General features: G+C 41.0%; 105 protein-coding genes, 1 tRNA gene and 1 pseudogene (2 of these 107 cut by a window edge). 57 read left to right on the top strand and 50 right to left on the bottom strand.

Features of this window, described 5'->3' with window-relative positions:
* The 6 genes from CH373_RS01090 to CH373_RS01060 form a co-directional block, all read right to left on the bottom strand.
* Window positions 1-2,480, bottom strand: the 5' portion of a protein-coding gene (locus CH373_RS01090) for a SpoIIE family protein phosphatase (protein WP_100712086.1). Its footprint begins 730 nt before the window's first position; the window shows 2,480 of its 3,210 coding nt (coding positions 1-2,480); its start codon is at window positions 2,478-2,480; its stop codon lies off the left edge, out of view.
* A 247-nt stretch (window positions 2,481-2,727) separates the two neighbouring features.
* A complete protein-coding gene (locus tag CH373_RS01080; protein ID WP_100712084.1) occupies window positions 2,728-4,203 on the bottom strand; it encodes an NAD-dependent succinate-semialdehyde dehydrogenase in 1,476 nt (491 codons plus the stop codon).
* Window positions 4,204-4,291: 88 nt separating this feature from the next.
* Window positions 4,292-4,519 (bottom strand): hypothetical protein, encoded by a 228-nt coding sequence (locus CH373_RS18545; protein WP_125169844.1) that lies wholly within the window; start codon window positions 4,517-4,519, stop codon window positions 4,292-4,294.
* A gap of 88 nt (window positions 4,520-4,607) precedes the next feature.
* Entirely contained in the window at window positions 4,608-4,802 is a 195-nt protein-coding gene (locus tag CH373_RS18605) for a hypothetical protein (RefSeq protein ID WP_165778752.1), read from the bottom strand.
* A 112-nt stretch (window positions 4,803-4,914) separates the two neighbouring features.
* On the bottom strand, window positions 4,915-5,850 hold the full coding sequence (locus CH373_RS01065) for a CPBP family intramembrane glutamic endopeptidase (protein ID WP_100712081.1): 936 nt from the start codon (window positions 5,848-5,850) through the stop codon (window positions 4,915-4,917).
* 15 nt (window positions 5,851-5,865) lie between these two features.
* Window positions 5,866-7,008, bottom strand: a complete 1,143-nt coding sequence (locus CH373_RS01060; RefSeq protein ID WP_100712080.1) for an AI-2E family transporter — start codon at window positions 7,006-7,008, stop codon at window positions 5,866-5,868.
* Between the two features lie 213 nt (window positions 7,009-7,221).
* Between CH373_RS01060 and CH373_RS01050 the strand changes: the two genes are divergently transcribed.
* Window positions 7,222-8,673 (top strand): flavin-containing monooxygenase, encoded by a 1,452-nt coding sequence (locus CH373_RS01050; protein WP_100712547.1) that lies wholly within the window; start codon window positions 7,222-7,224, stop codon window positions 8,671-8,673.
* A 51-nt stretch (window positions 8,674-8,724) separates the two neighbouring features.
* Here CH373_RS01050 and CH373_RS01045 read toward each other — a convergent pair whose 3' ends face one another.
* A complete protein-coding gene (locus CH373_RS01045; RefSeq protein ID WP_100712078.1) occupies window positions 8,725-10,179 on the bottom strand; it encodes a hypothetical protein in 1,455 nt (484 codons plus the stop codon).
* A gap of 296 nt (window positions 10,180-10,475) precedes the next feature.
* Between CH373_RS01045 and CH373_RS01040 the strand changes: the two genes are divergently transcribed.
* From CH373_RS01040 to CH373_RS01020, 5 genes are all read left to right on the top strand, one after another.
* A complete protein-coding gene (locus tag CH373_RS01040; RefSeq protein ID WP_100712077.1) occupies window positions 10,476-10,901 on the top strand; it encodes a MarR family winged helix-turn-helix transcriptional regulator in 426 nt (141 codons plus the stop codon).
* Between the two features lie 69 nt (window positions 10,902-10,970).
* Window positions 10,971-11,720, top strand: a complete 750-nt coding sequence (gene fabG / locus CH373_RS01035; RefSeq protein ID WP_100712076.1) for a 3-oxoacyl-ACP reductase FabG — start codon at window positions 10,971-10,973, stop codon at window positions 11,718-11,720.
* Between the two features lie 169 nt (window positions 11,721-11,889).
* Window positions 11,890-12,564, top strand: coding sequence for an SAP domain-containing protein (locus CH373_RS01030; protein WP_243393200.1), 675 nt, complete (start codon window positions 11,890-11,892; stop codon window positions 12,562-12,564).
* The gene (locus CH373_RS01025) at window positions 12,561-13,421 is read left to right on the top strand and encodes a hypothetical protein (protein ID WP_100712075.1); all 861 of its coding nucleotides are present in this window, start codon (window positions 12,561-12,563) and stop codon (window positions 13,419-13,421) included. Before CH373_RS01030 ends, CH373_RS01025 begins: the two co-directional genes overlap by 4 nt.
* A gap of 174 nt (window positions 13,422-13,595) precedes the next feature.
* Window positions 13,596-13,802, top strand: coding sequence for a hypothetical protein (locus CH373_RS01020; protein WP_100712074.1), 207 nt, complete (start codon window positions 13,596-13,598; stop codon window positions 13,800-13,802).
* Between the two features lie 136 nt (window positions 13,803-13,938).
* On the opposite strand, the gene CH373_RS01015 is transcribed toward CH373_RS01020, so the two are convergent.
* A complete protein-coding gene (locus CH373_RS01015) occupies window positions 13,939-14,811 on the bottom strand; it encodes a hypothetical protein (protein WP_100712073.1) in 873 nt (290 codons plus the stop codon).
* Between the two features lie 2 nt (window positions 14,812-14,813).
* Window positions 14,814-15,344, bottom strand: a complete 531-nt coding sequence (locus CH373_RS01010) for an RNA polymerase sigma factor (protein ID WP_100712072.1) — start codon at window positions 15,342-15,344, stop codon at window positions 14,814-14,816.
* Window positions 15,345-15,665: 321 nt separating this feature from the next.
* Here CH373_RS01010 and CH373_RS01005 point away from each other — a divergent pair, with 321 nt between their 5' ends.
* Window positions 15,666-15,932: a DUF433 domain-containing protein gene (locus CH373_RS01005; RefSeq protein ID WP_100712071.1), complete on the top strand. Its 267-nt coding sequence runs from the start codon at window positions 15,666-15,668 to the stop codon at window positions 15,930-15,932.
* Here the strand turns inward: CH373_RS01005 and CH373_RS01000 are convergent, their stop codons facing one another.
* From CH373_RS01000 to CH373_RS00975, 6 genes are all read right to left on the bottom strand, one after another.
* Window positions 15,933-16,460: a NuoI/complex I 23 kDa subunit family protein gene (locus CH373_RS01000; RefSeq protein WP_100712070.1), complete on the bottom strand. Its 528-nt coding sequence runs from the start codon at window positions 16,458-16,460 to the stop codon at window positions 15,933-15,935.
* Complete coding sequence (locus tag CH373_RS00995; RefSeq protein ID WP_100712069.1) at window positions 16,447-17,898, bottom strand: NADH-quinone oxidoreductase subunit G; 1,452 nt, start codon at window positions 17,896-17,898, stop codon at window positions 16,447-16,449. The genes CH373_RS01000 and CH373_RS00995 overlap by 14 nt, the downstream gene beginning before the upstream one ends.
* Window positions 17,899-17,983: 85 nt before the next feature.
* Complete coding sequence (gene aroC, locus CH373_RS00990) at window positions 17,984-19,129, bottom strand: chorismate synthase (protein ID WP_100712068.1); 1,146 nt, start codon at window positions 19,127-19,129, stop codon at window positions 17,984-17,986.
* Between the two features lie 72 nt (window positions 19,130-19,201).
* Window positions 19,202-20,707: an HD-GYP domain-containing protein gene (locus CH373_RS00985; protein WP_100712067.1), complete on the bottom strand. Its 1,506-nt coding sequence runs from the start codon at window positions 20,705-20,707 to the stop codon at window positions 19,202-19,204.
* Between the two features lie 161 nt (window positions 20,708-20,868).
* Window positions 20,869-22,347 (bottom strand): HD domain-containing phosphohydrolase, encoded by a 1,479-nt coding sequence (locus tag CH373_RS00980; RefSeq protein WP_100712066.1) that lies wholly within the window; start codon window positions 22,345-22,347, stop codon window positions 20,869-20,871.
* A gap of 151 nt (window positions 22,348-22,498) precedes the next feature.
* On the bottom strand, window positions 22,499-23,110 hold the full coding sequence (locus CH373_RS00975) for an ACT domain-containing protein (protein WP_100712545.1): 612 nt from the start codon (window positions 23,108-23,110) through the stop codon (window positions 22,499-22,501).
* A 281-nt stretch (window positions 23,111-23,391) separates the two neighbouring features.
* On the opposite strand from CH373_RS00975, the gene CH373_RS00970 reads away from it, so the two are divergent.
* Entirely contained in the window at window positions 23,392-25,254 is a 1,863-nt protein-coding gene (locus CH373_RS00970) for an ABC transporter ATP-binding protein (protein ID WP_100712065.1), read from the top strand.
* A gap of 99 nt (window positions 25,255-25,353) precedes the next feature.
* Window positions 25,354-25,752, top strand: a complete 399-nt coding sequence (locus CH373_RS00965) for an SET domain-containing protein (protein WP_100712064.1) — start codon at window positions 25,354-25,356, stop codon at window positions 25,750-25,752.
* Window positions 25,753-25,755: 3 nt separating this feature from the next.
* On the opposite strand, the gene CH373_RS00960 is transcribed toward CH373_RS00965, so the two are convergent.
* A complete protein-coding gene (locus CH373_RS00960) occupies window positions 25,756-27,798 on the bottom strand; it encodes a sigma-54-dependent Fis family transcriptional regulator (protein WP_100712063.1) in 2,043 nt (680 codons plus the stop codon).
* Window positions 27,799-28,043: 245 nt separating this feature from the next.
* Here CH373_RS00960 and CH373_RS00955 point away from each other — a divergent pair, with 245 nt between their 5' ends.
* Genes CH373_RS00955 through yihA form a run of 4 tightly spaced genes read left to right on the top strand, consistent with a single transcriptional unit; the run spans window position 28,044 to window position 31,942 of the window.
* On the top strand, window positions 28,044-29,966 hold the full coding sequence (locus CH373_RS00955) for a GAF domain-containing SpoIIE family protein phosphatase (RefSeq protein ID WP_100712062.1): 1,923 nt from the start codon (window positions 28,044-28,046) through the stop codon (window positions 29,964-29,966).
* A gap of 20 nt (window positions 29,967-29,986) precedes the next feature.
* Window positions 29,987-30,304, top strand: a complete 318-nt coding sequence (locus CH373_RS18860) for a PP-loop family protein (RefSeq protein WP_100712061.1) — start codon at window positions 29,987-29,989, stop codon at window positions 30,302-30,304.
* A gap of 14 nt (window positions 30,305-30,318) precedes the next feature.
* Complete coding sequence (locus CH373_RS00945; protein WP_100712060.1) at window positions 30,319-31,254, top strand: PP-loop family protein; 936 nt, start codon at window positions 30,319-30,321, stop codon at window positions 31,252-31,254.
* Between the two features lie 13 nt (window positions 31,255-31,267).
* Window positions 31,268-31,942: a ribosome biogenesis GTP-binding protein YihA/YsxC gene (gene yihA, locus CH373_RS00940; protein ID WP_423789749.1), complete on the top strand. Its 675-nt coding sequence runs from the start codon at window positions 31,268-31,270 to the stop codon at window positions 31,940-31,942.
* A 2-nt stretch (window positions 31,943-31,944) separates the two neighbouring features.
* Here yihA and CH373_RS00935 read toward each other — a convergent pair whose 3' ends face one another.
* The 3 genes from CH373_RS00935 to CH373_RS00925 all read right to left on the bottom strand — a co-directional run bounded on the left by CH373_RS00935 (window position 31,945) and on the right by CH373_RS00925 (window position 34,152).
* Window positions 31,945-32,643, bottom strand: a complete 699-nt coding sequence (locus CH373_RS00935) for a hypothetical protein (protein ID WP_100712059.1) — start codon at window positions 32,641-32,643, stop codon at window positions 31,945-31,947.
* A gap of 75 nt (window positions 32,644-32,718) precedes the next feature.
* Complete coding sequence (locus CH373_RS00930) at window positions 32,719-33,075, bottom strand: PilZ domain-containing protein (RefSeq protein WP_100712058.1); 357 nt, start codon at window positions 33,073-33,075, stop codon at window positions 32,719-32,721.
* A 138-nt stretch (window positions 33,076-33,213) separates the two neighbouring features.
* Window positions 33,214-34,152, bottom strand: a complete 939-nt coding sequence (locus tag CH373_RS00925) for an MBL fold metallo-hydrolase (protein ID WP_100712057.1) — start codon at window positions 34,150-34,152, stop codon at window positions 33,214-33,216.
* 49 nt (window positions 34,153-34,201) lie between these two features.
* Here CH373_RS00925 and trmB point away from each other — a divergent pair, with 49 nt between their 5' ends.
* Window positions 34,202-34,864, top strand: a complete 663-nt coding sequence (trmB, locus tag CH373_RS00920) for a tRNA (guanine(46)-N(7))-methyltransferase TrmB (protein WP_100712056.1) — start codon at window positions 34,202-34,204, stop codon at window positions 34,862-34,864.
* On the opposite strand, the gene CH373_RS00915 is transcribed toward trmB, so the two are convergent.
* The 5 genes from CH373_RS00915 to rsgA form a co-directional block, all read right to left on the bottom strand.
* Entirely contained in the window at window positions 34,853-38,449 is a 3,597-nt protein-coding gene (locus CH373_RS00915) for a tetratricopeptide repeat protein (RefSeq protein WP_100712055.1), read from the bottom strand. The two genes, trmB and CH373_RS00915, sit on opposite strands and share 12 nt — an antisense overlap.
* Window positions 38,446-40,068, bottom strand: coding sequence for an LIC10124 family lipoprotein (locus CH373_RS00910; RefSeq protein WP_100712054.1), 1,623 nt, complete (start codon window positions 40,066-40,068; stop codon window positions 38,446-38,448). The genes CH373_RS00915 and CH373_RS00910 overlap by 4 nt, the downstream gene beginning before the upstream one ends.
* Before the next feature lie 199 nt (window positions 40,069-40,267).
* Window positions 40,268-41,191 carry a FecR family protein gene (locus CH373_RS00905; protein WP_100712053.1) on the bottom strand — a complete coding sequence of 308 codons (924 nt, stop codon included), beginning with the start codon at window positions 41,189-41,191 and terminating at the stop codon, window positions 40,268-40,270.
* 199 nt (window positions 41,192-41,390) lie between these two features.
* Window positions 41,391-42,704: a hypothetical protein gene (locus CH373_RS00900; protein WP_100712052.1), complete on the bottom strand. Its 1,314-nt coding sequence runs from the start codon at window positions 42,702-42,704 to the stop codon at window positions 41,391-41,393.
* Entirely contained in the window at window positions 42,701-43,657 is a 957-nt protein-coding gene (gene rsgA, locus CH373_RS00895) for a ribosome small subunit-dependent GTPase A (protein ID WP_100712051.1), read from the bottom strand. Before rsgA ends, CH373_RS00900 begins: the two co-directional genes overlap by 4 nt.
* A 27-nt stretch (window positions 43,658-43,684) precedes the next feature.
* Here rsgA and CH373_RS00890 point away from each other — a divergent pair, with 27 nt between their 5' ends.
* From CH373_RS00890 to thiD, 3 genes and pseudogenes are all read left to right on the top strand, one after another.
* Entirely contained in the window at window positions 43,685-45,493 is a 1,809-nt protein-coding gene (locus tag CH373_RS00890) for a sensor histidine kinase (RefSeq protein ID WP_100712050.1), read from the top strand.
* Window positions 45,490-45,861 (top strand): annotated as a pseudogene (locus CH373_RS00885) (MGMT family protein); the annotation flags it as partial. The gene CH373_RS00890 and the pseudogene CH373_RS00885, both read left to right, overlap by 4 nt.
* A 31-nt stretch (window positions 45,862-45,892) precedes the next feature.
* A complete protein-coding gene (gene thiD, locus CH373_RS00880) occupies window positions 45,893-46,702 on the top strand; it encodes a bifunctional hydroxymethylpyrimidine kinase/phosphomethylpyrimidine kinase (protein ID WP_207761429.1) in 810 nt (269 codons plus the stop codon).
* Between the two features lie 40 nt (window positions 46,703-46,742).
* Here the strand turns inward: thiD and CH373_RS00875 are convergent, their stop codons facing one another.
* From CH373_RS00875 to hisB, 6 genes are all read right to left on the bottom strand, one after another.
* Window positions 46,743-48,560, bottom strand: a complete 1,818-nt coding sequence (locus tag CH373_RS00875) for a DUF885 domain-containing protein (protein ID WP_100712047.1) — start codon at window positions 48,558-48,560, stop codon at window positions 46,743-46,745.
* 16 nt (window positions 48,561-48,576) lie between these two features.
* On the bottom strand, window positions 48,577-49,119 hold the full coding sequence (locus tag CH373_RS00870; RefSeq protein WP_100712046.1) for a hypothetical protein: 543 nt from the start codon (window positions 49,117-49,119) through the stop codon (window positions 48,577-48,579).
* Between the two features lie 17 nt (window positions 49,120-49,136).
* Window positions 49,137-50,345 (bottom strand): vitamin K epoxide reductase/DsbA family protein, encoded by a 1,209-nt coding sequence (locus CH373_RS00865; protein WP_100712045.1) that lies wholly within the window; start codon window positions 50,343-50,345, stop codon window positions 49,137-49,139.
* 103 nt (window positions 50,346-50,448) lie between these two features.
* Window positions 50,449-51,180: a 1-(5-phosphoribosyl)-5-[(5-phosphoribosylamino)methylideneamino]imidazole-4-carboxamide isomerase gene (hisA, locus tag CH373_RS00860; RefSeq protein WP_100712044.1), complete on the bottom strand. Its 732-nt coding sequence runs from the start codon at window positions 51,178-51,180 to the stop codon at window positions 50,449-50,451.
* Window positions 51,177-51,809 (bottom strand): imidazole glycerol phosphate synthase subunit HisH, encoded by a 633-nt coding sequence (hisH, locus tag CH373_RS00855; protein ID WP_100712043.1) that lies wholly within the window; start codon window positions 51,807-51,809, stop codon window positions 51,177-51,179. Before hisH ends, hisA begins: the two co-directional genes overlap by 4 nt.
* The gene (gene hisB / locus CH373_RS00850; RefSeq protein WP_100712042.1) at window positions 51,806-52,387 is read right to left on the bottom strand and encodes an imidazoleglycerol-phosphate dehydratase HisB; all 582 of its coding nucleotides are present in this window, start codon (window positions 52,385-52,387) and stop codon (window positions 51,806-51,808) included. The genes hisH and hisB overlap by 4 nt, the downstream gene beginning before the upstream one ends.
* A 94-nt stretch (window positions 52,388-52,481) precedes the next feature.
* On the opposite strand from hisB, the gene CH373_RS00845 reads away from it, so the two are divergent.
* A tRNA-Leu gene (locus tag CH373_RS00845) sits at window positions 52,482-52,563 on the top strand.
* 237 nt (window positions 52,564-52,800) lie between these two features.
* On the opposite strand, the gene CH373_RS00840 is transcribed toward CH373_RS00845, so the two are convergent.
* The gene (locus CH373_RS00840; protein WP_100712041.1) at window positions 52,801-53,571 is read right to left on the bottom strand and encodes a hypothetical protein; all 771 of its coding nucleotides are present in this window, start codon (window positions 53,569-53,571) and stop codon (window positions 52,801-52,803) included.
* Between the two features lie 116 nt (window positions 53,572-53,687).
* Between CH373_RS00840 and CH373_RS00835 the strand changes: the two genes are divergently transcribed.
* Entirely contained in the window at window positions 53,688-55,304 is a 1,617-nt protein-coding gene (locus CH373_RS00835; protein WP_100712040.1) for a long-chain fatty acid--CoA ligase, read from the top strand.
* A 394-nt stretch (window positions 55,305-55,698) separates the two neighbouring features.
* Here CH373_RS00835 and lpxD read toward each other — a convergent pair whose 3' ends face one another.
* Window positions 55,699-56,751, bottom strand: coding sequence for a UDP-3-O-(3-hydroxymyristoyl)glucosamine N-acyltransferase (lpxD, locus tag CH373_RS00825; protein ID WP_100712543.1), 1,053 nt, complete (start codon window positions 56,749-56,751; stop codon window positions 55,699-55,701).
* Between the two features lie 373 nt (window positions 56,752-57,124).
* Between lpxD and CH373_RS00820 the strand changes: the two genes are divergently transcribed.
* Both CH373_RS00820 and CH373_RS00815 read left to right on the top strand, forming a co-directional pair.
* The gene (locus tag CH373_RS00820; protein ID WP_100712542.1) at window positions 57,125-58,057 is read left to right on the top strand and encodes a ferredoxin reductase domain-containing protein; all 933 of its coding nucleotides are present in this window, start codon (window positions 57,125-57,127) and stop codon (window positions 58,055-58,057) included.
* Window positions 58,058-58,185: 128 nt separating this feature from the next.
* A complete protein-coding gene (locus tag CH373_RS00815) occupies window positions 58,186-58,398 on the top strand; it encodes a transcriptional coactivator p15/PC4 family protein (RefSeq protein WP_100712541.1) in 213 nt (70 codons plus the stop codon).
* On the opposite strand, the gene CH373_RS00810 is transcribed toward CH373_RS00815, so the two are convergent.
* Window positions 58,395-59,999 carry an anti-sigma factor antagonist gene (locus CH373_RS00810; protein WP_100712038.1) on the bottom strand — a complete coding sequence of 535 codons (1,605 nt, stop codon included), beginning with the start codon at window positions 59,997-59,999 and terminating at the stop codon, window positions 58,395-58,397. The genes CH373_RS00815 and CH373_RS00810 overlap by 4 nt on opposite strands.
* Before the next feature lie 74 nt (window positions 60,000-60,073).
* Between CH373_RS00810 and CH373_RS00805 the strand changes: the two genes are divergently transcribed.
* The 4 genes from CH373_RS00805 to recR are packed head-to-tail and all read left to right on the top strand — an operon-like array spanning window position 60,074 to window position 63,037.
* Window positions 60,074-60,547 (top strand): nucleoside deaminase, encoded by a 474-nt coding sequence (locus CH373_RS00805; RefSeq protein WP_100712037.1) that lies wholly within the window; start codon window positions 60,074-60,076, stop codon window positions 60,545-60,547.
* Between the two features lie 58 nt (window positions 60,548-60,605).
* Window positions 60,606-62,093, top strand: a complete 1,488-nt coding sequence (gene dnaX, locus CH373_RS00800) for a DNA polymerase III subunit gamma/tau (RefSeq protein ID WP_100712036.1) — start codon at window positions 60,606-60,608, stop codon at window positions 62,091-62,093.
* A gap of 10 nt (window positions 62,094-62,103) precedes the next feature.
* Window positions 62,104-62,451, top strand: coding sequence for a YbaB/EbfC family nucleoid-associated protein (locus CH373_RS00795; RefSeq protein WP_100712035.1), 348 nt, complete (start codon window positions 62,104-62,106; stop codon window positions 62,449-62,451).
* The gene (recR, locus tag CH373_RS00790; RefSeq protein ID WP_207761416.1) at window positions 62,432-63,037 is read left to right on the top strand and encodes a recombination mediator RecR; all 606 of its coding nucleotides are present in this window, start codon (window positions 62,432-62,434) and stop codon (window positions 63,035-63,037) included. Before CH373_RS00795 ends, recR begins: the two co-directional genes overlap by 20 nt.
* 1 nt (window position 63,038) lies before the next feature.
* Here the strand turns inward: recR and CH373_RS00785 are convergent, their stop codons facing one another.
* The 5 genes from CH373_RS00785 to CH373_RS00765 form a co-directional block, all read right to left on the bottom strand.
* Entirely contained in the window at window positions 63,039-64,610 is a 1,572-nt protein-coding gene (locus tag CH373_RS00785) for a hypothetical protein (protein ID WP_165778751.1), read from the bottom strand.
* A 3-nt stretch (window positions 64,611-64,613) separates the two neighbouring features.
* On the bottom strand, window positions 64,614-65,471 hold the full coding sequence (locus tag CH373_RS00780; protein WP_100712033.1) for a substrate-binding periplasmic protein: 858 nt from the start codon (window positions 65,469-65,471) through the stop codon (window positions 64,614-64,616).
* Between the two features lie 76 nt (window positions 65,472-65,547).
* Window positions 65,548-66,855, bottom strand: coding sequence for an OmpA family protein (locus CH373_RS00775; RefSeq protein WP_100712032.1), 1,308 nt, complete (start codon window positions 66,853-66,855; stop codon window positions 65,548-65,550).
* 71 nt (window positions 66,856-66,926) lie between these two features.
* Window positions 66,927-68,180: a serine--tRNA ligase gene (gene serS / locus CH373_RS00770; protein ID WP_100712031.1), complete on the bottom strand. Its 1,254-nt coding sequence runs from the start codon at window positions 68,178-68,180 to the stop codon at window positions 66,927-66,929.
* The gene (locus CH373_RS00765) at window positions 68,173-68,979 is read right to left on the bottom strand and encodes a TatD family hydrolase (RefSeq protein ID WP_100712030.1); all 807 of its coding nucleotides are present in this window, start codon (window positions 68,977-68,979) and stop codon (window positions 68,173-68,175) included. The genes serS and CH373_RS00765 overlap by 8 nt, the downstream gene beginning before the upstream one ends.
* A 130-nt stretch (window positions 68,980-69,109) precedes the next feature.
* Here CH373_RS00765 and CH373_RS00760 point away from each other — a divergent pair, with 130 nt between their 5' ends.
* Genes CH373_RS00760 through CH373_RS00750 form a run of 3 tightly spaced genes read left to right on the top strand, consistent with a single transcriptional unit; the run spans window position 69,110 to window position 70,949 of the window.
* Window positions 69,110-70,105: a M23 family metallopeptidase gene (locus CH373_RS00760; protein WP_100712029.1), complete on the top strand. Its 996-nt coding sequence runs from the start codon at window positions 69,110-69,112 to the stop codon at window positions 70,103-70,105.
* Entirely contained in the window at window positions 70,105-70,452 is a 348-nt protein-coding gene (locus CH373_RS00755; protein ID WP_100712028.1) for a bactofilin family protein, read from the top strand. Before CH373_RS00760 ends, CH373_RS00755 begins: the two co-directional genes overlap by 1 nt.
* A complete protein-coding gene (locus CH373_RS00750; RefSeq protein ID WP_100712027.1) occupies window positions 70,449-70,949 on the top strand; it encodes a YaaR family protein in 501 nt (166 codons plus the stop codon). The genes CH373_RS00755 and CH373_RS00750 overlap by 4 nt, the downstream gene beginning before the upstream one ends.
* A 339-nt stretch (window positions 70,950-71,288) precedes the next feature.
* On the opposite strand, the gene CH373_RS00740 is transcribed toward CH373_RS00750, so the two are convergent.
* The 4 genes from CH373_RS00740 to CH373_RS00725 all read right to left on the bottom strand — a co-directional run bounded on the left by CH373_RS00740 (window position 71,289) and on the right by CH373_RS00725 (window position 75,196).
* Complete coding sequence (locus CH373_RS00740; RefSeq protein ID WP_100712025.1) at window positions 71,289-72,164, bottom strand: ParB/RepB/Spo0J family partition protein; 876 nt, start codon at window positions 72,162-72,164, stop codon at window positions 71,289-71,291.
* A gap of 2 nt (window positions 72,165-72,166) precedes the next feature.
* Complete coding sequence (locus CH373_RS00735; protein WP_100712024.1) at window positions 72,167-72,928, bottom strand: ParA family protein; 762 nt, start codon at window positions 72,926-72,928, stop codon at window positions 72,167-72,169.
* Complete coding sequence (locus CH373_RS00730; protein ID WP_207761428.1) at window positions 72,906-73,643, bottom strand: RsmG family class I SAM-dependent methyltransferase; 738 nt, start codon at window positions 73,641-73,643, stop codon at window positions 72,906-72,908. The genes CH373_RS00735 and CH373_RS00730 overlap by 23 nt, the downstream gene beginning before the upstream one ends.
* An 83-nt stretch (window positions 73,644-73,726) precedes the next feature.
* Window positions 73,727-75,196 (bottom strand): M20/M25/M40 family metallo-hydrolase, encoded by a 1,470-nt coding sequence (locus CH373_RS00725; protein WP_100712022.1) that lies wholly within the window; start codon window positions 75,194-75,196, stop codon window positions 73,727-73,729.
* A 183-nt stretch (window positions 75,197-75,379) separates the two neighbouring features.
* Here CH373_RS00725 and CH373_RS00720 point away from each other — a divergent pair, with 183 nt between their 5' ends.
* Window positions 75,380-76,120 (top strand): hypothetical protein, encoded by a 741-nt coding sequence (locus CH373_RS00720; protein WP_100712021.1) that lies wholly within the window; start codon window positions 75,380-75,382, stop codon window positions 76,118-76,120.
* Window positions 76,121-76,733: 613 nt separating this feature from the next.
* On the opposite strand, the gene mnmG is transcribed toward CH373_RS00720, so the two are convergent.
* Complete coding sequence (mnmG, locus tag CH373_RS00715; RefSeq protein ID WP_100712020.1) at window positions 76,734-78,638, bottom strand: tRNA uridine-5-carboxymethylaminomethyl(34) synthesis enzyme MnmG; 1,905 nt, start codon at window positions 78,636-78,638, stop codon at window positions 76,734-76,736.
* A 113-nt stretch (window positions 78,639-78,751) separates the two neighbouring features.
* On the opposite strand from mnmG, the gene CH373_RS00710 reads away from it, so the two are divergent.
* The 10 genes from CH373_RS00710 to lenA all read left to right on the top strand — a co-directional run bounded on the left by CH373_RS00710 (window position 78,752) and on the right by lenA (window position 91,706).
* Entirely contained in the window at window positions 78,752-79,675 is a 924-nt protein-coding gene (locus CH373_RS00710) for a branched-chain amino acid transaminase (RefSeq protein ID WP_100712019.1), read from the top strand.
* Between the two features lie 18 nt (window positions 79,676-79,693).
* The gene (locus tag CH373_RS00705) at window positions 79,694-80,641 is read left to right on the top strand and encodes a hypothetical protein (protein WP_100712018.1); all 948 of its coding nucleotides are present in this window, start codon (window positions 79,694-79,696) and stop codon (window positions 80,639-80,641) included.
* Between the two features lie 328 nt (window positions 80,642-80,969).
* Window positions 80,970-82,277, top strand: coding sequence for a chromosomal replication initiator protein DnaA (gene dnaA / locus CH373_RS00700; protein ID WP_100712017.1), 1,308 nt, complete (start codon window positions 80,970-80,972; stop codon window positions 82,275-82,277).
* Between the two features lie 308 nt (window positions 82,278-82,585).
* The gene (gene dnaN, locus CH373_RS00695; protein ID WP_100712016.1) at window positions 82,586-83,707 is read left to right on the top strand and encodes a DNA polymerase III subunit beta; all 1,122 of its coding nucleotides are present in this window, start codon (window positions 82,586-82,588) and stop codon (window positions 83,705-83,707) included.
* A gap of 11 nt (window positions 83,708-83,718) precedes the next feature.
* Window positions 83,719-84,816 (top strand): DNA replication/repair protein RecF, encoded by a 1,098-nt coding sequence (recF, locus tag CH373_RS00690; RefSeq protein ID WP_100712015.1) that lies wholly within the window; start codon window positions 83,719-83,721, stop codon window positions 84,814-84,816.
* Window positions 84,816-85,271, top strand: a complete 456-nt coding sequence (locus CH373_RS00685; protein ID WP_243393199.1) for a DciA family protein — start codon at window positions 84,816-84,818, stop codon at window positions 85,269-85,271. The genes recF and CH373_RS00685 overlap by 1 nt, the downstream gene beginning before the upstream one ends.
* An 89-nt stretch (window positions 85,272-85,360) precedes the next feature.
* Window positions 85,361-87,274, top strand: coding sequence for a DNA topoisomerase (ATP-hydrolyzing) subunit B (gene gyrB, locus CH373_RS00680; RefSeq protein WP_100712539.1), 1,914 nt, complete (start codon window positions 85,361-85,363; stop codon window positions 87,272-87,274).
* Between the two features lie 32 nt (window positions 87,275-87,306).
* Window positions 87,307-89,820 carry a DNA gyrase subunit A gene (gene gyrA / locus CH373_RS00675; RefSeq protein ID WP_100712013.1) on the top strand — a complete coding sequence of 838 codons (2,514 nt, stop codon included), beginning with the start codon at window positions 87,307-87,309 and terminating at the stop codon, window positions 89,818-89,820.
* Window positions 89,817-90,797 carry a tRNA dihydrouridine synthase gene (locus CH373_RS00670; RefSeq protein WP_100712012.1) on the top strand — a complete coding sequence of 327 codons (981 nt, stop codon included), beginning with the start codon at window positions 89,817-89,819 and terminating at the stop codon, window positions 90,795-90,797. The genes gyrA and CH373_RS00670 overlap by 4 nt, the downstream gene beginning before the upstream one ends.
* Before the next feature lie 156 nt (window positions 90,798-90,953).
* Entirely contained in the window at window positions 90,954-91,706 is a 753-nt protein-coding gene (gene lenA / locus CH373_RS00660) for a lipoprotein LenA (RefSeq protein ID WP_100712010.1), read from the top strand.
* Between the two features lie 95 nt (window positions 91,707-91,801).
* Here lenA and CH373_RS00655 read toward each other — a convergent pair whose 3' ends face one another.
* Window positions 91,802-92,356 carry a lipoprotein LipL21 gene (locus tag CH373_RS00655; protein ID WP_100712538.1) on the bottom strand — a complete coding sequence of 185 codons (555 nt, stop codon included), beginning with the start codon at window positions 92,354-92,356 and terminating at the stop codon, window positions 91,802-91,804.
* Between the two features lie 83 nt (window positions 92,357-92,439).
* On the opposite strand from CH373_RS00655, the gene CH373_RS00650 reads away from it, so the two are divergent.
* Entirely contained in the window at window positions 92,440-94,068 is a 1,629-nt protein-coding gene (locus tag CH373_RS00650; RefSeq protein WP_423789748.1) for an LIC10012 family protein, read from the top strand.
* Between the two features lie 5 nt (window positions 94,069-94,073).
* On the top strand, window positions 94,074-94,952 hold the full coding sequence (locus CH373_RS00645; RefSeq protein ID WP_100712536.1) for an AAA-type ATPase lid domain-containing protein: 879 nt from the start codon (window positions 94,074-94,076) through the stop codon (window positions 94,950-94,952).
* On the opposite strand, the gene holA is transcribed toward CH373_RS00645, so the two are convergent.
* Window positions 94,939-96,015, bottom strand: a complete 1,077-nt coding sequence (holA, locus tag CH373_RS00640; RefSeq protein WP_207761414.1) for a DNA polymerase III subunit delta — start codon at window positions 96,013-96,015, stop codon at window positions 94,939-94,941. The two genes, CH373_RS00645 and holA, sit on opposite strands and share 14 nt — an antisense overlap.
* A 73-nt stretch (window positions 96,016-96,088) precedes the next feature.
* Between holA and CH373_RS00635 the strand changes: the two genes are divergently transcribed.
* Entirely contained in the window at window positions 96,089-96,367 is a 279-nt protein-coding gene (locus CH373_RS00635) for a hypothetical protein (protein ID WP_100734052.1), read from the top strand.
* Between the two features lie 54 nt (window positions 96,368-96,421).
* On the opposite strand, the gene CH373_RS00630 is transcribed toward CH373_RS00635, so the two are convergent.
* A complete protein-coding gene (locus CH373_RS00630; protein WP_100712007.1) occupies window positions 96,422-97,015 on the bottom strand; it encodes a nucleoside triphosphate pyrophosphatase in 594 nt (197 codons plus the stop codon).
* Between the two features lie 89 nt (window positions 97,016-97,104).
* Here CH373_RS00630 and CH373_RS00625 point away from each other — a divergent pair, with 89 nt between their 5' ends.
* Genes CH373_RS00625 through CH373_RS00610 form a run of 4 tightly spaced genes read left to right on the top strand, consistent with a single transcriptional unit; the run spans window position 97,105 to window position 99,855 of the window.
* On the top strand, window positions 97,105-97,971 hold the full coding sequence (locus tag CH373_RS00625) for a hypothetical protein (RefSeq protein WP_207761413.1): 867 nt from the start codon (window positions 97,105-97,107) through the stop codon (window positions 97,969-97,971).
* A complete protein-coding gene (locus CH373_RS00620; protein ID WP_100712006.1) occupies window positions 97,968-98,504 on the top strand; it encodes a hypothetical protein in 537 nt (178 codons plus the stop codon). The genes CH373_RS00625 and CH373_RS00620 overlap by 4 nt, the downstream gene beginning before the upstream one ends.
* Window positions 98,501-99,244: an SDR family NAD(P)-dependent oxidoreductase gene (locus CH373_RS00615; RefSeq protein WP_100712005.1), complete on the top strand. Its 744-nt coding sequence runs from the start codon at window positions 98,501-98,503 to the stop codon at window positions 99,242-99,244. Before CH373_RS00620 ends, CH373_RS00615 begins: the two co-directional genes overlap by 4 nt.
* Window positions 99,241-99,855 carry an L-threonylcarbamoyladenylate synthase gene (locus CH373_RS00610; RefSeq protein WP_100712004.1) on the top strand — a complete coding sequence of 205 codons (615 nt, stop codon included), beginning with the start codon at window positions 99,241-99,243 and terminating at the stop codon, window positions 99,853-99,855. The genes CH373_RS00615 and CH373_RS00610 overlap by 4 nt, the downstream gene beginning before the upstream one ends.
* A 60-nt stretch (window positions 99,856-99,915) precedes the next feature.
* Here the strand turns inward: CH373_RS00610 and CH373_RS00605 are convergent, their stop codons facing one another.
* Window positions 99,916-100,272 carry an arsenate reductase family protein gene (locus tag CH373_RS00605; protein ID WP_100712003.1) on the bottom strand — a complete coding sequence of 119 codons (357 nt, stop codon included), beginning with the start codon at window positions 100,270-100,272 and terminating at the stop codon, window positions 99,916-99,918.
* A 130-nt stretch (window positions 100,273-100,402) separates the two neighbouring features.
* Here CH373_RS00605 and fliG point away from each other — a divergent pair, with 130 nt between their 5' ends.
* The 6 genes from fliG to CH373_RS00575 all read left to right on the top strand — a co-directional run bounded on the left by fliG (window position 100,403) and on the right by CH373_RS00575 (window position 106,718).
* Window positions 100,403-101,416 carry a flagellar motor switch protein FliG gene (gene fliG, locus CH373_RS00600; RefSeq protein WP_010416486.1) on the top strand — a complete coding sequence of 338 codons (1,014 nt, stop codon included), beginning with the start codon at window positions 100,403-100,405 and terminating at the stop codon, window positions 101,414-101,416.
* 10 nt (window positions 101,417-101,426) lie between these two features.
* Window positions 101,427-103,622 carry an adenylate/guanylate cyclase domain-containing protein gene (locus CH373_RS00595; RefSeq protein WP_243393197.1) on the top strand — a complete coding sequence of 732 codons (2,196 nt, stop codon included), beginning with the start codon at window positions 101,427-101,429 and terminating at the stop codon, window positions 103,620-103,622.
* 328 nt (window positions 103,623-103,950) lie between these two features.
* Window positions 103,951-104,238: a hypothetical protein gene (locus CH373_RS18760; RefSeq protein WP_243393196.1), complete on the top strand. Its 288-nt coding sequence runs from the start codon at window positions 103,951-103,953 to the stop codon at window positions 104,236-104,238.
* A gap of 5 nt (window positions 104,239-104,243) precedes the next feature.
* Complete coding sequence (locus CH373_RS00585; protein WP_100712002.1) at window positions 104,244-105,488, top strand: LIC10025 family lipoprotein; 1,245 nt, start codon at window positions 104,244-104,246, stop codon at window positions 105,486-105,488.
* A 145-nt stretch (window positions 105,489-105,633) separates the two neighbouring features.
* A complete protein-coding gene (locus tag CH373_RS00580; RefSeq protein WP_100712001.1) occupies window positions 105,634-106,332 on the top strand; it encodes a urate hydroxylase PuuD in 699 nt (232 codons plus the stop codon).
* Window positions 106,333-106,343: 11 nt separating this feature from the next.
* Window positions 106,344-106,718, top strand: a complete 375-nt coding sequence (locus CH373_RS00575; RefSeq protein WP_100712000.1) for a c-type cytochrome — start codon at window positions 106,344-106,346, stop codon at window positions 106,716-106,718.
* 20 nt (window positions 106,719-106,738) lie between these two features.
* Here CH373_RS00575 and CH373_RS00570 read toward each other — a convergent pair whose 3' ends face one another.
* The 3 genes from CH373_RS00570 to CH373_RS00560 are packed head-to-tail and all read right to left on the bottom strand — an operon-like array spanning window position 106,739 to window position 110,537.
* Window positions 106,739-107,581 carry an inositol monophosphatase family protein gene (locus CH373_RS00570; RefSeq protein ID WP_100711999.1) on the bottom strand — a complete coding sequence of 281 codons (843 nt, stop codon included), beginning with the start codon at window positions 107,579-107,581 and terminating at the stop codon, window positions 106,739-106,741.
* Between the two features lie 23 nt (window positions 107,582-107,604).
* Window positions 107,605-108,561: an LIC_10030 family protein gene (locus CH373_RS00565; protein WP_100711998.1), complete on the bottom strand. Its 957-nt coding sequence runs from the start codon at window positions 108,559-108,561 to the stop codon at window positions 107,605-107,607.
* Window positions 108,558-110,537, bottom strand: coding sequence for a beta-galactosidase (locus CH373_RS00560; protein ID WP_100711997.1), 1,980 nt, complete (start codon window positions 110,535-110,537; stop codon window positions 108,558-108,560). The genes CH373_RS00565 and CH373_RS00560 overlap by 4 nt, the downstream gene beginning before the upstream one ends.
* 168 nt (window positions 110,538-110,705) lie before the next feature.
* Between CH373_RS00560 and CH373_RS00555 the strand changes: the two genes are divergently transcribed.
* The 5 genes from CH373_RS00555 to CH373_RS00535 all read left to right on the top strand — a co-directional run.
* Window positions 110,706-111,569, top strand: a complete 864-nt coding sequence (locus CH373_RS00555) for an Hsp33 family molecular chaperone HslO (RefSeq protein WP_100712533.1) — start codon at window positions 110,706-110,708, stop codon at window positions 111,567-111,569.
* Window positions 111,569-112,120, top strand: coding sequence for a tRNA (adenosine(37)-N6)-threonylcarbamoyltransferase complex ATPase subunit type 1 TsaE (tsaE, locus tag CH373_RS00550; protein WP_100711996.1), 552 nt, complete (start codon window positions 111,569-111,571; stop codon window positions 112,118-112,120). The genes CH373_RS00555 and tsaE overlap by 1 nt, the downstream gene beginning before the upstream one ends.
* On the top strand, window positions 112,117-112,806 hold the full coding sequence (gene tsaB, locus CH373_RS00545) for a tRNA (adenosine(37)-N6)-threonylcarbamoyltransferase complex dimerization subunit type 1 TsaB (RefSeq protein ID WP_100711995.1): 690 nt from the start codon (window positions 112,117-112,119) through the stop codon (window positions 112,804-112,806). The genes tsaE and tsaB overlap by 4 nt, the downstream gene beginning before the upstream one ends.
* Window positions 112,803-115,130: a ribonuclease R family protein gene (locus tag CH373_RS00540; protein ID WP_100711994.1), complete on the top strand. Its 2,328-nt coding sequence runs from the start codon at window positions 112,803-112,805 to the stop codon at window positions 115,128-115,130. Before tsaB ends, CH373_RS00540 begins: the two co-directional genes overlap by 4 nt.
* Window positions 115,131-115,204: 74 nt before the next feature.
* Window positions 115,205-115,343: the beginning of a hypothetical protein gene (locus CH373_RS00535; RefSeq protein ID WP_100712532.1), read on the top strand. 365 nt of this gene lie beyond the right edge of the window; only the first 139 of its 504 coding nucleotides appear in the window; its start codon is at window positions 115,205-115,207; its stop codon lies off the right edge, out of view.

Below are 115,343 nucleotides of genomic sequence, written 5' to 3'. Positions count from 1 at the left end.
AGGATATCGTCCCGACCGTCGGAGCCTGCAATAATTACGTCCCCAGGTTCAAGTTGGAAAGTTTTTATAAAAATGCTGCCTTCCATTCCGGTCGTTCCGATTTTCCTGAACATCAAATCTTCTTCGATAAAGCTAGCAATCCCGTCCCTATACAGAACAGTCCAAGGATGCTCTGCATTAATATAATATAATATACCAACATCATCGTCTATCAATCCGATAACCGACGAAACTAACATTGATCCGTCAAAGCTCTCGAACACTTTGTGCAATTCGGTAAACGCATTTTTCAACCACCGCTCCGGTGACTGATTCTTCATGCTTTCGACAATTCTTGTACGTTCAATAATCGATTCGAAAACTGCACCCAGCACCAAGGCACCGCCGGCACCCTGCATGGATTTACCCATTGCATCGGCATTCATAAAGACAGTATAAGATCGTCCTTGAAGAGAAATATGATTGGAAACGTTAAGGTCTCCGCCTATTTCATCAGTATATCTGCGGAAAGTGAATTTCTTCTTTTGCTCCAACAAGAAATCGACTTTTACGTTTTCATTTACTGCCTTATTCGAACCTAAAGGTTTTATCAATAGAGCGGTAAGAAAGTAGTCCCCGTCCTGTTGTTGCTTGAGTTCGCGCACTTCTGCTAATGTCTGCTCTAACTCTCTGGTTCTTTCTTTGACCTTCTCTTCCAGGCCTTCTGCATATTGTTGCAGGCGTTTTCTGGCTGCCTGGATCGATCTAGCCATTCTATTAAACGAACGAGCAATAAAACCGATCTCGTCCTCGACTCTCGGTGTTAGGCGATAATCTAAGTTTCCGGAATTCACTTCCGTCAAACCGACGACAACTTCGTCCATTGGGGAGATCAGCGCATTCTGGAAAAAGAATCTAAATCCAACCAAAACGATCATCATCACAGAAATCAGAGAAATTACTAACACAAGAGATGGTGCATGTAGGAAGGCTCTCAGAGTTTTATACTCAAAGCCGACTTCGTATATCTTTCCGTTGCTCGGATGCACAAAGTAGTATGCCACGTAGAATTCCGGTTTTGCATCGCCTGATTTAAAGGATTTGGCTCCCTTATAGATTCTTTCTTCAGCACCTCGAAGGGGGGCAAGATAGTTTAGGAATGTTTCGGAGATTTCTTCCTCGGTCTTTCCTTTTTCAAATAAAGGTGCCATTCTCTTTTGGGCATTGTTCAAGACTGCTGATAATCCGTGCTCTTTTGTTACCAACAATTTGAACACAGCGTCGTGGTCGCTTTTCTTAGGAAGATAATTGAATTTGCTTCGAACAACGAGTAATTTCTTTTCCAAGAATTTGAAGAAATCCAGCATTTGAGCATCCGATATTTTTTCGGATCCTTTCGACTTCAGAAATTCTTTTATGCCCTCCTTGTAGGCAGAGAATTCTTTTGGAGCGGATTCCAGCAATTCTTCACTTTTACTCCAACGCTCGGATGCGGGAAGCGAGCCAATTTTGCAAATTAGATTTTTATAATAAAATAATCGCAGTTCAAGGCGGTCATCTTTTACAGTTCTGGGATCCTTTTTTCCTTTTTCACTCGTAAACGAATCCGATGCAGGGTCATATGAGACTATATAGGAAAATCCAGTTGGCTCTTCTCCCTGCAGAACCGCAAGTCTTGTTTCGCGAGTCTTTATCTGATCATAGGAAGAGTCGTATCCGTTGAGAATCGTATAACCAACAAGTTGAAATACGAGCAAGAAAGTGGCCATGGTAACGCCCACGATTCTACTCAAGATCGTAGTTCTCTCTTTCGTCGCGTTAACGTAAATGAGTAGAATCAAAAACAGACCAACCACTAGTGCTAAATCAGCCGTCTGCTGATAGGCCGCCCTAGTAACAGTTCCATCGCGGCTGAGCGCGTTCATTGTAGCGGGGATGGCAGTTATCAAAAAATAGGCGAGTGTGATGTAGATTACGGAGCGTCGCTCTTTCCCTTTTTCTACAATTGAACGCCAAATACCCGCGACCAGAAACGCGGTAATGTAAAGAAGGGCAAGCAAGGCGAAAAGTTGGTAAAATAAGTAGGCGTTAAAGTCCCAATAGTGGCTTCCTAAAATATAAGTTTTTGTAGAGTTGAGCGCACTAAGAACGTATACGCCGGTGCAAATTGCAACGCCTACATACATAAGAACGTATATTATGAATCCTAACTTTACATTTCTGGGTTTTGGAAAATAGAAGAAGAAGATAAAAACTTGCGTAAACCCGATCATAGGCGCCGGGATTACTAACCATCTGTGAGCAATTGTCCATTCATCGTAAGATAAGAAACCGGTGGCATATCCAAGGTGAAAGATAAAGGTAGAAAAGCAGGACAACCCTAGGTGAAAAGCAGCTCCACTTCTGTCTCTGATCGTAAGGAAGAACATGGAGACATATAGAGAAAACAAACTGGCCAGTAGTGAGCCAAAAAAGTAAAAATTTAAATAGAAGGTCTCCATTTCAGTATGGCCTAGAGAGCATTGGACGAAGCAATCCCTTGCTAAAATTGAAGGTTTTTTCGAATAATCTGCTAAGTAGGAGATCCATCATAATTTCTACGACAAATGCTCAGCCGATTTTTGCGCTCAAGATTTTATACACTCTAGCTCGGGGAAATCAAACAGAAGTAGTATATGTATTTAAGGAAAAAACTACTTCCAAAACATTTTCGGTAAATGGGACGTTCAGACTTAAGCAATTTTCGGACTAGATCTTTTTTTGACCTCCCCAGCAAATATACTTTAGTTCCTGGTACTCTTCCATTCCATATTTCGATCCTTCTCGTCCCATCCCTGAATCCTTGACTCCACCAAACGGAACCTGCTCGGTCGAGAGTATCCCTTCATTTACGCTCACCATCCCAGATTCTATTGATTCTGAAACTCTCCAAATAAGAGCATGATCTCGACCGTAAATGTAGGAAGCGAGGCCCACATTCGTATTATTCGCAATGTGAATTGCTTCCTCCTCTGTTCTGAAACTGCAAATCGGTGCAACCGGACCAAAGGTCTCTTCTTGAAAGCAGAGTGCTGTGGTAGGAACTCCCAAGATTACTGTTGGTTCAAAAAAAGTTCCACCAAGTGAATGCGGTTTTCCTCCGGTGAGAATTTTTCCACCCAAGCTGGCTGCATTCTCCACATGATTCTTGACCTTTTTGAAGCCCACTTCGTTTATCAAAGGCCCCTGTTGGATTCCTTCATCAAATCCATTTCCCACTTTTAGTTTTGAAACTTCTTTTACCAATAACTGCGAAAATTCCGAGATAACTTTTTCGTGCACCAAAAATCGATTCGCGCAAACGCAGGTTTGTCCAGTGTTCCTAAACTTAGAAAGGACTGCGCCTTTGACTGCATCTTGTATATTAGCATCACTGAATACAATAAAAGGAGCATTTCCTCCTAATTCTAAAGAGAGTCTTTTCATTTTTGGAGCTGCTTTTTCCAAGAGAAGTTTTCCGACTCTTACAGATCCGGTGAAGCTGATCTTTTTCATTTTCGGATTCTCTAAAAATTCATCAGCGATATGTTCCGGAAATCCGGTGACAACTTGAAATACTCCAGGGGGAATTCCTGCTTCTTGAGCCAAAACTGCGAGTGCCAAAGCAGAATAAGGGGTAATTTCAGAAGGCTTGGAAATCGCAACACAACCAGCTGCCAAAGCCGCTCCGGCCTTTCGGGTAATCATAGATGAAGGAAAATTCCAAGGAGTTAGGAATCCGGAAACACCGATCGGTTCTCTCCAAGACAATAGTCGCACGTCATTTCTATGGGTCGGAATGATGTCACCATAAGATCTCTTCGCCTCTTCGCTAAACCATTCCAAATAGGATGCAGCATATTCAATCTCTCCAATCGATTCGGCCAAAGGCTTGCCTTGTTCCCAAGTCATAATTTTTGCCAAGTCGTCTTTGTTCCTTAGCATCAATTCTGACCAGGCTCTCAAATACTTTCCTCTTTCTTTGCCAGTGGTCTTTGACCATTTGGATTGTTCGAGAAAGGCATAATCGATTGCTTTGCGAATTTCCTCTCGAGGTAAATTAGGCACAGTACCGATTGTCTCCCCGGTCGCAGGATCGATCACTGAAATTGTTTTTTCGTAGGACTTCCAATGCCCAAGGTAATAACAGCTTGTTCGAAAAAGGGAGGAATGCGCAAAGTTTGGAGAAGTGATTGTTTCTTCCATAAGTTCGGAAATTTAGAAAAAGAAAATATTATATCGAGCGGAAAATAGTTTCAACCCGCTTCGATCTAAAATCAAGCCGTTTTGCAGTTCATGTTTGTGCCAAAATCGGAAACTTAAAAGAAACGTTCTTCTCGATCGGAAAATCTCCGCGGACAAAAAGAGGAGAATCTAACTTTTCTGGGATTGTTTGAGTTTTGGTTTTCAGTATTTCCGGAGTAAATCCGACTGGTATCTCATCGCAATCGCCAAAATTAAGACTGTCTAAAGCCTCCGTAAGAGTTTTAGTAATTGGTTTTGCCTCAGAAATTGTTTTCATTAGCAAATCCCAATCTTCTCTCTTATCAATGCTCAACTGCCTCCATTCCAACTTAGAATACGATGTTTTTTGAACTGGAAGCTGGGCTCTAAAAAATAGTTTCTTCGATTTTACGAAATCCGAATTTTGGATAAAAATCCAGTACAGATTCATTCGCAAACAGGAAGAACAGATCTACTTTTCCCTCATAGTCGCTCAATGCGTCTTTCATCAAATAAGGAATATGAAATGTATTTGGAAGTCCAACCGCCTCTAAGGAACCATTCTCGAAAGGATGCACCATAAAGAGCCTCGGGAGTAAAATTGAAGAACGCCTCTCGCAGGACAGCTTCCTCTTGGTACGCTTTTTTAGGAGTAAAATGGATCAAAGAATTAATCTTCGCTTAAGATTAAATCTATTTGAAGCCCGCTTGGAGAAATGCGAACAGTTCCATAGACCAAGCAACGGCAACGTGTATCATGATCCCACCTAACACCGATCTGGTTCTAAGCGCGATCATTCCAAGAGCGAATCCTCCAAAAAACGAACCAAGTGCTTCGAACATAGGTTTCGTAAAATGCAAAAAACCGTACAGGAAAGACATCAGCAAAACGGCCTGTTTGGAACCTATCCTGGATGCTAAAGGAAAAACCAAAAGGCCGCGAAAAAAGGATTCAAGTGCAACAAATCCGAATCCATACGCGATTTCAAATGCCAGAATCCAGTAAAAGGGAGGATTGTAATCCAAACCGAACGGATATCTGGTCGTAAATCGAGGATAGACAGAAAGGAAAGAAGGCGAAAAAGAAGCCACTGCCACCAAAGGCAAAATCATCGCAATAATAAATAATATTTGTTTAATATTCGGTAGATGATTCCACCCTAAAAATCTATCCGGATCTTCCTTCTTTGCCAAAAACCAGATTACAGGGAGAGCCAGGTAAATGGCAATATTAGATACATAGTTAATAATCAGCATTCCGATTCGGATATTTTCTTCGGAAGCAAAACTTACCAATGCTAAGTTGTTAATCCGCGCACCACTTGCGAACACTAGGACAACTGATCCGCCGAACAAGAGCATGATATTTTGTATGTTCCATGAGTTTTCTTTTCTGCCGTATGCCAACCAAACTGTGGGAAGAATTAGCACCATACCGAAAAGGTAAAAAATAAAATAGAACACTAAAATTCCAAAACCACCTTTGTAATAGTCGGTAACCTTTGGAACGAAGAGAAAAGCGTAGTTAAAGAGCCAGCAAACCAGGAAAACGAATAACACTAGCGCAAAAATGAAATAGTCTTTCTTTCCTTCAAAAAAGTCTCCTAACGAATCCTTAATTAATTTCATCTTTTAGTTTTTCTCCTATTTAACTTTTTCTTTTTTAGCTACGAGGGAACTTTCATATTTTTTAATATATAAACTCGCGACGGTCAAAAAAACTGTTAAGACCAAGGGTCCATAAAACACCCCTGCCATTCCAAATGCTGTGACTCCTCCGATTATGCTGAAGAAGACCAAAAAACCGTCTATGCTAATTCCCTTTGCCATAAATGTCGGCTTGTACCAATTTTCTACGAGAACTGAAATCGCAGTGCAATAAACAAATAAGATGGCGCTCGCTACGAATTGCCCTTTGATAGCTAAGTAAATACAGGCCGGAACATAAACTACCGCAATTCCAACGAAAGGCAATAACGCTAGTATGATCATTAGTACTGTCCATAACATTACCGAGCTAATTCCTGCAACCCAAAGCCCAAGCCCAGCAACGATTCCTTGTATTAGTGCAGCGATTCCATTATGCACAATCGTAACATAATTCATCCGGTTGAAGCGATCTAGAATTTCCTGTTCGTCTTCGTCGCGAATCGGAGAAAATCTGAATATAAAACTTTTCAGCTCTGGACCATTCAGCAAGATTCCGAAGAGCGCAATCAGCATTAAGAAAAATTGAAAGAAGAACTGAAATAGATTACTGATTGCTGAATTCACCATTTGCAAAGATCCCGAACTTAAAGCCGAAAGTCCGTCCAAGGCAATTTTTTGCAGATTTTCTCGAGAATACTCCTGGTTTATAAACTGAAAAAACTTAGACATCAGATCGGCAAACCAATTTGCTCCGAATAATAACTCCTCAATATTTTTTTCCGTAATCACCGCTTGTAAGTTTGCATAGACGTTTAATATTTCTTTTGATAAACGCACGACCACATAAATGCTCGGTAAAAAAATAACTAAGCAAAGTATGATCAGAACGATTGCCGCAGAAATCCATCTTTTCCAACCGGTTTTTTCTGAAATAAAATTAAGCATCGGAAAACAGGACCCTGCAAAAATTCCCGCAAATAGGATGGGAGAAAGAAAGGACCAGGCCATGTAAAAAAGCAAACTAGTACTTAATAATAAAAGGAAAAGAAATCCGATCCATTCAGCCGTACTATAAGGTAAAGTTTTGCGATTCGCTGGACTATTGGCTCTATCGGTATTGAGCTTAACTTTTTTCATCCTTTGAGAATTCCTTCCCCGCAGAAAAACTCCAATGTTTTTTTAAAGCAACAGCAGGTTTCGCTGAACCCGCAGATTTACCAAAACCGCCGTAGCCGGGAAAACGATCTCCACATAAAGGAATGAAATCACTTTTTCTTATTGACCTACCTAAATTGTTAAGTGAAATCAATAGTTCATTATGAAAGAATAATTTTCATAGGCAGGGACGAAGTGACAACAAATCTACCGAAAGTGTGCGTGATCGGTGCCGGTTCTAGCGGTATTACTGTCTGTAAATCATTGCAAGATAAGAAAATTCCTTTTGATTGTTACGAAAAGGGAAGCGAAATAGGCGGAAATTGGCGTTTCAAAAACGACAATGGGATGAGTAATATCTACAAGTCTTTGCATATCAATACTCATCGGGAAAGAATGGAGTATTCAGATTACCCAATGCCTCATTGGTATCCGGATTATCCCAATCACGAACCGATCCAAAAATACTTTTTGGATTACGTAAATCACTTCGGAATTCGAAAAAATATTAAGTTCAAAACCGGAGTTGCGGGAGTTACACCTCAAGAAGATGGTACATTTTTAGTAAGTACCGACAAAGGTGATTCAAAATTCTATGATGCGGTTATCGTAGCAAATGGTCATCATTGGTCTCCGCGCTGGCCAAAGCCTGAATTTCCGGGAAAGTTTCACGGAAAAATAATGCACTCTCATGACTATGTCGATCCAGAGCATCCTATCAACTTAGTAGGAAAAAAAGTTGTGATACTTGGAATCGGAAATAGCGCCATGGATATTTCAGTCGAACTTTGTCGTCCAGGTGTAGCGCAAAAAGTCTTCTTAAGTTCTCGGCGAGGAGCATGGATCATCCCGAATTATCTTTTCGGAAAACCACTGGACAAATCCTCAAATAAGCTTCCTCCAGGAACTCCCCTTTGGATTAAGAGACTTTTATTCTCTATACTTCTTAGAATCGGAGTCGGCAAAATGGAAGACTTTGGACTTCCTAAACCGGATCATAGAATAGGTGAAGCTCATCCTACAGTGTCGCAGGACATACTCGTAAGATTCGGAAGGGGAGATATAAAATACAAACCTGTCATACAAGAATATAAGGAAAATCGCATACGTTTTTCCGATGGTACGGAGGAGGAAGCGGACGCAGTTATCTATTGCACAGGATATGACGTCAAGTTTCCGTTCTTTCAGCCGAATTTTATAGATGTAATCGAAAATCATCTGCCTCTGTTCCACAGGACGATTTTGCCAAAGATACCAAATCTATTTTTTGTAGGACTATACCAGCCGCTAGGAGCTGTAATGCCTTTAGCTGAATTTCAGGGAAAGTGGATATCCGAGTATCTTACCGGCAACTATAGCTTTCCATCGATTGCCGAAATGGAAAGGCATATTAAATCTTATGAAACCAAAATGAGAAAAAGGTATGTAAGCTCAGCAAGACACACCATGCAAGTTGACTTCGAAGACTTTCTGTACGGAATGCAAAAGGAGCTAAAGAGAGGCAGGAAAAAAGCAGCTAAATCAGGACACTTACTTCCGATTGAAGCCAAAGCGGAAAAAAAGAGTGTTTCGAAGCACAGACCTCAGTTCTTTCACGATAGAAAATCTTTAAAGCAAAGAAAGAAAAGTTCACTTGCAAAAACTTGAAATCGACATCCCTTTTTTAGATGAATCAAATTCTAGATAAGAATTTGATTCCTAGTGAATAGCCTTCAGAAAGGCATCAGAAAGTGATGTAGAATGATGAACTTTTACGTTTTCGAAATCCTGGAGTCCGCTTCCTATAATCATTCGACCTCGATTGCATAGTTCTGCAGTGTTCATGACTGATTCCGATTGGCTAGTACCAAAATATCCGTGGGCAAAATAACTTAGGTCAGATTTCCAATCAAAGATAAGACCATCGGTTCCACCGTTAAAAGGAGTAGCGGGAGTCCCAAATGCAGTATCTGATTGTCCGATCCCTCTAATATTTCCTTCTTTCGTAATTTGTAATGTAGTTATTGAACTTTGGGATACAAATCCTATAAAAGTATGAGCTTCTAGCTGTCCCGTAAGTAAATTTAACTTCAGAAGTCCTACGTCTCCGTTTGCATTTCCGGAATAACTTCTGACCGGATTCGGTGCAAAATTCCCCAGGAATCCTCCGGAAATAAACAGTGAACCATTCAATTCAAGGATATCGTAAGTCGTTTCTACTTGGGTAGGCGCATTTACTCCAAAAAAGGTAAGCCATTGCAATACCCCTGATGCCGAGAACTTGATAATAAAAGAATCATTCGTTCCAGAATGTGGATTCACGGGCGAACCAAATTGAGTATTAGCGTCTCCTGTCAGATAAATATTCCCCAAAAGATCTTCATAAATTTTTCTAGTATTTATATTACTAACTCCGCTGGAAAAGAAAGTTTGCCACAGAATATTTCCAGCAGAATCTACACGCATGAGGTAAGGTTCCGGTATGAGCAAATTAGCAGAGTGGCTCAATACTAGATTCCCTTGGGAAAAATTCTGATTCGCATTTCCCGTGATGAACACGCCTGCTCCATCATTCGTTCTAATAAACTGACTTACCCCATTGTTATCGGCATTCGGTAAATAATTTGTAAGGATGTTCTGGCCGGAAACAGAATCGTACAGTGCTATAAAGGAATCATAATATGTTCCACTAGAAGGATGAGCTCGAAGAACATTCTGTCCAATTTGGTTAAGAGAATTGGACGCAATTATGATCAGTCCGTTACTCAGTTTTACAACATTCGAAGTATTTTCGTCCTCTAAAGAGTTTCCGAGCATCGTATTCCACAAGATGCTTCCATCGATTCCAATCTTAGCTAGGAAAATATCATCTCCTCCCGTATAACCTACGATTGGTGAACCGAAATTCGAATTCGTAGCCCCCGCAACCAAAATGGATTTGTCGTCGAGTTGCACAGCTGCAGATCCGTATTGCGTTCCGATTCCTCCCACAAATGTAACGTAATCATCCATCGGACAATAGCAAAAAGATCCAGGTTCGTTGTTTAAACATCTAAGAAACTCAAGCTCATAATTTGCTTTCGAAGATTTATCAGACGGATTGTAGGATTTGGCCACACAGGAGATAATTAGTTGCGAGAAAAAGAGCAGAAAAATTGAAAACTTTAACTTCATAAACGAGACACGGATGCTTTCTTTATAGTCAATTCTAAAGGAAAGAAATTTCTTTCAATAATATTACGACTAACGGAACCTATTAGTCCTATCAGGTCACAGCAAGAATACGGAAGGCAAAAAATTGAAAATATGCAGCTTCATTCCGATTAACGTGACTGTCATAGTCTTAAAAATGCATATCATTCCGTTGTTGTCGCGAATTGATTTCCTCAAAAAAATAAATTTGGCCAAATAAATATTAAGAAAAAACTCTTGGCAAACCACCGAAGCATTTATTTCGATGTCTAAATAATATGAAAGCGGATTATGTGATTCACTTACTTTCGAGAACGAGAGATCGAATTCAGAAACACTTAACAGTGGAAATGGAACGACAAGGGATACAGGATATCGCTCCAGCCCATGGAGGAGTGTTATTTGCGCTATCCAAAAGCGGGCCTGTAACTATGAGCGATTTAGCTGATGCTTTGGATAGAACAAATTCTACGATTACCACTTTGCTAGACAAGATGGAGTCGCTGGGTTACGTAAAGCGCCGACAGTCGATAGAAGATGAAAGAGTTTTCCTGGCGGAATTAACCGAAAAGGGAAAGGCCGCAACCAATGCAGTTACAAAAGCCTCGCGAAAAACTCTTTCTGCGCTTTTCAAAGGATTTTCCAATCCTGAGAAAGAAGAATTCATGCGCTTGCTTTCCATTATACACTCAAATCTTAACTGAAAACTGAATGAAGTATTTTTAAAAAGCAAATGTAATTTATTTCGACATCGAAATAATCAAGGAGTTTGTATGTTTGATAATTTAACCGCGGTGATTACGGGATCGGCAAGAGGGATAGGCAAAGCGACAGCGATTTACTTTGCAAGACAAGGGTGCAATGTAATCGTTTCCGACTTAGAGAGCGAAAAAATCGAGGAGACAATACTGGAATTACGCAAACATTCAAAAGGGCTGCATTCGGGGAAAGTCTGCGATGTAAGATTAAAGGAGGATATTAGATCACTATCCGAATATGCATTTAACACCACAGGCAGACTAGATATTTGGATCAACAACGCGGGAGTGATTCAAGATGACTTACTCTTAAGAATGAACGAAGAGAAGTGGCAGGAAGTATTTTCTGTGAATTTGACCGGTGCGTTCTTCGGAACTCAAGCAGCCGCAAAATTCATGAGCAAAGCGAGGAAAGGGCGAATTATCAATATCGGATCCGTTTCCGGATTTTACGGAAATGCAGGACAAGCCAATTATTCAGCTGCAAAAGCAGGCTTGATTGCTTTGACAAAAACTTCGGCGAGAGAACTTGCCTCCAGAAACATTACTGTGAATTGCATTGCTGCGGGTTTCATTGACAACGAATTCGCCGCGAAAGTTCCTGCAGAAGTGAGAAAATCAATCTCCGAAACTATTCCCTTAAAAATAAATCGTAATCCAGAAGAGGCCGTTGCCTCTGCTGTAGGATTCCTTGCTTCGGATGAAGCGGATTGGATTACCGGAGCTGTATTGAGAGTGGATGGAGGTATGATGATTGGATTTTAATGGATGAGTAAGATCACGGGCATGCGAGAATACTACAATCTGAATTAAGCTACAAAAATCTTATTTGTAATTTGCTAGGAAATTTGTTTCATATGATAACAACCCTAGAAAGTGAAAATTTATTTTGAAAATCCAGTCTGTTGAATTCAATCTTTAAAGGCTATATACATTGATAAAAAAAAGACCTCACTTTTCTAAGATCAAAACTAGAGAAGAATTTGAAATACATTATTGGTATCGAGAAGAGTTGGCTCAAATTTGCAAAGAAGAAGGAATTCCTGCTCATGGGTCAAAAGTTGAAATGGAAAATCGATTAAAGTCTTACCTTCAATCCAATCGAAAATATACAACCAACAAGGAGGATGAATCCAAAGTAAAAGCGTCGCAACGTCGAAGCAAATCTAGACCAACAAAAATCACCTTGAATTCAAAAATTTTGCCAGAGGGAATTCGATTTGATTCTATTTTTAGAGAATTTTGCCGAAATCACTACGGATTAAAAAAATTTAATTTTACTATGTATATGGCGCGTGCAGTTCGCGAGGCCGAAAAACAAGGGAATACGAAGTTAACTGTCAAAGATCTTTTGAAAATTTATGAAAATCCACCGACCAAAATTACGCCGGACGATCGAGTCCTAAGATGGAATACATTTGTGAAAGACTTTCACAAGGATTCTAAAACCAAGGATCTCAAAAATAAACTAGAGGTAGCCGCTTTTCTTTGGGCAAAACTAAGAGATCGGCCCGGCAGCAAAAAATATGTTTCTGATTTACTCATTGAGTTCCAGAAGGATGTATTTAAAATATCTAATCTTCCTAAAACAACGGTTTCAAAAAAATGAGCAAAGGCAAAAACCATTGGATTGATTTAAGCACTCAACTTTGGGTCAAGCTAACTGGCAAAAGGATTCAGCATTCAAAAGAATGGAACTGGTTGTTCGGTCCTTCTGGTGATTCGGAAATCATAGGAGAAGGGTTTATCCATAAGTTTGCAAAGGAGAACGGTTATCGAGTTCATATTCCGAAAAAGGCAAGCGGAATCATCCCTAACATGAAAGACCTTTTCCATAATTCCGCAGAAGTGAAAAGAATGGATCCGAAAGTACGCAATTTCTACGAACACACTTCGAATTACGATATGGATGTTTGGGCAAAGTGGACTGGAATCTTTCAGCCGTTTGCTTGGTTGCTAACGACCATTTTTTCGAGAAGATTGCAACAAATGAATCTTCCTCTCGATGCTCTAGACACCTGTTACGGCATGAATAGCAAAGTGATTTTGCTGACGAAGAATAAAGATCAGACTGAGAATCTCGTGTTTTGGCTGCGTCACTTGAAAGGAACCGGAAATGTTTTGTACTGTGGGATCTACTCCGTTCAGAAAAATCAAAGTGGAAGTACTTTTGTACGAGTCATTTTTCCTCTGCCTAATGGAAATGCAACAGTGGTTCTCAAGCCAGAAATTTTGCCTGATGGAAGCCTGAAGCTTATTTCAAAAGGAAAAAAATTCGGAGAGAGTGGCTTTTACTTTTTCGTATTTAATCGAAAAGGGGACGCTTGGATTCGATATCTTCCTTCCTTTCATGAATTTATCCATGTATTCGTTGACTTCGAAGGAACATTGCGAGCAGAACATAAAGTGTTTTTGTTTCGATGGCAGGTACTGCATCTTCACTATAAGATATTCCTAAAAAAGTAATCAGACAGGTACTTAAACTTGGTTTGCCCTGGATCGAAACAAACGACCTCAATAAGTTTTTGATAACTTTGGGTTGAAACTTTTTACTCTAAACCTTGATTTTATAGTAGAAATTCGTTCTGCGAACTGTAATCCTTTATTCCCCATTAAGGGAAAATACAATAGGAGCAAGTAATGGATTCTTTGAAAGAACGTTTATCCGGAGTTGGTGGATTTATCTGCATCGCAGGTCTAGCCTCGTCGGGTCTTAGCTTGATAGATTATAATCTTAAGATTCTTATGTGGATCGACAATTGGGGAATGACAGTCGGTTGGATCATTCGGGTAGGATTGATTGTAGGCGGTGCAGCTCTATTTTTCTTTACGAGGAAAAAATCGTAACCTTTACCTTCCTTTCGAAGGCCTGAATGCAATTGAATCCATTTGCGTTCAGGCTCTCTACATTCGAATCAATAGCAATTTTTCAAAATGCATCCGAACTAAGTTTTCTGAAATAGAATACTTATTTAAGAGGAATCTATTCTGTTTCGATTTTTTCGACAGAATCGATTGGTAGAATCAAGTTTCCATCCGGCTTTAAAACTACGTAAAAACCATCTTCTTGGTAAACAAAGCCCTTTTCGATTGCGCCTTCCTTCAGATAAAGAACCTTACGAACCTCTGGTTGCGTCTTTTCTTTCAGTAAATCGGTTGCAGAAGTCTTATCTATTTTCTTGACCAATTCCATTAATTTCTCTCTTTCCTTGAGATCCTTTAATGGGAAACGGACCATAGAAGCAAATTTTCTCTCTATATCCGCTTTTTCATCCGGAAGAATTTTTTTAAGAGAATTCTTGAGCTCTTTAGGAGAAATCAAAAATGGATCTTTAGGTAAGGAGTCCACATGTGGCTTCAGGCTTTTGATTAAAGTTTCATCCAGTTTTCCATTTTGTTTGGAATTCTTGCTTTCTTTGATTGAGTTCTCAATTTTCTTAAGACCTTCTGCATTTTCGGGAGAAAGATCTTTCCAGCTAAGATTATCCTGAGCCGAATATCCTTTGGCAAATTCCAATTTTTGACTTTCGTTCTCTGTTTCAGTAGAATTCCAATATAAGTAATAACCGCCAAAGGAAAGCAGAACCAATGCTGCGGCGGAAAGATAACCGTATGATTTAGGAAATGATAATACGATTCCTGTCTTTTTTTCCTGAGGAAATTCCTGGGATAGAGGATCGCTCTGTGATTCCAAAATGGATTTTAGCTTCGCTAATTTTTGATACTCTTTTGCAAATTCAGGATTATTAATAATAATTTCTAGGAGTTCCTTCTTTCCCTGGCTACCTAACGTATCAGAAAGAAATTTCTCCAGTAAAGATTCAAATTTATCCTTATTTGAAGTTCCGATGCCCATCTCTATATTTGGATCCCTTGTTTCTCTAGAAAGGTCCGAAGAATTCTGAAAGCACTTAAAAGTCTTCTACTAACGGTTCGCTCTGATATATGCAAAGCTTCAGCAGTTTCTTTGAGTGTCTTTTTCTGAATCTCCTTCAAAAGTATTATACTTTTTTCCGGTTCGGGAAGACTTGAAATCGCTTCTTTTAATGCAGAATTGATAGAATTTTTTTCAATTTCAAGTGGATCGTCAAATGACCCGCCTGATAGCTCCGGAAAGTTCTCTACATTGATTGAGACGTTCCCTACTTCCTTTTTCGAACGATTGAAGTGTTTAAAATAGAGATTTTTTGCAATCGTACACGACCAAGAAGAGAAGGCTCCGCGGTTTGGATCAAATCGATCCATTACTTCAAATGCCTTAAGGAATGTTTCTTGAGTCAGGTCTTCCGCTAGATCAGGATTACCAGATAATTTAAGCAAAAAGTGGTATACAGTATTTCTACTACGGTCGTAAAGATTTGAAAATTCTTGAGGTGTAAGACCACTCATTCTTGCGAAACCGGGAATATTACCCTGGATTCTTGCAATTTTCAGGATAAACCGATGGAACGGAAGCAGAAATTAAGCTCATTTTTCGGCATTGGTCAATTCTTAGACGTGAACTTAGCCCGGTCGAGCACGCCGAACAATTCGAAAGCTGACGAGTGAAATCCGCACTTTGCCAGAATTGTTTAGAATTTCTGATATAATCCTTTGTGATTAATTTTTGAAAGATTACTTTCCGATTTTGTGAAACTATCTAGAGATCCGGAAAAACGGTTCAAATTAAGCGGTCAAAAATTTTTGATCTAAAATGTCTAATCAACATAGATGAACGAAGAAAGAATCACATCAAGAATTGTATCGAGCCCCGAAGTGTGCGGAGGAAAGCCCGTAATCAAAGGGACTGAAATTCGAGTACTAGAAATTATCGATCGGATTTTACTTGGATTCGGAATTTCTGATATTCTAAAAGAATATCCCGAGCTCTCTAGCGACGACGTAAAGGCTTGTTTAATTTACGCGTCCAAAAAACTGCATTCACCGCTTTTAGAAAAGGCGCTTCACTCCACCTTTTCCGAGGACAAAGCATCCTGACTAGGTCCTCTCTCCGATGATAGGTCCGCCAATCTTTTCCATCATTCTCTCTTTAGTCAGAATCAAATCTTCCCGATTGTCAGCGGCCATTTCACCAGGACCGTCCAGGTAGATTGCTCCCTTCGGGCACGCCTCTTCACAAAGACCGCAAAAAATACATCGCAATAAATCTATTTCGAATTTCTTTGCAAATTTATCTTCCGGGTGCAAATGCTGAATGTTTGGAGTAACTTGACCGGCTTCTATATAAATTGCATCTGCGGGACAAACCCACATACAACAAAAGCAACTTGTGCATCGCTCTCTTCCAAGTTCATCTCTTTTCATGCTGTGCATTCCGCGAAAGCGACTGGAATATTTTCTTTTCTTCTCTGGATATTCGATTGTTACCGCGCCCTTTAGAAAGGCTGCTTTAAAAAAATGTTTAATTGTAATCCAAAGGCCTCTAGCGATTGCATAAAAGTACAGTCTTTGAAACCAGTTGAGCTTTGCTTTTTGTGCAACATTGACTACGTTAATTGTTGCCAAGGGCTGCCTCCTTTTTTCCGGCACTTGCCGCTTTCGCAACGAACTCGCTGAAAACTTCTCCCGAAGAAAGCAGACCCTTAGGAGGTTGCATCGATTGTGAGAACTCTTGCTTCCATCCTAGTTTATTTGTAAAGGTTCCACTTTGTTCTGCAAACGCCTTAATTGGAATCGAATACAAAGCAAGAGCCGTATCTTGGGTCTCGTTCGTATGAAAGTGAACTACATTGCTTGGAGTAGGGATTTCTTTAAATATCGAACTTAAGCTTTCTTTTATTACGAACAGGATATCGTATTCGTCATTCTTAATTGCATTTCGCAAAGAATCCATTCCAGATTTAGAAACAAATCCAGAATCGACGCAACCGCGGGTGTTCGGGCGAAGATCGGTTGTATAAAGAAAATCCACCTGCTCAGGCTCCTTATATTGGACTTCGGAAACCCGTGCTTCAGTTTCGAAAGGAACTCCTAGCTTATTAAGAGAATCCAATATTCTTTGAATATTTTCGTTAGATTCGTGGGCCCCGCCTAAAACGAGAATTTTCTTTGCTTTTTGGATCTTGGTCGCTAGTTCGGAGAGTACTTCAGAGCTCGTAGATTTTTTTCCCTGGTCGTAATAAGAAAATAGTCTGTTTTGATTTAACCAGTCGATATCAAATCTGCCTTTGTCGCACAAAAAGTATTGGTCCTTTTCTTCGTCCATCCTAGGCATGTATCTGTACATTTTGTTATCGCGAACATTCGTAAATGTCTTACAGCCAGTACTACATCCGTGACAAATGGATTCCTCAGATTTGTACCACCAGACCCTTGATTTGAATAATGTTTTATGATTTAGAAGAGCTCCTACAGGACAAATGTCCGCGAGTGCTCCCTGATAATTATGAGCGATCGGATCTTCTTTCGCCAGACCTATGATGGAATGATAGCCTCGCTCAAAAAGCCCAAGGTTGGATTCTCCGACAAGTTCTTCCTCAAATCGAACGCATCGATAACATACAATGCATCGATTATGGTTGATAATTAGATTCGTGCCAATTTCCTCTTGCGGAATATTGCGCTTATGAAGCGTAAATCTGGAATTCCCTTTGCCTTCATTAAATGCATTATCCTGTAACTGGCATTCTCCCGCTTTATCGCAAACTGGACAATCAAGAGGATGGTTTGCGAGTAGAAATTCCATCGTCCCTTCTCTTGCTTCGATCACTCGTTCGCTTTTTGTCACAATTGACAGGCCTTCGGTGACTTTCGTATTGCAGGCGACCTGCAAGCGAGGAATTCCTTCGATTTCAATCAGGCACATTCTGCACATGCCTACTACGGAAAGTTTTGGATGATAACAAAAATAAGGAATGTCTACGCCGACATCCTTCGCGGCGGAAATGAGATTCTTTCTCTCATCGACTTCGTACTCGATCCCGTCTATCTTTATCTTGACCACTCGGCCCCCCGTGTTCGAACTTTCTATAGAACCGTATATGCTACGATTGGCAACCGTTTCTTTGTCTGTTGCATTTAGGTTTCGACTAGAGTTTTAGATCGTCGTAATATGAGGGAAGCTTCGCCCATTTTTTGAACCAGCTAGGATTGAGAGCTCTCTGATAAAGATAAGCGTCTACCAAAACCAAGTTTACTGCCGCCTCTACAATCGGGACTGCCCTCGGAAGCACACAGGGATCGTGTCTCCCCTTAGCTTGCAAAGTAGTTTCTTTGCCTTCAATATTCACTGTATTTTGTTTTTTGAAAATAGTCGAAGTTGGTTTGAATGCTGCTCGGACCACCAGGGTTTCCCCGTTGGAAATTCCACCCTGCAATCCGCCTGAATTATTCGTCCGAGTTCGTACTCTTCCAGAACTTTCTTCTATATAAAATTCATCATTGTGCGTACTTCCGGTTTGCAATGTCCCTAAAAATCCGGAGCCGACTTCAAAGCCCTTGCAGGCTGGAATCGAAAGAATTGCTTTTGCTAAATCACCGTCTAGCTTGTCGTATACCGGATCACCAAGTCCGGGAGGAAGATTCCAAACTGCGCAGCGAATATTTCCTCCTACACTATCGCCTGCTTCCTTCATCCTAAGGATGAGTTCGCGCATTTTCTTCGCAGTCGGTTCGTCCGGACATCTGACTTCGTTTGCATCTACTTCTTCACGCGTGGATGGAAAGCGATCTTCCTTGATTCCGGATTCGATAGTTGCGATCGAATCTACCCAGGCTACAGTGCGAACCCCTAGGTCATCTTCTAGAATCATTCTTGCAATTGCTCCGGCGGCAACCCGAGCAATAGTTTCTCGCACAGAAGATCTGCCTCCTCCCACATGAGCTCTGAAACCGTATTTAGCTTGGTAGGTATAATCTGCATGAGAAGGGCGAAATGTTTCCCTAAGGTTTTCATAATCTTTTGAGATCGTATTCTTGTTATCTACGATCAAGGCAATGGGACTACCGATCGTTTTGCCTTCGAAGACTCCCGATACAACTCTGACTGTATCGGATTCGCTTCGAGGAGTAGTAAGATCGCTTTGGCCTGGTCTTCGACGATCTAAATCTTTTTGGATTTCTTCCATTCGTATTGGAATTCCTGCAGGAACTCCTTCCACTACGACTCCCACAGATTCGCCGTGAGATTCTCCAAATGTGCTGACTCTGAAAATTTTACCCCAACTGGAAGGCATACATGAACCAGAAAACTCAATCCCCTGAAAGGAAGAAAGCCTGTTTCCGGTTCATGTAGGAAAACCTAACGGTTAAGCGACAGATTTCGGTGCAGTGTGTCGATAGTGTTTATCTACCAATTCAAAAAGCGGAGGATCCAAAGTAGGATCGACTGCATACACTACTCTTCTAGGGTCCACAGAATTTGCTAAATTAAATACGGCCTTTCTACGATCTGGTCGGAAGGACTTACCATCATATCCCGCAATTCTGATCTTTCCTTTGTTCGTAAGTACAGGTCTGATTGTTCCGATCCTTTCCAAGAGTGGTCGAGTTTGGTGCCTTACAATGTCTTTAACCACACACGTTTCGAAATGGATTTTTCTCTGTGAATCGGTTGAAACTACGATGATATAGTCTCCCGGATTCAGAACGCTCTTATTGTTGCAGAGACTTAGCCCCATGAAATCGAAGAAGTCTTTTACAACTCTTTCGTTGTATGAGAAAAAGCTGTTATTCAAAATCAGCTTCATCGCAGTTACATCCTCGTAAGCATTTCTCCAACTCTGAGGTGTAGTAAGCGATGCGAATTCACCCGAAATAGAAATGATCGCAGGATCGTCCTCTCCGTAGTTATTCGTTTGTAGAAGATGCAACTGGATTTGCAGATCTTCGACAAGAGTTAACTTGCTTGGGTCCTCTTTATATCTTCCCCAGTACTCGGCGAGCTTCTTCATCAATGGCAAAGTCGCCGGGTAATTATTGTTCAAGCCTTCTCCTCTATAAGGACGGTGACCGTTCAATACGCAAGTCTTTACTTCATGATGAATCGAAGCTAAGTTTGCGATCATCAAATAGCTTGCGATCGGACAATTTTTGATATACTCGTATTCTTGAGGTGTAAGCCCACTATGCGTGGGGAACTTCATCCTTGGTTTTGCAATATCGATCATATACGATGCCATCATCAGATCCAATTGCTGGTCCTTGACCTTTTGCGAATCCTTAATAGACAGCGCCTTTAAACCGCGAAGCTTCATCGCCATCGCAATAATTGTTCTTTTAGTGAGTATTTCCGAGTCTACGTCAACTCCGACGCTTTTCATGACTTCGATTACGTTTACTAGCCCGAGCTCTGTATCCGAGCTGGAAGTAAAATCTTCCAAAATCACATCGATTGCATGAGCAACTCTTTTGATATGGTTCCCGTTTAACGGATAATTTCTCAGTTCCATCAACAAATTCGAAGCCTCTCTGGCCATTTGCAAAGTTAGCTGAGGATTAACTAATTTTACATACGAAACTCTTTGGCCGTTGATCGCATCCGGTCTATCTTCGGATTCAATTCGAATTTTGTTTCGTTCTGAGTGTAAATAGTAGATCCCTTGTGCCTCAAACTTTTGAAGCCGATTGATATCTTCATCACTTGCATAATCTTTTCGGTGAATCAGAATCTGTCCGTGTTTATTATAGAAATCTACCGGAATGATTTTGTTTGTTCTAAAGCCCTTAATGACCTCGGAATTAAATTCGAATCTTTCGAACCTAATTGAATCCTCATCTATGTGAGTAATTTCCTGCGCTGCGTCTGTACCCATTCTCCATATTCCCTCACACCAGCTGCCGAAGCATAAATAGATATTTTTATCTAGAAGTTTATGACGCGAAATGGTTAAAAAAACAATATCCCTTTAGGAACAGTAAATAAATTATTTATTAAATTTAATTAATTTTAGAAAAAACACGCAAAAAAAATAATTTAAGTTGTAGCAACTGCTTCAGTATCTCCTGTCGAAGTCTTCACTCCGAATACGTCACGCGCCTTTTGGTCCAAGGACTCGTAGAACTCAGGATCTAATTCGGGATCGATTAAATAGATAATTCTTCTCGGGTCGGCATTCCGATCCAGGTTAAAGATCGCTCTTCTGCGGTCGATTTTAAGGCTGGCAGGCTCAAACCCGGAAATTCTGATTTTTCCGTTATTTGAAAATTTAGGCTGAATCGTACCGATTCTCTCAAGCATAGGTCGAATCGAATTTTTGTTGGATTCACGAATCGCACAAATCTCAAAGAACACTTTTCGATTCGAATCCTGAGAGGCGACGATCACGTAATCCCCGACCTTAATAAAAGGCTGATTATCGCAGAGAGAAAGCCCTACGTGGTCGTAAAAATCCTTCAGTGTTTTTTCATTATAGGCGAAGAAACTATTGTTCAAAATTAGTTTCATGGCTGTCAGAGCTTCGATCGGCGGACGCCAAGGTTGCTGCGTAGTCAAGGACGCGAATTCGCCAGCAATTGATATGATTCCGATATCTTCATGTGAGATATTGTTTATAAGTACATTCTTTAGCTGTTTTTGTACATCGGCGACGAGCAAAGATTTTTTGTAATCGGTCTTGTACTTATCTTTATAAAAGTTTAGTTTTTGGACTAAGTTTTTAGTTTGCGGGTAATTGTTGTTCACCCCTTCACCTTTATGCGGTCGGTGGTGGTTCAGAACAATAGATTTTACTGATTCATCCAGTTCGTTCAAATTTGCGACCATCAGATAGCTAATAATCGGATGGTTTTTTATGTATTCCAGCTCCTCGGTTTTCAAATTTCCATGCGTGGGAATTTTCATCTGAGTATAACCGATGTCCGCCAAGTAAGAAGCCATCATAAGACTGACTTGTTCTGACTTCTTTTGATTTAGATCTGCCTTTGTAAAAGCTTTTGCCGCGCGCACTTTCATTGCCATCGCGACGACAGTTCTTTTTGTCAAAACCTCCGAATCTACCGGCATTCCGGCCGTGGACATGACTTCAATAATGTTCACCAGTCCGGTTTCCATATCCGGAGAAGCCTTAAAATCTTCTAATATTGAATCGATCGATTTGCTTATTTCCCGAACGTGGCTTCCGTTCAAGGGATACTTTTTAATATCCAGAAGCAAATCAGAAGCACCTTTGGCCATATCGGAAGTCAGTTCCGTATTTACCAATTTGGTAAACGAAACATCCCCACCTTTTCGTCCGGGCTTTATTTTAGATATTTCTGATTTTAGAAAAAAGATTCCTTGCTGTTCAAACTTCAGGAGTTTACTGATATCTTCCCCCGAAGCCATATCTTTTTTATGAATTAAAATCTGACCGGTCTTATTGTAAAAATCTACCGGTATGATGCGATTCTCACGGAAGTGTTGGATAACATCTTCAGTAAAATCAAATTTCTGCAGGTCCTTAGAAGCGTCCATTCTCTGGAAAGTTGATCCGATTCATTTTTTCGAGTAATTTCAACGGCTATCCAAATCAGTATTCTGATCAGAACGATAGGATAGGCAAGATGAAACTATTTCACGCTTAATTATTTCACGTTACCCTATTTGACGAAATTCTTTTTTGTGATTAAACCTGATTTAAGCTACTTTGAAGAATATACCTGCGAATACGCTCCTCCAAAGAAGAGCCAGCAAAACCTGAATTTGTTTTCGGATCCGTAAGCACAAATTTGTCTTTTGCTTTGTGAGAGACATCATCTGTTCTCACTTCCCCAGAAATAATGTTTATGCCGAGGTCTTTTAATACTCCGGTAATAAAGTACAATAACCCTTTTCTATCAGCGGTTTCCAAAAAGAAATCGGTTCCACTACCGTCGGGCAAATCTTGAAATTCTAATTTGGAATCTTGGTTTAGATGAAAAGTATTACGAATATCGATTTCGCTAGAAGTTTGGATCATTTCCTCCAAAGTACTTTCTTCAGAAAACACGGAGGACATTAGGATACCGAGTTTCGATGCCTTAATTTTGGAGTCAGTTTCACTAGAACGAAGCACGAATTCATCTTGGCTTAAAAACGAGTTTCCTTCACGGATTGTACGGATGTCTCCCGAAACAATTTCAAAACCCATAAAATAAATGGCTTTAACCATTTTATGTAATGTACCTGGCGCAGTCTCAGAAGTCTTAAGAACTACACGGTAAAAACCATTCTCTTCCTTATAATGGAAATCTATCATCGCATGGTGATCCGGTTGTACACTAAAAACCGACATTCAATTGAACACCTAAAAATGTGCCTTCTCGCTTGTTTTGACCTACAGTCTAACCTAATAGCAGATATCATTTATGAATTCTGTCTCTAAAAATTTTTCTTCTATGTGACAGAAGTAGGAGGAAAATACCTCGCCAACTTGGGTTCTTCCCGAAAGCATTTTGGTTAATAACGGGCGAAATTTAAGGAAATCGGCCAAAACTGGGCGTAAGTCCAATTAGTTAGAAGAGCTCCCCGGATACATATATGCAAAATAAACAAACTTTCAGAGACGGGTTCAAGTTAGGAAAAAAACCGGCGCAAGGCACACCTATATCTTCGCCTAAGGCTCCACCAGGAAGTCAAGTCGCGAGGGGATCCTACTCGGCTTCTCTTACGCCAAACTTAGTGCAGAGTGAGGCAGTTAACGAATCCCCCTTACTGATTCTATTTGGTCTCGCTAGATTTTTCCGAAAGTATAAACTTCGATTAGCGACCGTACTTGGACTCTTAATAACAGAAATTCTTGTATATTCTACGATTCCATTTTCTTTCAAATTTTTAATCGATGAAGCTTTGATCGGAAAGAAAGAAGCAATGTTATATATTACTGGAGCTACTCTTGTTGGTGGTACGATCCTAATTACCGCTGTAGGAACAGTAAGGGATTACTTATACAATTGGATCTCTGCTAGAGCGATCAGAGACATTCGCGAAGAATTATTCATTCATCTGCAAAGAGTTAGCCTAGACTTTTATGCGAATACTAGAATGGGGGACATACTTTCCAGGTTTTCCTCGGACCTTGCTTCATTAGAAAATGCTGTATTGGCTTCTATCCCTTGGGGAATTTCCCCGCTCTTAGAAGCAATCTTCGGAACAGCACTCCTATTTGCTCTAGATTGGAAGCTTGGGCTGATTGCTGCTCTGATTTGGCCGGTGACTTTTGTGGGTCCAGTGTTCTTTTCCAAAAGATCCACTCATGCTAGCTATGAGAGAAAAGGCGAAGAGGCCAGAGTTCTAAATGCAGTAGAAGAATCTGTTTCGGCACAGAATCTGATCCGAGTGTACGATTTGGATGGAGTGTTTTGGGAAAAGTTCAGAGGAAATTGTGAAAAGCTTTTCGGAGTTTCGCTCAGACTTGGATTAACGAATTCTTATTTGGAAAGGTCCGCGTCGGGTGGAATTCTGCTTTTGCAAGCAGTGTTACTAACTGCAGGAGCTTGGTTCGCTTTTCATGGAATGGTAAGCGTAGGGGCTTTTGCCGCCTTTCTTCCTCCTTTTTTAAACTTAAGCTATTCTCTACTGTATGTATCTCAGTATTTCCCCGCGCTAAACCAAGCAAGCGGATCTGCAAAACGTATTTTGGAAATATTGAGGACACCTGTTTTTGAAACAGCTCAGACTCAATCTGTGGCGATTTCTGAATTCCAATCTAAAATTCTCTTAGAAGATGTAGAGTTCAAGTATAAAGGCCGTACTAAGAATTTGAATGGCCTCCACCTTGAAATTCCAAAAGGAAGCTATACGATTATACTCGGCCCTTCCGGTTCAGGAAAAAGCACGATCTTTAAACTTATTCTAGGAATCGTCGAGCCAAATAGCGGAAAGCTAAGTTTGGACGGTACGGATCTAGGCGTAATTAATCGCCAATCTCTGCACTCTTTGATGGGAATCGTTTTTCAAGATACCTACCTCTTCCACTCTTCTATACTCGAAAATATCCGTATGGGAAGACCTGATGCAAGTGCAGAAGAAGCGATAGAAGCCGCAAAACTCGCGGAAATTCACGAATTCATTTGCAGCCTCCCTGAAGGCTATGAAACGATTTTAGGAGAAAAAGGAACGAGACTTTCCGGTGGAGAAAAACAAAGGATAGCCCTCGCGCGGGCTCTTGTTCGAAATCCGCAAATACTGCTTTTGGACGAAGCGACTTCCGCTTTGGACCCGGTTACTGAAGCCAGAATCCTGAAAACTTTGCAACGGATCCGAGAAGGAAGGACAATCGTATCTGTGACCCATAAACTCACAGGATTGCAAGCCGCGGATCAGGTTCTGGTTTTAAGAAATGGAAAATTAGAGCCTTATTATTCTCCCGAACCTGGTCTTGCTCCGGCTTCCGCAATGTAAGCCGCTGTTTGCCCAAGAGGTTAGAAAAGGTAAGATTGCTTCGTAAACGAACCCAAACGTTCTTGCTTTTTTACATAAGAAACTTTTCCTCATTGAAGTATGCTCAAGGTACCTACTTACGTGGACAATTCTCCGATTGGAGGACTCGGCCTATTTGCCGGCCGAGATATTGAAGAAGGAGAATTAGTATGGGAATTCGATCCGAAAACCGTTTGGATTCTCAGTAAAGAGGAAGTCGAAGCCTTACCGAAACGATTCATCGAATTGATCCACACATATTCTTATCTATCGAACGGGAACTGGTACTTCTGCGTGGACAACTCAAGGTTCATGAACCATAGCGATGATCCTAATACGATAGAAGTCAGAGCATCAGAAGATATAGACAGCAATCCGATGGGCAAGGATCGGGCAATCAGAAGAATAAAGGCAGGCGAGGAACTTACCTGCAATTACAAAAAGTTTGATCAACACTGGTCGGAAAAACTTCCCAACTAGCTTTTAATAGTCTATCTTTAGCTCTTTAATTTTCTTATCCAAAGTATTTCGGTTAATCCCCAAAAACTTTGCGACTCTAGTTTTGGTGTACTTGAACTTTTTCATAGCGTACTTGATCAGTCGCGCTTCTACTTCGCCCACAACGACTTCGATCGCTCTACCATCAAGTGCATCTAAGTGGGAAGGAGAGAATCTCGAGCTTGCCACTTCGACGGCTCCTTCAGTATCGCCAGCTTCTATTTGTTCAGTTTCGTCACCGTAGAGAATTCTACCGCTAATCTCCGAGAAATCTTGGATATCCAACATATCGGATTGAGAGAGAACAACAGCTCTCTCGATTACGTTCTCTAGTTCCCTTACGTTACCCGGCCATCCATAGCTCATCAATAGTTTGTGGGCTTCTCTAGTAATCCCTTTGATCTTCTTGGAATTTTCACCGGTATATTTTGAGATGAAATGGTTGATCAGCAGTGGAATATCTTCTGTACGCTCGCGCAGAGGAGGAGTCACCATATTGACCACATTTAATCGATAGAACAGATCCGGTCGGAATAATTTTTGAGAGATCAACTCTTCTAAATTAGCGTTTGTAGCCGCGATAATTCTCACATCAATTTTCTTTGGCTTTGTAGATCCTACTGCTTCGATTTCCTTTTCTTGCAATACACGCAAAAGCTTGGATTGCAAGTTCAGATCCATTTCTCCGATCTCGTCCAGGAAAATGGTCCCGGTATCGGCCATTTCGAATTTCCCTTTCTTATCAGCTACTGCTCCAGTAAAAGAGCCTTTCTTATGACCGAACAATTCGGATTCGAGTAAGTTTTCAGGAATCGCAGCACAATTGATCTTAATAAAAGGTTTATCCGCGCGAGAAGAATTGTAATGAATCGCGGACGCGATCATTTCTTTTCCTGTACCTGATTCTCCTGTAATCAAAACGGAAGCTCTTGAGTCGGAGACTAGTTGGATCATTTCGAAGAGTTTTTCCATCGCTTTGGATTTTCCGATCAAAGAGCCGAACTTGTACTTATTCTTTAATTCACGTTTTAATAATACGTTCTCGCGAGAAATCTCTCTCTTTTCTTCATCGATCAGCTTTTGGATTCTGATTGCCTGATAAATGATAGAAGCAACGACTTGAAGAAAGTCTAGGTACGTTTTCAAATCCACATACTTTTTATGAACAAAAAATACGCTGACCACTCCTAATACATCCGTGTCAGATTTGATTGGTGCGGCGAGAAAGCTGACGCTTTCCGGATTATTTTTGAAGTGAGCCGCGTTTCCTAAGCGATTCAAAAAATTTTCGTCGTTAGCGATCGATTCTATGATCACCGCTTCTCCGGATTCATAGACTCGACCAGTAACTCCCTCACCTGGGAGATAAATTCCTTTCTCCATCTCCTCTGCAGTAAGTCCGGATGCAGCTTCTAACTTTAGAATTCCTTTTTCCGAATCGAATAGAACTATGGATCCCCTTTCTAGGTTCAGAGACTTGTCTAATCGATCCATTATATCTCCGAAAATTTCTCGTAAGTTCAGAGTGGACGTGACAGTTCTAGAAATATCAATGAGTACTTGCTGAATCTTGTTCTTCTGTTCCAGCTGTCTGAATATTTGCAAATTTTTGAATATTTGCGCCGCCATATTGGCGAGAGTTGAGACCAGTTCGAGGTGTTCTTCGGTAAACGCACCTTTGCGGCTAGAATCAAGTGAGATAACACCGATAGTCTCATCTTCTACGATCATCGGGACCGCTAACTCGGACAGAATTTCGTCCTTAATAGAAATGTAATGCGGGTTCTGGGTTACGTCATTGACGATCATCCCTTCCCCGGAAGCGGCTACGATCCCTGTAATCCCTTCGCCGACTTTCAGTTTCACCTTGGTACGAATGGAAGGATTCATACCACGAAAGGTGACTATGTCCAAAACCTCGTCTTGTCTGCTGACCAGCATGAGAGATCCGGAACCTACTTCACAAATTTGAATACATCTTTCCAGAATCAGATCGAGCAAACGATCCGGATCTAAGGTAGAATTCATTGCGGTGGCAACTTCTTGGATATGTCGAAGGGGGCTTGGCTTAATGTAACCGGACATCTGCTTAAAAAAGGTGCGAATTGACGATTTTACGGTCAAGGAAAAAACCTTAAAAGAAAGGCATTTCGCTAGATTTAGTTCAAATTGATCTATTTTTTCAAGGTCATAACCTGCATTGCTTTCATTTTTGTCAGATTTTCGGGTAAAACAGTTTCCAGAAGCGTGAAATAGAATATTCTAAAACTCGAATGTCCTGCGTATTTTGTGGCGAATCTTACTCACCTGAAGGTCAATTTCGGTCTGGAAAGTTTCACTGCAGATCCTGCGGAAGAGAATGGATCCTTGAAAAAAGAAGAAATGTTCGGGCCAGGCCTCCCGAGGGCCCGAGTTTATCCAACGAAGTTCTGCTGGAGTTCCTCTCCTTATTTAATACGAGTCCGAATCTAGACGATCTTTTGAAAAATTTTACCGCATTAGCGTTTCGTAAATTAGGCCAACCTGGTATTTCCGTAATGGTGTATGAACCTAGGTTGGACAAGATATTAGTTAAGTCTTACCGAAATAGGAAAGGTGGAAGTTTAGAAAAGGTCGCATTTCGCATGGAAATCCGAAAAGGCGAAGACTCCGGACCTTTGAGCCAGTGCGTAGACACTTGCAAATCAGTATATTATCGATTTCAAGAACAGAAAATCAAACAGTTCCGACAGTATGGAAGATTGAACGGTGCGGTCTCAGCTTTGGCTGTTCCGATCCATCTGAAAAAAGAAGTATTGGGTCTAATCAGTGTGGATTATGAGGAGGATAATCCTTACCAAGCTGAAAAGGACAGATACTTTCTCGAATTAATCGCGAGTCAATTTGCGGTAACTCTAAAAAATCGAATTCTTTTTGAAGTATCTCAAACTCAGTCCAGAAATTTTCGTAATTTGCATTCTGCTGCACTGAAACTAAGTAGTTTGGGCTTTAAATACAGAACGGAAATTTTTAGGGTCATTTTACTTTCACTGACTGAGTTTTCCGAAAACGAAATCTATGCAATTATTGAAAAGACAAACGGGAAAAACGGAAAGAATCCTCTCTACGAAGGGCACTTTTTGTTCAAAGGACACAAAGCCCTAGAAATCAAATTGAGTCAAAAGCTAGAAGGAAGATGGGAATCTCTTCTTGAACATAAGGAAAACGTAAAGCTCCTCGAATCTAAGGAGATCCCTGAATGGGAGAATTTGGGTTTTAAAGCATCTCATATTGCAATTCTCCCTGTTCTGCACGAAGAAGAATCAGATATCTGGATACTCCTTTCCAAGGCTCTAAATTTACATTGGAGCCCTGAAGAGATAGATGTTCTGAATGCGTTTTCTATCCAAGCTGGAATCTCGATACAAAACTTTCGCTTGTTCCATCAAAGCGCCGAAAAGGAAAGACTTGATCGGGAGATTGAAATAGCAAAGGAACTCCAACTTTCCTTGCTTCCTAGAAAAATGCCGGAACACCCAGGATACGATTTTGCAGGAGTGATGCGGGCTGCGATCGGTGTAGGAGGAGATTACTACGACTTTATCACCGACCCTAGAAATAAAGAGACTTATATCTGCGTAGGAGATGTGAGCGGAAAAGGCGTCCCAGCTGGAATCGTTATGGCTACAGTCCGCACAGTGATTCATTCTTTGGTCAGGCTTAGTCCTGCACCTTGGGAAATTATAGAAACAGTAAATACCTATCTGTACCAAAATTACTTTAGAGATCTCTTAACTCCAAGATTCATGTCTCTCACTATGATTCACTGGGATCGCTCCGGAAACCGATTTAGATTTAGCGGAGGCGGGCAGGGTCACATTCTTGTTTTCAGACGGTCCACAAATTCAATCGAAGAAATACCTACAGAAGGAATTGTCCTAGGAATCGATTCAGAGATCAGCCAGTTCAAAAACGCCGGAGAATTTTCCCTAGACCCGGGAGATTTTTTCTTAATGTGTACGGACGGAGTTTGGGAGGCTTCTAATTTCCAAGGCGAATGTTTTGAGATGAATAGACTCGAAGATTGCGTCTTGAAAAATAAAGATCTATCTATCTCTATCCTGCTAGAAAAAATCCTAGAAGAAATTAAACACTTTACGGGAGAAAAGGTTCAAGCTGACGATATCACCTTAGTAGGCATGAGTCGACACTCGTAAGTCGATCAACCTTAGCATCGATGAGTAAAGATATCCAAATCATCTTTTCCCAGATCTGGGAAATGTTAAAAGAATACGAAGATCTGGTAACCAAAAGTCCCGCCATCATCGCATACTCAGGCGGAAAAGATTCCACCTTAATTGTTCACTTCTATTTATGGATGAAAGAACAGGATCTTTTGCAAAAAGACCCAATCCTTTATCACTTAGATCATTCTATCAGAAGCAACCAAATTCAGGAAGACCAGATTCGTAATCACATGGAATCTTTCGAGCTTCCAAGTATATTTAAAAAAAAAACGTACCACTCTTTTCCAAAAAGTCAGGGTATAGCTTAGAAGAATCAGGAAGAATTCTTCGTTATAAAGATTTAGACAAGTTAGCTTCTAAATTCAAAGGATATATCGTTACCGGACATCACCAAGAAGATTATCTTGAGACGCTTTTAGTTCAGTTAATCAGAGGTGCTGGGTTGAACTCTTTAAAGACCTTGGGCCCCTTTGAAAACAATCGCTTTCGACCTCTTGTTTTAGTACCAAATCCTATCCGCCTTGCACTATTGCAAAATTCTGACTGGGAAATTTTTGAAGATGAATCGAACGATTCAGAAGATTACCTCAGAAATCGACTTCGGAAAAAGGTGCTTCCTATCTTATTAGAAGAAGGCGCAAATCCGGAAAAAATTTATAGGAATTTTCATGAACTCGAATCCCCTAGAACTTCACATCGAGCATTAAACGAACAGCATAAGACCGGAGAGGAACAGATTCGCAGAATATCGAGACAAGTATTGGAATCCGAATCCAGTTCGATTTGTAAATATATCATAGATACTCATTTAAAAAGTCTCGGATTACATCCGATAAGTACAAATTTTCTAAAAGATCTAATCGCAAAAATTGATTCCCGCTCCGCCTTTTCGCTCGAAAACAAAGAATCCTGGTTTTGGAAAAGTGTGTCTTCCGATCTATACATTCTTCCAAAATACGGACTTTTTTTCAAAGAGTCTGAATTTGACCAAGTTAGAGGATTTTTGAAATGGAATGGAAAAACAAAGAGAATTCCCTCGGGTTGTACGACCGCTACAATCCAGGAAGGAGATAAAATCTTTGTTGGCGGAATCCATAGGGAAGTTACAGAGCTCCTTAGAGAGAGGGAGATTCCAGTCCCGATCCGAAAAATGCTACCCATTCTAAAACGGGGAACGAAAACTGTTTTGGTTTGCCTTCGAATGTGGGATGCACGAGCAGAAGATATCTGCTCTGATGATTTCCGAGTACCCGGTTAAGCAGGGAGGGAGAATGTTGGAAGAGGTCCAAGAAAAGAAACCCGATCCATTCTTTCGTGAAGTTCGCTTTGTTTCTTCTTATGCGGAAGCTGTCAAAGTGCCATCCCGTGGTATTCCACATTTAGCTTTCGCAGGTAGATCCAATTCCGGTAAATCAAGTTTATTAAATGCAATCGTAGAAAGAAAATCCTTAGCAAAGGTTTCTTCGGTACCCGGCAAAACAAAGCTCCTAAACTTTTTCTTAGTATCTAAATCCTTATATTTAGTAGATCTACCTGGATTCGGATTTTCTCAGATCTCCCATAAAGAGCATGAGCAGATGATGCAACTCCTTATGGATTATCTGAATAGCGCCAAGGATTTGAAGTGTTTGTTTCTATTGTCAGATGCCCAGAGAGAGCTTCCAGAAGAAGAGTTGGAACTGATCGGCACTTGTTTTGAAAAAGGGATAAAACCGGTTCTAGTAAGAACTAAGATAGATAAACTGAATCAAAGCGAGCTATCTAAGTTACGCAAGAAAATGAAAAATATCCAACAGCTCTATCCTATGCTCGATGTGGTATTTGTCTCTCCGAAATCGGGCAAAGGATTAACCGAACTACGTAAGATTATCGAAGTGATGATGAAAACCCTGATCATACCTGTGGTAGAAGAAGAACCGCCGATGCCAGAGGAAGCGCAAGGATAATATTAAGCGAAAGCTTCGATCAAATTGCCTACAGTGTGCAGGTCTTCAGGAGAATGCATAAGGTCTGCGATCTTCAGCTGCTTTTCCGAAAGTTTTTTTAAAGACTCTAAGGTTTCTTTCATCAGAAGTTTTAACTTTTCCTGACTAAGCTCCATTTCCAATTTCCGTTTTTTCTCAATCAATAGAGCTTGCTTATGAAAATCTTCATCCGCGGAGTTTTCAGAGTCATCCGTCTTGGAAGCTTTATAAATATGATTCAGTTCTAGGTCCAACCTGCGGAGCTCGGAGAGTATTTCCCATTCTTTTTCGGATAATGTATTTGAGCGGTTTTGTTTGTTCACAGAAGCTGAATTGGATTCCACCCTTTCCCTTTGAGCGGAGCTAGGAGCATCATTTTTTTCTAAATCTGTTTGCTTGGTTTGATTTTCTTTTTTGACAGTAACTGCCTTAGTTTCTCCTGAAACAGCGACTAGTTTTCCATTTCTCATTTCGTAATGAATGGAAACATCTATCGATCTAACGTCTGCATTATCTCTTGCGGCCTCGTTTTTGAATTCGGCCACATGTCCTAGTTCGTGGGAAATAACATGTAAAATAGAACTTGATTCAGTAGAGCTTTCAAGCTGCCCATGGCCTATGTAATGTACAGACCTATCTCTGTACATATCCAAAGACGCGTTATGTGGAGCTCCTACGTTCATCCTAATTATAGTGTCGGCGACGTATCTGCTCAGTTTAGCTCAGCGGAAAAAATTATACAAATGATAGGAAATTTTTTATCTGCAAGTAGCTATCTTATTCAAGATCTCCAGAATCGCAGCATCCGTCATGTCATGAAAGATCAATGCATAACGCTTGCCTTCATCCACCTGGTTCATTCGAATCACTTCGCCTAGCAGCTCACATTGGAACATTGGTGACATAATTCTGATTTTTTCACCGAGGCTCCATTCTTCATCCGAAAGTACGGAAGCCCCCATCATCGATATATCCAACAATACTCCTTCTCTCCACTCACTCTGTCCGAAGAAACGCACCGGATTATCCTTCCTAAATCTTTTATAAAATCTTTTATCAGAAAGGAGCTCGGGTCGACTTTCGGAGTCATGTTCCCCGATTTCTTGCTTTTGCATAGCCCGGTGAGTTTACACCCGCAGTGAAAGAATGAAAACGAATTTTCTAAAAAAATGAAAACCTAATATTGAATTTCGATTCGATAAAGATTTTTAAGATAATTCAACCTTAAAGTGCAACCTAGATAAAAACAGATTCTATAGTTGGAACGTATCTAATTCTCTTGCTAGGTGAATCTTCGGCAAACGCGCGTTTTGCTTTTCTTTTTGGAAGATTTTAGAAATTTCCTCATCTGCGTGATCAGGCTCATGGTGAGTAAGAACGAGCAATTCTACTTCGAAGATTTCGCCGCATCTAACTGCATTTTTGCCAGATGTATGCCCCCAACCAACTTTCTTGGGTGCTTCTTCGCTGCTATATTGTGCATCGATAACAAGGAGATCGGTCTTGCCGAATCTTGCTCGCAATTCTTTGATTTCTTCCAGATCCTCTTCCTGCACTTCAACATCCGTGCAGAATAAGAAGCTCTTTCCGTTCTCTTCAAATCTGTAGCCTGTGCAATTGCCTGGATGTCTTAAAAGAAATGGAGTCACCTTCAAACTGCCAATTTGGACAGTCTTATCTCTCTCAAGAACATGAAAGGTTTTTTGAGACGCCATTGAATCCAGAGTAATCGGGAAATTCTCCGGATGTTGCTGTCTTTCAAATCTTTCCTTTAGATTTTGGATCGTAGAATAGAATTCAATTTTTACCGTCGGGATATAGCCCGGTTTGAAAAACGGCCATCCTTGGATATGGTCCCAGTGCGTATGAGTGACTAATACATTCACTGTCCCATTTTTTGCAATTCCTTGGTCCAATAAATCGTTACCCAATAACCTCATTCCAGAACCACAATCGATTACATAACGATCGCCAGCGTCTGACTCTACATACACGCAAGTAGTGTTACCGCCCACTGGACTACTCAAATTGGGATCTAATTCGCTGATAAACTTAGATACAGAAAAATTCCCGTTGTGCTTTTTAAACTCTTCACTTGCTGCGAGTAGAACTTTTTCTAGTTTATTTCTGTATTCAAGCCCTGGCAAGGGAGTTGGAAGAGATCCTCTGACGCCGTATAATTTTATTTTCACTGTACTATTTTAGACAATTAAGGGATTTGGTATTTTCTAACAAACGGCCATGGAAGAGGATTTTCGACAAAAACAATGGTCTATTGCTGGGGGAATACCTTTTGACTCCAATTATTTCCTTCGGATAAAGCAGGACTGTAAATTAAAAAAAACGGATCTATTTGATGCTGAATTCGGGACATATTACCTCGAATTAGGCTCTGGTTGGGGAGAAGTAGCAATAGAGTTAGCCAGAGAAAACCCGAGCACAGGTTTTATCCTGATGGAAAAGAAATTCGATAGGATGAGAAAGACTATTCGAAATTTGGAAAAGAAAGGGCTGAATAACGTAAGGATACTTTCGGTAAATTTTAATTGGTTTTTAGAAGATATTTTTGAAAAAGAGATCTTTGATGAAATTCTACTCAACTTCCCGGATCCATGGCCCAAAAAAAGACATCACAAGCATAGAACGGTAAATTCAAGATTTCTAGAGTCTATCTTATATCTACTTACACCACAGGGTAGATTTCGATTCGCTACTGATTACGGACCGTACGCCCGAAGAGTGATCCATTTATTCAGAAATGATAAGCGCTTTGAACCGATCGGGGGCGAATACGAACTGCATCGATCCAACTTCCCGATCTCTCATTTCGAGCGAGTAAAACAAGCTTCCGGTTCTAGAATCTATTACCTTCTGAGAAAAAAGGCAGAGAGCTCAGCGATATAGCAGAGAATAGACAGCTGCGTTTTCATCGGAGAGAGTGTACTTCCACACTACTTTACCATCTTTGGCATAGTGAATCGCCGTCTTATCTTTGAACAAGACAATGCAATCTCCTTGTTTGCCTGGTAGTAATCCTTCGATGGATTTGCTTTCTACGACGATGCTAGAAGCGCCAGAAGATCCGGCTTCCAAACTTAAGATCTTATCTTTCCCAGCGAACCAAAGTGAATTGCCTCTAACAGAAAAAAGACTGATCTCTTCTTCCTTCGGTTTAGATTTGGTAACGCTTCCGGAAGCCGAGATATAGAGAATTTCACCCCCGTTTCTGAAAAACGCACCTTCTTCCGTAGACCCGAGAAGTTTTGGATCTTCGCTCGACTTACCTGTCCAAGCGTTATCCGGACTTTCGGAAAAATCCGCATTTACCACTAGAATTTTTGGCTCTTTTGAGGAGTGGCTAATTAGGAAAACCTGACCTTTCTTCGACGCACTCCACGATTTGTAAGTGTAAGGAATACTTTTTGAATCTTCGAGCGTATCCGAATAACTGGTCAGACTTCTTTTTCCGGAAGATTCAGTCTCTACAAGAATTCTATCTCCTGAGACTGCTGCTTTCTTGAATTGGCCGTTTAACTGAATAGAATCAAAAAGTTGACCCGAATTCAAATCATGAGATTCTAAAGATTTGTCTGTAAAAGCGTACACTCTTTTGTCCGCGACAACAGAGCGCAGAGGTTTGGAGGAAGAAATCCTCCAGACTCTAGTCGCTTTATGTTTATCTAATGCTTCTATGGCAGTTCCATAGTTGATCAGCAACAGATCATTGATGATGATCGGAACTCCAATCATTTCTCCACGATTAGGAAAAGGTTGCACAATTACTGGCGTATCATCGTCCATTAGCACCAGACGCTCCGCTTGAGATGAGTACGGTGAATTTGGAAACTTTTCGGCAAGTTCCCTTCCTAATTCTAATGAAAGTCTTTTATATTCAGGAACTCCAGGGTGCTTTAACCTTAGTTCTGCCAAAATTCGAATTCTAGCGTGTATAAACTTTTCGCTCCTTTCCAGGTTCAAGGCTTTAACGATAGCGGCATCCGCAGCCTCTAGATCTCCTCGTTTAAAATGTATATAAGAAATTTGGAAATAAGCATCCGGGAATTCAGGATTTCGTTTGATGATATCTTCAAAAACTACTACGGCCTGATCCAAAAGATTGTCATTGAACAGAACGATCCCAATATTGTACGGAGCCAATTCGTTCTCCGTATCTTGATGCATAGCGCTTTCAAATTCTTCTCTAGCTAACTTAGGGTTTCCGTCATTATAGAGTGCGATTCCCTTTCCAATCCTAGCAGCAGTAAACTCCGGATTCAAAAGCCATGCACGATGAAACGAATCGATTGCATTCGAATATTTTTTTCTCTGCAAATGGATGATTCCAAGTTGGTAATGACTATAATAAGAATCTGGTTTTTTGTCCAAGATCCTCTTAAATCCTTTTTCGGCGTTGTCTATTTCCCCTTTCCTCAACAAGAAAGCGTTAATTGCTTCTTGAGCGACAAGATTCTTGGAGCTCTCCGGGAAGTTCTCTAGAAGAGAGATCCCCTTCTCCTCATTTCCCATTGCCAAATGACATTCAGCAATTTTAATATAAAGGGTAAGCTTTTTGGTCTTTTCATAAGCACTTTGGTAAAGCGGAAGCGCCCTTTCATACGATTTAGAATCGAATAGACGATTCGCTTTTTGGATCAGTGGGATTACTTCGGCGAATTTTTTGTTCTGCTCTACAATCTGTTTCGCTTCAGCGATTTCAGGAAGATCCTTTGTAAGCTTGTCCGCCTTTTGGAGCCAAGAAGAGGCTAGGTCATAACGAGCCTTCTCGTTTTCGTCCAGCGCGATTTTGTAATATAAGGAAGCCAGGCGAAACAAAACAGCGTCATGGTTGGGGAATTTTTTTAACAGGCCCTTGTACAAACCCTCGGCCTTTTCGTACTCTTTTCTGTCTTCATATGTTCTACCGAGTACAATTCCGGAAGTGGGGTCGTTACCTGTGAGACTTTCCAATTCCTTCGTATATTGGGCTACTTTAGAATGATTTTTCTGACCCGAATATAGACGGATCAATCCTTGCAGCGCAGGAATATTTCCTTTTTGGATGCTTAAAGCTTTTAAGAAGTTCTGTTCGGATGATTTGATCTCTCCCGAAATTTGGTACATCCTACCAAACGCAGTATAAACTCCCGGATCATCTGGATCCTTTGCCTTCGCCTTATCATAAAAAGGTTTGGCTGCTTTCGTGTTTCCCTTTCTAAGGAAAACGTCTCCTTCATGGATCATCTCTGCGGATTCTAAAAACGATTTTGCTTTTTTTACCTCCGCATCTTCTTTCAAGGAATCTAATTCCTTTCTAGCTGTCTTAAATCGATTCTCGGAAGCTAAAAGATATGCCAGATTCAGAACCGGTTCCTTGAAATTTGGATCCAGCTCTTTTGCTCTTGTAAAGGATACGATAGCCTTTTGATTTTCTCCTAAAATTTTCTGATTCAAACCGATCTGGTTGAACAGCGCGCTATTTTTTGGAAATAATGGAATCGATTTTTCTAATACAGAAATCGCCTTAGGATAGTTCCCACCTTTGTTATATGCTGCGGCTAATCCAGAATAAGCTTCCCAGTAATCGCCCTTTATCTTCAGGGAAGATTCGAAAGCTTTTACGGCTCCATCCGCATCTCCTCCTAAAATTTTTGCATTTCCAAGGAATACCCAAGGAGTAGGGTTTTGCGGATCGATTTGCGTAGCTGAAGTAAAATTAGAAATTGCTTCTCTATAGTTCTTTGCACGAAGCGCGCTGTTCCCTTTTTCCAGCAAAGAGGCCACTCTAGTTGCTGAAGCGGAGTGTTTTGCAGAAGATAACTCAGGATCTGCAGCTCTCGCTTTTTCGAAATACTTTTCGGCATCCTCATATTTTTTAAGTTGTACAGCTGTATCTCCCAGCTGCATATAAAGTTGTGCCGGAAATTTAAACTTATCCTCGGGAATTGATTTGAGAGAATCAAAAGCTTCCTCGTATTTTCCCAAGGTCTTGAGTAGAACAGCTTTCTTGAAAGTATAAACAGTAGTGTCTATTTTGGGCAGCTTTTCCAATTTGGAATAGACTTCTAACGCCTCGGAGTTGCTTCCTTGAGAAGCGTAAAGCACGCCCAGTGTTAACAATATTTGTTCGTTCTCGGGATCAGCCTCCGTACCTTTTCTTAAGGCAGTTATCGCATCATCCGTTTTTCCCAATTTAAACTGCGAAGACCCAATCAGATAATAACCTTCAGCAGTTGGATAAATAGCGACCGCTCTATTGCCTTTTTCTAATGAGATTTCAAATTTATGTTTTTGGAATGCAGAGTTTCCTTCGTTTATCAATCTGGAAACCAGCTTCAGTTTTTGACGCGCAATGATATCCTTTTCTAGAATCGCATCCTGCGATTTAGATTCTCTAAAGTCCCGTGAGACGCATGCAGACAGAAATCCAAAAACGGAGAAGACTGTGATGAGATAAGAAATACCTATTACTTTTTTATGAATGAGATTCATTTGTAGCCTCTATAATGGATTTTCAAATCCTTTAATGGAAGTGCTTCGTGGAAATCATCTCCACGAGTCAAAATCGATAGGGTCCAGTTACCTTGAAACGGAATCGGACCTTCCCAAATTCGATTTTGTCCCAGATAAACTTCCAGTTTCTTATCCTTGCTATTCGTCCTAAAAGAAAACGGCCTTCCGTATTCTTTGTCCTCTGTTTTGTATTTAAACGTTCCGATTGATTTGCCATCGGAAGGAAATTTAAATACGTTCACATGATCCTTATTGGCTTCAACTCCGATCGTCAGTCCCTGACAATGAAACGAGAATGCCACTACGCCAGACCCAAATTCTATTGGTGATGAGAAGATGCCAGTTGCCTCCAATTCATCAGCAACCAATGGTAAGGAATAAACTCCGTTCCAACCAGGTGATAAATTCTTCGTTTTTCTAAAGTCAACTTCGGTGGAACTGTGCGAAGAAAATCCACCATCTCCGGAAGCTTTCCAAAACTCTAGATCTCCCAATAAACCCGAAGAAGAATATGGAAGTGCTATTTCCGAAATCTTATCCGGTTGTACTTCTAGATTCCCCTCAAAATATACAAGTGCCTTGTCTACATTTTCTTTAATGAGTTCAATCTGATAGACTCCGGGAGTGAGGTTGCTTCGAAAGAAAGGTGTTTCCCCCTGTTTGAATCCATCGAGTGAAACAGCAAGACCTTCGGGACTACTCACAATTTTAGCAGAGCCAAGAGTCTTGTCGTCTTCCCATTCTTGGTAGAGAGAAATTTTCTTACCGCTTCTTACTTGTATCTTTTTAGTTACCGGTTTTTTCCCCTTTAAGGAAAGTTGAAATTCTTGAACACCTTCCGGAACTTGCAAATCGGTAATCGGAGTATGACCTAATTTTTTATTTTTCCAAATTACATCCGTCTCAGAGGAAGAAGAGCGAATGGTTACTGAACCACTGATCGAAAGATCCAGCGCTTGACTAATCTTTGTTAGCTCCAATTTCTTATCCCAAATAGGAACTATTGCGCTTTTCTGATCTAAAGAGATAATGCTTTCTGGAGTTTTCCAAAAGAAAACTTGGCTCCAAGCTCCTCCGCCGTTTTGTCCTGGAGAAACTTTCTTAAAGGATGTATCAAACTCACCAAAAACAGTTCCATCAATTGGATCCACAAGTTCGTACTTAAAGTCCCAACCGTTTTCTGCATCGCTGACTTTTAAATTCGCAATCGCATCCACCCCGGATTTCTTACATTCGGCCTGCAAAATTTCAGGATTTTCCCAAGCGGATTTTTGAATCTTAACTCTTGTGAATTTTGCCAGGTTCCAAACTAGACCAAGCTCCTGCTCAAAGTAAGTAGCTAGTTTTCCATCTACCGATTTTGGATAATGCACGGGGGAAAAGGCTAGGACCGGCAGAGAATGTCCGTCCTTGCGAATTTTATAATCGGATTCGGATTCTCTGAATATGAAATCGGAGGAAGATTCCGCCAAAGGCTTGTAATACGGCTCCTGAAATACTTTAGGAGGTACATTCACTTTCTCCACACTGGAGCAATTGAATAGTGCGATTGCTATCGAAAGAAGAATCCTTTTACGGTAAGAAAACCATGTTTCCATGACGTAAAAAAATTTCCCACCCATGGTTTTAAGCAAACCTTTTATCAGAAATCTAATTCAATCAGGCTTTAGATTGCGATGCATTTAATAGGCAAAAAAGAAGAAAAGCCCCATTCTACTGTATCGAGAATGAGGCTGGGGGAAAATCGAATCTCCTCAGTAGGTCAGAGAAGATTCTTGGAGTAGAAATTCTAGTTTGTTAAAACGTTTCTTTCGCGTTCAGTTTCAGTTTTTCTTTTTGAATATCCTGCTGAACGTATTTAGTTTCATTTACTTCCTTAGCAGTCTGAGCTACTTCGTCAGCACTTTTGCTAGTTTCACGTCTTTGGAGCTGAGTTCTTGCTTCTTCGATACTGGAAGATTGGCTTAGAATTCTCAATTCTTCGCTCGATGCTTTTAACTCGTCCACGAGTCTATTATATTCAAGAACGTCGTTTTTCTTAAGCACGATTAGGTTCTTCATTTCTTTCAGAGACTCTTCTCTGAGAGGTTGAACCAGTTTATCAGTTAATTTCTGATTTTTCCGGAGGGTCAATTCGCGGTTTTTGCCAAGAATGACTTCCCCTTCTTCACCAGGTTTACTTACTGCAACCGATCCTTCGATCACTGCAAAATTTACAGTACAACTTTCTTGCGCACAGTTAAGTTTGTGTCCGGAAGGGTTTTCCACAGAAGTTAAGAAAGAAGTTCCGCGGACACCTGCAAGTGCAGTCGGTGTAACCACTCTGAAGTCCGAATTTTTGTTCTCTTTCTTGATCATAGTGACGATCTTTCCGTAATTTACGTTTACTTTTACGTCGGAAGAGCCGTCAGTAAGCATAGCGGAAACTGCCACTTCGCTATTTTTAGAAACTTTAATTAAGCCGGTATCTGCAACAATAACTTCAGCGCTACCGTTCTTTCCTGTAATGATTGTGTCTGCCGCAGTGATTGGCTGGCCAAGCTCAGCTTTTTTTTCTCCATCGGCTGATACGATTTTTACATCGCCGAGAACCCAAACAATTTTTGCCGGAGCTTCCGGAATACCTGATTTCACTTGGTCATTACTGTTTTTGGGACTACAAGCAACTAACATTGCGATAGCGACCAAAACAGGAAATAGACGAATTTCTTTCTTTAACATAACACTTTCCCCGCTTAGTACGATTTACCTTGCTCTAGAAAAAACAATCGAACAAGGATTTTTTTCCAAATTTTATTTTGAAGGTACTTTACTCAAGGGTTTCGGCACTTTTTATGCAAAAAATTTCCAAAATAGTTAAGAAATTTCACGCATTTTTGGGATAAATGGCAAAAAGTCAGCTGAGTTTTTGGACCCAATTCTAGGGCTTCTTCTCTTTTTTCGGCTCAGTCTTGCCGATTTCTTCGAGCTCTTCTTCTAATCTACACTTCGGATAATGATCAGCGGGAAGCGAAGAGCCTACCCATCCGAAGGCATCTTGGGAAGAGATTACATGTATATCCCAACCTGGAACGATGTTCGGGCAATCCCAAACTTTGTTTTTACAAAGTACCTGGCTTGCTTTAGGCTTTGGATAGGTCCATGCAGAAGGTGGTTTAAGACATTTCATTTCGACTTCGGCAAGACGGCGCATCCGTTTTACGTTTTCTTCAAATTGTTTGAAAAGATCCACAAGCGGACTGGCCAGTACTTCGTTGAAATATCCTCTGGTTGTATTGTAAGCCAAAAAGTATACGAGCTCTTCCATTACATATTCCTTATCCGTTGCGAAGGAACTTACCGTATGAATATATCTGGAAATTTTTAGAGCCTCGGTTAGTAAATCCCTGATTTGCTCTTCGGATTTTTCTGCAAATCCGGATTCGTCGCTTTCGGTCTCGACAGAATCACTTTCTCCATCGCCTACTATCAAGTCCGAAAAGAAAGTCTCGTCGATCGCCTCCGGTTCCACCTTTTTGGAACCCATAGACGGTAATTCCATGTTATCTTGCAACCCAAGAGGCACATGGTTAGATGCTGCCGCGCATAGTATCTCTGGTAGATCCAGCTTTTGCATAAAATTGGCACAGGCCTGGGCAATTCTTGTCTTTTCGCTATCGCTTGGAAACGGTCTGCTCCAATGATCGGAAGAAATCCGAGCGATATCCATAAATAGCCCGGAAAGAAAAGCATAGCGACGAAACATTTTGTACCGAATCGTATCCGGTATCATCACGATTCCAAGTGCCAACAATCCTAACTCGCAAATATGCCGAAAGAAATTAGGATTCTCTTCGTAAGCCTTGAACAGGGAAAGCATATGTTTTCGATTACTTAATGCGTTCCGAATAATGCCTTTATAGTTAAAGGTTGTTTGCTCGTACATGAATTTCAGAAATTTCTTATCCGTCTGCTTGAGCTGATAAACTACCTTTTCACTTAATTTTGTCTGAATCTGACCCGCGAGCTCTCTTGTGATTTTTGCTTTGAATTTCGGAGTGTACTGGCCTTTAATTTCCTTCAATCGGAATAGCGCAGATTCTTTTACTTGAACTTCTTCTTTTACTAGGATGTTTCCGCTATGATCCTCGATCGGATGCAGGAAACGTAACATATTGCTTGCATTATAATCTCGTGTAAAAGATAACACGTCTTCGATGGAAGAGAATTCAATGGAATTAAGAGTAATTTTCATTTTTTTAAATGATCTCTCCGGGTGACTCTAAATGGGTTTTCTAAACTGGCAAGCATAGATTCGAGGCTCTTCTTTCTTTCAAGCGACATCACAGTTTCTTGATTTAGTAAACTAAGCATCTTGCACCCGGGACCTGCATCGCAACAATCGGGCTCCGAACAGCTTCTTTTGGCCGATTGCAGTTCCGGAAAGCTTTCTAAGATCTGTTCCTTTCTTAAATGTAAAATACCCCATTCTTTGATTCCTGGCGAATCAATTAATCGGATTTCTTGGTTTAGTGTCAAAAGATTCGAGTTCGTGGTGGTATGCTTGCCTTTTCGAGTAGAACTGCTGACTTCCGAAGTTTTTTGGAGCTCCTTACTAGATAAGACGTTTACAAGACTGGATTTTCCGACGCCCGAATTTCCGACTAAGAAGGTCGTCTTCTTTGCTAACTTCTCGATCAAAGTATCAATTCCCTGCTCGGTTTTGCAGGAGACCGCGATTGTATCGTATCCAAGGTCTCGATACACCTGGATTCTCTTTTCGATTTCTTTAGATTCTAGTAAATCGGTTTTGGTAAAAATGATGAGCGCGGGAACTCCGGAGACAAATACTGCCGCCAAACAGCGATCTAGAAATCCGTCTTTGGTTTCGGGATCCTTTACGGAAGCAAGGACCGCAATTTGATCCACATTTGCGCATAGTACCTGCGCATCTCCCTCCTTGCTCTTTCTGAGGATCTGATTTTCTCTATCTAATTTCTCTTCGATCGCCCATTCTCCTCCCGAAATGGTTGCGATCACTTTATCTCCGACCACAAAAGGGTGCCTTTCATCCGCGGCGACCGTTCTAAGTCGTCCTCTCAACACAGCACGAATTCGCCCGTGATCTTTAGAGTGTAATTCATAGAATGCGCCAAACACCCGCGCAATTGTAAAAAACTCCTTTACGTGTTTCGAGCCGCTTGTCATTCTTATGCCTAGTTTTTCGGGCAGCCGATGAAAATCCTACGCAAATTCGGACCCATCCTTAGCTTAATTCTGGCAGCTACACTACTTCAATCCGCTGTAGTTTTTGCCCTGGATTACTTCTCTCTAGGTCAATATCGCACATATGCCATATTATTGAGCCTACCTTTTTCGACCGCGGCTGCAATCTTTCTTTGGATCTTTTTTTCAAGAACCGGTGGTTCCCATTCAGATATTAACAAGATACTTTCGAGGATTTCTCCCAGAGAGCAGGAATATGTAAAATACCTCTCGCTGCTAGATAAATTCAAGAGTGATCTAATCGCTACGAACATTACTCAAACAGTATGTGAGAAAATCATAAATTTCCTTCCTGCGATTACAAATATTAGAAAAGCGAAGATATATCTTTGGAGGGAAGACCAAGGAACTTTCTCACCTCATCCAGCGGAACCGGGAGAAGATCAGTTTTACATTTTTGATCCCTTCCTACTTTGGGTTGCCGAACATGACCGGATCTTCAACGTGGACGAATTTATCGACGACCCGAGATACAATCCAATTCGAGTACATGCGCTTTCCTTTGCGGCAAAAACGAATGCCGAATTACTAGCTCCACTAATTTTAAACAAAAGCTTACTCGGCATGCTGGTTCTTTCTGAAAAGAAAAACAGAGAAAGATATAACTACAGTGAATTGGAAAGACTGAATGAAATTCGGCGTGTCGCGGTGATGTCTCTTTCCAACTCCATATTTTACGAAAGGCTCATAGAGCTAACGGAAACTTTGGAAGAGAAGGTAAAGAACCGAACTCGTGAATTGGAAAATGCACAGTCTCAACTAATTATGGCAGAAAAGATGGCTTCGCTTGGTACGATGGTGGCGGGAATAGCCCACGAAATCAATACGCCAGCAGGTGTCATTAACGGCTCAGCAGAAAATCTGGAATCGAATATGAATTATATCGTAAAAAACATATTCGATATCATGCGATTTGCCCGTAACAAAAAGCTTAGGAATTCCTTCGAGCTGGCTCTCCTTTATGTGCTACGTGAGCGGAAAAAATTCGAACCGATGGAATCTAAAGACAAGTTCCGAGTAAAGAAGGAAGTAAAAGAAGAGATGGAGAAGCTAGGTATTTCCTCTGAGCTTTCATCGGAAGTCTCTTCGTTTATCATCGAGAATAATGTACTAGAGGTGAGAAAGTATATTTACGAAGTAATCCTGCAAGGCCAAATGAAAGGGTATCACATGCTGAAGAATGCTTCGAACACCAATCGAAATATTCGAAATATTAAATATTCTATTAAGAATATCGTTAGAATCGTCAAGGCCTTGAAATACTATTCGCATTTAGATCAGAGTAAATCCTTTACCAGCGCGGATATTTTGGAAGGAATCGAAAACACTTTGATCATCATGAATAACCAGTTAAAATATGGAATCGAGGTTAGTAAAAAATTCTCTCAGATTCCTCATGTAATTTGCAATCCAGACGAATTGAATCAAGTTTGGACCAATCTCATCCAAAATGCAAATCAAGCACTGCATGGCAGCGGTTTGATTGAAATATCTGTATATCCTGCAAAAGACAAAGTAATTGTAGAGATTATGGATAATGGCCCCGGAATTCCGAATGGAATTAAGGACAGAGTCTGGGATCCTTTTTTTACTACGAAGGACCAAGGCGAAGGCTCAGGTCTTGGATTAGGTATCGTGAAAGGTATTATTGAAAAGCATAAAGGCAAAATTTCTTTTGAATCCAAACCTGGCCGAACTGTTTTTAAAGTGGAGCTGCCGCTTAGACCGCCTGAATCAAATTCCGAACTCCATCTATGAAGCAAAAGGCTAAGAGCCAAAGAACTCATTTGGCGCGATCGGCAAAAAAGAAAGCGACTCCTGAAAGTTTTTACGATAAAGTATATGCCGTCGTAAAAAAGATTCCAATAGGCAAAGTAACGAGTTACGGTAGAATTGCAGCTCTACTCGGGACTCCTCGCGCTGCAAGGGCGGTCGGCTACGCTTTGAACGCATTAGAAAAATCGCAAGTACAATCCGTTCCCTGGCAAAGAGTCATTAATGGTCAGGGTTTGATCTCCTTTAGAGGAGACTCAAGGAGGGCGATTTTACAAAGAAAACTGCTGGAAGCTGAAAAAGTGAAATTTGATTCTAACGGTTCCGTAGACTTTGAAAAATACGGTTGGCCTTAGTTCTACAATTTTTGTCACAAAAGGAGTGATTCAAATGAAATCCAAACCCGTAGCTTTGACTATTGCGGGTTCCGATTCAGGCGGTGGTGCCGGAATCCAAGCAGACTTAAAAACTTTTCAAGCTACCGGAACATTCGGAACTTCAGCCTTGACTTGCCTGACTGCCCAAAATCCGGATTCTGTTACTGCCATTTTCGAAGTAGATCCTGATTTTTTGGAAAAACAAATCAGAGCCGTGTTCGACTATTTTCCGGTAGCGGTTGTAAAAACCGGAATGCTATATTCTGAATCCCTAATCAAATGCATTTCTTCGCTTTTAATCGAATACAAGAATAAAGGCAGTGTTTTCAAACTTGTTGTAGATCCTGTGATGGTTTCTACAAGTGGAGCAAAACTGCTAAGGGACGATGCAATAGTGGCCTTAAAAGAAAAATTGATTTCGATGGCTGATTTGATCACTCCTAATTTGGATGAGACTTTTATTTTAGGAAATATCCAAGTTTCTGAATTAAGCGAAATGGATTCAGCCGCGCACCGTTTGGCACAATTACTTGGCAGAAACGTACTATTGAAAGGAGGTCACTTAACTAAGTCCAAAGTAGCAATTGATGTACTTGCAGAAATCGGAAAGCCGACTATTTCATTTTCCAAACCGTTTGTCTCCGGCTTTTATCCGCACGGAACAGGATGTACTTATTCCTCTGCGATCGCTTCTTATTGGACTCAAACTTCTGTACTAGCAGATGCGGTAAGAATGGCGAAGGAATATTTACATTCAGCGATTACTCAGGCTTACTCTATAGGCCGATCAAACACTTTGAATCATTCACCAGAATGAAACTCCAAATTTGGAGTCTTGCCTCTTCTATTAAGCAAACTTAATTTCGCTTATCAATGGCGATTTCCTCTTTCATTCTCTCTTCAAGAATTTCTAAAGGGAGTGATCCCAAGTTTAAAATAAATCCGTGAAAGTCTTTGATCTGATATTTGCTCGCCTTCGATTGTTCCCATTGTGTTCGCAACTTCAAGAGGGTAAGCATACCGATTTTGTAAGAACATGCCTGACCGGGATAAACAATGTATCTTTCCACTTCGGCGGTTACATCCTTGGGTGCCATGCCGGTATTTGCCGTCATATATTTGATCGCTTGCTCTCTATTCCAACGCTTGTAGTGAATTCCTGTATCTACAACTAAACGGACTGCTCGAAATAATTCCGCTTGCAATCTGCCTAGATCGGACAACGGATCTTCATAAAAATGAAATTCGCTCGCTAATTTTTCCGCATAAAGTGCCCAGCCTTCCACGTACGCAGTAAAATGATGAGTGCGAAGTATTTTAGGCGAACTAGAAAGCTCCTGTGCCCAGGCGATCTGCAAATGATGCCCAGGTATAGTTTCGTGATAAGTTAGTGTTCTCATTCCGAATTTCGGAATCTCTTTGGTATCTCTTAGATTTGCATAAAAAACTCCCGGTCTTTTTCCATCCAGAGAAGGCTCCTCATAGTAAGCACCTGGAGCTCCAGCTTCCTTAAATTTAGGAATTCTTTGCACTTCGACTTTCGCTTTGGGCCAACCAGGGAAAAGTGCTTTTGAACTCTCAGTAGACTGCTGCAATATTTTTCTGTATTCGTTTAATGCTAGTTCTTTGCCGTCCTCGGTATCCGGAAAGAGAGATTCCTTTTTCAATCTCAGCTGATTCAGGGCAGAAGCTAAATTGTTTCCAGGAACTTTCAACGACTTGAGGATCGACTTCATTTCTTCTTGGATTCGATCTACTTCAGATAGTCCAAGCTGATACACATCTTCCGGAGATAAAGATGTAGTCGTATGAAGCTTTAGCACATATTTATAATATTCATCTCCGTTAGGAAGCTTCCAAACACCTGCCTTCGAATCAGATTTTTCTCGCTGAGCTCTAAGAAAAAGTTCTAAATCTCCATAGGACTTATAGATTTCCTGCACAAGAATCCTTTGTGCATCCTTAAGATACTTTTTTCTTTCCTCAGAATCTATGGCTTCAACTTTTGAGAGCTTTTCGGAGAAACTCTTAATGACTATGTTTTCTTCAGTTTTTGCGGTACGAAATCGCTGGATTTCCGTGATGACTCTATCTAGAATAAAATCGGGTGGAAAAACTCCTCGATTTTCTCTCAACTTCAAGCCATTCAGCAACTGACCAATTTTGAAAGGTACCGCCCTCAATCTTTCGATATAAGCGGAAGCATCCTTTTTATCCTCAATGCTATGCACTGTCGCAAGAAACGTTGGAATATGATTTTGGAGACCGAATAGCTGATTTACAGGATAATTGTGAAAAATGAATTCCTGGCCAGAAACCGCATGTTCCATACTCCATTCAATCGATTTGTAATATGCTTTTTCTTCTTTTTGAAGACTCGATACATCATAAGTTTTTAATGTGGCAAGTTGCTGCTTGTATCTCTCCAGTACCTCAAGCTCGTGTTCAGGGGAAGCATCCGTCCAACGTGAATTATGCGATTTGACCCCCCAAGCATCCAGAATTCTTAAACTACTTAAAGTTTCCGGGTCATCCAGTATATCCTGCCAAAATATTTTCTCGTAAAATAGGGATAAGGTAAAAGGTCGAAAATTCCATGTGTGGTAAACGACAAATGCAATGGTCAATAATACAAAAAATAGAAGGGAGATAACAGCTAGACCGATTCGTTTCAAGTTTTTCAGTCCTTTCCTAGAACAAAGGGAAGAGTATTTTGATTAAAAAGAGCAAAAGGAAAGTCCAAATGATCGAGGCTGCTGCTGAAAACGGAATCGGATTAGACCAATCGATCAATGGCACACAGACAAAAAGGAACATCCCAGCATAAGATACTACTGCGGACTTTTGGTATAATTTCTTTTGCCATTCAAAGAACCCTTGTCGGAAGTCCTTCGATTCCCCTTTTGCTTTTAGCAAGAAAATCCATTCCGAGATATAACCGAAGACTGCAAACAATAGGAAGAAAAAAGAAAAGATCGTGATCCAAGAAAGTCCAAGTTCAGTAAAATCGTAAATCGCTTCGAGCAGAAAAATCGTGATCGCGAAAACGACGGCGAGCGGAAAAAGGAAAAACTTTCTTAAAAACCGACTCTCCGCTGCGTATTGGTAAACAGGAACTCTGCCAGGGACCTGATAGGAACCACAAAAGACACACTTTTCCGATTCCGCAGGTATAATAGAAGCGCAGTTTCTGCAAGACTTGTGCCTCTTATGTTCTTCGGAACCGTCTTGCATAAATCTATTAGATTTCCTTAAACTTTTTTGATCAGTTTTTCTATGAGTTGTCTGAGGAATTCCGGGTTAGGGGTTCCACTCTTAATCGCCCTGTTGTTAATAAACAAACTCGGCGTACTATGAATTCTTAATCTTTCTGCTTCGTCAACTTCTCGATTGATTTGTTCTCTCACGACGGGAGAATTCATACAAGCTTTGAAAGACCCGATATTCAATCCAGATGCTTCCGCCAGCTTTAATACCGTGACCGGAGTATGCATTACTCCCATTTCGTTATCATGATACAGTCCATTATAAACCGCAGGGAACTTTTTCTGTTGGTTCGCGCAAATCGATGCAATTGCTGCAACGCAGGAGCTTGCCTCCGGAGATTTTCTTTCGATAAGTCGATTGCAATTTCCATCTAAGGGGAAATTCTTATACGCGACTCTTACAATCCCTTCGTAATCTCTCAGAATTTCCTTCAAAATATGAGAGGTATGCATACAATGCCCACAATTAAAATCCGCATATTTTACGATCGTAATCGGCGCATTTGGATCTCCCTGGATCGGAACATCCTTTAGATCGATTTGTAATTCTGGAGAATTTTCATAATCCGCAATCTGCTTTTGAATGCTTCCTGCCCCCGAACGCTCACCTTCCACTAGTGAATCTCCGGACAATCTTCCTATCAACAGACCAACAAAAAGTAGAACTAAAACAACGATAAGATAATTCGAGAATTGCGCTTTTACTGTTTTGAAGGCTGCGCCAAAGGATCTATCCTCCATTTGATCCATCCGCAAGTACGTGATAAGTAAAAGCCCACCGGTTACGAAATAGGTAAAAACGCAAAGACCGCAGATTGCTTCTATTAAGAAAATCGAAACTAACAGTAAGCTCAAATCCACAAGCATAGCGAATGCTAGTAGAAAAAAGCTCAAACGGATCGAATCCGCTTCGGTATCCTTATTCTTTTCTGCTGTTATAAATAAGTATGTTAAAAATCCATAAAATATAAAACCGAAGAGAGCTACCGGCAGATCTCCGAGGAATGGAACATTTCGAATCGCAGAATAGGAGCTTTCAGAAACTTTCGAACAAGATCCGGACTCGCTCAAAGCATCACAAAGAGCTTGAGCTGCGCCACTCCCTCCGAAGTATTTTTGTATCAGTAATAATGAAAGTAAAAGTCCGACGGCAGAAATTCCGGCCAAGACATAATTGGATAAGTATTTTTTCATCCGTTGCTCCGTTCAGAAATTACCTTTCTACCGTTCTTAAGATGTAAGGAAAGAAAAAACCGAAGTTTCTAGGAGGCTTATCTCAATGCAAATCCAGGGAGAATCAATCTGTCAGGGAAGTGATCGCTTCGGCCAAATCTATTTTACCTTCGTAAAGGGCCTTGCCTGTGATAACTCCGTACACCGGAACTTTCGTGCCTAATGTTGATAAAGCCATAATATCCTTTAGAGAAGACACACCACCAGATGCGATGACTTGAAAACCGTACTTGGTCAGGATTTCTTTGTAGGCGTTCAGGTTCGGTCCTGCTAAGGTCCCATCTTGCGCGATATCAGTAAAAATGATATTTATCACACCTGAGTTTGAAAGACGTTCGAGTAAATCCATATATTTCAAGCCGGAATCCTCTTCCCAACCGGTCAATTTTACAATCCCGTCCCGAGCATCCACGGCAACAACGACACGGTCTTTTCCGTACTTTTCTAAAGCGTAATTTAGTAACTCAGGATCTTTCACCGCTGCAGTTCCAAGAATAAATCTATCGATACCGATGGAATCGTAATAAGCTAATTTCTCCTTATCCCGAATTCCTCCCCCGAGTTGTATCTTGCATTTTACTTCTTTTCGGATCCGGGAAATGGATTCTCCATTCACACCAATTTGATTCCTTGCACCGTTCAAATCTACTAAATGAATTAGAGTAGCACCGTTTTTCTCAAAGCCTCCTGCAAGTTTCCAGGGTTCGTTTGAATAAACAGTTTTTTCATCGTATTTTCCTTTGAACAAACGAACGGCACAATTATCTAAAAGATCAATGGCTGGAATGAGTATCATACAGATTTAATAAAGTTCTCCAGAATTTTAAGCCCGAAGGTGTGAGATTTTTCAGGGTGAAACTGAGTACCGAAAATGTTTCCTTTTTCTATAACAGCAGGAAACTTTTCATTATAATAATCGCATAAACCGGTGATCGCCTTTCCTTCCACTTCGACGGGTCTATACGAGTGGATAAAGTATACGAATGATTGGTCCGGAATTCCTTGCAAAAGGATACTTTCCTTTGGCCTTCTTTGAATTAGTTTGTTCCAACCGATATGCGGTACCTTATAGTTTTTTCCCCGAAATTTTCGAATCTTTCCTTTAATGTAACCAAGCCCTTGTACTGTCGTATTCTTGCTACCGGAGACTGTTTCGTCAGAATCCTCGAAAAGGATTTGGTAACCGATGCATATCCCGAATAACGGCTTTCCTAGTTTTATATACTCATCGAGGACATCCTTCAAGCCGGATTCTTTGAGATTCCACATTGCCTTATCAAAATGTCCGTCCCCGGGCAAAATCATTGCATCCGATTTACGAATGACTTCCGGGTCCTTTGTATAGGAAAACTCTTTAGTATATAATGATATTGCTTTTAAGCAAGAATGGATATTTCCCATTCCATAATCGAGAACCGCTATCACTCCAATACACCTTTTGTGGAAGGAATCGATCCCTGAGCAGCCGGGTCAAACTCGATTGCCATTCTCAGAGCTTTGCCTAGGCCTTTGAAGATCGACTCGTGAATATGATGTCTATTTTCTCCATAGTGAACGACCACATGCAAATTCATCTTTGCATTCAGAGCCAATTTTTGCAAAAACTCTAGACTCAATTCCGCGTCATAGATTCCGAATTTTCCGACTAGACTAGGGCCGGTGTACTTATAGTAATACCTTCCGCCCAAATCGACGGCGACCGTAGTAAGTACCTCATCCATCGGAATCGTCGAGTGGCCGTATCTTCTGATTCCGGATTTGTCTCCGAGTTGTTTATGAATCATCGAGCCTAGAAGAATTGCGGTATCTTCCACACTATGGTGGCAGTCTATTTCTATGTCTCCTCTAAGCCAAAGATCCAAGTCTAGAAGACCATGCTTTGCTACGTGTGACAGCATATGCTCAAAAAAGGGGATTTCAGTATCGAATCTATAATTCCCTTTACCCCGGATATTTAACGCCAACTTAATATCAGTTTCCGAGGTCTTTCTTTCTTCTTTCATCCTATCCGGATCCTACTTTCTGCTACATTATCGTGTCAATGAATTCCAAAAATAAGCTGACGCTGAACAGATCTCGCGAAAATTATCCTTACAAGCCGAAGTGGCGGAATTGGTAGACGCACTGGTTTCAGGTACCAGCGGGTAACACCGTGGGGGTTCGAGTCCCTTCTTCGGCAGCATCAAACTTAATCTACAGACCAAGGACTCGAAGCGAGAACTTGAGAGCTCTTGCAGCGACCCATAGGGAGCGTAGCAAGAGCGACCGAGACTCACGAGGAGTCGAGGCAAGTTCGAGACGCCTCGGAGCCAGGTTTGCTACGATGGCAAACCGCGGAGAGGCGAGTCCCTTCTTCGGCAGCATCAAACTTAATCTACATAACAAGGACTCGAAGGCGGAAAAGTATTCGTCCTGCCTATCGAACAATGATTTCTTCCCATTCGGAAAATGCGACAAATGGTTTCGCGATATCTAATTGAACAAGATATCCGCCCAATCCGTTGTCGACATACAGGGGAGAGGAACCGAAAATAATGCTAGCGAGATTTGGTAAGGGAAAACTTTCCGCGTGATAGTCGCCGTACTTCTTTTTTAAGGAGTCGTAAGATGGCCAATACCAGGGAACCTCGGCTCTCCATTTGACTTTACAATTACTTTGATTTGTTTCTAAAGTCGTTAAACTGATTTTACCGTAATACAAACCGAAAATAGAATCTATATTACTTGAATCCGGCATATAAAAAGTTTCGGAAGTGATTTGTCGAGAAGAGCAGACGGAACTTCGCAGGTGCGTGCGAATTTGTTTTATTTTTCCTTGGACTTTTTCGTTTTCCGTAAATATTTCCGGTTCCAGGATAAAATCGGCACCGGTTGCAGCCAAATAATGTTCCATGAGCCGCCCGGTCTGTCGTGCAACGAAGGTCAACTTTGCACCAGTAGCCAGGGTAGAGTAGAAATTCTTCAGAAAATCTTTATCTCCAGGCGTGAACTCCTGACGCTTGATAGCTTTTACTTCCAGCGCATCGATCCGATACTGCAAAGATGATTTCCCGATGCCGGAAAAAATAGTGAACGCAAGAGATAATCGTTCTCCTGGGAAAAGGAAAATTGCGACCAATCCGCCTATGCAAACGAACGTTGCTAAAACCAGAATGAAAAAAATCTTCCTATAATTGAGGTATTTCATATGAATGTATCCGAATATTCGCGAAAACCTTCCAACCGATTCTCCTTGACAGTCCCGTTTTCAAAGTCATAAAAGTGAACCGCCTAACATAGTAATAATATTTACCGGGGAATTTTATGCAATCCACCATGATGGACTATCCTTTGAATTTACCTTCCATTTTAAAGAGGGCCAAGTCTGTTCACCCGCATAAGGAAATCGTTTCTAAATGGTGTGACAATTCGATTCACAGATATACATATTTGGATTTTTACAAGCGAACTCTAAGACTGATGGAGGCTCTCAAAAAAGCGGGAGTAAAGCCTGGGGATACAATAGCTACTTTCTGTTTAAATCATTCGATTCACTTGGAGCTATATTTTGCGATTCCTTGCATTAGAGCCATTTTACATACGATTAATATTCGTTTGTTTCCTGATCAGCTGACTTATATCATAAACGATGCAAAGGACAAAATCATCTTTGTAGACAAGTCCTTAAGTGGAATCCTAGCAAAGAATCTGGATAAAATACAGAACGTTGAACGTTTCATAATCATCGAAGATAAAGAGGAAGGAACTCCTGCCAATTTACCGAATTCTATATCATATTCAGAGTTTCTGGAAACCGGATCTGAAATAGAATCTTTTGATCCAATCGCCGAGACAGAAGCAGCCGGTATTTGCTATACTTCAGGCACGACCGGAAATCCCAAGGGGGTAGTATATTCCCACCGATCCACTTTTTTGCACTCAATGGCAATTTGTATGGGGGATGTGCTAGGCATAAAGGAAAGTGAATCTGTTTTACCGGTAGTCCCCATGTTCCATGCAAATGCCTGGGGAATTCCTTTCGGAGCGGTCATGGTAGGTTGCAAGCTGGTTTTCCCAGGAAAGCATTTATTGGGAGCCAATCTTGCCGAATTACTTGAGTCAGAAGGGGTCACGATCACCGCTGGAGTTCCGACAGTTTGGAATGTGCTCTATCAGTATCTAAGGAAATCAAAACATAAATTAAAGATTCATACTATGATTATAGGCGGATCCGCTGCACCAAGATCCTTGATCGAAGGTTTTGAAAAGGAATTCGGAATCTCAATTTTACATGCTTGGGGAATGACAGAAACTTCTCCAGTAGGGACAGTTTCGAGACTTCGTGGATTTATGGAAGAATGGCAGGAGGAGGAAAAATACGTTTACCGATCCAAACAAGGAGTAATCGCACCGTGCTTGGAGCTGAAGGCAGTAGGAGATGATGGGCATGAAGTTCCGAAAGATGGAAAATCGCCGGGAGAACTTTTGGTACGCGGACCGTGGGTGACCGGATCGTATCGAGGCGGTGTGTCCAAAGAATCTTTTACCCCCGATGGTTGGTTTAAAACTGGAGATGTAGTAGTCATCGATGAGTACAATTACATGCAGATTACTGATCGAAAGAAAGATCTAATCAAAACGCGCGGTGAATGGATCTCCAGCGTAGATATGGAAAATATAGTCATGTCCGACCCGGAAGTATTAGAAGCTACTGTTGTTGGAAGAGTCGATCCAGTTCGCGAGGAAGCCCCAGTGATTTTCGTAGTGCCTGTAGAAGGGAAAACCATAGATCCAAAGAAAATTATTGATGGGTTGAAAAGTCATTTTGCGCACTGGCAACTTCCCAAGATCGAAGATATACATTTTGTATCCACGATTCCTAAAACCAGCGTAGGCAAATTCGACAAGAAGGCCCTAAGAGCAGGCCTTTTGGAAAAGTGAAATCCGTTTCAGGTCAGAATACCCTCGGTACTTCGAGGGATTAAACTTTAGAATTCTACGAATAGAACTTTAATCTAAAGTAGAATTTCTGTGTTCGCTTAACACCACGATTTTGTTTGTATTTTGTGTCGTCAGCGCGGTAGCAAACTTATCCAACAACCTTCCCATTTTTTGTGAATCGGGAAAGATCCGGCCTGATCGGGAAGAATCCGGTATGCTTTCCGGTTTCTCGTCAATCTGTCCGGTATTCACTGTCTGCCTCCTGAAAGAATAGATGGAAAAGTGAACGTATATTACAGATCTGTCAAGCTCTTATAATACTGTGTTCTAATGTTCTTTTTAATAGAATGAAAGCTTAACGCCAAAAAGACATTCTTTTTGGCTATAACGAATCTCAGTCTTTTGATTCTATGCCGAGCCTCTTTTCGACTTCCTTGATACGCCTTGCCCATTTTTGGAAGTTGACAACATTTCTTATGTTTACCCTGAGCTTCTGGAATTCCGGGAAGGTTAAACCGTAATCCCAGCCTACATAAATGTCCGCTTTTTCAGGTGTGTTTCTAACAGAAGTTCCGCCACCAATAATCGATCCGGAAGGAATTCGGATATGATCCGCAATCCCACAACCTCCACCTATGGTAACGTTATCTTCTACGACTGTTGACCCAGCCAGGCCGGTCCAGCCCGCGATTAAAACATTTTTTCCTAATACACAGTTGTGACCGATATGGACTAAATTATCAAACTTGCATCCGTCTCCGATAACAGTGTCTTCTAACCCCCCACGGTCGATGCAAGTATTGGATCCTATTTCTACATCATCACCAATTCGTACTGTTCCCACTTGTGGAATTTTGTTATGTTTTCCGTTCGCATAAACAAATCGATAACCGTCTCCGCCAATGGAACTGTTCCCGGCAGAAATGAATCGCTTTCCGATGATTACTCCGTGTTGGATTACGCAGTTTGGTCCGACAAAAGATCCTTCTCCTATCTTTGCTCCTCTTCCAATCCTGACACCTGCTTCTAATACAGTATTGTCTCCGATCTCAGCATCCTCTTCTACAGAAGTTTGATGTCCGATATAACAGTTCTTTCCTATTCTAGCCTTAGGATGCACAAAAGCGGAAGGCTCCGTTTTCGATTCATATTGGTGAGGAGGATAAATTAGATTTAGTACCTGAGCAAGAACCAGATCTGGTTTTTCTACAATCAAGCAAGGAACTTCCAACTCTTTTGCAAACTCCTCGGTGGTTAGCACAGCACTTGAGGCTGTTTTCTTTGCTTCGTTTAGTATTTTCTTATTTGATAAAAAACTAATGGTCCCTGTTGCTCCAGGGATCACGGGAGATACTTTCCCAAATTTTACGGCTTTTGGATCGGAACAGTTGGCGATTTTAGAGCCTGGAATTTTGGAATTGAGATCATGCAATGAATAAGCAGTCATTGGACTTCCTTTTGAAATATCAGGACCAGATTGAGCCACCTTTGAATATGTTTCCATCCGAAAACTTGCAGGAATTTTGATGCGCATAGCGAATCGCGTTCGGTGAATGGATTTAGCCGGATTTTGTAGGATCTCCTAGCTCGATTGTGCCGCCCGGTTCAAAGGGCACGTATCCGACATAATCTTTCGACTTTCTTAATAAACGCGAAGATTCATTTCGAATTCCGATTCAAAATAAGCACTAGTTTGTCAGTGGAAGAGTAGTTGGAAAGCTCATCCGGATTTCCAAAGTAAATATCCAGTTTGACGAAAACCCGCTCAAAAAAATCCTGTAAGCAGTTTAGCTATGGAAAACCAGGAATCCTTAACACTTATGAAGCCCGTAAGAGAACCGCAGATTAATATTTTCAAAAAATCAAACCCTTACAAGGCAAAGGTGGTTAGCAATACTCTATTAACCCCTACTGCAGGTTCTGGAAAAAGACCGAAGAAAGAAGGCGATTCGCAAATTCACAGAATCGTTGTCGCAATCGATCACAAACAATATCCGTATGTAATCGGCCAATCTGCCGGAATTATCCCGCCAGGAGAAGATCCTGAGAAAAAAGCAAAGGGATTAGCTGACGCTGCCTACACAGTTCGTCTGTATTCAATTTCTTCCCCGAGTTATTCATTCGGCATGAAAGAAGATACGATCGAATTCATCATCAAACGTGATAACGTTTATGATGAAGAGGGGGATCCAAAGTTTAAGGGAGTTTGCTCCAACTACGTTTGCGATCTGAAAGAAGGCGACGAAGTTATTATGACTGGCCCTTCCGGAAAAAAATTCCTACTTCCTACAACTGATTTTTCCGGAGATATCATGTTCCTTGCAACCGGAACAGGGATCGCACCATTCATTGGAATGAGTGAAGAATTACTCGAACACAAGCTTATCAATTTTACTGGAAACATCATATTGGTGTATGGTGCTCCTTATTCAGACGAGTTAGTGATGATGGATTACTTAAAAGGTCTAGAATCCAAATATAAGAATTTTAAATTGGTAACTGCGGTTTCTAGAGAAGAGAAAAATCCTTTCGACAGTGGTAGGATGTACATTTCCCATCGAGTGCGCATGCTTGAGAACGAAGTGAAGAAGATTTTATCTTCTGGCGGTCGCTTCTATATTTGCGGCGGACCAAAAGGAATGGAAAAAGGCGTTATCGAAGAAATCCAAAAGATTGCCGGAGATACTGGATCTTACGAAGACTATAAGCACCATCTTGAAGGAGCGCATCAGCTTTTCGTAGAAACCTACTGATTTTCAAGATTCAATTCTAAAAAAGAATGAAAAGGGTTTCTTCGGAAGCCCTTTCTTATTTGAAAACGAGTAGAAAGCAGAACCGGGTAGGAATAGTCTCGGATCGACAATTTTCAGGAGGATCTGGAATGAGTGTAATCAGAGATATCGACAAAGGCAAAGGCGAGATTATTCGCGTAGAAATTTCAGAATTCAAGGGAAACAAATACCTGAATCTCAGAGTTTGGTATACGGATAGCGAAGGTGAATATAAACCAACACAAAAGGGTATCGCCATCCCGGTCGGGTTATATGGAGAAGTGAAAGAAGCGATACTAGCCGCCGAAAATTTGTTAGGCTAAATCTGCTTTTCTCGTATCCACTGATTCAAAAGAGTTGTAGCGTCGTCTTCGGTCTCGGCCGAACGAATATGAGATTCTAATCGAGTGATCGAAAATACCTTTCGAACGGAATCCTTTAAGTTACAGACGACCAACTCTCCACCTCTTTTCCTTAACCAACCAGCGATTTGGATCAGCATTCCGATCGCTGATGAGTCTATGTAAGAAGAGTTAGATAAATTAAAAATAATGTAGCGAAATCCTTCTCTCATCTTATCTATAATGGCATTCTTTACTTCAGGACACTTGTAAAGGTCAATATCCCCATTCGTGCGATACGCATGAATTTTATCATGATATTCTACACCTTCGTCCGGTATAGATTCATATCTACCCGCGCGTAAATCCGATGCTGATGCCACCAAATGTTTCGAGGCTGTCGGAGAATTTTCTAGAATTCTAGTTTTAAGAGCTGCGATCCTGAATCCGAGAGTCTGGAGAATGTCCGGTGCCAATTCTTCTTTATCGTTAATGTCTTTTAACAAGTCGTTTAACAAAACAACTGCTTCTTCGCTGTAACCTTCCTTCAAAAGGAAGCCTGCTTTTTTTAAACCTCTTCCCGCTCTAGCGATCAATGTTTCTACGAGCACATCCGCGTCTTCTTTTGCGCTCACGTCATTCCAATCTAGATACAATCTATTTTCTAACTGCTCTAGCTTCATGCCATCGGTAATATCATAAAAGGAGGAAGAGATTCTCAGAGACTCCGGTTTGAAATCGTTCTCCGCACGGATTTGCAAAACTATACTTTTTACGTCATCCGCGCGCATATCTCCGATCTGCATAACCAAAGATTTAATTTTTCCAGGGCGGTCCGGATCAGGTTCTGTATAAGAGGAAACTTCGGAGATCAAATCTACAAGATCGATTCCTTTTGGTAGATCGACTCGAACTTCTATGGACTGCGCATACAAAGCTCCGATATCACCGAACTCTTTAAAGAAGATATCCCCGGTCGCTTCCGGGCTTTCTATAAAGTAGAAGTTTCCTCCTCCTGCCTCCGCAATTTCCTTCAATAGTATTTCGTTAAAATCTTCACCGAATCCGATGACAGTAGTAGATATTCCTTTCTTATATGCGTTTGCCGCAATATTGATTAATTGGACCGGGTCCTTAATTCCCAAAGTAGGATTTCCATCGGTAAGTAAAATTGCACGTTTATAGACTTCGGATTCAGGAAACAGTTCTAAAGTCCTGAGCACATGCAACCATCCTCCACTTAAATTTGTAGAAGTTCCTACTTGTATCGATCCCAAACGGTGGATAACGGAATTTTTTTCAGCGAGCGGAACAAGAGGCTGAATCACCTGCATATCTTCTGCGTAGGCAACCACAGTCAAGTAGTCCCTTCGGGTTAACCAATTGACCAGCGAAGAAGAAGCTTGTATAACTGATTCTAGCTTTTCGCCCTTCATGGACCAGCTTCTGTCAAGTGCCAAACCCAGGACCAAAGGCATTCTTTGTGGATTCATAGCACCCGTTGGAGAATTGAGTCTCACTAGTAATGAGTTTAATTTTGATGCGGTTCCAACCGGCCTAAGCAACTTTGCTGAAAGAATCATGCGCTTGAAAAAACCATTTACTACATTCGTTAGCAAGTAGAATTTCACTTCAGAATACGCATCGATCTAAATCAATGGAACTGACTGAAATTCTACCTCATTTACCAGACTTCTTGCATCGCTTCCATTCACTACGTTCGGAATACGCGGAAGAAATCCCAAGTTTCACCAGAATATATTACAAGGAAAATCTAATTTGTGAAACTTCTAATTTGGTAGAACTTTCAGATGATTCTTCGCAGCACAGCGAGGTGCTTGCGTTAGCTAAAGCGAAGGAACTACTGAAGAGCCGCTACTTACACGATTGCCTTTTGCTTACCACACTTGAACCTTGTTTAATGTGCTCCGGCTCCATTTTGCTCTCAAGAATTCCAAAAGTTGCGTATCTTTTGGCAGCAAAACAGGGAGAAGGCATCTCTTCCCTCAGCCTAGAAACCATTTACAGTCGAAATTTTTTTCCCGAACTATTGCTAGTACATACGCCGGAAACTAAAGAAGCGTTCCAATCCTTTTTTAAGGATAAACGAAAGAAAGAGCCAGAAATCTGAGAGGATTTCCGCTTTTTCCTTGTTTCTACAAGGGAAGTATTTGGTACAATGGCTTATTATGGCTGGTTCGCACGAAGTACTATCCAGAAAGTATAGACCCCAACGCTTCCAAGATGTAATCCACCAAGACCTTGCAATCGGTGCCATTTCGAACGCGATCAAGACCGGCAAGATAGGACACGCCTACATTTTTTTTGGCCCTCGAGGAGTAGGAAAAACAACAATCGCTAGAATTTTTGCAAAACGATTGAACTGCAAAAATCCGGTAGAGAGCGAACCATGTAATAAATGCGATTCCTGTTTGGAAATTACGAAGGGAATCTCCGGAGACGTTCTTGAGATAGACGCTGCGAGCAATCGAGGGATTGAGAACGTCCGCGAACTTCGGGATAACGTAAAATTTACCCCTATGGGAGGTAAATATAAAGTTTATATAATAGACGAAGTTCATATGCTAACCGACCAGTCCTTCAATGCGTTACTTAAAACGTTAGAAGAACCTCCGTCTCATGTTGTTTTCTTGCTCGCCACCACGGAATATCACAAGATTCCAGAAACTATCTTATCACGTTGCCAAGATTTTATTTTTAAGAAAGTCCCGCTCGCAGTACTTCAAGATTACGCTGAAAGTCTCTGCAAAGAAGAAAAAACTCAATATGATTCCGAAGGATTATTTTGGGTGGCAAAAAAAGGAGATGGATCGGTACGAGATATGCTTTCCTTTATGGAGCAAGCATTAGTTTTTTCGAATAATCGTATCATCGGGACCGAGATTCGGAAAATGATCGGATACCACGGTATTGACATTTTAGCTAACTTTGTGAAAAGTTTAGTCAATCCGGAGACCCATTCAAGAGCCCTTGAAATCATAGAAAATCTCTACCAAGAAGGACAGGATATCTACAAGTTTTTGTGGGACAGCATAGAATTCACTCACACTCTATGTTTGCTAAAACAGTCAATTGCGGATTCAGAGTCTGTAAATTATCCGAGAGAAGATCTAATTCGAATGAGAAAGGACTTCGAGACAACCGATCCGATCGCATTGAACCATCTGTCTTTTCGTTTATTCGATCTATATGAAAGAATCAAGACATTAAGATTACGTAATTCTTTCGAAATCAAAATTTTTATAGAGATCCAGATCAAGAAGCTCATTGAAGAACTCAGCAGACCCAGCTTGTCGGGACTCGTGGATAGAATTAATCACCTGATACTTACGATTCAAGAACCCGAATCTCCTATATCTGCATCCTTTGTCGCTTCAGGCTCCAGAAGCTTTAGCGGCAAAGAAGTTAGACTTCCAAGCGATAACAAAGTCGAGCCCAAGTTACCACAACCTAGCCTAAATGAAACGGAGAATCTGGATTTAAAAAAGTCTAATAATAAGATTGGTAGTCCTGATGCGGAGGAATCCACCGTTTCTTCATTGGAAAAATTGGCGGAAGGCGCGTCCAAGACGGACACAGAGTGGGAAACGAACTTCAAGAACCAATTTTTAGGCACCGATATAGACCCGGCTAAAGTTCCGAAACTAGAAAAGTGAGGATTCGGATATGTTTGAAAATATTAAGAATGCTTCCGAAATGCTAGCACGTATGGGCGATATGCGCGGAAAAATGGAAGAGATTAAAAAACGGATTTCTAGCTTAAGAGTGACCGGAGACGCCGGGGCTGGCATGGTGCAAGTTAGCTGCACTGGTGACGGTTTAATTACTGATGTAAAAATCAATCGTCAATTGTTCGAATCTGATGACAATAAAATGATGGAAGATCTAATTATCTCTGCGACAAACGATGCTTTAAGAAAAGCGAAAGAAGCTACCGAATACGAACTGAAGACAGTAACTGGCGGGATCGACTTTTCAGAAATATCGAAGTTATTTGGCGGTAACCTTGGCTGAACATTTAATCGAAGGGATGGTAAATGCACTTTCTTCTCTGCCTGGCATCGGAAAGAAAAGTGCCTATAGAATTAGTTTTCATTTACTAAGACAAGATCCTTCAGTCTTTCAAGGTTTCATGCAAAGTTTAGCGGAAACCAAGAATAAGATTCGCTTCTGTGATCGATGCGGTGCCTATTCGGAGGAAGAAATTTGTGACCTTTGCCTCTCTTCGAAAAGGGATGGTCATACTCTCTGTGTCGTCGAACAGCCGGAAGATGTGTTTTTTATCGAAAACACTGGGGAATACAAGGGCCGCTATCATGTTTTGAATGGCGTCATTTCTCCATTAGAAGGAATCGGACCCAACGATTTGCGCATTAGAGAATTAATACAAAGGATTAAGCCGGAAGAAATTACGGAAGTTCTTCTTGCGACCAATCCAACTTTAGAAGGCGATGCTACCGCTGATTACATTCTACAGCAGTTAAAATCCCTCGAAGTAAATGTAACTAGGATCGCTTACGGAATCACTGTAGGTGGTTCGATTGAACTCGCAGATCAGTACACCTTAGGACGAGCGATTAAGTCTAGATTAAAATTGTAATTTAGAATCTATGCTCCGCTGTGATAAACAGCTCTCGCAAAATTTTACCCTGAGTAGTATCAAGATACGCTTTTAGGCCATCTCCGGAAATAAAGTACCCGGATCTTAATAACAACTGCATATCTCGAAAAGCGTTCCATCTTAGATTCAAATTGTATTCTTGTCCGAAATAAGCCGATGTGTGATAGCCATTACTTTCGTTAAAGAATCGATTGTTGTCAGTTAATGGAGATTTGGATCCGTACAATCTGTAGTAACCCAAAGTCAGGACAAGCGGACCCGCCACAACTAAATCTGTATATGCACCGTACTCGTAAATTCCGCTCATATCTCGGGCAGAAAAAAGAGCATAACCTCCCGTAAAGTCATTCGCGATGTTCGAAACCGCAAACCCGGGAAGTAAAGTTCTATACCCGTTTCCGTGTAAATTGGACTTGGTTCCATCTTTCTCATAGCCCGGTCTGCCTGTCGAACCTAGTCCGATTAAGTTGAAAGTTGCCGTTTCGCTATATCGATACGTCAACTGAAGGTCAAAAAAGCCGCCTTTTATATGGTATGTATCATATTTTCTGAATGTTTCATTTCCGTAGACATCTCGATACGGATTCAAAGAATGCACTCTTCCATGATTCACTATTCCATGCACGATCACACTAAAATTAGAGAAATTGAATTCGTTAAATAAGCCGTGCCAAAACAATTGGCCTACTTCGCTTTCTCTTGAGACAGTTCCATATAAACCGGTTCTGTCCTGAACTTCCTTGTTTGAATCATCCAAAAAATAGCTGTAAATTTCGTGCTTCGCAATATTAATGAAACTTGTTTTGACTCGATAAAAGTATATGTTTGTGCCCTGATAATTTCTATCAGCATAGGTGTTTTTGTCCATGTCGGTTAAATTATTCTGTTTTGCGACAAACCAACCTCCCTCTACAGTTGTATTCAAATTTCGAAAATCTTTCGTGATGTTCACTCCTGTACCAGGGGTAAACACAACCCTTCCTTGAGCGGAACTGAATAACTGAAGTCCAACCCGAGCCACAAAAGCATTTTCAGGAAGTTTAAAATTCAAATAGAGAAAGTTTGTCTGCATATTGACCGCGGACGAAAAACCAGCCTCTCCACCTTGCCCGGGTCCTACACTAGAAGTTTGACCAGTTCCTCTACCGCCAAAAACTACGTCACCCACCTGAACACCCACCAAAGCTTCGAAGTACTTGGAAGTGGAAAAGTTCATATTCAAGGTCATCCTCGTATCGAAATACGTGATGTCCTCTCTGTTCGGACTTATTGTACTCGGCAGTCCTTTGGTTCTTGCATTGTACTCGTTCTGGTAACGTGTGATCGCATCAGCGCTCTGCTGAGAGAGAAATGTATTTCTGTCGTAAGGTGTGACAGGAGTCTGACGCGTAGTGTAAATGTCTCTGCCCAGGTTGAAACCGCGTACCCGATAATTTCCTTGAAAGTCTAGCTTCGTTTTTTCCTCAATTTCCTGAGCGAATGCAGTACTCGTTTGAATAAATATCAAGAAGGAGGCAATCGATAGTCGAATGAAAATCGAGTATGACTTCATCGGCTACTTCACCCATTCGTTATTTAAAAAATATTTGGTTCTTAATTCCTCAATGACTCCTGTTCTCTTCAGTTCCTTTAAAAAGAAATTAAAATTATCTACGAAAATCAAATCATTCAGAGGCATAGCGGCACTAATGTATTCATCCATTACAGGAGCCACCAGAGGTAAGTACCTCGCCTTTAAGCCAGGGTTCTTTTGAAGCAAAGCCAAAATATATAAACTGTCGGCCACATAGCACATTACATTATTATTCGTTAAAGCGTCGATCGCGACCGAATCAGACAAATAGCTATAGATTTTTGTTTTATCAAATTTTTTTAATAAATAATTGTGATTCGTTGTATTAGATCTCACGGAAAATGTGGCTCCGCTAATCAAAGATAAATCCGCAATCGACTTAAAAGTTCTTGTAGTGACTATATTTCCTTCGGGCTCAGGAGGTAGGTTTCTCTTATTCACGAGACCTGCCGTGGTCGTTAAAAGATAGGGATTCGAGAAAGTGACAGTCTTTCCCCTACTCAATTCGGTAGACATTCCGGCCAATGCCATATCGATTCCAGAGGAGCTAATTTCGTCAGAAAACTGTCGAAACGTTTTTAACGGTTTTAGTTTAAGGGAAACCCCTAGATAATCCGCATAAAGTTTTGCGAGCTCTACATCAAAACCAGGAAATCCTTCCTTAGGATCTTGGATATAAAACGGATCGTAAACCTTGTTTACGCCGACTACTAACTCCTTTCGGGCCATGATTTGGTCCAAACGAGTGTCCGGATACTTGCTCTGGGCAAACAACGGAAGCTGAAGGAAAAAGAATCCCGACAGAAAGAAGGCCCGTAGGAATTCGCTCTGTCTTGACATGTTACCTAAGTTATCGGCATACGAATGCCTTGAAAGGAGTTTTTGCAATCATCGTTTTGCTAGAAGGATTGAAAAATTACTCGACTAACTGAAACTCAGTTCTCCTATTTTTGTAATCGGTTTCCGGATTCTTTTCCGGAACGACTGGCTCCAGAATTCCTTTACCGTCGGTCTGAATCCTTTGTGAACTGATTCCTTTCGACGTTAGAAAATTCTTTACCGATTCTGCCCTTTGCCGGCTCAAAACAAGATTGTCTTCCGGATTTCCGTTTAGGTCTGTGTGCCCTGTAATCTTTAATTTAGCACGAGTATTTTCTTTTAAAAACTGAACTAGTCTATCGAGTATTAAGTGCGACTCCGCTTCGATTTCGTAAGATGCAGTCTTAAAATGAATGCTTTCCAAGGAAATTTTTTTGCCGCTCCTTAGCTCTTCCCAATCGTTCTCCAATCCGATTTCATAAATATCATAGTCCGTCCCTTTTTCGGTTCTTCTACAAAAGAACCCCACTTTTCCTTCATTCGTTTCCAAAAAGAAGGCCTCATCACCAGGTGAATTGATTTCTTTGCCCAGATTGATCGGTTTTGAAAAAGAACCGTTCGGTTGTATGATAGATTTATAAATATCTAATCCTCCAAACCCACCCGGACGATTGGAAGAAAAGTAAATAGACTTTCCGTCTTTGCTAAACGTAGCGGCAATCTCGACATAGTCAGTATTAATTGGGTCGGGTAGTCTAAATGCACGCCCCCAATTTCCCTGAACATAATCCGAAGCAAAAATATCTGATTCGCCTACATTGCCGAAAGGATAGCGAGTAAAATATAAACGATTGCCGACTAGGTAAGGATTTTCTTCGATTTCAGGCGTATTAATAGTTAGAGGTAAACGAGTCGATATCGACCACCCTTGCTCTGTTTTTTTGGAAAGATACAGGTCTCTGGAAACACCGATTTTTCCGGATCCTAATTTGAATTCGAAACTTCCATCTCTATTAGAAGAAAATAAAATTCTATCTTCAGAATCTAACACGAACGGGCTTTGGTCATCAAATTGCGAGTTGATTTCGTCGAGCTCTTCACCTCGAGTCCATTCTTGGCCTTGCCGACTAGACTTATAAAGATCCGTATAGTTGGAATTCCTTCTTTTTGAATAGTAGTACATGGAATTTCCGTCGGCTGATAAATGAATTCCGAATTCATTTAAATCAGTGTTGATGCCGCCTCGCAATTTGGTAGCGCGAAGTTCCGGTTTTTTATCTGTCCTAGCACTCAGAGTCGTATCTTGAGAAAGCAGTAAGGAGAATGGAAACAGGACAAGAAACACTATCAGTCTAGTGTGACCGCGGTGTAGGCGATCCCAGTTTATAGAACGTTGCGAATTCATACTGGTACTATCTGCAAATTTTACGAAAACCTGAGCGGAGTTTTCCTAAAATCTATATTTTTTGACTGAACTTAGAAATAAGACTTCAATGCTTCTGGGATTTGAATATTCCCTTTCTCGTCCTGATAATTTTCCATGATTGCAGCTATAGTTCGTCCGATCGCTAAGCCGGAGCCATTCAGAGTATGCACTAGTTGGTTTTTGCCCTCTTTGGATTTGTAGCGAATTTTTCCTCTGCGTGCCTGATAATCTTTAAAGTTCGACACGGAAGATATTTCCATCCAGCGATTCAGGCCGGGCATCCAAACTTCCAAGTCATAAGTTAAAGAAGACGCGGCAGAAATGTCTCCAGTACAAAGTAAAACTACGCGAAACCGAAGCCCCAGTTTTTTCAGAATATTTTCAGCGTGTGAAAGCATTTTCTTATGTTCTGCTTCCGAATCTTCGGGTTTGGAAAACTTTACGAGTTCGACCTTTTGAAACTGGTGCACTCTTACCAAACCGCGTGTATCCTTTCCATATGAACCCGCCTCCCTTCGAAAGCAAGAAGTATGAGAAGTCACGCTAATCGGTAGTTGCTCTTCGGACAAAATTTCATCTCTGTATAAATTCGTTAGAGGCACTTCGGCGGTTGGGATCAAATTCAGTTCATCCCTTTCCAAACGATAATATTCGTCTTTAAATTTTGGATACTGTCCGGTGGTCTGCATGCACTCATCGGTTACCATGATCGGGACCCAAACTTCGGTATATCCGTGTTCGCGTGTATGCGTGTCTAACATGAAATTTGCGAGAGCTCTTTCTAACTTAGCTCCTTGCCCAAAGTAAGTGTAAGCCCTTCCTCCCGCTAATTTTACTCCTCTTTCAAAATCGATCCATTTCAGATTTTCACCAAGTTCGTAATGCGGTTTTGGAGCAAAAGAAAACTGCCGAAGTTCTCCATGCTCATACAAAACTTGATTCTCCAACTCGGTTTTGCCGATAGGCACTTGCGCATCTAGAAGATTAGGAAGTCCTAAATTGATTTCGTTTAATAGTTTTTCCTGGGATTCAAGTTCGGTTTCTATTTCCTTAATTTTGTCTCCGATACTTTTTACAGAAGCTGATGCGACCGCGATATCTCCGCCCGCTTGTTTTACCTTTCCAATTTCTTTGCTGGCTCTGTTCCGCTCTTCCCTCAGAACTTCAGCCTTTTTTTGCAGATCTTTTTTGCTTAGAATAATGCGAGTTAACTCATCTAAAATTCCGAGATCTTTAAAGCCTCTTAGCTCTAGATTTTTTTTTAACTCTTCCGTGTTTTCTGTTATAAATTTTGTATCAAGCATGAAAGTAAGCCTTGCGATTCATAAATTTTTCCGAATTTGAGAACAAGTTCTTCTCAACTTCTAGATTCGTTTCTTTTCTTAAAGAAAACATTTTTTCTAAAACATATTTTGTGTAAGACGGCTCGTTCCTTTTTCCTCGAAAAGGTGGAGGTGCTAAAAATGGCGCATCCGTTTCAATGAGCATACTTTCTAAAGGAAGCTTCTCGGCGGCTTCCTGGATTTCAGTCGCATTCTTAAATGCAAGTATCCCGGAAAATGAAATATAGTATCCTAAATCTACGAACTTCTTTGCCAATGTGTAATCATAGGTAAAACAATGAATCACACCAAATGCATTGTCTCGATGTTCTTTTAAGATAGAGTAAGTGTCTTCTCCAGCATCTCTAGAATGAATCACGACAGGTAATTTGAACTCTGCGGAAGCTTGGAGGAAAGAATGTAGGATTTCTACCTGAATTTGCTTCGTCGAGGCCTCATGATAATAGTCCAGACCGATTTCACCTAATGCGCATAAGCGGGGATCATTAAGATTTTCTTTTGTAAGCTTTAAGATTTCGTCTTTTTTTGGAAATTCTCCGGTCTCTGTCGGATGACATCCGATAGAATATTTTATTTCCAATTCGTTGTCCGAATACTTTTCAGCTAATCCCTTTGCTCTAAGCGAACTCTCAAGGTCGATTCCGATTTGGACGATCTTCTTAATGCCGGAAAGCTTCGCATTTTCAAGACTATCTTTTACGCTAAGTCCTTGTTCTTCGATAATGTCTAGGTGACAGTGAGTATCTATGATGGAATACATGCTCTAATTGAGGAAGGTGCCTGTTTTCAGGAACAGTTTTCGTGAATTGGATTGACTGAAAAGAGAATTTTTAGAAATCCTTACTGCATGCGTCTAATGGGCGCAACACGTTGGATTTGGGACATAACGAGTGAACCTAAAATCGTATCTCGCATTAATTTACTACAGGCTCCGCTACAAATATCAGGACCTGAAACTCAAGCTCGACTTAAAATTAGCGAACTTGAACAAGAAGGGGAGGGAACGACTCACAGTCATGGTCATTCCTCACTCCGAACAGAAAACTATCAACTTTCATATTTCCTATCGTGCGATTACAATCTTTATCGGTACAATTTTAGTTCTACTTTTAATTAGCTCGATCAATGTTCTGAGCCACTCCGGCTCAATCCACCAACTAACCGAGTTGAATTTATCCAACCAAGATTTTATCAGACAATCCGCGAAAATGAAGGAAGAGATCAATAGCCTACACGAGCATGTGGAATACTATCATGATCATGTAGGAACTCTCTATGAAAGACTAACCGGAGACTCGTCTAAAGTAGCAAAAGGAATCGGCGGAGCTGAAAAGCTTTCTCCTAATGCAGAAAATGGGAATACTCAAGAATTACCTGCCGGTGCAGAAGTGTTTCGACTGAAAGAAGATGTTCATAACTTAAAGGTCGCAAACGATCTGACTCAGGAAATCATTAGTATATTAAAAAAACGGAAAGGAGTCATTCGCCAGACTCCTTCGATCTGGCCTGTTCGAGGCTATGTTCTCTATCCTTATGGCGAATATCTGAACCCGATTACGGCTCGACACGAGTACAACAACGGAGTAGACATCGGTTCCTTTGCCGGCTCTGAAGTTGTGGCAACTGCTCCGGGGACCGTGTATGAAATCGGATACACACGCAATACTGGATACTTTGTAAAAGTAGGTCATAAATTCGGATGGAAGACAATCTATTCCAATCTTGACCGAATCAAGGTAAGGCAGAACCAGCAAGTCTCAAAAAGCGAAGTGATCGGGTTTGTAGGAAAATCGGAAAACAGCCCTCAGTATTCTTTGCACTATGAGATCCATGTAGGAACGAGAGCCATCAATCCTTTTGCCTTCTTAAACCAGATCCAAGACTGATGGCGCATACCGAAGAGCATTTAGCAGTCAACAGTATCATTGGGGAAGGCGCCGAATTCAACGGTGAATTTAAACTTTCCGGTCTACTCAGAATCGACGGAATTTTTCGTGGCACGATAAAAACCGACGGAAAAGTCCTAATCGGTAAATCCGGGATAGTCGATACGGATATCAGAGCCCGAGTTGTAATCGCAGGTGGAGAGATAAATGGGAATATCTTTGCCACTGAGCGAGTGACTCTCCTCGCAAGTTGCAAAATGAAAGGTGATATCATCACCCCTAAGATTGTGATGGAAGAAGGAGTACAATTCGAAGGCAACTGTAAGATTAACCCGATTTCACGTTGAAAATAAATTCTCAAGATTCTAGAAGAGATCCGAGACGTAAAAGAGAATTCGGACTTTCCTTCTCCGCAAGTCTTTACTCACCGATTCCTTCTGCTGTGCCTGAGGCGCAAATTCCTGATTCGAAGTCCCAATTCTTTGAACTAGTAGAAAATCTTCTACCTTACAACCAAGAACGAACTAGAGATTTGAATTCTCTTTTGCGGGACCTTCCGGATGCAGAGCGCAATTTTCTAAAAAGTCCATCTTACGAGAATTTGGCGGTCTATAAAAAGATCGTGCAAGGAATCTTAAAGCAGGTCATGGAGCGCAATTCTTCAGTAGATACTTTGCGGTCTAGAGTTCGCGGTGGAAATGACAAGATTTTTCAAATCGTGAATGTAATCGACGATAAGATTCAAACACTTGCAGATTTTATCATCCATCCAGAGAATTCCACATTTGATCTTATGAAAAGAATGGATGATATTCGCGGTATGTTAGTCGACCTAATGAACTAAGATTAATATAAAGATTCAGCGGCCCGTAGAATTTAAGACCCAGGCCCCTGCGGTCGGCGAAAAAAAGTAACTCGCCTTTTTCCCACATCCTGTTACACCAACTCCTCCGCCGAGTTCCGTAACTTGTAATTGTTCTTGAGGACAGTTTAGGTCAAAAGCAGCTTTACCCAGCCCAGTTCCTCGCACAAAATGTTCGCGCGATCCGGCCACTACGCAGGATAAAAAAAGAATCCCGAAAAGGGATCCAAAGTAAATTTTTTTCATTTCAAAAGAGTAGTCCCGAGAAACCTGTAAGTCAAGTCTCCCGGGAATCTCACCTCTCTACGAGGAATGAAACTGCTAAATACCTAGGGCGTCCAAAAGTTTTTGGAGAGATGGTAAATTGGAATAAGCAATGCTCAGTTTTCCTTTTCCGGAAGAAGCATTGTGAGCGATATCGACTTTCATCGAATACTTTTTTCGAAACTTGTTTTCTAGTTCTACGATATCTACGTCTTTTCGTTTACTCTTCTTCTTCTCTTTGACAACTGTCTCTTCTGTAAGATTCGAAACGATCTCTTCTACCTGACGAACTGTGTATCCCTTCTCCGCAATCTGATAGGCAAGCTGCTCTGTCTTTTTGCGATCAGCAATTGACAAAAGTGGTCGAGCATGTCCTTCCGAGATTCTTCCATTTTTCAAAAGGTCGATCACCGAATCAGGAAGCTGCAACAAACGAATTAAGTTAGAGATTGTGGCCCGGTTTTTTCCGACTCTACCCGCAATATCAGTAACTTTTAATCCTAGTTTCTCGCAAAGAGTTTTGTAGGCCATCGCCTCTTCGATCGGATTCAGATTTTCTCTCTGAATATTTTCGATCAGAGCCATTTCAAGCACCTGGTTCTCATTTGCTTTTTTTACGACAGCAGGAATTTTCATAAATCCTGCAAGCTTACACGCGCGATACCTTCGTTCACCGGAAATGATTTCGTATCCAGAACTTGTTTCTTTCACTACGATCGGTTGGATGACTCCATGTACCTTGATGGTTTCCGCAAGTTCTCTCAAAGATTCTTCGTTAAAGGTTCTTCTCGGTTGGTCTGGGTTTGGGCGAATCTCTGAAAGTTTGATTTCTTTTAGAGATCCGTCACCGCCGGCTTCCTTGAAAGATTTTTCTTCAGAAATCGGGATGAGGTTTCCGAGACCTCTACCTAATGCCTTTGGTTTTGCACTCATGATTAATTTTTCTCCGCCACTTCAAGAGCCAAGCTGCGATAGCTCTGGGCTCCGACTCCATCTGGATCATAAGCCAAAATCGATTTCCCAAAGGAAGGAGCTTCGGATAACTTAATGTTTCTTGGAATTACGGTAGTATATACTTTTTCCTTAAAGTATTCTTTCACATCTTCTGCGACTTGTTGGGCTAGGTTTGTTCTCTTATCAAACATTGTCAGAAGAACTCCTTCCAACTCCAAAGAAGGATTCAGGTTTTCTTGCACCAAGGAAATGATTTTCATTAGCTGAGTTAATCCTTCCAAAGCAAAGTATTCAGTCTGAAGCGTGATCATCACACTATCGGCTGCGCAAAGTGCATTAATAGTTAATATTCCTAAGGAAGGAGGACAATCGATTAGAATATAATCATACTCGGTCCTTAGAGCACCAATCGCATCCTTCAGTCTGTATTCTCGATTTTCTTCGCCAAGAAGGTCCGCCTCGGCTCCTGAAAGATTTATGTTGGAAGGTATAATATGCAAATTCGGAACTTCGGTATGACGAATGCATTCAGAAGCGGAAGATTCTCCTATTAGCAATTCGTAGGAAGTATTTGCTAGAGTATTAATTTCAAAACCAAGACCGGATCCAGAATTTCCCTGAGGATCGATATCCAGAATCAGCACTTTCTTGCCGATCGCGGCTAGATTTGCCGCAAGATTTATAGAAGTAGTGGTTTTGCCAACCCCTCCCTTTTGATTACTAATCGATACGATCTTTCCCATGGTATTCCTTACTCTCCTTACCAAGAACCTTCCAGGACCTAGGGATACCTTGTCTCGGCGAAGAGACCTTTTTCAAGAATTTAATATGTCTCATGCCTAAAAATTCTAAAGAGTGCAATTGAATCGTTTTCATCACTTGAAAGCCGCTAGATCCAAGTATCTTGTCTTCGTATTTCTTATTGAATTCGTCTTTGCCAATAAATGGGACATAAATCCCATTCAATTTGATCCATCTACAAATAGCTTCTGCACTCCAAGGATAAGGGATAAAACCCCGAGAAACACCCAGATCCCAGTCACTTTTTCCCTCTTCGGCACGTTCATACTTCACTTCCACATTAGATATTCGATTTTGGGATATGAAATTTTCGGTAAGAGAAAGCTTTCTTCGCTGAGAATCCAAAAGAACTAAATTTGGAATTTCGTCGTCGATTAAACATCGGAAAAAGAAACCAGGAATGCCTGGTCCAGTTCCAGCGTCTCCTACCTTACGATTCTTTAATGTTCCGAGTTCTTTTCGTATATAATAAATATGATAAATCGATTCGAGTACATGCCTATCTAGTATCTCTTCAGTGTCTCTCTTGGAGAAGAATCCACCTTCTTCATTCTTCTCGACTAGAAACTCAAGAAAGGCGGAAACCAATTCCCAATTGAATAATGGAAGTATTTGTTCCGCTTCCTCTGGAAATCTATACTTTACTGCACTTTGAATTCCGTTTGGATCATGTGAAAACGTTCTTTGTAAATCCAAGGTCCTTACGCTTCGGAGCTTCCTTTCTTTCCTATAGAGTGGATTCACTTGCTCGATTGCTTGGAGAAGTGATTGTATTCTACTAATGTTCTAAAGAGTATTTCTATGCCCATCTTTAACTGAGGCACAGTCATACTTTCATCCTTTCCGTGAATTCCATCTATTTCTTCTGATGTAAATAATACTGGAATCAATCCGTAACACTTGAAACCTAAAGCCCTAAAGTAAGAACTGTCAGTTGTTCCCGGTGACAAGAACGGCGTTGCAATTGCACCTGGCTCCACGGCGGAAACAACTCCCGCTAAAATTCTAAACAAGGATCCGTCTACTGGAGAACTAGTTCCGGGTTCGAGATGTCGAGCGCTCACTTCTACTCCGTACTTTTCTCCGAGAGATTTTATTTTCTCGAACATCTCTTTCTCACTGCTTCCAGGGAGCACGCGAACATCGATGGTTCCGGTAGTTTCCGATGTGATGACATTAATTCCGGAAGGATGACTATCTACACCAGTGATGCTTACAGTATTTCGAGTCATTGCTCTTAAGTGCCGACTCGAATCAATGACTCCATTTAGAATTAATTTTAAAAGAGGGTTTCTGGATCTCCGTAATACAAATGAATTCGGAAATCCGCTAATAGCTCCTAGTTCATAAAAAAATGCTGCGGCTTCATCATGTATAACTGTGGTAGTTCCAAGTTTTTGTACTTCTTCCAAGAAATCGATCATCGACTTTGCGGCGTACTTTACCGGCGGAGTACTTCCGTGTCCAGAATCTCCTTTCACTTTCAAGTCCAACCAGACTGCTCCTTTTTCGGCATGTTGGATATTGAATACTTTTGATCCTTTGATCGCTATGTCTTTTGATCCCGCGCCACCTTCATTTAAGAGAAACTCATATCCCTTAAACAAATCTCTATGATCTTGAAGAAGAAACCTCGTTCCAAAACGACTTCGACTTTCTTCATCTGCTACAGACAAAAACATCAAGTTATGTTCTAAAGGTATTTTTAGATCCTTCATCAATAAAAATGCATACAGCTGCATTAAGCCTAAACCTTTCATATCGATGGCACCGCGACCGTAGATTCTATCTCCTTTTCTCAAACCTTCAAAAGGAGGAACGCTCCATTCAGATAAGTCCACTTCCACAACATCGATATGATTTGTGAGAATCACACCGCCTTTTGTCTGGTCCTTTCCCTTTAACTCTGCGACTAGAGAAACTCTGTCCCTCATACCAGGATATTCTATTATCTTAACTGGAACTGCGCGCTTCTCTAAGATGGATTTCAAAAATAACGCACCTTGGATTTCATTTCCTCGAACTGTTTTGATTCTTAAATATTTCTGAAGATCCGATGCAGCTTGCTCGCTTAATTTATTATAATCAACGCTGTAGTTTTCTGCGGAAGGTCGAATTGGGTCTATACCAGATTCGGTAAATACGATCGTATATAATAGAAATAGTAATACTAATGCGAGCAAGGTGTAGCCCAGATTCTTAAGTGACATAGAATATCCTCTTCTTTATTTCTTCGTCTTCTTTAATATCTTTATTAGAAAGCAGAATGAAAGTAGCTATGAATCTCCCCTCGGCAAGGATTATTCGAGTTTAAACTTTTTCGGTAGCCAGAATTTCCAAAAGTCGCTTAATCTTTTTTAAGAATCGTCGATCTGTATACTAGAGGTAATTGTATGTTCCGATTCGGAATTCTTTTCACGTTTGTAAGTATAAGCTCCAATTTATTCGCGTTCACTCCAGGCAAGTGGTCTCATACTGACAGGTACGTGCTTGGTTCAGAAAAAGGAGGTCCTACACAAGAACTAGTGAAAAACTCAGACGGAAAGATTATCTATAGCGCGAATTATAAGTACGACGAAAGCGGTAAACTCGTTCAGGAATTTTATATTGATTCAGACGGAAAAGGCGACGGCCAGACCAAGTTTACTTACTTGAACGGAAAGATTCAAAGAGAAGAACTCTTTAATAAAAACGGAAAAATCGTAGAGACTAAATCTTTCTTTTACAATCCAAATGGAATACTTTCAGTGGTAGAGCTAAAAGACGAAGCAGGGAAGTTGGTCTTAAACTGTATAATTTCTTCCTGGGGAGAAAATGGTTTGGTCAGAGACGCGCAAACTGATTGGACAAATACAAAAGAGAAAGAACGCTTCTCTGTGGTAAAAGATAACAAGAACCCTAGTCTATTCCAACAAAACATCTTTAACGAAGATAAACAACAAGTTGCATCTACCATTTATACGTACGACGAACAAGGAAAACTTCTGAGCAGGATGAATGTTCAAGGTAATCTTGAGAGATTGAACAGGCTTATCTGGGACAAAAATAATCGTCTCCAGCAACTGACGTTTCACGTGAAACAGGGAGACAAATGGACCCTCGAAAAAACTCACGAGCTCGTATACGGAAAATAAGAAATCGATTCCCAAAGAAAAGTTAGAATCAAGAAAACTCGGATCGCTTTTGCCACCAAGAGGATCCGAGTTTTTATAGGGTTATCGTGGTCCGAACAATTCGAAACAATGAGCATCCCCTTTAACTAAGTGCTAAGTTAAAGTTCCGACAAACATCAGTCCCTCATGAAGCTTAACATTCGATATTTGAAGACTCTCGGTACGCGCGTCCTCTCACTTTGAAAGTTGCCTTAGTTCTTCTTTCCTCTAAACATCGTAGAAAATTTTTTGCCGGCGACTTTTCAGTCCGTGGAACCGTAGGATTTTAAGAAAGTTCGGAAGTAATCAGCACCGGAGAATCATGTATCATGTTGAATTTCTATATAAGTAAGTAGAATGATTTGTGTAGAGACCTGATGCTATGAGGTCCTAAAAAAGTTTTCTGCCTATCTGTAGGAGCTCCTACAAGATTCAAACTGAGAAAAGTTACTTGTAGTCATTTCTTTTTTCTGATAAGGGCAGGGTACCGCCGCTACGCTCCAGCCCCCGCCCAGGAAGGGTGGGGCTACACTAATAAGTGCTCGGAGCGGAAGCACTTAGTTCTTGTTTCACGTGAAACAGAATAGGTCTTTTTCTAAACGTTTACTCCCTCGGCCTTGAGGTCTGACTTTTTCCCTTTAATATAGAACAACAGGAGATCGATATCACTCGGATCTACTCCGGAAATTTGCGCGGCCTTTTCAAGATTCATCGGTCTGTGCTTGGTCAATTTTTGCGCGGCTTCTTTTTTGATTCCTGGTACTAAGGAGTAATCCATATCTTCTGGAATCGCAGTTAAGAGATATCGCCTTCTCCAATCGATTGTGTCTTGCTCCTTCTTTATATATCCTTCGTACTTGATTTCCATCTCGATTACTTTTCTATCTTCCTTACGAAGATCCTCTGCTCCTTCCAACATAAAGGAAACATCATCGAAGCAGATCTCAGGTCTCTTTAAAAAAGTATCCAGCTTGGAGCCATACTTATAATTCTGAATGTCCTTTCTAGCCAAGAGAGCAACGAACTCTTCTGAAGGTTTCACTGGCAGCGAATAGATTCTCTCTTTTATTTCCGATATTCTTTTGTATTTCTCTTGAGTCCTTTCGTACATTTCAGCATCGATCAGTCCCATTTTGAAGCCATACTTCATCAGCCTTTGATCTGCATTGTCCTGTCTTAAGAGCAAGCGATGCTCTGCTCTAGAAGTAAACATTCTATATGGATCCTCTACTCCCTTATGAACTAGATCATCCACGAGAACACCTATGTATGACTCGCTTCTAGAAAACAATAACGGCTCTTCTTCTCTAAGAGAAGCTAGTACACTGTAAGCGGCTACTAGTCCTTGCGCTGCGGCCTCTTCGTAGCCAGTCGTACCATTAATCTGTCCTGCGTGATATAACCCCTTCACCTTTTTAGTTTCTAACGTAGGCTTGAGCTCGGTCGGGTCCACAAAATCATATTCGATCGCATAACCAGGTCTAAGTATCTCTGCTTTTTCTAATCCAGCAATCGACCTAACTAATTTCCATTGCACTTCTTCCGGCAAACTAGTAGATACTCCGTTCAAATAGATCTCTTGCGTATCATAACCTTCCGGCTCTAAAAATATCTGATGCCTTTCTCGATCTGCAAATCTTACGATCTTGTCTTCGATAGAAGGACAGTATCTCGGACCAATCGATTTGATTTGCCCCGAATACATAGGAGACAAATGAATATTTTCCTGAATGAGTTCATGAGTCTTAGGATTCGTGTAAGTGATGTAGCAAGGTATTTGTCTTCTTTCTATCTTTTCCGTAGCGAAAGAAAAAGGAGAAGGTTCAGGATCCCCTTCTTGTAATGCCATCACAGAAATATCTACTGAGTTCTTATGAATTCTCGGCGGAGTTCCTGTTTTCAATCTTCCTAATTTTAGATTATACTTCGCGAGTGATTTAGAAAGCGCCTTCACTGTAGGCTCTCCAAATCTGCCGTTTTCTTTTTGATACGTTCCAATATGAACAATGGAAGAGAGAAAAGTTCCGGTCGTCAGGATTACATGCTTCGTAAATATTTCGAATCCTCTTCCTGTGCGAACGCCTATAATTTTATCATCCTCGATAAGCAGATCATCCACAGTATCTTGTCGAATGGAAAGATTTCGGATGGATTCGAGTGTATGTTTTACTTTTAATTGATATTCCTTTTTCTCAGACTGTGCGCGAGGCGCCCAGACACTTGGACCCTTGGAAGTATTCAGCATTTTGAATTGAATTCCAGTTGCATCGGTGACTTTTCCCATCAAACCACCGAGTGCATCTACTTCTCTCACCATATGTCCTTTCGCGATTCCGCCGATCGCCGGGTTGCAGGACATCTGACCTATCGTGTCCAAATTCATGGTAACCAATAAAGTCTTTGCACCACCTCTGGATGCGACATAGGCGGCTTCGGCACCTGCATGTCCTGCTCCAACTACGATGCAATCATATTGATTTGGGAAAAATGATCCTTCCATTGTCCGTTCCGATTCTTAGCGAGCACTTAGAGCAAGCAAACTAGATGATTAGTCGACACCAAACGCCTTGCTAAGAATGATGTTTTCTTAGTATCACTTTCAGGTTTCTGGGCATGTCTGAATCAATCAAGAAACTCTCTTACTTCGGGGGAAAAATCGTCCCCGAATCCGAAGCAAACATAAATATTAAAACTCACGCATTACAATATGGTACGACTGTGTTCGGTGGTATCAGAGGGTATTATGATTCGGCAACGGACAACGTCTATGTCTTCCGGATCTTGGATCATTATAAGAGGCTCGTGAATTCGACAAGAATCATGCAGCTCAAATTCGATAAATCTCCTGAACAACTAAGGGACATAACATTAGAACTTTTGAAAGCTTCGGGATATCGTCAGAATGTTTACCTCAGACCTTTCGTGTATACATCTGCACTTCAACTTTCTCCTAGATTTCACGATGTTGCTACGGACTTGGCGATTTACGTTCTGGAGTTGGATGATTATTTAGATACAAAACGCGGTCTGACCACAATGGTTTCTAGCTGGAGACGCTTCGATGATACTGTCATACCTACCTTGTCTAAAGTTTCAGGCGGCTATGTGAATTCTGCATTAGCAAAATCCGAAGCAGTTCAAAACGGATTTGATGAAGCCATATTTTTAGATGGAAGGGGATTCGTAAGTGAAGGCTCCGCGGAAAATATATTTCTAGTTCGAGACGGTAAAATTATCACTCCTTCAATAGCCTCCTCTCTGCTAGAAGGAATTACAAGAAGATCGGTCTTACAAATCGCTAAGGATTTCGGTTACGAAGTAATCGAAAGAGATGTTACCAGAAGCGAACTCTATATCTCCGATGAAATCTTTTTCTCCGGTACAGGAGTTCAAATTGCTTGGGTTAGCGAAGTAGATAGGAGAACGATCGGAACTGGAAAGATCGGGCCTGTTACTCAAAAACTCCAGTCCACATTTTTCGAGCTTGTGAAAGGAAAAATCCCTGAATACAAACACTGGTTGACTCCAGTTTACTAAGGCCGAACATCCTAGGTCATGGGACCGAACTTCTCCATTCAGGAAATCCAAGGACAAAAAAGGGCTCTTGTTTATTTACAACGCTACTTGGAAAACCCGAACCTACTTCCTCCATTATTAATATTTTATGGTCCCGAAGGAACCGGAAAGGAAGCTGCAACAGAAAGATTCATCAGACAGCTGCTTTGTTTGGAAGGAACATCTTGTGGAGTATGCGCCTCTTGCAAAGCATTCATGCACCATGCGCATCCTGATATAGTATGGTTTCCTTCAGACAAAAACAAAACGATTCCGATTGGAACCGAAGACAATCCGGAAGAATTTTCTATCCGATGGCTGATTCGCTCTAGGCTTTACTACAGGCCTCACTTATCTAAAGTAAGATTCATCATTATCCCTGATGCAAAACTCATAGGAAATGAAGCGGAAACTGCCCTGCTCAAATCGCTAGAGGAAGCACCTTCCTTTACTCGTTTTATTTTCCTCGTAGATGATCTGGAGTCATTAAAAGAAACCATAACCAGCAGAGCAGTGTGCATTCCTTTTGATTATCTTCCACAAGAAATAGTAAAAGATTTACACCGTTCACAAGGTAGGATGTACCACGCCTTTCAAGGCGGAAGCATGGAAACCTATGATTGCCCTAAAGAAGCTCTGGAACTCATTTTAAGCAAAGTTACGGATAAAGTAGAAACTCCATTAGATATTCTGCATTTAGAAGAATGGGCTTTGAATTATAAAGACGATCATCCTGAATGGAAGGATGGCTTTTCCTTTAAGGACTTTTTGGATTTGCTCAGTCTTGTACTGATCCAAGAATATACTAAAAACTCGTATGAACTAAATATTCCGAAAATAGAACAGATCTTTGCTTTTAAAGAGACTCTTCACGAGAGAATCCACGGACAAGAAAGTATAATTTTCTCGAAGTTAGTCAACAGTCTGACATTATTATCGCACAAATAAACATTCACTTTTCTTAATATTTATGTCTTCATCCTCAATTTAACCTAACATATGTTAGTTTTTTCGAGCATCGCATGAAAAATCAATCGATGTGACATAATTTTTTATCTATTACAAATTCACTTCGTTTTTCCAAATTGTTTCGACCGTGACTAGAATTTTCATTTGTGTGTGACTCTCTTCGGAAAAATAGTGTATTCTCGTTGGAATCAATTTAAGATTCCAACTCCCTTCGTAACTTCGTCTTTTTTTCCGAATGTTTCACCAAATGAAATCGAAAGGTGGCTCAGTCGGCGTGTTCGAGTTTTGCAATTAAGGAGAAAACTGCTTGGACCCAAGCTGGAAGCGTATATTGGAAGAGGTTTCTAACGAAATTCCTCCGACTTATTTCGATAAATTTATCCATACGCTCCAATTGAACTCTCTTACTGATAAGAGATGTGTCTTAATCGCGCCATCTGCAAATATTAAGACCCACGTAGAAAAGAAATACCAAACTTACATCGAAGAAGCGATCTTCAAAACAATGGGAAATCGAATCCCTGTGGAAATTGTTTTAGAAGGGCCATCTAATTTAACACAAGTTCTCCGCGAGACTTACAAAGATAAATCATACTCTTTTAATCCTGATTACAACTTTGAAACATTCATTGTGGGTAATTCGAATCGGCTTGCTTACAGCGCAGCGAGAGAATGCATTCAGAATCCTGCGGACATCAACCCTCTCTATCTTTTCGGAAAAGTAGGAGTCGGTAAGACTCATCTTTTGCATTCGATCGGAAACGAAATCATCAAAAGAGAGCCTTGGAAGACGGTCCACTACGTCGACATAAAGACGTTCATGAGCGAGTTTCTATTTTCACTGCAATCTAGAGATAGCGTAGAGTCATTTAAGATCAAATACCAGTCTTACGATTGTTTATTAATCGATGACATTCAGCTCTTAAATACCGGCGCGGAAAAAACACAGGAAGAATTCTTTACCATTTTCAATTTTCTTTTCGAAAGAAGAAGGCAGATCGTAATCGCCTCTGACCGCCCGAGTTCCGAACTGCCAATCCAAGAAAGATTAAGGTCCAGATTTGTAACAGGGGTTCAGGCGGACATTCAACCTCCGGATAAAGAGGTACGAATTGGAATCCTTTCTTACCAAAATAAAATTTTGAACTTGGGATTGTCACCAGATCTAATAGAGCTTATTGCTGATCGGATTCACGACGATACCAGAACCTTGCTCGGATCTTTGAATGACCTAGCTTTGCATAAACGAGCTTACTCTTATCTCTTTTTCACTCCGGAGATGATTGAAGAGATTTTAAAGAACAGAATGTTCAGAAAGAAAAATCTGCTCTTAAGTCATGATAAGGTGATCGAACACATCGCCTCTTTATATAATCTAGATGCAAAGGAAGTAATGGGAAAGAGCAGGAAGCAGGAACTCATTATTCCGAGACACCTTTGCATGTACGTGCTTCACAAAGTATTCAAAGTAAACAAAAGTCAGATCGGAAGAATCTTTGGCGGAGAACACACGACAGCTATCAACGGCATTCGTAAGATAGAAGCCAAGATGAAGGAAGAAAAAGAATTCGCGGCGAAAGTCGAAGATATTCTTTCCAAATTCAGATTCCAATAAATCAAACACCCGCCAATCATAGAGACATAAGCAGTTAATAGACTGTTAATAACTCGTGTATTAAAAGACTATAAACTCTATATAAGACATAACGCAAAATTATGGTCCCTTAAATGCACAGTTATATTGGAAATTTAGATCTTCAGAAACCTGTTTTTTCCATGCCTAGGAAAATGTACTTTTCAATATATATGCGACATATTTCTATATTCTATCAGGTCTCTGAGTTACTTACATACTTACACGTACAACAACAGCAACAGTACATATATAAGATCTAGTATATAGAGAATCAGGAGTAAGGAAAGTTGAAGATAAAAGTAAATACCTCCGAATTTCTAAAAGCAATACATGCCGTAGAAGGAGTCATCTCTGCTAGAGAGATCCGATCCGTTTTATCAAATTTAAAATTAGAGGCAGAAGGAAATACAGTTTCAGTTTCTGCTACCGATTTAGAAATCTCTATTAAGACTTCATTAAATGCTGAAGTTATGCAATCAGGTAATATTTCCCTTCCAGCAAAGCAGCTATCTAGTATTTTTAAAACCATACATTTTGAAGAAGCTCTCTTATCTAAAGAGGAAACAGAACAAGATTCATCGATTACATATATTACAGATGCTACTTCAAAAAATGATTATAAAACAAAATTGAATGGAATGGATGCTGAGGAAATTAAAACCATTTCGAAGGTAGATCCTTCTTCGGTTTCGGAATTTCCTACAGGACTATTCAGTGAGATGATCCGAAAGACTTCCTACGCGATTGCTCATGAAGATCAAAGGTATATCTTTAACGGCCTATACATGATTCCGAAAGAGGATCGTCTTATTTTTGCAGTTACCGATGGCAGAAGATTGTGCAAGATAGAAAGACGGCTCCCCGCGCCATTGAAGTTTAAGGAAGCCGTAATTATTCCGGCCAAAGCGATCCGAGAAATTTCAAAAATGATTGCAACCGCGGAAACCGGTAAAATCGGAATTGTAGACCAGCAGATCTATGTAAATGCAAATCATATCGAGCTCTTATGTAAACTTATCGAAGGTAACTTTCCGAACTACGAGCAAGTTATACCTAAGAGTTCTAAGTTTCACGCAATCATTCCGAAGGAAAATTTCCAGATTTACTTGCGACAAGCTTTGATCGCAGCGGAGGAACCTACTCGCCAAATTAGACTGACTTTCTCAAATCAGAATTTGAACTTTTATGCACAAACCCAAGGCGTCAATGAAGTCAGCATTAATATGCCGATTGAATATACCGGTGACGAAACCACTATTGCCTTCAAAGGCGAATATCTTTCTGATATATTTAAATCGATAGATGATAATGAATTTAGAATAGAGTTTAGTGATTCAAGTTCTCCGACTGTATTTAAAGATCCTTCCGATCCTGAATTTATTTCTGTGATCATGCCTATGAAAATTTAAGTTGCGCTCCGATGTTTCTTCGGAGTCTCAGACTTCTCAACTTTAGGAATCATGAAAGTGTCAATTTGAACTTTGATTCTAGGTTAGTCTTCTTTGTAGGCGAAAACGGAGAAGGTAAGACGAACCTCTTAGAAGCGATTTCCATTATTTCCTGGCTGAAAAGTTTTAGAGAATCAGATGATGGAAATTTAATACGATGGGGACAGGACGGCTTTTATCTAAAAGGAGAAGTCGAAAGAGATTCAAAGAAGGAAATCTTCGAAATCGGTTATACGAGAAAACCGGTATCTAAAAGAAAGCTAAAGTATAACCAAGAAGAAGTAAAAAAAAGATCCGATTTAATCGGAAAATTCTTAACAGTTTTAATGACTCCTCTCGATCTCAAAATCGTCGAAGGCGGTCCGGTAGAAAGAAGACGGTTCGTAGATAGCTTGCTATCAGCTTTGGATCCAATTTACCTAAGAGATTTAATAGAATATAATAGAATTCTAAAGCATAGAAACGCACTCCTTAAAAGCGGTTCGCGAGACGTCGCTTTATTCGAGGTATGGAACAACAAATTAGTTCAGACTGGAGGTTCGCTCTTGCATAAAAGAGCGGATCTTATCAAGGAATTTCATCCGATCTATCATTCGAATTTAAAGAAGTTGAGTGGAGGAAAAGATTCTCTGCAGCTTGAATATAAACCTAGCGTTTCCAGCGAAGAGGAATTTAGAGAAAAACTACAGAGGAATTTTCACCGAGATTTGAGACTGGGATACACTTCCTCCGGAATTCATAGAGATGAACTATTTATCGGAGAGGATGGTCGGGACATTTTGAATTTCGCCTCCCAAGGCCAAAAGAGAAGTACGGTGATTTCTTTAAAGGCCGCTTCTTTTGAATACTACAGACAGAAATTGCAAAAAACTCCGGTGTTATTGATAGACGATGTGATTCGGGAACTTGATGTAAAAAGGCGTGAGTACTTTGTAGAACTTGTATGGAATGCGGGGCAGGCTTTTTTTACTACCACGGATCTAGAAGGAATAGGAGAGTATGTAGGTAGACTAGAAGATCGAAATCAGATCTTTTTAGTAAAGGGTGGTACCGTGGAGGAATCGCAATAGTGGCTTCGAAGCCGGAAAAGGTAGATCCTTCTGAATTCAAGCGGGTCCTGGAAAAGGCCGGCTGGAATGAGAAAGATTTCTTTGCGAAAGTTACATTAAGGACTATTGCACAGCGTTGGAGCGATATGGTAGGGCCTATCTATGCTTCACATTCCGAGCCAGTAGATATTGTGAACGATTCATTGATTGTCCTAGTCTCCCATTCTGCGTATAAACAGGAACTTTTCTTTCTCAAATCCAGAATTCTTTCCTTGGCGAAACGATATCTAGGCAAGGATTCATTTTCTAAAATTGAAATTCGAATCGGAAAGATACAAAAACCTTCCCAGGCTCAGCATCGAGCAACTGTTCAAAAATCCGGACTTGCTGGAAAAGAAGGTCTGATTGCGATCGCTGAAAAAGAATCCGATCCTGCAGTCAAAAAGCGGCTTTTAGAACTCATAGAATACTTATAGTAAGTTTAGATCTTTCCTTTATTGTACCGAATTTCCTTGCCTCCATGAGCTTTTCAGGAAAACTAATCCTTAAGGTTCCCGGAGGATTCATGAGCCAACCAGACAGCAGCTACAGTGCCGGCCAGATCAAGATTCTGGAAGGTTTAGAAGCCGTACGTAAGCGTCCAGGAATGTACATAGGAACCCAGGACGAAAGTGGTCTCCATAAGATGGTCTACGAGGTAGTAGACAACTCAGTGGACGAGGCCATGGCCGGTCATTGCACTGAAATTACTATAAGCATCCTTTCAGGAAATATTATCGAAGTAAAGGACAATGGGCGTGGAATCCCGATCGATATCCATCCGGATAAAAAGATTTCTACGATCGAAGTGGTCATGACCATATTACACGCGGGTGGAAAGTTCGAGAACGATGCATACAAGGTCTCGGGCGGTTTGCACGGAGTTGGGGTAAGCGTTGTGAACGCACTTTCAGAGTGGCTGGAAGTAGAAGTTCACAATAAGGGAAAAGTATATCATCAGAAATATGCCAAAGGAATTCCGCAAACCCAGGTTACGGTAATCGGTGAAACAAATTCACGCGGAACCATCGTACGTTTCAGACCAGACGAATCCATTTTTACTACGACAGAGTTTCAATACGACGTATTGACTTCTAGATTCCGCGAACTTGCCTTTTTGAATAAAGGGCTCAAGCTAATTGTTCGAGATGAAAGAAAGGAAGAGCCCCAACGTCATGAGTTTCTTTTCGACGGAGGAATTGTATCCTTTGTAGAATATCTAAATGAAAACAAACATCCGATGCACAAAACCATCCATTTCGAAAGAAATAAGGATGATGTACTAGCGGAGATTGCAATTCAGTACTCCGACACTTATTCGGAAAATATCTTTTGCTTCACCAACAATATTAACAATAATCTCGGTGGAACACATTTAGAAGGCTTTCGGGCCTCTTTGACTAGAACCCTGAATGATTACCTAAAAAAAGATCAACAGCTTTCTAAGAAACATCCGACCGGACTTTCTGGAGATGATGTCAAGGAAGGTTTAACAGCTGTTATCTCGATCAAAATTCCGCAGCCTCAGTTCAATTCTCAGACAAAAGAAAAACTGGTGAACGCAGAAGTTAAAGGAATCATGCAAACACTCACCGGAGAAGGTTTGTCTCTGTTCTTCGAGGAGAATCCTTTAGTCATAAAGAAAATATTAGAAAAATGTATATTAGCTGCAAAAGCAAGAGAAGCCGCGAGAAAAGCAAGAGATCTTACTCGTAGAAAGACGGTTCTAGAAGGCGGTGGTTTACCGGGAAAACTTGCTGACTGCTCGGAAAAAGACCCCGCAGCATCTGAACTCTACATTGTCGAGGGAGATTCTGCAGGTGGTTCCGCAAAGCAAGGAAGAGATCGAAACTACCAAGCGATTCTTCCTCTCAAAGGAAAAATTCTAAACGTAGAAAAGTCTCGATTGGATAAGATACTCGGAAACGAGGAGATCCGAACTTTAGTTTCAGCCCTTGGAACAGGTATCGGTGAAGATGAGTTCAATATAGATAAAATTCGATATCATAAAATTGTGATAATGACAGATGCTGATATTGATGGATCTCATATCCGAACTTTGTTACTAACATTCTTTTTCAGATATATGCGATCAGTGGTAGAGAAAGGGTTTCTCTATGTGGCGCAGCCTCCTTTGTATCTGATAAAGCACGGTAAGAACCAGACCTACTTATATTCCGATAAAGAAAAAGAAGAATTCTTAAAACAGTTGAATTCAGACAAAGTCGTAATTCAGCGTTACAAAGGTCTTGGAGAAATGAATCCGGAGCAGCTTTGGGAAACCACAATGGATCCGGAAAAGCGAGTCGTACTCAAAGTGAAGCTAGACGATTTCGTAGAAGCAGAAGAAACATTTAACATTTTGATGGGCGACGAAGTAGTTCCAAGACGAAGATTCATTGAAGTGAACGCTGCAAAAGTAGCAAACCTAGATCTATAAACACATACACAATTTGGGAGCTCTAAAATCGAATGAGCCAAGAGATGGAGAACGAAACAAAGACTCTGGGGTATAGCCCTTCTTCTAGACCTGATATCGGAGAAGCGCTAAAGAATGGCGTAAGGGTCATTCCGGTCGAAATCGAAGATCAAATGAAGGAAGCTTACCTTGGTTATGCGATGAGCGTAATCGTCGGTAGAGCGCTTCCCGATGTGAGGGACGGTTTAAAACCAGTCCATCGACGTATATTGCATGCAATGAACGAGAGAGCTTGGAGAAGCGACCGAGCTTATGTAAAGTGCGCCAAAATCGTCGGGGAAGTCATCGGTAACTATCACCCTCACGGAGATTCTGCAGTTTATGATGCGTTAGTTCGTATGGTGCAGGAATTCTCTTTACGCGTTCCATTAATCGACGGACAGGGAAACTTCGGCTCCATTGACGGTGATAACGCAGCGGCGTATCGATACACCGAAGCTCGTTTGGAAAAAGTTGCCGAAGAGCTACTGCGCGATATCGAAAAGAACACAGTCAATTTTTCACCGAACTTTGATGATACAAAAGAACAGCCTGATGTTTTACCTGCTAATTTTCCGAATCTGCTCGTAAATGGTTCCTCCGGAATCGCAGTCGGGATGGCTACAAACATTCCGCCTCACAATTTAAAGGAATGCATTTCTGCAGTCATAGCGGTGATCAGGAATCCAGAGATTACCATACCCGAGTTGTTGAAAATTGTTCCGGGACCCGACTTCCCAACAGGAGGGATTGTAATCGGTGGAGAGGGACTTATTTCTGCCTACTCCAACGGAAGAGGTTCCATTCGAATTCGCTCCAAAGTTGAAATCGAAGAAACAAAAAAAGGAAGAGAAGTAATCGTTGTTACCGAGATTCCTTATCAAGTCAACAAGCGACTGCTCTTGGAAAAAATCGGAGATTTGGTAAACGATAAACAAATCGAAGGCATCTCAGAAATATTAGATCTTTCTAATAGGAAAGGAATTCGAGTAGAAATTCATGTAAAGAAAGATGCAAACGCGCAAGTTATACTAAACCAACTGCTAAAGCTGACTCAACTACAGGTGAGCTACGGAATCACTATGTTGGCGATTTTAGACAACAAGCCTAAGATCTTCAATATAAAAGAAATTCTCGTAGCTTATTCGATTCACCGAAAAGAAGTTATCGTTCGAAGAACTCAATTCGATTTAGACAAGGCAGAAAAAAGAGCTCATATCTTAGAAGGATTAAAGATCGCACTCGAGAATATCGAAGAAGTGATCAAAGTCATTCGTGCTTCCAAAACGCCTGCGGAAGCTAAAGAACAACTGATGAAACGGTTCAGTCTTTCTGAAATTCAAACAGATGCGATCTTGGAAATGCGATTGCAAAGACTTACTTCTTTGGAAGTTCAAAAAGTCATCGATGAATTGGAAGAAGTCAGAAAACTAATACTTGATTTGAAAGACATTTTGGCAAATCCAGCAAGAGTCGCCGACATCGTTTGCACCGAGTTAACAGAAGTTTCCGAGAAGTTTGGAACAACAAGAAAGACTGATATAAGCCTGGAAAGCGTGGAATCATCTTCGTTTAATGCAGAAGATTTGATCGCAGATGAAGAAATGGTTCTTCAAATCACATACGATCAGTTTATCAAGCGACTTCCGATCGACACTTTCAAAAGACAAAGAAGAGGCGGAAAAGGGATCCAGGGACTTTCCCAAAAAAGAGACGACGTTGTAAAAATCATGAAGTCGGCAATGACTCACGATAACGTAATGTTCTTCTCCAATATCGGAAAAGTTTATATGCTAAAGGCCTATGAACTTCCTCTTGCATCGAAAGAAGCAAGAGGAAAATCTCTGAAAGCGATTATCGGATTGGGAGAAAACGAGACTATTTCTTCGATCTTTGCTTTCCGGGAAATGGATAAGGATACCGACCTACTTCTCGTGACCAGAAAAGGCTTTATGAAGAGAGTAGAATTATCAGAATTCTCTAATGTAAAGAAATCTGGAATTATTGCAATAGGCCTGAGAGAAGGTGATGAATTGATCTCTGTCGATTCGGTTCGCAAAGGAGATGATTTAATGATCTTCTCTAGAAAAGGTCTAGCGCTTAGAATCGAAATGGATAATGTCCGTGCCCAAGGAAGAACTGCTCAGGGTGTTACAGGCATGAGACTGGGAGCAGATGACGCACTTATAGGCGTGTCTAAAGTAGTCGAAGGTGAGGATATATTCGTAATTTCCGAAAATGGTTATGGAAAGAGACTCGGATTCGAAGAGTTCTCTACAAAAGGTCGTGGCGGAAAAGGCATGGCCTTCTTGAAAGTCGGAGAAAAGAACGGCTTTGCTGTAAGAGCTGGATCTGTCGGATTAGAAGACGAAGTTATCATAGTTTCTCAGCAGGGTATGATCATTCGGACCGAAGCCGCGCAAATTTCTAAATTAGGAAGAACCGCGGTTGGGGTCAGAGTGGTGGATGTGAAAGACAACGACCGAGTACAAGACTTTACGGTTCTGACTGAGCGCAAAGAAAAATGATCCGAATCGGGTCCGTAGAAATCCCGGGTTGGCTTGCCATGTCTCCCATGGCAGGAATCAGCGATAGTCCAACAAGGACAATCGCTCGAAGATACGGCTCGGCTTTTTCCTACACTGAATTTGTCTCTACAGATAGCCTGGCAGTAGGCTCAAAGAAAGCGTTATCTTTATTAGCTTTTCGTAAAGAAGAAAGACCGATTACCTTTCAAATTTTCGGAAACAATCTAGAAATCATTCTAGAAGCAGCAAAAAGAATCCAGGATTTGCAACCAGACATTATTGACCTAAATATGGGCTGTTCTACTCGAAATGTATCGATGCGTGGATCAGGAGCAGGCTTACTGAGAAAGCCAGCTTATGCCGGGAAAATTATAGAAGCGATGGCTAGCAGCTTAAAGGTACCTGTAACTGCAAAAATTAGACTCGGATGGGACGATGCATCCAGAAACTACCTGGAAGTTTCCAGGATTTTGGAAGAATCCGGAGCCTCGGCAATCACCGTTCATGGAAGAACTAAGGAAATGGGTTATACCGGAAACGCCGATTGGGATGCAATCGGAGAAGTCAAAGCCGCCAGAAAAGTTCCTATTTTTGGAAACGGTGATATTACTTCCTTTGAAGATGCAAGGGCAAGAAAGGAAAGGTACGGAGTCGACGGAGTCCTGGTTGGAAGGAATTCTATAGGTAATCCTTGGCTTTTTTCCAATATAGATAAAGAAAATCTAATGCTTTCAGAATTGGTGCGATTGAGTTTGGAACACTTAGCCTTGATGGAAGAAACTTTCGGGGCCTCTCTGGCAATTGTGTTGATGCGGAAGCATTTTGTAAGAATTTTTCAGGACAGAAAAGAAGTCCTTCCGTTCAGAACGGAGCTCCTTCAGTGCATTGATCCAATTCGTGTTAGGGAGTTACTTCACGAACTTTCAGAGTTAGAGCCTATTTTAAAGAATGAAGGTCATCTGGCCGCCGTTAGTTAAACTTCTTCCGTCCATAAAATTTCCGAACTTCCTTACCATCAGCTCAAGGACATATCTAGTGTATCCTGGATTCGGAATGCTCCCATTCTGCGAATCCTCTTGACAGAAATTTTTTGCTAGGCCTAATTTGGAATTCTCGGAAGGAGAGAATTCCAAATGCAGTTGAGAAAGAATTTTGCTATACTCGCTCTTATCGCAGTATGTGGCTTCATTTTATTGTGCAAAAAAGAGGAGAAACCAGTAGTAGCCCAAATCGTCGGAACCAAATATTCCAACTTTGATCAATGGATTTATAAAAAGGCCGGCACAGCAGATAAAGCCGAACAAGTAGAACTAGTTTACGGAATGGAAGAAGTTACTGGTCTAGAAATTGTTCCATTTGAAACGACGGATGCCAAGGGAAACAAAAGCCAAGCAGACTATCTGAAACTGAAAACAGTAAGTAACAAAGAAGGTTTTGCCCTCTTGAAAAACTTTTCAGATGCAGTCCTATTTGTAACAGTCGACGGGGATACTTCCTTCGCAAAGCCCAGTATTACCTCTCCGTCCAAGGGAAAACTGATTAGAGGAATGTATTGTTTGGAAAATGAGGTAAACGGAGAATTTTCGAACGTAAATTGCTATGGTTCCATTATTAAAAACGGAAAGATCGAAAACTATTATAAAGTTTGGATTCAACCGAATTCTCCAAATATTTCTAAAGATCCTTTATTAGGTGACACTGTAAAAAATCTTAGAAAAGCAAGCATGGCTCTGGAAAAATTTGCTAAGTCAACCGATCCTGCTGAACAACAAAAACTACAAGCAACAGCTACAGAAGCTTTGAAGTTAGTTGTATCGAAGGCAGATCAGTTTTTAGATGCGGCGAATGCCATCGCAACTGAGTACGGTCTTGTAGTGACTGAATAGGATATCTTTAAAACTAAAAAGGCAAAAAAAACCCCACTAAAAAGTGGGGTTTTCGTTTTTAGTAGTAATAGCTACTTAAAACTTAATAGTAATATTTACTTACCAACTTCCTGAGCTTTTGCAACGAGTGCGTCACGTCCGCCTGGGAATTTAGCGTAAATAACACACTGACATTCTTCCCAGTTGTCTTTGCTTACATCGCTAGGATCTGAACCAGCGCCGGTAGCTTTACATTCGTAAACTCCAACACCTTTAACGATACCTGCAGATTGAGAAACGATTACGTTCGCAGTTGCTTCACCATCGGAAACTCCGGAAGCAGATTCAACTGTTTCACCAACCATCTTTTTAACCACGTCGGAAGCACCTTGTAGGCGAGAAGCTTCGCGGCAAGTAGATTGCATCATTGCTGGACTCTTTTTAGCCACAGCTTTTGCTGATGCGCGTGAAGAAAACTTCATGTAGTAGTAATCTTTCGGATTAGTATCTTTTGGAGTTTTCCCGTCACTTCTTTGTTCTGGGGGTCCGCCCCATCCTTCGAAAGACCAGCCTCCATCCCCAACTGAAGTAGCATCCTTTTGCGCAGTGTCAGGTCCGCAATAGGATAAAAGAACAGCTGCGAATGAAATAGCGACAAGTTTCTTGATCATCATTTTCTCCTTGATCAGGTGGATTTGAGAAATATATCCTCTAAATCTATTTCGCAAGCCATTTTTTCATGAAGCTTTGTAAAATTATTTTCCAGACTAAGAACTACAGAAATCAGAAACTACGCACTGCACTAGGTGCAAAAAGTTTCGTCCTCATTATATTAATCCTGAGTTTTTTTCCGCGTGGGAATGTGATTGCTACCTCAATTGCATTTCTTCCCGGATATTGGGAAGGAGTTTCGCCAAAAATGCTGGAAGGAACTCCCGAAAAACCTTTCGAGCTGATTAGATTAGGACAATTTTATACATCAAACATCTACTCTGCGCGAATTTTGGAAGTTATCAAAGATCCCAGAGATCCTGAAGCAAAGGATTACTTACGTCCCGAAATTTTTAAGGAACAACTGAAGGCAGCATGCTTTAAATATAAAGCGGATTATATTGCGAGAGATGTATTAGAAATACGCGAAAAAGCAAGAATTGATCGTACGGTTTATGATTGTAACCTCTCTCAGTTAGAAGAGTATTCTGTTTTTGGACGAAAGGATCTCTTCGAACTTTACGAAAAGTTGACACAGAAATCTTTTCCTCTTCTTCCTAAAAAACCGAAAAAAAATTTTCAAGAGAACTCGGATGCACGGAAAACTCTGCAAATTTTTCTAGTAGATGGCTCTTTTTCGTATGCGAATGAGCGCAAAGAGTTTATGTCCCTTCTTGAGTCCACTTCCTGGAGACCTCGAACTTCATTTCGACTCGCTGTCTTTGGAGAAAACTTTTCCCAAGTTTATCCTGAAGTTGAAAGTAGGGCTGATCTTGTTCGACAATGGAAAGAATGGAAACCAGTCGGAAAATCAACTACCTCAGATCTTGGAAATGCACTTACTCGTTTAGGAAGAGTTCTGCTCTCGGTAGACAAACCGGATTATCACCCAAGGATAGAGCTGATTGTACTTACGAATGCAAAGTTAGGCAATTCCGCGGGATCATATTCGAGCTCGCTTGAATTTCTGGCAAAACAAGGAGTTCGAGTTCATATTATTTATTCTTCCTATTCAGGGCCTGAATCTAGAAAGGCACACTTGGACGCATCAAAGTATGCGCAGGAATTCAAAGAAGCAATTTATTACCAAAGAGTAGCAACTTCTAGAGATAATAAGACGATCGTTCTAAAGAACGGAAGACTTTATGTGACTTCTCAAATATTGGATCCGGGTGCCGAGTTGGATGAAAATGGTTTGGAAAAAATCGATTTATCAGGAAAATACTTTCTCTCAGATGCGCTAAACCCTTGGAACCTGAGCAGACTTTTTGAAGAAATTAAGGGCGAAAAAATTCTTTCCGCAGAACCAGTTAGAAGTAATTTTTCTCTTCTTCTTGGGAAATCGTTTTCATTTTCTTCTAAGACTGATGTAATAAGCGAAGGATCAAAAGTACTTGTAAAAACAGGTGAAAAAGCTTTCTGGATGCGATTCCCTGCAGGGAACAGTGTCGCAGAAGGCAAAAAGGGAGTTTGGAAGGTTACTTTTCTTTCTTCCTCTTTTTCCTTGGAAGGTGTCGAAGTTATACCGGATTCCGTGGAAGTTTATCCCTACGTCCCTCCGAAATCTCTGGAGTGTGATCCGGGAAGTGCGAGAAATTACATACGAAATACAGAAAAATCGCGTTATGATTGTGTGGTGAAGGGAGAGATCCTTGAAGTCTCTCAACATTAATGACTATGGATGAAGACTCTTTTGTAGCACTTTCTCCGACTTCTCGAAAGTTACTCGATAGAATTCGACAATCTTCTAATTCCGATCTGCCCGTGCTTGTGCTCGGAGAAATCGGCACTGGAAAGAGCTATCTCGGAAAGCTACTATGTTCACTTGCTAAAGCAAAGTTTCCAAATTTCACTGCGTTTGATTTCGGAGCGTCTGAAACTGATTCCGAAGCAAAAGAAGCTTTCTCGACTCTATCTTCTTTAAATGGCCATACTATATTACTAGAAAATGTATCTAAACTTGATCCAGCTCTACAAGTACAGCTATTGCAGAAAATCAGAGCGGACAAGGGAAAGAATCGATACATATTTTCGGAAGATCTAAACATTAAGGAGAAAGTTTCGAACGGAAAATTATTAGAATCTCTACTCATCGAAATCCAAACACTTCAGTTGAACCTTCCTGCTCTACGAGAAAGGAAAGAGGACATTGCACCGTTTGTCCGATTCTTTTTAGCTGATGTAGGCAAGAAGTACGGCAGAAGAAACATTAAGATTTCTGATAAATTGGGAAAATTCCTATTGGAGTATGACTATCCGGGAAACCTTCACCAACTAAGAAATCTAATCGAGGGAATGGTTTCTCTTCACAACGTAAAAACCTTAGACACCAAGCACCTTCCTCCGGAGCTGTTCGAAACTAGGTATAAAACGGAAATAAAATTGGAAGTCAGGACTGGGATTCCACTCAAAGATTATGAAAGAGAGATTATCAGAAGAAATTTGGTGCTAGTAAACGGAAATAGAGAAAAAGCAGCGAGAATTCTCGGAATCTCGGAGAGGACAATTTACAGAAAGATAACGGAATTCGATTTAAACGATCCTAAACCCGAATAAGTTCTTCGATCCTTCTGAGGAAATAATAAATCGTATCGGACTTTTCTGCCCCGGTTTTTATTCTTCGGTTCATATCAATCAAAAATGAATACAGATCGTCGACATCTTTATCGCTAAAGATATTGGATTGCTTCTTGAGTAAAAAATAGAATCTATTCTTTCTAGCCGGAGAATAATTCTGGATTCCTAAGATTTCAGTCTGTTCCTTTTCGGAAAGAACCTTATCATAGAAGCGATTTAATACTTTAAACTTTCTTAATTTGTCTAAATGATCCTTAAATAAGTTTAAGAAAAGCAGCAAAGAGTCCTTTCCGACCCTGAATTTGGAAAACTCCTTAAAGAATCTGCCCGCATCCCGGTCGAAGAAGTAATCCAAAATCTCCGTAGCGTTAAATTCAGAAGATTGAAATAAAACTTCTCGGATGTCAGATACATTATAGATTTTTTTTCCTAAAAACAGTTTCAGTCTTTCCAGATTTCTAATATAGGATCCTGAGGTTGGATGAACTTTTAGAATAAATTCCTCTTCTGCCTCGTCTTCTAGTTTTACTTCTAATTCTTTGCAGGCTTGAGTTAGTGCAGGTTTTCGATCACTAGCGAAGAATTTTTTAGAAAGAAAGTATTTAGCGTCTTTGTCGAATAAAGCGAGAACTTCTTTGGATACGTCCCAATGGTCGTAATGAACCAAAATTTTTACAGAATCCGGCAAAGAGGCGAAAGGCGGAGTTTTTTGTAATTTTGATTTTCCCTTCGATAGGATGGGTTTGAAAAAAACAGAACCTGATTTGATCAGAAAGAGTTTGCGGGCAGCAAACAATTCCATATTTTTCACTTCGGATTGGAAGCTCTCCAGATCTCCGGGTTCCGAAACAAAGACTACTACTTCGAACGAATCTCCGGATTTTTTGAACGCTTCTCTGTATAGATCAGAGACGATTCCGAATTCATAAGAATCCTCGGCTACTACAAAAAGCACATTCGGCAATTCATCGATTCCGCCCTTAGTCTTATGAAGAAAATCCAAGAGATTCCCATAGCCAGAAGATTCTTTTACCGCAACCACAGATTCATACTCCGAAATCCTGTGGTATAGTCAAGTCTCTGCTCGCTTTATTCTCTAAAGGATCACGCTGATTTTGTCGATAGAGATACTAATCCAATTCCAAGGATTTGGAGTGGGTCAGAGAAGTGTTATGAAAATTAGCGACGGCGTTCAGAAAATATCATTTCCGGAACAAAATCTTACCTACGTAAAACCTGTCCTAAACCGTAACACTGTCCATCCTGTGGAGCAAATCACTCCGAGAGAAATCCGTCGCCACTCCGATTCCCTCAACTTATACAGCGAACCCGGAAAACCCTCTCCAAAATCGGAAGCTGTGCAAAAAGGTCGCTTTTTCGATACTTACGCCTAATCTGAATCGATTGAGTTCATCCGTTCTTGAACCAATTATTCAATCAGCAATATTTTACTGAAAAGTATTCCATTCAGAAATCGTAATGTTTCCTCTTAAAAAAGGAGACCAAAGATCGTGCTCTGAATAAAATTTCCGGATTGGAAATCCTACGATATTCGTGTAAGAACCTTTGAAGTTTTTGACAGGACTTCCGAAGTCTTGGATCCCGTAGGCACCGGCCTTGTCCAAGGGTAATGCCTCTTTCACATACTTTTGAATTTTTTCCTTTTCCAATTTCTTGAATTCTACTTCGGAAGTGTCATAGTCAAAAATTGTCTTCTCGTGAGAAGAGAGACCTAGTCCTGAATATACGAAGTGACTTTTGCCGTTTAGCATCCTAAGCATCTCGATCGCGTCTTGTATGTCCGTCGGTTTCTGCAATATGGAATTTTCAAAGACTACGATCGTGTCCGCAGAGACATACAAATCCGATGAGTTCAGTGGGGCAGGACCTAGTTTTGCTAGTGTGATTCTTTTCAGATAATCCAATGGTCTTTCACCTGCAAAAGAGGACTCGTCCACTTCAAAAGGGTCGATCTCATAAACCAAGTTTAATGTATCAAAAATCTCCTTTCTGCGCGGGGATTTGGATCTTAGAAGAAGCATACGGCTAAGATCTAATAAAAGCCTTGCCAGGCACTCCTTTTCTTTGTATCACTGGATGGATCAATGTAACAGGGCACTCGAATAAAAGTATGTATAGACTCCAACTTTTCATCTTTGGACTAGCGACCGCGTTCTTACTCTTACTTCCAGAACCGAATCATTCACAAACAACTCCAATCAGCCCTCCTCCAAAGGAGAATACTCAAACTTTGGAAAGCAATTCCTCTAACTCTAGCGTGAAAAATGCGGATCCTAAATCTAGAGCTTACATAATCCGAAAAAAGGCTTGGGTGGCTTTAAGATACTTGAGAGCCACGCTTTTAAATTTTGACCGCAAGGCAGAATGGGATAATCTATTAGGAGAATATACGAAAGGGGAAACTTCCTTTCAAAGGGCGGAATGGGAAAATTCGGCGAATCAATTCCAAACGTTAAAATCCAAGCTCGACCAAATTGCAGAGAACCAGAGCAAGGAAGTATTAGGAAAATCTGACATATTGGAAAAAGAAATCCAGCCTGCAGTAGTCGATATTAAACTCAATCCAGAGTTCGAGAATAAACAATATATCCCAGTGATAGAAAAGCATCTGCAAATCTATAGAGATACTTGGTTAGCAGCTAAGTCAGAAAAAGAAGCCGGGAATCAGGGACATGCACTTTATTTTGCGAAGCAGGGACTTTTGCAGCTATTCAAAGCAAAGATTTTGTTAGAGAAATCAAAGGAAGGCAAATTAGAACCGGAGGCTAAACTTTCGCGCAATCGAGTTCTGGAAACAGACTACTTAAATCCGGCAGACGTAAAATATTGGGATGATTGTTTGGAATTGTTGCATGTTTCTGAAGAGAACGGTCGCCAAAAAGAGAAAGCCTCGATTCGAAGAGTTTATGAGTTGAGAAAAGGAACTCCTGCGCCAGTCAAAGAAGAGGAAGCTTCTTCTCAATCAGGGAAAAAATGAGAATATTTAAACAGGGACCTTCTTTCTCTCGCTTTACTCGTCTTTCTATCTTGGCATTCTATTTCGTCTTTTTTTCTTCCTGCAGGGGTTGCAATATTCAGAATTATAGAAACCACGTAGTGCAGTGGACTTGCGATTGGATAGAATGGAAATGCGAAGCCATAGAAGTTCATCCCGATCTTACCGATTGCGATCCGTTTCACGAAGAATATGAAGGCTTCGATCATTTCGTAGATCGTGGAATATTAAGAGATGAATATAAAATTAGAGATGAGGGCGACCAAGAGCCAGTGCCTTCTGACCCCATGCTTCCTGAAAAGAAAACTAGAGAGCGGGATAAAGACACAATATCTGATTATGGAAAGAATATGAGAATCGACTCTAAAAGACTTTTTGAGCGATACGATATAATCAGCGGCCGCAAAAGAGATTATAGTAGAAGAAAGCATCCATGTAGTCCGATTGACGGAGATGCAAAACCGAATGTATATTATTCGGAGCCAAAAACAGAAGATAAGGGGAAAGAGTTTTGAAAAATCTTTTTGATTTAACCGGTAAAACGGTTCTGGTGACAGGCGCAACTAGAGGAATCGGGAGAGAGTTTGCCGAAGGTTTCAAGAATGCAGGAGCGATCGTCTATGGCACAGGATCTTCTGCGGAGTCCATAAAAAAATTAGATGGATCCGGAATCACAGCCTTTGCTGCGGACATTCGACAGCCCGGAGTGATGGATCCGATCATCGAGACCATCGCCAAAAAACACGGCCGCTTAGACGTACTTATCAACAATGCAGGAGTTGCCTCGAACACTCCTGCCGCATTTTTTAAGGAAGACGAAATCCAAAGTATAGTTCAAACTAATTTTGTAGGTGTATTCAGAGCCTGTCAGGCTTATTATAAGATCCACAAAAAAAAGGGAGGCAATATTATAAATATTGCATCTGTTCTCGGGTTTCAGGCGACAAAGCTTGCTTCAGTCTATTGCGGAACAAAAGCGGCAGTTATCAATATGACCAAGGCTCTCGCGGTTGAATGGGTAGGTTCCGGTTACAGAGTGAATGCGATTTGCCCAGGGTTTATCGATACGGATATGACTGAAATGATAAAAGAAAGGCCAGAGCTTATGGCTCAAATGCAAGATCACATTCCGATGCGAAGATTGGGAACGGGTGAGGATTTAGTAGGTGCCGCTTTGTATTTTGCTTCGGATGCGTCCAAGTATGTGACCGGTCAAACCCTACTCGTAGACGGAGGAGTTTCTTCGAGCGTATGATTTATCGACTGCACCCGCAAAATCCGGAAAAGAGAATTTTAACTAAAATCTCTCAGTCCTTGTTGGACGGGGCAGTCTATATATTTCCAACCGATACTGTTTATGCACTGGTGGCGGATTCTCAATCCCACTCCGGAGTAGAGAAGCTCTATCAGTTAAAAAATATTCCGAAAAACCAACCGCTTGCTCTACTTTGTAAGGATATTTCGGTCGCTTCGCATTACATGGAGCAACTCTCGAATGAGTCATTTCGTTTAATGAAGAGAATTACACCTGGACCATTTACTTTTATTGTGCGCGCAAATAAGCATTTGCCTCGGGTATCTTTTTCTAACCTAAAGGAAAAACAAATTGGGATTCGAATTCCGGACTCCATATATCTGCAGTCTCTCTTAGATTTACATCCGAACCCGCTAACGTCTACATCGGTTTTTATCCAAGATGAGTTTGTAGTCGATGTGGATATGCTGGAAGAAGTCTACGGAAAACGAATTCAAGGGATCGTCGATGGCGGGATTGTCGACGTGGAACTTTCTACGATCATCGATTGTACAGGAGATGAAATTCTAGTAACTAGGGAAGGAAAAGGAATGGAGCTATTAGCTCAGTAACTCTACTTGTCTCAAAGTAACTAAGGCAATCATCAGAACAGAATCCATTAACCTATTACGTTAACCGAACTTCTTTTTCCAATCTTCTTCCTTAAATCCTACAAAGCCGAATCCGTCGCCTAATACGAAAGGCCGTTTTACCAGATTTCCGTTAGTAGAAAGCAAATCTATCTGTTCATCCGTGTTCAATTTTCCGAGTTTATCTTTCAAACCCATTGCTTTATAGTCTTGGCCGGAAGTGTTGAACAACTTTTTGGAATCTCCTCCCAAGTAGGTGAGCATTTTCTTTAGCTCGGTTTTTTTGGGAGGAGTTTCGCGAATCGCTACCGTATCAAATTCGATCTTCTTGGAAGAAAGGTATTTCAGTGCTTTTCTGCAAGTATCGCAGTTTTTATATTCATATACTTTGAGTTTCATAAAAATGCCGTGGTGGGACCTACTTCGAAAGTTTTATAATTATGTCCTATTTGCAAGCAATTCCTTGGGAAAAACTTTGCCTTGAAAAGCGGAAAGTTTACCGATAAGATCTGATAGGATAGCAGCCGGCGTGCTCAATAAAAAGACAACACTAACTGGTAGACAAAAAGCAGCAATCTTTCTGATCGCTGTTGGGTCGGACGTATCCTCAGAGATTTTCAAGCATCTCCGCGAGGACGAGATCGAGCAGATCACTTTCGAGATCGCTCGCTTGGACAAAATCACTCCTGAAGATAAGGAAAAAGTACTCGTTGAATTCAACGAGTTGATGATGGCCCAGGAGTTTATCTCCAACGGTGGTATCGATTTTGCGCGCGGGTTATTAGAGAAAGCATTAGGAAATCAGAAAGCGATCGATATCATCAATCGATTGACCTCGAGTTTGCAGGTCAGGCCATTCGACTTCATTCGAAGAACGGACCCTCAGCACTTATTAAACTTTATTCAAAATGAGCACCCTCAAACGATTGCTTTGATTCTGTCTTACTTAGATCCGCAAAAAGCTTCTAATATTCTATCCAACTTGCCGCATACAATACAGGCGGAAGTCGCTAAGAGAATCGCTACGATGGACCGAGTATCACCGGACGTTTTGCGAGAAGTAGAAAGGGTTTTGGAAAGGAAACTTTCCACTCTCGCAAGCGAAGATTATACTTCCGCCGGTGGTATCGATTCTGTTGTGGAAATTTTGAACTTGGTCGACCGCGGAACAGAAAAGACGATTATCGAAGCTTTGGAAGAAGAAGATCCCGAACTCGCCGAAGAGATCAAAAAGCGGATGTTCGTATTTGAGGATATCGTGCTACTTGATGATAGAGCGATTCAAAAAGTTCTTCGAGAAGTAGATAACTCCGATTTGGCGAAAGCGCTTAAATCGGTCGATACAGAAGTTCAAGAAAAGATATTTAAGAACATGTCAAAACGAGCTGCAAACCTTCTCCGAGAAGATATGGATTTTATGGGTCCAATCCGAATTAAGGATGTGGAAGACGCGCAGCAAAAGATCGTTAACATCATACGTAAGTTGGAAGAATCCGGAGACATTGTGGTCGCTCGTGCTGGTGAAGACGAGCTTGTAATGTGAGGTCCAAAATTTGGATTTCATTCGTTCCGAAAGTAAAACTGTACCTTTTCTTATCCTATTTTTGTTTTCTTGTTTAGGGTGTGGTTACGAAAAACAACAAGCTCCGAGCATAGATCTTACTAAATTAACTTGGACTGCTGTTTGGAAGACCGAAAAGGGATTCCCCGAGACGAAGAATATCTCGAAACAGGATCGCAGAAATCCTGAACCAGAGAATTCGAAAACGATTCATAAATTTCCTGTTCCGTTCACAGAGTTTTTTCCTATTCTCCCGAATTCAGGAGTTCACGAAGTACTTGTCAAGACCGAATTCGAATTATCTAGGGAAAATGCACTTCTGAAAATTCCAACGGGAATTTTCCTGCCTGACATCGGAGAAAATTGGAGGCTGGAATTAAATGGGAAAATTCTCCGAGAAGAATGGTTTCCGATAGAGGAGGATTCATTGAGTCGCAAGCGATCCTTAAAAGGCGTTACGATTCCGATTGAACCCGGTCTTTTGAAAGTTGGAACGAACAAACTTCAAATAGAAATACGCGGAGAATCTCCCCCCACCCCCTATGTTCCGAACGATCATTTCGGATTCTACCATTCTTCCGGTTATCGAATCTCTAGCTTAGAAGACATTTACGAGCAAACTTCCGAATATTTGGATATTTTCCTTTTCGGGATCTATACTATATTCGGAATTTATCATATACTTTTTTTTAGAACTAGAACGGAAGATTCTTATTATCTTTATTTCGGATTGTTTTCACTCCTGTCCTCCGTCTACTTCTATTCGACTACGAATCATATCGCAAATCGCTTCATCAATTTTGTAGGAGGTCCTGACAGCGGAATACTTTACAGGTTGGAGTTCTCTTCTCTAATTCCTATGGTCCCCATGTTCCTACTTTTTGCAAAAGAGTTCTTCTATCAAAAAGAAGGAAAGTTTTGGATGATCCGAATTTTGGGCGTGCTTAGTATCTTCTTTTTCTTAGGCATGTGGGTTCTACCGTTTAGATATTTGCTGGTGAATTTGCGCCTTTTCCAATTTCTCCTCATCCCGATGTTGCTCTACGTTTTATTTTTTACACTCCAGACAATTCGGAAAAAGAGACCAGACGCAGGAAAAATGGCGATCGGAATTGCGATCTGCGCTTCTTTCGGAATCTGGGATACTTTAGATGCGATCTATAAGATTATTGGAATACATTATCCTTATTTTAAAATCGCTTATCTGACTTTCATTTTGGTCATTATTAGTCTGCTTGTTTCGCGCTATGTGAGTCTCTACAAAGAGTCTCAGGAATTGAACTTGGAATTAGCCGGTCAAAGGGACGCTTTTTACAGGTTTGTTCCTTCCGAGTTCATATCGATCTTGGATAAAAAGGATCCGGTAGAAATTAGAATCGGAGATTCCAAGGAAAAATCCATGTCGGTCATTTTTGCCGACCTTAAAGGATTTACCTCGTTATCCGAACGGTTAACTCCGGAAGAAAATATTAAGTATCTCAACCAGTACTTCTCTACTTTTGAAGAGATTATTTTTCGCAATTCCGGATTTGTAGATAAGTACGTCGGGGACGCGATACTCGCCCTCTTTTCAGATTATAGCCCTAGAGCGGAAAAGGAAAAATTTAACTCTGCTGACAATGTTTTGCAATCTGCAATCGATATGGTTAAAGTTCTTCATTCTTTGGGCGATAGCGCTTACGGTGCAGCTGACCTCGGAATAGGAATCAATACGGGTCCGCTAATTCTTGGTACTGTAGGAAGTAACCGGAGAATCGATACTACGGTGATCGGCGATACAGTAAACCTTGCCTCTAGGGTTCAGAGCCTTACAAGTTTTTATAAAACACGGATTCTGATCACTCATCATACTTTCTTACGATTGAATCTGCTTTCGGAAGTGCGTGCCAGAGAAATCGACACAGTAATCGTAAAAGGAAAGACCCAACCAGTTGTACTATACGAAGTGTACGAAGCGGATCCACCGGAATTCGCTGCCTGGAAGGATAGAGTTAAAGATAGGCTGAATGAAGGAATTTCTCTTTACAAATCAAAGAAATTTCGCGATTCCTTTTTGATTTTCAGGGAAATGTATAAAGAACATCCGCACGATAGCGTAGTCAGGCTCTACGCAAAGAGAACCAAGCTTTTCCTAAAGCAAGCTCCTTCCGAAGATTGGGACGGAATTTTTAGACTTCATAGAAAATAGGTTTTTATTTTCCAAATAACGGGAACACTTTGAAGAAAGAACTTTCAAAGTTTAGATTATGGTCGGGAAATTCTTGGCATACTTTTCGGGTTCCAGTCGATTTTCGAAAAGTCATATAAGCCTTTTCTCGATCTGTATTTTCTGCCTTTTCACATTTCCGCTTTTATCGGAAACGAATCAAACAAAAGTTCCAAAGTTTTCACTTCTGGACCAAAGAGGAAAGGTATTCACCGACAAGATTGCGAAAGGGAAAACCTTCTTCCTTTTAGGTTGTTCCTTCACTGATATAGTTCTGTGCAGAAAGCATGGTCGAAAAATTTATTGGAAGATGCAGACTTTAATCTCTGAGTCTGATCCGGTGGAATTTATCGCTTTTGTAAATCTATCGGGAGCTCCTTCCGGCGCGTTCGATTATATTTCCAAGGAAAAGGACAAAGAGTACGAATCAATCCTGCTGGATAAACAAGGAAGTCTTGCGGAAGGATTATCTCAGGGAAAAACTTTTTTGAGAGTATTTTCCAGAAAAGGCAGGTTGATCCATGCAGAAAGCTTTCAGTCTGTTCAAGATTCTGATGTGATCAGACTTTTCGATCTGATCAGGAAAGAGCGTCCGTGAAAACAATGGTAACCCAGTTTTTACAAAAGAGTATCGTTTTGACTTTGGCCTCCGCCCTTTTGGGAGGTTGCCTGCACAAAAGTCCCCAAGCTGCAGAATTCTTTTCGGAATACTTTCAGTTTCAAGATGCAATCGATGAAGAATTTCAAGACACACAGGTCCGAAAAATTTTAGGAGGATTCCCAGATCCGGAAAGCGAAAAGCTTTTAGTAGCGAACGGAGACCTTCTTACCCTCGGAATGATTCTGTCAAAGGATGGTACATCCTACAAACCTACACTCTCTGCTTCTCCACCGAAGGTTCATAAATCTACTCCCTATTCTCTCCATGTAGAGGTAAGCAAGTCTGAGTTTAAAGAACAAGGTACTTACAAGATTGTTCGTAAGACTGAAATGCTTTCGACTGAATTCAGTTTTCTAGAGTTGTTCCCCAAAATAGAAACCCTCGCACATCATTTACAGAATCCGCATTCGGCCCCACTATCGGAAGTATCTACTCTACAACATTTCCTTTGTGAGAAATTTGAGTGTAAGGAAAATAGATCCGCGGAAGGAGTCATTCTATCGTATTCACTATCGGACAAGACGAAGGAATCTTTTCCCAAGGCTTACAAAAAACTGAAAAGCAGAGGAAAGCAGGCCTCTTTTCGATTTAAGGTGTTTAAACCTGGAGGCTTTGAGAAAGGTTGGGAATTCTTTTCGGAGGGAACTTCCATCTTCTTAAAGATCCCGAAATCTGCTCCGGGATATTGGGCAAATCCAAGCCAGCTTAGAGTTCGGTTTGCATTATTCTTAAACGTGTACGGCTTGAAGATCGATATTCAGAATTTGGGTATTACCTTGTTCTTTAAAAGACAAGGACAGACGGATATTGTATCAGGAGTTTATAATAAAGTACCGAGTGTAAATATCACTGGAAGATTTTTGAGAATCTTTCCTCCGGGTGTGGTAGATTTTTTTCTTCCGGGAAATATACACGAATACTTTGAAAATTACTTTGAACTGCTCGTACACGGTTCGGATAAAAACGGAGGAAATCGATTCGTTTCTACTACGTTCCGAAATGGGAATCGAACCAAAGTGACCCTTGTTGCTAAGTCTGAAATTCTTCGTGAAAGATTTATTCCTTTTTCAGGAAAGGAAGAAGAAGATAGCCCGAGCTTAGACTCTTCTTTGCAGGATGCGCTGATCAAAGATCTGAGGGGATCTCATTTCAGACATCCGTTGGCGAATCTAGAAAAGAATCCCTAGGTTCTTATTCCGAATTGGTCTCCAGTTTACTGCTTTAGAATATTTCTAAAACTGCTTGACTTGGGCCTCCGATCCTCGAACTTAATAGCGATCCGAATTTCAAACGGATACTGTTCCATCATTCAGAACTGTGATTGGAGGATTTATGGAATTAGCGCTTTTTACCCAAGCTGGAATTTACTTTCTCGCAAAATGGACTCATTTTTTAGCGGGGATTACCTGGATCGGACTTTTGTACTATTTCAATTTTGTCCAGGGCCCATTCTTTAACGAGACCGACGCGGACACAAAGAAAAACGCAACTCAGAAACTAGTGCCTAGAGCTCTCTGGTGGTTTCGTTGGGGTGCAATGATTACTTTCTTGTCTGGTTGGACGATGATTCTTATGAATCTGTATGCTGGACTTCCTATTGATGCTCAATGGACAGTGATCATCGGAGTCGGCGGAATCTTCGGAACGATTATGTGGGCAAACGTATGGTTTGTGATTTGGCCAAACCAAAAAGTTGTGATCGCAAAAGCAAAAGGAGAAACCACTGTAGATCCTGCACCGAACGCAAATAGAGCTTTTGTAGCTTCTCGTTCGAATGTTCTCTTATCTATCCCTATGCTTTTCTTCATGGGTGCTGCAAAGAATCTGATTTTCAGATACAATTCTTCTAATGCATTGATCTTCTTCGCCATTGCAGTCGTGATTGCTCTGATTATCGAAGTGAACGCTCTGGTTGCAGATCAGAACGGGCCTACGGTAAAACCGATCAAGACTGTAAAGAACGTGATCATCAGCGGGTTTGCGCTCAGTGCAATTCTTTATGTTGTATTAGAATTGGTACTCGCGAGCTAGGAATTTAGTAAATGAAACAAACCCAGTCGAATCGAATGGGAGATGGAAAGGGCGGTCTAGGCCGCCTTTTTTGTTTGCTCGTATTGATCTTTGTAGCTATCCAGAGCCAGTGTAAGGGAAATCAAAGCTTAAGTCCGGAAGAATTACTCAAGGAAAAAGGGAAGAGCTTGTATCTATCGAACTGCGCTTCTTGCCATAATATGAATCCCAGCATAGATGGTTCTGTAGGACCTGCAATTTTCGGATCTTCCTTTGAGTTGCTAAAAGCTAGAATTAGAGAAGGCAGTTATCCACCAGGTTATACTCCAAAGAGAACAAGTGCGGTCATGCCTAGATTTCCGTACGGCGATGAAGAGATCAAAGCACTGGAAGCTTTTCTTAAGTAGAATAGGTTGTTTATTAAAGTCTAGTTTCTACCGATCGAAATCCGAACATTTCTTAGGATGTCGATGATCTGGCTGTGTATTCTTCCGTTAGAAGCTACTACTTCTGCCTGTCCGGAGAGAAATCTTTTTCCTTGAAAATCGGTCAGCTTTCCCCCAGCCTCCGTGAGAATCACGGAGCTGGCAACGGTGTCCCAAAGTTTGACACCCTTTTCCCAAATTCCGTCCAGAACTCCTTCCGCTACCCAGCAAGTGTCCAGAACGAAAGACCCGGTTCTTCTCATAGATCTTCCGCAACTGATAAAAGCAGTGATATCAGCGATCACTTCGTTCATGATTTCTTTTCTATTTGTAGGAAAGCTGCTGACCAAGAGAGATCTTGCGAGAGCATCGGTATTAGAAACATCGATTCTTAATCCGTTCTTAAAAGCGCCTTGACTCAAAATTGCGGAGTATCTTGTGTCTAGTCCTGGCGCAAAGACCATTCCTGCGACAGGTGTTTCCCTATGTTCCAGTCCGATTGAAATAGAATAAAGAGGAATTCCCCTAACAAAATTCATGGAGCCGTCGATCGGATCCAAAACCCAACGAAAAGGATTGGAGCCATCGTATCTGAAGTGATCTTCCGAAATGATCGAATCGTTCGGAAAATTTTGCCTTAGAAAGTCTACTAGGAACTTTCCCATCAATTCGTCGGCTTTGTGAATGCGATCCTTTTCTTCAGATTCACTTACAAGACCAAAGACCCTTAATTCCTTTTGCAGTTTTTGGGCAGAATCTACAACGAGGCCGGCAATCGATTGAATAGATTTGATTCTTTTTTTAACCTCATCAAGAGGGAAATCGATTGGGGGTGCTAGATCCATTTTGGTAGTCTTCTAAAAAATCTTTAAATGCTAGTCAATTCTTCCCTAAAAACTTTCCAGGCCATATTTCCCGAAGGAGAAAGTATCCTTTCGGCTCGAAAGGACCGAAGCCATGCAAATAGGGAATCTTTTGATTGGTTCTGAAGAGTCATGCTTTCCGATCCTAACAAAAGATCAACAACTTGCCGGAAAGATAGAAATTCATTCGCGATTCTGACAGCGCTAGAGTCAAGGAACCTGGGAGTCAATGTAAGGTATTCCACTGCCAGCGGTTCGAAGATGCGACCTAATCTCCAATCATTCGATTGGATTCCCAACACTTCGTTGATGGCTTTGATTTGTCTGGAGTAGTCTACTTCGTCAAAAATTTCAGAGAAAGTTTGGTAGATCTTATCTCCCGGATCTCGGCCGACTTGCACCATAAATTCGGTCTCTTTATACTTTTTAGAAACGAAGTCCAGAATTGTTCCTTCTTCTAGATTCAAAGATTCGATCGGGACAATCCTCGCTAAATAGTAAATTCGATTCGTGCGAACCGACATAGTTCTTCCTTGATGAGCTTGGCTTACGATGTCCGAAGAGCTTGCTCCTCCTAGATACATCAAATGAAAGCTAAGCACAAGTAGGTAGGGAGGAGGCTTTTGCTTCCAGTTCTCCTCAGAGTGCTCTTGAAAGACTTGTCCCTCGGAATAGATAGGGCGAACCAAATAAAGTCGATCCGTTTCACGTTTTGGTCTGGGCTCGGGCAAAACAAAACAGTTTGCGATCAATTCCGGGATCAGTTCGCCGGCGACATTTAAGAATTGCTGCGCTGCCTTGTAATCCACTTCGAATACGGAAGTGGAAGGTAAATCGTATGTGGACGGAAACTCGAAATAAGGAGTGTGAAGGTTATCAATGAAAATGGATAACTTCTCGTTTTTCTTTTCTCCCAAGCTAGATAATAGTAAATTGAGTTCTTTTACTTCTGATAATCTCATGGCTTGTCTTTGGGCAGAATCCTTACTTCAAACGGCTTCAGTATTTTAAATCCTGCGATTACACTTTTTCGAGAGTGATTGATGAATATATCGTAGTCCTGCTTTTTTCCGGAACGTACAACTTTTTCTACACTTGGTCCTAGAAACTGAAATTTTACTTTTGCATTTCTTAGAATTCGTCGGAACAAAAGCATCCCGGAGACTGGCTCTAGAGAAGTTCCAACATAAATAACGGAGCCTTTTCCGAAGCTGTTGCAAGTAATTGCGGGAACTCCTCGATAGAATTTTTTGGAATCCGAATATCTTGCCCACACTTTGGCGGTAGTGGGTTCTAATAATTCGCAAATCTTAGTGGCCTTGCCAGGCAGGAACCGAAACCGGATTTTTGCACTCTGCTTGCCGATCGCTTCGAATTTTCTTACTTTCAAACCTGCCATTTTTGAAAAGGGTCCTGGAATTTGAGAATCGAGCATCCAACCATTCTTGTCTTTTGCACCGGAGCGGAATCCTAAAACTAGAGTACCTCCTTCCGTAACAAACTTCTCCAGTTTTGTCACGGTGGAATTGTCGACCATTGAGTACAAAGGTAACACTATAACTTTATACTTCGAAAAATCCGCTTGGTGGATAGGGAGGAAATGAGTGTTCGCATTCAAAATCGAAAGACTAGAATACCAAGTGGCCATTTCAATATCATAGCCTATTTGCGCAAAAGGGGCTGGGCTGAACATCAATCCGGAGGAGATAGGTTGGTGCTTGAAATTTCTAGAATTTTCGATATCATGAAGTACTGCAACCTCTGCGGGAAATGGTTCGGAAGCAAAGTCCTGAGCAAAGTGAGAAATTTCCGAGATTCCCTCTTTCATTTCGTGGTATCGATCCGTAAGTTCTTTATCATGATCTAATATTCCATAGCAAAGTTGCTCTTGTCCAAACCGAGCAGTTCTATAACGAAAAAAGTATATTTGGTTTGCTCCGTGTGTTATCGCGTGCTTCATCCATAATTTTGTTTGACCGGGCGCGGGTAAATATCCAAGTAATTCGTGACCCTGAAAACCGGAGATCTGCTCCATCACTGTAAAGGGAAGATTCTTTAATCCTCGATTGTATTGCTGCATTACGGATAAGAATGGATGAGGATAAGGTTCTTGCTGATCACCCCAGGTGGGATAGTTGTCCCAGGATACGTAATCCAAATCTTTAAATAGTTCCGCCATATCCACGACTGGAAGAAAGGGACTAGGATATAAATTCGTGGTAAGTTTTCGATTGGGAGAATGTTTTCTTAGGATTTCTGCCTGCAGTTTCACAAAAGAAACAATAGAGTCCGATTGAAATCTGTAGAAATCCTGGATCATAGAAGGATTAAAATTTGCTGATATATGATTTCCTGGAATCGGAATCTCCTTCCAATCGGAGTATAAAACTCCCCAGAAAATATTTCCCCAGGATTCGTTGAGTTTCTCGATCGACTTGTAACGTTTTTTTAGCCAGGCTTGGAATCCTTCTAGAGATTTCTTGGAATAATCAATATCGGATCCTTCGTGCCCGATTTCGTTGTCGATCTGCCAAGCAATTACAGACGGATGCTTACCATATCTCTCTGCCATTTTCGTAACCATTTTCTTTGCGGCTTGCACATAGTTCTGAGAGGAAAAGCAAGCTTGTCGACGGGTACCTATCGTTCGGACGATTCCATCCCTCTCCTGTAAAACATCTGGATGTTTTTTTGCCAGCCAAGGCGGAACAGTCGCTGTAGGAGTTCCTAAGATAACTGAAAATTTATGTTTACCTGCTAGGTCTAGAATTTTATCCCAAAAGGAAAAATCGAATTTGCCCTCTTTCGGTTCGATCATCGCCCAAGAAAATTCTGCGAGTCTGACCGAATTCAGTCCCATCTCTTTCATGATTCGAAAGTCTTCTTCCCAGTCCTTGGGAGTCCATTGTTCCGGATAATAATCTGCACCGAAGATCATCTGCAATTCCTGAAATTTGTAGGAACCGATCCTTTCGGAGACACAGGCGATTTCCAGAAAGAAAACTGCAATTTATCCTACGTATTTAGAAAAAATACTGTCTTTTCGTTCCGATTCTTTGAGAATAGAGCTGGGTCCGTCCAGCTGAGGCCGGTTCCCCGATCTTGCATGGACAACCAAGACTCCTATGTCTACGGGATTTTACCCGACGTACACTTTCGCTACTCAGTAGCGGAAATTTCCTACACAGTTACTGCTGCCTCTCACTTGCACGGAATTGATGATACTGCGACTGAGCTGTTGGGTCGCGTTATGCTTGGTGCTTTCTTCTTGGCAGATCTAGTAAAAGAAGAAACGAAGGTAAGCGTTCAAATTCGTTTTTACGATGATTCCCAGATTCATTCTGTGCTAGCTTATAGTACTCGCACTGGTAGGATGAAAGCGACCTTGCGGTACAGACCCGAAGAGGACGTGGAATCTGAACAAATCTCCGAAGAAAATTACGGAATCTTAAAGGTGTTTCGTTGGAGAAACGGAGAATGCATCTATCAATCAGTCGTTCCTTTTCGAAAGGAAAGCTTCGAATCGAATCTAGAAAAGTATCTGAGAGATTCGGAGCAGGTATCTTCATTTGTAGTAGCTTATTTTAAACAGGATGGATTGCACTGGAACGTTCGGGGGATTTTCCTGCAAGCTTTACCAGAAGCGAAGCCGGAGCATATCAGTGCGGTCCAAGAGTGGGCCGGTGTAATCGACTCCAAAAAAGAAGAATATCTTGGAAAAAACATTCGTGAATGTCTAAATTTATTAGGGCAACTCGGTAGGACCTCCATACAGATTTTAGAAGAAGGCCAACCGATCTATCAATGTGATTGCTCCGAGCAAAAGATCAAGGAGCTCATTCAAACCCTCGGAAAAGAAGAGGCAATGGATATTGCCGAGGAGCAAGGACAAATAGAAGTAACTTGCGAATTTTGTAATTCCATCTATCGTTTTCCCAAGGATCAAGTCTTGGGCTTATTTCAGAAGTAATGTGGAAGGTAGACGAGGAGATCGATTTAGACAACCTGGCTAAACTTTCGGCCGTATATGCTAAGTTAACCGGCGCAACTTGGTTTCAGATTGATAGCCATCCGATCCTATTGCTCTCCGGAAAAATGGGTTCCGGAAAGACTACTTTTACTAGATACTTTGTAGAATCCTTAGCGGAGTACTTTGCCATAAAGAAAGAAGATGGCTTTCCTAACGTAAATTCTCCCACCTATACTATATTAAACGAATACCTATTTCCAGAAGTGAAAAACGGAGCCGGGGAAAGTTTGAAAGTAACTCATTTTGATTTGTATAGAATCGGTAGCGAGACAGAATTCGACGAATTAGGCTTCGAAGAGATTTGGGCAAAGCCTGGAATCAGTCTGGTTGAATGGTGGGAAAAGTCCGGTGGTTTTTTTAAGACATATCCATTTAGAATTCGATTGGTTTTTGAAGAAGTTTCCGATGAGAAGCGAAAAATTTCAGGCTTCTTGGAAGGGGAAGGCTGGAGCCGCCCTGAATTGAAAAAATTGTTAAAGGAAGTTGCATGAAGAAAATATTATTCTTTGATGCGACCAATCCTTGGATTTTGGTGGGAACGTATACGATCTCTTCTGACGATTCAATAGGAACCGCCCATTGGCATGCCGATCTGCATTCCAGAGAATCTTCCCAAAAGTTACTGGTTCAAATAGGAGAATGTCTCAAGATCTCTAACTGGTCCAAACCTGATCTGATTGTTACAGCACTTGGCCCGGGCTCTTTTACAGGGATCCGAATTTCGGTTTCCACTGCGCGAAATCTTTCTCAATTATGGAAGATACCGGTCCTTGGATTTGATAGTTTAGAAATTTATTGTGCACACTATTTCCAAGAAGCTGGGGCCGCAGTTTCCGTAGCACTCGAGGCTAAGCAAAACAAAATATATTTCGGATTCAGAGATAAGCACGGGTTTTGGGGAAGTGTAGACATTCATCCGGATCAAATTCCGGAACTGTTACCTGAAAACAGACTTCCCTCTTTTTCCACAAGTGTGAGAATTTCGAACGAGGACCGATTGTTTCCAGGAGAAAAGTTTGAGAATAACCTTCCCGAGGCGGATGTCATTCTGAACGAAAAGAAGGAATTCATCTTGAGAGCTTTGGAAAGCCCTGAAGATTTCTCCTATTTAAAATTATTACCGAACTACGTAAGAGGTACCTATGCGGATAACAAACCGAAGGTATATTATGAATGAAGAAAAACAAAAAAATAGAAACAAAGCAGAAACAAAACAAAACCTTAAAAAAGAAGCCTGTTAAATTAGAAAGGAAAGGCCAAGAAGAGAAGAAAAAGAAAGGAAGTCCAAAATTAACTCATATTCCTGGATACGAAAAAAAGGCGAAACCGAAATCATTCGGAGCCACTGACTGGGAAAGAGAAAGCGATCCTAGTAGAAAATTACTAAAATATTTCCGCTCCATGGCGGGAAAAGTTGTCTCAGCCTCTGAAGTGATCGGGAGATTCCTAGACAAAGAGAATCGAGGCCGAAAAATTAAAAGAAGAGAAAAGTGGGAATCTTCCGAAAACAGACGCTCTGTAGAAGATTTGCTGATTGCCTTTGAACAAGAAGGCTTAATAGAAATCCAAAGAAAGAACATCTTAGTCCATCCAGAACAAACATTGCAGGGAACCATTTCGATCAGTAAGAAAGGCGACGGTTTCGTAAAATTAGGAACCGGTAACGAAGTATTTGTTCCGAGCCAATTTACTTCCTCTGCAATTCAAGGAGATCTTGTACAAGTTCTACCTTTGGGAATGGGGAGAAAGGGAAGACTAGAAGGAGAAGTCGTAGAAGTTCTTCGCAGAGGAAGAGAACTATACCGACTGAAAGTCACGGATAAAGAAGCAAAGTTTATCATCGGACAATTTCTGGATATGGATGGCGAGGCCAAGGAAGGCTTTCTTCCTCGACGTACAATTCTGCAAGACCTCCAGGATGAAATCAAACCAGGCGATGTGTTAATCGTAAGTCTCAAAGAAGAAACTTCTCAAGAAAGAAATCTCTACGAGACTCATTTCGTTCGATTTGAATCGGATACTAAGGAAGATATAGATCTGATGAGGATGCTCATGAAATACAATTACAGCATTCTCTACCCTGAAAATGTGGAACTGAATCTACCTGACGAGGTGCAGCAGGAAACTGTCGAAAACTGGGGTTCTCGTGTCGATTTGCGCGAGCTAAAATGCATCACGATTGATGGAGAGCATTCCAAAGATTTTGACGATGCAATTTCTTTTCAAGAAGAAGGAAAGCGAATTCGATTTTACGTTCATATCGCTGATGTTTCCCACTATGTACAACCCGGTTCCCTACTGGATGTAGAGGCTTACAAAAGAGCCACTTCGGTATATCTCGGTAGTAGAGTGGTTCCTATGCTTCCGCCTGAACTCTCCGAAAATCTGTGCAGTCTAGTGGCTAAGAAAAATCGATTGTCTTTTACGGTTGAGATGGAAGCTGATTGGGAAGGAAACATTAGCTATGCAAGGTTTTATAAATCCGTAATTCGTGTCTCGGAGCGTTATACTTACGGTAGAGCTGAATCAGAAATAGTTGCGGGAGATCCAGATAACTGGATTTTTAAAATGATGAAGTTCGCCGAGGTCCTCAGATTGAGGCGCCTTCGCTCAGGCAGGATCGATCTCAACCTGAAAGAAACAAAGGTAGTCACTGATTCAGAGCATAATATCGTCGAAATTGCAGTTCAAGAACGGCTAAGAAGTCATATCCTAATCGAAGAATTCATGCTCTCCGCAAATATTAAAGTAGCTGAATATATTCACAAAAAAAATAGACCTACTTTGTACAGGGTCCACGAGCCCATGGATGAACAGAAAATAGAAAGTCTAAACGCATTTCTAGGCTTGAACGATATTAGAGTTCGGCTCCAGGATACAAGCTACGAATCCATTCAAACTGTGCTGAATGCAATCCAAGGGAAAAGCTCCGAAAGACTCTTTAATATTTCACTGTTACGAAGTTTTATGCAGGCCTACTATTCCGGAGAAAGGCTTGGACACTGGGGGCTTGGGTTTAAGGACTACTGCCATTTTACCTCTCCGATTCGCAGGTATCCCGATTTGGTATGTCACCGAGTTTTGCAAAGTATTCTCCTAGAGGATGAAAATCCATACAATGTGGAAGATATCAAAGTAATGGGGTTACACACTTCTCATGAAGAAAGAAAGGCGACTGACGCAGAGCGGGATTATTATAAATTGAAGGCCTGCAGATTTTTGGAAAAATCCCAAATTCGAGAATTTACTGCGACTCTGGTCGGGTTCAAGCCCTCTATGGTATTTCTTGATCTGGACAATCCGCAAGTAGAAGCAGTTTTACCCGCTATAGAGCTGACTGACGAAGGCGAACTAAGTTCGGATAACGACTTTTCCTTTTATTCCAAGAAATATACGAAGCTTTTTACGTTGGGCGAAAGTTTTCCAGTCGAACTAGATCGAATTGACTTTGAGGAAATCAGAATCTACGTGAAGATGAAAAAATTCCAGAAGAAAGGATAGACAAACTGTAGCTAGGGATTAAGAACATTCGTTACGGTAAAATTCGGTAATCTAACCGGATGCTGGAGGTCCTTTTGGAATCTTTTCTGGACGAAAAAGTATCAAGAAGTCGTTTCTTAAAACTTACTTTGAAGATGGTTGCTTTGACTGCGATTTTTTCGCCGCAGTTATCCTGCTCTAGAGATTCTATCCCGAAGTTAAAGGGTTTGAGTT

It is taken from the genome of Leptospira perolatii (assembly GCF_002811875.1).
Lineage (GTDB): Bacteria > Spirochaetota > Leptospiria > Leptospirales > Leptospiraceae > Leptospira_B > Leptospira_B perolatii.
The sequence above is the reverse complement of the archived record's forward strand: the minus strand, read 5'-3'. Positions and strand labels throughout refer to the sequence as shown.

Bases quoted from the DNA above. Each gene is read 5' to 3' on its own strand.
- CH373_RS00555 (WP_100712533.1), top strand. From the start codon at position 110,706: ATGGACAACCAAGACTCCTATGTCTACGGGATTTTACCCGACGTACAC.
- CH373_RS00605 (WP_100712003.1), bottom strand. From the start codon at position 100,272: ATGAAACTCAAAGTATATGAATATAAAAACTGCGATACTTGCAGAAAA.
- gyrA (WP_100712013.1), top strand. From the start codon at position 87,307: ATGAGCCAAGAGATGGAGAACGAAACAAAGACTCTGGGGTATAGCCCT.
- CH373_RS00865 (WP_100712045.1), bottom strand. From the start codon at position 50,345: ATGAAAAAATACTTATCCAATTATGTCTTGGCCGGAATTTCTGCCGTC.
- CH373_RS00795 (WP_100712035.1), top strand. From the start codon at position 62,104: ATGTTTGAAAATATTAAGAATGCTTCCGAAATGCTAGCACGTATGGGC.
- CH373_RS00570 (WP_100711999.1), bottom strand. From the start codon at position 107,581: ATGGATCTAGCACCCCCAATCGATTTCCCTCTTGATGAGGTTAAAAAA.
- CH373_RS01015 (WP_100712073.1), bottom strand. From the start codon at position 14,811: ATGGGCATCGGAACTTCAAATAAGGATAAATTTGAATCTTTACTGGAG.
- CH373_RS00775 (WP_100712032.1), bottom strand. From the start codon at position 66,855: ATGAATTCGCAACGTTCTATAAACTGGGATCGCCTACACCGCGGTCAC.
- CH373_RS00810 (WP_100712038.1), bottom strand. From the start codon at position 59,999: ATGATTCTTTCAGCAAAGTTGCTTAGGCCGGTTGGAACCGCATCAAAA.
- CH373_RS01020 (WP_100712074.1), top strand. From the start codon at position 13,596: ATGGATTCTTTGAAAGAACGTTTATCCGGAGTTGGTGGATTTATCTGC.
- mnmG (WP_100712020.1), bottom strand. From the start codon at position 78,638: ATGGAAGGATCATTTTTCCCAAATCAATATGATTGCATCGTAGTTGGA.
- lpxD (WP_100712543.1), bottom strand. From the start codon at position 56,751: ATGACTGCTTATTCATTGCATGATCTCAATTCCAAAATTCCAGGCTCT.
- CH373_RS00765 (WP_100712030.1), bottom strand. From the start codon at position 68,979: ATGTATTCCATCATAGATACTCACTGTCACCTAGACATTATCGAAGAA.
- CH373_RS01080 (WP_100712084.1), bottom strand. From the start codon at position 4,203: ATGGAAGAAACAATCACTTCTCCAAACTTTGCGCATTCCTCCCTTTTT.
- CH373_RS00540 (WP_100711994.1), top strand. From the start codon at position 112,803: ATGAAGAAAAACAAAAAAATAGAAACAAAGCAGAAACAAAACAAAACC.
- CH373_RS00805 (WP_100712037.1), top strand. From the start codon at position 60,074: ATGGAACTGACTGAAATTCTACCTCATTTACCAGACTTCTTGCATCGC.
- CH373_RS01040 (WP_100712077.1), top strand. From the start codon at position 10,476: ATGAAAGCGGATTATGTGATTCACTTACTTTCGAGAACGAGAGATCGA.
- CH373_RS01060 (WP_100712080.1), bottom strand. From the start codon at position 7,008: ATGAAAAAAGTTAAGCTCAATACCGATAGAGCCAATAGTCCAGCGAAT.
- CH373_RS00755 (WP_100712028.1), top strand. From the start codon at position 70,105: ATGGCGCATACCGAAGAGCATTTAGCAGTCAACAGTATCATTGGGGAA.
- recF (WP_100712015.1), top strand. From the start codon at position 83,719: ATGTTTCTTCGGAGTCTCAGACTTCTCAACTTTAGGAATCATGAAAGT.
- CH373_RS00975 (WP_100712545.1), bottom strand. From the start codon at position 23,110: ATGATAGATTTCCATTATAAGGAAGAGAATGGTTTTTACCGTGTAGTT.
- CH373_RS00780 (WP_100712033.1), bottom strand. From the start codon at position 65,471: ATGTCAAGACAGAGCGAATTCCTACGGGCCTTCTTTCTGTCGGGATTC.
- tsaB (WP_100711995.1), top strand. From the start codon at position 112,117: ATGAAGAAAATATTATTCTTTGATGCGACCAATCCTTGGATTTTGGTG.
- CH373_RS00560 (WP_100711997.1), bottom strand. From the start codon at position 110,537: ATGATCTTCGGTGCAGATTATTATCCGGAACAATGGACTCCCAAGGAC.
- CH373_RS00655 (WP_100712538.1), bottom strand. From the start codon at position 92,356: ATGATCAAGAAACTTGTCGCTATTTCATTCGCAGCTGTTCTTTTATCC.
- CH373_RS01010 (WP_100712072.1), bottom strand. From the start codon at position 15,344: ATGAGTGGTCTTACACCTCAAGAATTTTCAAATCTTTACGACCGTAGT.
- CH373_RS00970 (WP_100712065.1), top strand. From the start codon at position 23,392: ATGCAAAATAAACAAACTTTCAGAGACGGGTTCAAGTTAGGAAAAAAA.
- gyrB (WP_100712539.1), top strand. From the start codon at position 85,361: ATGAGCCAACCAGACAGCAGCTACAGTGCCGGCCAGATCAAGATTCTG.
- CH373_RS00565 (WP_100711998.1), bottom strand. From the start codon at position 108,561: ATGAGATTATCAGAAGTAAAAGAACTCAATTTACTATTATCTAGCTTG.
- CH373_RS01065 (WP_100712081.1), bottom strand. From the start codon at position 5,850: ATGAAATTAATTAAGGATTCGTTAGGAGACTTTTTTGAAGGAAAGAAA.
- aroC (WP_100712068.1), bottom strand. From the start codon at position 19,129: ATGCCTTCCAGTTGGGGTAAAATTTTCAGAGTCAGCACATTTGGAGAA.
- CH373_RS00785 (WP_165778751.1), bottom strand. From the start codon at position 64,610: ATGAAGTCATACTCGATTTTCATTCGACTATCGATTGCCTCCTTCTTG.
- CH373_RS00905 (WP_100712053.1), bottom strand. From the start codon at position 41,191: ATGTTAAAGAAAGAAATTCGTCTATTTCCTGTTTTGGTCGCTATCGCA.
- CH373_RS00625 (WP_207761413.1), top strand. From the start codon at position 97,105: ATGTATAGACTCCAACTTTTCATCTTTGGACTAGCGACCGCGTTCTTA.
- CH373_RS00735 (WP_100712024.1), bottom strand. From the start codon at position 72,928: ATGGGAAAGATCGTATCGATTAGTAATCAAAAGGGAGGGGTTGGCAAA.
- CH373_RS00740 (WP_100712025.1), bottom strand. From the start codon at position 72,164: ATGAGTGCAAAACCAAAGGCATTAGGTAGAGGTCTCGGAAACCTCATC.
- CH373_RS00910 (WP_100712054.1), bottom strand. From the start codon at position 40,068: ATGGAAACATGGTTTTCTTACCGTAAAAGGATTCTTCTTTCGATAGCA.
- CH373_RS00955 (WP_100712062.1), top strand. From the start codon at position 28,044: ATGTCCTGCGTATTTTGTGGCGAATCTTACTCACCTGAAGGTCAATTT.
- CH373_RS00840 (WP_100712041.1), bottom strand. From the start codon at position 53,571: ATGAAATACCTCAATTATAGGAAGATTTTTTTCATTCTGGTTTTAGCA.
- trmB (WP_100712056.1), top strand. From the start codon at position 34,202: ATGGAAGAGGATTTTCGACAAAAACAATGGTCTATTGCTGGGGGAATA.
- CH373_RS01045 (WP_100712078.1), bottom strand. From the start codon at position 10,179: ATGAAGTTAAAGTTTTCAATTTTTCTGCTCTTTTTCTCGCAACTAATT.
- yihA (WP_423789749.1), top strand. From the start codon at position 31,268: ATGTTGGAAGAGGTCCAAGAAAAGAAACCCGATCCATTCTTTCGTGAA.
- CH373_RS00725 (WP_100712022.1), bottom strand. From the start codon at position 75,196: ATGTCACTTAAGAATCTGGGCTACACCTTGCTCGCATTAGTATTACTA.
- dnaX (WP_100712036.1), top strand. From the start codon at position 60,606: ATGGCTGGTTCGCACGAAGTACTATCCAGAAAGTATAGACCCCAACGC.
- lenA (WP_100712010.1), top strand. From the start codon at position 90,954: ATGCAGTTGAGAAAGAATTTTGCTATACTCGCTCTTATCGCAGTATGT.
- CH373_RS00585 (WP_100712002.1), top strand. From the start codon at position 104,244: ATGGTAACCCAGTTTTTACAAAAGAGTATCGTTTTGACTTTGGCCTCC.
- CH373_RS18605 (WP_165778752.1), bottom strand. From the start codon at position 4,802: ATGGTGCATCCTTTCGAGAATGGTTCCTTAGAGGCGGTTGGACTTCCA.
- CH373_RS00935 (WP_100712059.1), bottom strand. From the start codon at position 32,643: ATGAACGTAGGAGCTCCACATAACGCGTCTTTGGATATGTACAGAGAT.
- hisB (WP_100712042.1), bottom strand. From the start codon at position 52,387: ATGAAAGAAGAAAGAAAGACCTCGGAAACTGATATTAAGTTGGCGTTA.
- tsaE (WP_100711996.1), top strand. From the start codon at position 111,569: ATGTGGAAGGTAGACGAGGAGATCGATTTAGACAACCTGGCTAAACTT.
- CH373_RS00630 (WP_100712007.1), bottom strand. From the start codon at position 97,015: ATGCTTCTTCTAAGATCCAAATCCCCGCGCAGAAAGGAGATTTTTGAT.
- CH373_RS00575 (WP_100712000.1), top strand. From the start codon at position 106,344: ATGAAACAAACCCAGTCGAATCGAATGGGAGATGGAAAGGGCGGTCTA.
- CH373_RS00915 (WP_100712055.1), bottom strand. From the start codon at position 38,449: ATGAATCTCATTCATAAAAAAGTAATAGGTATTTCTTATCTCATCACA.
- CH373_RS00720 (WP_100712021.1), top strand. From the start codon at position 75,380: ATGTTCCGATTCGGAATTCTTTTCACGTTTGTAAGTATAAGCTCCAAT.
- CH373_RS00960 (WP_100712063.1), bottom strand. From the start codon at position 27,798: ATGAATTCTACCTTAGATCCGGATCGTTTGCTCGATCTGATTCTGGAA.
- CH373_RS00580 (WP_100712001.1), top strand. From the start codon at position 105,634: ATGGAATTAGCGCTTTTTACCCAAGCTGGAATTTACTTTCTCGCAAAA.
- rsgA (WP_100712051.1), bottom strand. From the start codon at position 43,657: ATGACAAGCGGCTCGAAACACGTAAAGGAGTTTTTTACAATTGCGCGG.
- CH373_RS00900 (WP_100712052.1), bottom strand. From the start codon at position 42,704: ATGAAAATTACTCTTAATTCCATTGAATTCTCTTCCATCGAAGACGTG.
- CH373_RS00965 (WP_100712064.1), top strand. From the start codon at position 25,354: ATGCTCAAGGTACCTACTTACGTGGACAATTCTCCGATTGGAGGACTC.
- CH373_RS00870 (WP_100712046.1), bottom strand. From the start codon at position 49,119: ATGCAAGACGGTTCCGAAGAACATAAGAGGCACAAGTCTTGCAGAAAC.
- CH373_RS00620 (WP_100712006.1), top strand. From the start codon at position 97,968: ATGAGAATATTTAAACAGGGACCTTCTTTCTCTCGCTTTACTCGTCTT.
- CH373_RS00980 (WP_100712066.1), bottom strand. From the start codon at position 22,347: ATGGACGCTTCTAAGGACCTGCAGAAATTTGATTTTACTGAAGATGTT.
- CH373_RS00835 (WP_100712040.1), top strand. From the start codon at position 53,688: ATGCAATCCACCATGATGGACTATCCTTTGAATTTACCTTCCATTTTA.
- CH373_RS18545 (WP_125169844.1), bottom strand. From the start codon at position 4,519: ATGAAAACAATTTCTGAGGCAAAACCAATTACTAAAACTCTTACGGAG.
- CH373_RS00610 (WP_100712004.1), top strand. From the start codon at position 99,241: ATGATTTATCGACTGCACCCGCAAAATCCGGAAAAGAGAATTTTAACT.
- CH373_RS18860 (WP_100712061.1), top strand. From the start codon at position 29,987: ATGAGTAAAGATATCCAAATCATCTTTTCCCAGATCTGGGAAATGTTA.
- hisA (WP_100712044.1), bottom strand. From the start codon at position 51,180: ATGATACTCATTCCAGCCATTGATCTTTTAGATAATTGTGCCGTTCGT.
- CH373_RS00705 (WP_100712018.1), top strand. From the start codon at position 79,694: ATGGGACCGAACTTCTCCATTCAGGAAATCCAAGGACAAAAAAGGGCT.
- CH373_RS00930 (WP_100712058.1), bottom strand. From the start codon at position 33,075: ATGCAAAAGCAAGAAATCGGGGAACATGACTCCGAAAGTCGACCCGAG.
- CH373_RS00710 (WP_100712019.1), top strand. From the start codon at position 78,752: ATGTCTGAATCAATCAAGAAACTCTCTTACTTCGGGGGAAAAATCGTC.
- CH373_RS00670 (WP_100712012.1), top strand. From the start codon at position 89,817: ATGATCCGAATCGGGTCCGTAGAAATCCCGGGTTGGCTTGCCATGTCT.
- CH373_RS01025 (WP_100712075.1), top strand. From the start codon at position 12,561: ATGAGCAAAGGCAAAAACCATTGGATTGATTTAAGCACTCAACTTTGG.
- CH373_RS00985 (WP_100712067.1), bottom strand. From the start codon at position 20,707: ATGGGTACAGACGCAGCGCAGGAAATTACTCACATAGATGAGGATTCA.
- CH373_RS00820 (WP_100712542.1), top strand. From the start codon at position 57,125: ATGAAGCCCGTAAGAGAACCGCAGATTAATATTTTCAAAAAATCAAAC.
- serS (WP_100712031.1), bottom strand. From the start codon at position 68,180: ATGCTTGATACAAAATTTATAACAGAAAACACGGAAGAGTTAAAAAAA.
- CH373_RS00890 (WP_100712050.1), top strand. From the start codon at position 43,685: ATGAAAATCCTACGCAAATTCGGACCCATCCTTAGCTTAATTCTGGCA.
- CH373_RS00815 (WP_100712541.1), top strand. From the start codon at position 58,186: ATGAGTGTAATCAGAGATATCGACAAAGGCAAAGGCGAGATTATTCGC.
- fabG (WP_100712076.1), top strand. From the start codon at position 10,971: ATGTTTGATAATTTAACCGCGGTGATTACGGGATCGGCAAGAGGGATA.
- CH373_RS00645 (WP_100712536.1), top strand. From the start codon at position 94,074: ATGGATGAAGACTCTTTTGTAGCACTTTCTCCGACTTCTCGAAAGTTA.
- CH373_RS01005 (WP_100712071.1), top strand. From the start codon at position 15,666: ATGAACGAAGAAAGAATCACATCAAGAATTGTATCGAGCCCCGAAGTG.
- CH373_RS18760 (WP_243393196.1), top strand. From the start codon at position 103,951: ATGCAGACTTTAATCTCTGAGTCTGATCCGGTGGAATTTATCGCTTTT.